Here is a 115,343-nt window from a genome sequence, read left to right as displayed (position 1 = left end):
ACGAGACTATTTTCTATTATGATGGGTGTTTCACTAGCCTTTATGCTACGAATCTATGAACAAAAACTTAAAAATATGAAACAAACAAAAAAATTAGTGATTTTTCTAAGTAGTTTAATCTTAGTGATTGTCTGCTTAGCTATATTTAGAGATTCTAATGGTTTTATATACCGAGGTGGTATGTTTACATATAGTCTGATTGCTGCTATTTGTTTAGGTATGATTGTGAATGTTCCCAAATTTAGTGCTTCATTAAGTAATCCTTTTATTAAGTGGATTGGTTCTAGAAGTTATGAAATTTATTTATGGCAACTCCCTGTGATAGTCGTCTATAACGATCAAGTTAAGTGGAATGGTGAAAATACTTTTTACCATGTTTTAGTTCAACTGATTATCATCTTAGTATTGTCAGAGATAACTTATAGAATTGTTAGAGGGCTAAAAACAAAAAGAAAAAATAAAAAAGTAAGTCAAACTAAAAAGATTAAAAAGAATATACTTGTGGTAGCTATCATATTACTTGTACCATTTTCATATGGCTTTGTAGTAGCTCCAACTGGGAAGACAGAAGATGCTGCAAAACTTCAGGCACAGCTAGAAAAAAACAAAGAGCTATTAGAAAAACAAAGTCAAGAGGATGCCAAGAATGAGGCGTCTTCTGAAACTAAGGTGTCAAAGAGTCAAAAAGATGATGATGAGCTGGTGGAAGGTAGTATGTTAACTAAAGGCCAGCAAAGGCAAGCAGCTGAGATGAATATGACAGCTATTGGGGATTCAGTCTTATTAAGTGCAGCACCTAGCTTCAAAGAGATATTTCCAAAAAGTTATATTGAGGCCGATGTTGGTCGACAATTAATGGACAGTGAGCCTGTTTTTAAAGAAGTTGAAAAAGAAGAAAAAATGGGTGATGTTGTCCTAGTCGTGTTAGGAACTAATGGAAGTTTTACAGACAATGACATTGATAAAATTATGGCACCAATCGGTAACAAACCCGTATTTTTCGTGAACACATTAGTTGATAGACCTTGGCAAAAAGGAGTCAATGATGAGTTAATTAATACAGAGTATCGTTATGAAAATGCTCACTTAATTAACTGGCATGATTATGCTCAAGGGCAAGATAGTTGGTTTGAAGAAGACGGAGTACATATGGTTCCAGAAGGTAGTAAAATCTTTAGTGAATATGTTGCACAACAAATTTTAATGACATTAGATGAAAAAAAGCTAACCCTTAATAGTCTGGGTTAGCTTTTTTTAAAACAATAGCTCTAGTAGGACAAGCTTGATAAGCATTCATTAAATCATTTGGTATAGGCTCCAAAACTTCTTTTTCTAAATCCTTAGAGTCAACGAATTTAACAATACCATTGTCATAGTAGTCAAATATATCTGGTGCTTTGATTTGACAAAGACCACAAGCGATACATTTTTCTGGTATAATTTGACATAACATAATAAAAACTCCTTTGAGGTGATGGTTAATGTCTATGGAAGACGTTATATTATACTGTTTTAAATCAGGTGAAACAATGCGCTACACCACATTGTACCACCTTCTAAAGGGTAAGAAAACTAGTTCGATTCTTGTCTTTGGTAAATTTTATGGGTTATTAGATTTTTTTAATTTATTTCCTAAGTTGTCACAACAAGACTTTACGCGTATAATTTATCAGCTAGTAGATAAGGGGTATTTAACTGTAGTCGATGATAATAAGGTCCAAATAAGTAAGGAAGGTGAAGCAGAGGTCCAGTGGGAATCATTTAGGTTGGTGAATTTAAAACAGAGGAAATATGATAGGGTGGATCAATTATTTTTTCAACGACTAAGTTTTGCTACTCAGATAGTATCAAATAAAGTCCATGAATTTACTCAATATGAACCTATTGATAATGATGCTTTTCACCAGATGCGAATGAAAGTTTGGCTAGATCACCACAAAGAAGCTGATTTACCTATTATATTTTTTGAAGAGTGGAAACAAGTAATCACTAGTCTGAACAAGACTGAACAATCTATATTAGTTGAGCAACTATCAGGTTTTAATGAGGTTGGTCTAACAATTAACCAAATATCAAACTTACTGGACTACTCACCAATTGCTGGGTATTTGATTTACAAGACAGCACTGCATAAAGTATTAGATGACTTGAATCAAAATAAAGAGGCATTCCCTATTTTTTTCTCACTCTTTGGCTCTATTCTTGAGGAATTACCACCAGGGTCAATAGATGTGACTAGACGCCTTTTTTTAAACGGTGCCTCTCCCCAAGAAATTGCCAATCAGCGCCGCTTAAAATTAAGCACTATTAGTGATCATTTAATTGAATTATTTATCACCAGCTCCATCACAGAACTTAGGAACGTTATTCCAAAAGACATACTGCTTAATATAAGTGCTTATAAACAAACTGTTAACTCAGATTTTAAAAATTGGAAATATTCTGATGTTGTAAGGAGTGTTAAAGGACTAGAATTTTATGTATTTAGATGGTGCCAATTTTATTTTGTTGAACAAGAGGTGATAGGATGAATGAATTAAAAGCATTTTTAAATACACGTTTTTCTTTTGAGGATTTTAAAGAAGGGCAAAAAGAGACTATCCAATCTATTTTGAATCAATCCGATACATTAACTATTTTACCAACAGGGGCCGGGAAATCTTTGTGTTATCAATTCCCTAGTTATTATCAAAATAATGGACAGACAGTCATTGTATCTCCTTTAATTTCTTTAATGGAAGATCAAGTTTCACTAATTAGAAAAACCGGAGAGAAGAGGGTTATAGCTATTAATAGCCTCATGTCTAAAGAAGCAAGGCGTTTTGTGTTTAAACGGTTAAATCAATATCGTTTTATTTTCATTAGTCCAGAAACTCTAAGTCAGCCTAAGGTATTACAAGCATTTAAAGAATTGACTATTTCACTATTTGTCATTGATGAAGCCCATTGCATCTCTCAATGGGGCCATGATTTTAGACCAAGTTATCTAGAGTTGAGTAGTGTTAAAGCAGCACTCAATCATCCGCTAACACTTGCTTTAACTGCAACAGCAACCCCAGCTGTTAAAGAAGACATTATTGAGCAACTCTTTTTACCTGATTCTTTTGAAGAAATTAGTTGCTCTGTTAACCGAGACAACATTTTTTATAAAATAGCCCATGTTGAAGACAAGCACTCTTTTTTATTAGATTTTTTAAAAGATAAGAAAGTCCCAGGTATTATTTACTTTTCAAGTAAAAAAGAAGCAGAAAGAATCGCTGACTTTCTTCAGCAACATTTAGATCTTGGCATAGGTGTTTATCACGGGGGTGTATCGGCTAGTGAGCGCTTAGTTATCCAAGAACAATTTATAAGTGGCCATCTCCAAATATTATGTGCGACTAGTGCTTTTGGTATGGGAATCAATAAACAAAATATTCGATTTGTTATCCATTACCATTTACCTAGCAGTATAGAAGATTATGTACAGGAGTCGGGCCGAGCTGGCCGTGATGGCTTACAAAGTTTATCTATTGTTCTTTATAAGGAAGGTGATGAGCATATTCATTATTTTTTAAAAGATCAAACCTTTCAAGAAAAACAAGAGCTATTAACTCTTTTAAAAAATGATCTACTAATTGAGGGAGATCAAGAACAATATATGAGTGACACTCAAAAAAAATGGTACAGTCAAATAAAAAAAAGTGATCTAAAAAGACAGAAATTTGAAGAGAAAACTACAGAAAAAAAATTTCAGCAAATAAAAAAAATTAATGATATGATAACTTTTTGCCAACTAGAGACATGTCGTCGGCAGTTTATTTTAGATTATTTTCAAAATAACAGTCAAATTATTCAAGATAATTGTTGTGATATTTGCCAGAGTGAACTGCCAGAAATGACGACACAAGAAGTGTTAAACCAACCCTTTAATACTCTAGGTAGCCCATTCACTAAATTAGAAAACCTATTTTTAAAGAAATTTTAAGCGACAGATAGCTAGTTATATGATAGAATAGTTTCAGAAGTTTTGAGGAGGTATTGCGTTGAGTAAAGACAAAGATAATAATGTAAACGAACAAGAACCATGGGATCAGCCAATATATGATGAAGAGTACGAAGAGGGCTCAAGAAAAAGTAGACGAGGTGGCTCAGGTGGCCGTAACTGGTTTATCGTGATCTTAATTATTTTACTATTTTTAATTGTGTTAGTACCAACTGTAGCTATTCTTTATTCTAAGATGGATGATAATAAGAATGCAGGTAATAAAGTTGAAATTAGTAGTTCTATTGTTGAAAGTAGTACAACAAAAGATTCTGAAACAAAATCATCAGAGTCTACAAAAGAAAGTACAACAGAATCAACAACAAAAGAAAGTACAACAGATTCATCATCAAGCAACTCAAGTAGTTCAAGTTCATCATCAAGCACATTTGAGGATGTAGAAGCACCTAAGAGTGAAGCTCCAGAAGATAATCAAGTAGACAATAATGCAGCAGATCAAAATCAAGCAAGTGGTGGAGATGTTGTCATCTTTGGTCAAGGAGATAATATTAGTGTTTGGCGAATCGCTCAAAATAGTGGGATATCAGTTGACGAAATTTATCAATTAAACCCAGGTATTGATCCTAACAATTTACAAGATGGTCAATCTATTAGAATTAGATAATGAAAAGTCGTCTTTATGACGACTTTTTAATTATGAGGAAGAGGGACGAAATTTATCATGACAAAAAATATTCAAATAGCCATTGACGGACCAGCTTCAGCTGGAAAGAGTACCGTTGCCAAAATTTTAGCTAAAAGAAATGGGTATATATATTGTGATACAGGTGCGATGTATCGTGCTGTGACTTTTCAATCAATGTCACAGCAGACTAACCTAGATGATGAGGCAGCTATTTTATCTGTCTTAGATGATATGTTGATTACTTTTGATTATGTTGATGGCATGCAACATGTTTATGTTAATGGAGTAGATGTGACAGAAGATATTAGAACAATTGACGTTACAAATAACGTATCAAAAGTATCAGCTTATAAAGCTGTCAGACAAGAGTTAGTAAACAGGCAAAAACTCATTGCTAGTGAGAATAATATTGTGATGGATGGTAGAGATATAGGGACAGTGGTCTTACCTAATGCAGCGTTAAAAATATTTTTAGTGGCTAGCGTGGATGAAAGAGCTCAAAGACGTTTTAAGGAAAATCAAGCTAAAGGGATTGATGTGCCTTTAGAAACAATTAAGCAAGATATTGAAAAAAGAGATCTATATGACTCAACAAGAAAAGAGTCTCCCTTAGTTCAGGCCAGTGATGCCATTCGTTTGGATACAACAGGTATGGGGATTGATGATGTGGTAAGTGCGATTGAATCTCACTTACTTAAATATACATAATCAATGATTTTAGGCTAATATATCTATATTACTGGTAAATCATTTCTTTTTTAGGTAAAATAAAGATAGGGCAATAATTTTTGAACATTTGTTGTTATTTTAGGAGGAAAAGGATTATGACAGAGCAATTCAATGAAACAATGTTAGACGCAATGGATAGTGTACAAGAAGTAAAAGTGGGCGACATAGTAAAAGGTGAAGTCTTAACGATTGATGATAGCAAACAAGTTATTATTGGAATTATTGGCGCTGGTGTTGAAGGTGTCGTACCATTAAAAGAATTATCAACTCTCCCTGTTGAACAAGCTACAGATGTTGTTGCAATTGGAGATGTGATTGATTTAGTTGTTATCTCTGAAATTGGAAAAGACAAAGAAAATGGAAGCTACTTACTTTCAAAACGTCGTTTAGATGCTAAAAAAGTTTGGGTAGAAATCGAAGAGAAATTTAAAAATGGTGAGTTGATTGAAGCGCCTGTGACTGACGTTATTAAAGGTGGCTTAATCGTAGATGCTGGTGTACGTGGATTTGTTCCAGCTTCAATGGTCTCAGATCGTTTTATTTCAGATTTTTCAGATTATAAAGGTAAAACATTAACATATAAAATTATTGAAATTGAACCAAGTGAAAATCGCTTAATCTTATCACACAGAGCAGTTCTAGAAGCAGAAAAAGCAGAAGCAAAAGCTGAAATCTTCTCTAAAATCTTAGCAGGTGATGTTATTGAAGGCGATGTAGCTAGACTGACAAACTTTGGAGCTTTTGTTGACTTAGGTGGTGTAGATGGTTTAGTTCATGTATCTGAAATTTCTCATGCTCATGTGGTAAAACCAGAAGACGTACTAAGTGTAGGAGATAAAGTACAAGTAAAAGTATTAAGCATTGATCCTGAAAAAGAACGTATTTCTTTATCAATTAAAGAAACTCAAGCTGGACCTTGGGATGATATCGAAACAAAAGCAAGCGTTGATACAGTACTTGAAGGAACTGTAAAACGTCTAACAACTTTTGGAGCTTTTGTAGAAGTGTTCCCAGGAGTTGAAGGTTTAGTTCATATCTCTCAAATCTCACACAACCATATTGCAACACCTCACGAAGTATTAACTGAAGGTGAGAGTGTTCAAGTTAAAGTTCTTGATGTTGATGGAGATACAAGACGAATTGGCTTGAGTATTAAAGCTTTAGAAGAAAAAGCTGAGGAAGAGGTTGTTGAAGAAGAGTACGTCGAGATGGAAGAATCATCAGGCTTTACAATTGGCGACATGATTGGTGATGACCTTTTAGATAACGAGTAAACTTATCTTTATTCAAAAAGCTATATTGGCGAAATATTCGTTAATATAGCTTTTATTTATTTCTTTTAAATCAACCTTTTACTTGCACCAAACCTTATGACACGGTACACTACATGAGGAATAGAAAAGAATAAAGGAGGAATGACTATGTCAATCCCTACATTAGCCATCGTTGGTCGTCCTAACGTTGGAAAGTCAACACTATTTAACCGTTTAGCTGGTGAGAGAATTTCAATTGTAGAAGATACACCAGGGGTTACACGCGACAGAATATATGCTCACTCTGAGTGGTTAGGCAGAGAATTTAGTATCATTGATACAGGTGGTATTGAAATGAGTGATGAACCATTTATGGATCAAATTAAACATCAAGCAGAGATTGCTATTGAAGAGGCAGATGTTATCTTACTTGTGACAAGTGGTCGTGAGGGTATTACAGATGCTGATGAATATGTTGCTAAAATTTTATATAAAAGTGACAAGCCAGTTATTTTAGCTGTTAATAAAGTAGATAATCCTGAGATGAGAAATGATAGTTATGAGTTTTATGCTTTAGGATTAGGTGATCCAATTCCAGTTTCAGGAAGTCATGGTATTGGTATTGGGGATGTATTGGATGAAGTGGTGAAACATTTTGCTCCAGTAACAGTTGAAGAAGAGGATGACATTATTCGTTTTAGTTTAATTGGACGCCCTAATGTTGGAAAATCTTCATTGATTAATGCTATGTTAGGTGAAGAGCGAGTAATTGTCTCTAACATTGCAGGAACAACCCGAGACGCAATTGATACATCATTTGTATCAGATACAGGTCAAGAATTTGTTATGATTGATACAGCTGGTATGCGTAAAAAAGGAAAAGTTTACGAAAATACTGAAAAATATAGTGCTATGCGTTCTATGAGAGCCATTGACCGCTCAGATGTGGTTCTTGTTGTTTTAAATGCTGAAGAGGGTATTCGTGAGTATGATAAACGTATTGCAGGATTTGCTCATGATGCTGGTAAAGGTATTATTCTTGTTGTGAATAAGTGGGATACACTTGATAAAGATAACCATACTATGAAAGAATTTGAAGAGGATATTCGTAAAGAATTCCGTTACCTAGATTATGCTCCAATCGTCTATGTATCAGCTAAAACAAAACAACGTTTGCATACATTACCTGATATTATTGAAACAGTGAGTCAAAATCAACGTCTAAGAATTCCATCATCTATTTTAAATGATGTGATTATGGATGCTGTTGCTATTAATCCGACACCAACAGATAAAGGTAAACGATTAAAAATCTTTTATGCGACACAAGTTGCTATTAAACCACCAACATTTGTCGTGTTTGTAAATGAAGAAGAACTAATGCATTTTTCATATCTTAGATTTTTAGAAAATCAAATCAGACGTGCCTTTGAATTTGAAGGAACACCTATTCGAATCATTGCTAGAAGAAGAAAATAGTGCATTTTATCATAATTTGTTTATTTTGGCAAACAAGTTTTAAAAAGTAGAAAAAGACGTGTGAAAAGCTTTAAAAACCTTGATAACTCACGCTTCTTATGGTATCTTTGTTAAGGAAATATTGATTCGAAATATTTCTATCGACTATTTTTGGACCACTCAAAAATAGTTGCCTAGAATATGATGTCAATTTATACATCGATTCTTTTTCAGGGAGGTGAAACAAAAAATGGCAAACAAAGCAGAATTAATCGAAAAAGTTGCAGAAGCAACTGGCTTAACTAAAAAAGATGCTACAGCTTCAGTTGACGCTGTATTTACATCAATTCAAGAATTCTTAGCTGAAGGTGAAAAAGTTCAATTAATCGGTTTCGGAAACTTCGAAGTTCGTGAAAGAGCTTCACGTAAAGGTCGCAACCCTCAAACAGGTGAAGAAATTCAAATCGCTGCAAGCAAAGTACCTGCATTTAAACCAGGTAAAGCTTTAAAAGATGCAGTAAAATAATGAAATAAGTTGAACAAGTATTGTCATCAATACTTGTTCTTTTTTAATAGAAATAAAGGATAGTGATAATATGTATTGGATTTGGATTTTAATTGTTGGCTCTTTAATTGGGTCAATAGCTAGTATGATTGTTGGAAATGATTCAAAGGGCTGCTTTTTTAACATCGTAGCTGGTTTACTTGGTGCAGCGATTGGTCAACGGTTATTTGGTAGTGATTGGGGTGGACAATTAGCAGGTATGGCTCTTGTTCCATCGATATTAGGTGCTCTGATTATTGTCGCTATTTCATCTTTTTTCCAAAGAAAATAACATTCTATAGCCAATTATGGCTATTTTTTTATTTTTAGAGTAATTTTTGATATACTTAAGTTATTAAATAGCTCTATTTTTGTAATAGAACAAAGCTGTAAGAAAATGAGGAGATTATAAATGTCATATAGTAAAAAAATGCTTGAATCTATTTCAGAAGGTGACCTAGCTCAAGCCAGTGTTCATTTCAATGAAGCTTTGAGTCAAGATTTACCAGAAGAAAAATTACAATTAGCAGATAACTTATTCCAAATTGGTTTTTTAGAAGAAGCAAACGAATTATTTAAAAATTTATTAGAAGAAAATCCTGAAGAAGATGCTTTAAAAATCTCTTTAGCAGAAATTGCCATTGAGGAAGATAAAATTGAAGAGGCGTTTACTTGGTTAGAGCAAGTATCTCCAGAAAGTGATGTTTATGCTCAAAGCTTATTAACGACAGCCGATATTTATCAAATGTTAGGTATACCAGAAGTCAGTGAGTCAAAATTAAAAGAAGCTAAGGTCTTATTACCTACAGAGCCTTTAATTGATTTGGCTCTTTGTGAACTTTATTTTGCTAGTGAAGGGTATTCACAAGCTATTGAAGCCTATATGGATCTTTTAAAACATTATCCTAGTTTTGATTCCCCTATTGATATTGACGAGCGTATAGGTGTATCTTTATCTCGTATTGGTGAGTATGAAGAAGCTATCGAGTTTTTAGAAAAATCCATCGAAGAAAAAGAAACCATTGAAAAGTTATTCCAATTAGCTCTATGTTACTATCAAGTGAAAGAAAATGAACGAAGTATTTCGATGTTAGAAAGAGTCATGTCGATGGATGAGGAATTCCATCAAGTATACTATCCTCTAGCGCAAATTCTTTATGATGAGGGTCGTCATGAAGAGGCATTACAGATTGCTGAAGCAGGTATTATGAAAAACCCATACGAGACAGTTCTGTATCATTTAGCTTCAGAATCTGCATACCAGTTAAACCAAAAAGATGAGGCTCGTCAGTATTTAGAAGAGGTAATTTCACTAGAGTTAGATAGTGATTTATCAAAATTAAAACTAGCTGAATTTTTAGTGAAAGAAGAAGAATTTGAAGATATTATCCAGATTATCTCAACACTAGATAACAAAGAACAAGGGATGGCTCATTGGTACCTAGCTCAAGCTCATAATGGATTAGAAGAGTTTGAAAAAGCAAATGACTATTATGAACTAGCCTATCCATATATGGATATTGAAGCAGATTTCTTAAAAGATTATGGTTTGTTTTTACGTGAAGAAGGCAAACTTGAGGAAGCTAAAGAACTCCTACAAAAATATTTGGCGGAGGTTCCAGATGATTTAATGATAGTATCTTTACTAGAAAACGATCGGTGGTGAGCATATGACAACATTAGAAGAAAAAAAGAAATTTATTAATTGGTTAATTGAGTCAGTCAAATTTTATAACAGAGAATCGTATTGGATTCTTAATTACTTGATTAATCATGATGTTATTCTTAATCGTGTTGTTTTTGTTGAGCAGGCAGATAAAACTAAACGAGGACTGACGATAAAAGATCAGTCTTTAGGTGTTGGTCCACATTTATTTTTAACAAAAGAGGGCATGCAATTCACTGATACTGAACAGATATTTCATGACATTCGTATGAATTGGCGTGAACCTTTGTATGTGGATATATTATTTGAAAATCATTATCATAATGCCCTTTATCAATCTGTTTTAGAAGATAATCCTTTCTTAAAGAAAGAAGAAAAAGAGCAAATTGATGAAACTATTTATAATGAATTAAATGATTTTTTTATTCAAAAAGAAGAAAATTATGTAATCGAATCATTGAGGAAAGCCATTGATATTGCTGTGGACAAAGGTGATGAAGAACAATTTTTATCTTTATCAAAAGAATTAAAAGAACGAATGAAATAAACTAAAAAAAGCATCAAACAAGACGTTGTAGTGTATCTTGTTTGATGCTTTATTTATAGTTATTGAAGATCACCTTCGATTTTTTCCATCATCTCTTCATATGAAAATCCTTCGCCTAAAACTTCATTAATAGTAAAAATAGTCATAAAAGCAGTGTCATCAATCTCATGACTAATTTCTTTCACCTTATTCATCTCGCTCATGCTACAAACACAATAAACCATATCACGCTCTTTTTTAGAATAGCCCCCTTGAGTTTTAATATAAGTTACTCCTCTACCCATTTCTGCCATGATTTTTTCACCAATCTCTTTATCTTTGTTTGAAACAATTAAGATAGCTTTAGCACCATAAGAGGCATCTTGTACAAAATCAACAACTTGACTAAAAACAAAGACTGCAATTAGAGTATACATCATCTCTTTTAATGATAAATAGGTTAAAGACAAAAGTAGCACACATAAATCTAATAATAATAGAGATCTACCAATAGTTAAATTAAATTTCTTTTCAATAATTCTAGCGACAATGTCAGTACCCCCGGTTGTACCACCAAATTTATAGACGATACCACTACCAAAACCACCACAAATACCAGCCAGTAAAGCGGCAATTAAAAGGTCATGGTCAACTGAAATATAAAGTGGAAATTGTTGCCAAATCCAAATATTAGCCGACAAAGAAAAGGTTCCTACTAGAGTTAAAAACAAAGCTTCCAACCCAAGAAATTTTAAACCAATGATAATTAATGGTATATTTAATACTAAGGTGGTAATGGCAGGAGAGACATTAAATAAGTTATAAATAATTAAGGCAATCCCTGTCATCCCACCTTCAGCTAGTTTATTTGCCATATTAAAATTAACCAAACCAAAACTAAAAATACTCGCACCAATAAAAATCATGATACAATTAATAATGAGCTGTTTACTTATACGCATTTAAAAATCCCTCCAATAATCAATAACAACAGTATCATATTACCACTTGCAGACAAACTCAACAAGAACTATCATTAAAGGAGCATACCAATGAGAGAAGCTAAAACAATGAAAGAGATGCAACAAGAAATCGATGATTACATCAGTCAATTTAAAACGGGTTATTTTTCTCCACTAGCACAACTAGCTCGTTTAACAGAAGAAGTTGGTGAGTTAGCACGAGAGGTTAACCATCATTACGGGGAGAAACTTAAGAAAAGTGATGAGCTGCCTAAAACAATTTCCGAAGAATTAGGAGATGTGTTGATTGTGGCGATTATTATGGCAAATTCTTTAGATATTGACTTAACAGAGGTATTTAATGAAAACATGCAAAAATTTCATAACCGAGATAGCCATCGTTTTGAAAGATATGATGATGATAATCATTTAGAAGAGATGATTGAAGAGGAAGGCTAGTATGACAGAAATAAATTTACCGATTGAGTTTAAAGAAGCATTACCAATTTTAGAAAGAATTATTGAGGCAGGTCATGAAGCCTACTTTGTAGGTGGGAGTGTTAGAGATTTAATTTTAGGTCATAAGATTCATGATGTTGATGTTGCTACAAGTGCTTTTCCAGAAGAGGTGAAGCAAATATTCCCACGCACGATAGATGTAGGAATAGAACACGGTACAGTGCTTGTTTTAGATAAAGAACATCAATACGAAGTCACAACGTTTAGAACCGAATCAACCTATCAGGATTACAGACGACCAGATGAAGTCGTATTTGTTCGTTCTCTAGAGGAAGATTTAAAACGTCGTGATTTTACTATGAATGCTTTAGCGATGACGACTAATGGAGATATTATTGATTTATTTAATGGGATTAAGGCGATTGAAGATAGAGTGATTGTAGCAGTTGGTGATGCTTTTGAGAGGTTTAATGAAGATGCTCTACGTATGATGAGAGCACTTAGATTTTCTAGCCAATTAGATTTTGAGATTGAAAGTCATACAAAGATGGCTATTTTAAATAATCATGAGTTACTATCAAAAATTGCTATTGAGCGTATTTATGTAGAATGGGTTAAATTACTAATGGGAGATAGTCGTGAAAAAGGATTAAGGGCTTTTGTTGAGACAAAATGCCATACTCAGTGCCCTAATTTAGAGATGAAAGAATTTGAGTTAATGGCATTTTCTAAAATAAACCCCTTAATGAAGTTAGATTCAGAAGAGATAGCTTGGTTATGCTTGTTTATTGCTTTAGATGTGACATCAGCTAAAACATTTTTATCACCTTGGAAAGTCTCAAAGAAATTAAGTCAGGTGACTCAAGATGCTCTAGTTATGTATTCTAAGCGCCTAGATAGTGATTGGACAGCAGATATGCTTTATCACTCAGGAGTAGATGTTATTAGTCTTGTAGAGCAAGCTAGAGCATTTTTTGGATTAGCTTATAATGTTGAAGCAAGTTTAGAGTTGTACCAATCACTGCCTATTAAGCAATTAAAAGATTTAAATATTACAGGCTCTGAGCTGGCTAAGGAGTTGGGTAAGACACCTGGGCCTTGGTTGGGTAAATTATTAAAAAAATTAGAAGCTAATGTTTTACATGAAGATATTGAAAATACTTATGTTGAGTTAGTCAACACAGCTAAAAAAGAGGGGAATAGAGATGACAGTTTATAATATGAATTTTACAGTAACAAAAGAAGATACTGCAAAAGAAATAGGTTCAGGTAGTCTACCAGTTTTAGCTACTCCTAGAGTGGTTGCAATGGCGGAGCACACTTGTATGTTAAGTCTTGATGAAGAGTTGGAAAATGGTGAGACAACAGTTGGGGCATTTATTGATATTAAGCACTTAAGACCAACTAGAATAGGTGCTCGTGTGAAAGTAAGTTGTGAGTTAGTCCAAACAGATGGCAAGTTGTTTGAGTTTGTTTATGATGTTTACGAGCAGGATATGCTTGTTGCTAGTGGTGCTCACAAGCGAGTTAAGGTGGACTCAGAAAAATTTATGAGTCAATTGCAATAATGAATTTAATTTGTGAAAAGTTTAATAAAGTTATTCATTTTCACGAGTAAACATGTTATACTTTAAGTGTAGTAAATATTCTAAGACTGTAATATAGAAAGAGGAGACTATCTATGACAAAAACAATGGTAGGATTTAAATTTTATTTTAGAAACGATGAAACTTGGACTATCGACCGAGACTGTATTGGCGATTTATGGATAAGTAAAGTATCAACTAGTTACGGTAGAATTAAAGGAAGTGACTTCCAAAAAATTAACCCTTGTGAGGGCTTTAGAATTGAAGTACTTAGTGAAGCAGATCATGTACAAACTGATGATATCAACCAGGGTGGATTAGAGTCAGGTATGTTCGAGAGAGCTTTAAAATATCAAGATATTGAAAAAATGGATATCATGTTTAATGATGGTTCTAGTGATTTAATATACTTCCCGTATAAAGACAAAGAAACGCCTGGACAAGAAGGTCTAGATAATGTTTATCAAACAACAAAAATTGGTAAAAATGGCCGTTTATACATTGTCATTGATGCTGATAAAACAGTAAAAGATTTATATAGTACTGAATTTTAAATAAAAACTAAAAAACAAAACTATCAGAGTACAGATTGTCACTCTGATAGTTTTTTTGTGTATAAAAGAGCTGTAAAACAAAAGATAACACCAAGTAGTGTAGGAAAAAAGAGTGTTTTAAGGCCAAAGATAGTTAAAGCTCCTCCTAAAATAGGACCAGCCATAGAACCAACCCCAGCAACTGCACTAATCCAGCCAAAATATTTGGTACGTTCTTTTTTTGGAACTAAATCAGAAAAGTAAGCAAAAAGAGTCCCAATAATACCACCAGTTATCCCTTCGATGATTCTTCCTACAAATAAAACCCATAAGGCACCACCAACACCAAAAATAAAAAATCCCAAGGAAGAGCCTAAAAGATTAATGAGTAAAATAGGACGTTTATCATATTTATCACTTAGGCTACCCATAATGGAGAAGAAAAAAAGACAAATAATGCATAGATTGAAATAAGCATTGTTACAATAATCGTTTGATGATTTGCTTGACTGACGTAGGGCGCTACTAAAAAAGAAAGCAGTTTAATATCAGTCTCAAGAGATGGTTATTATGATTTTTTTAGGGATTCTTTATCAATTTCATTAGATAAATGGTCATTATAACGTCTTAAAAAATAGTTAATTTCTTTAATTGTTTCATCTGTCAGTTCATCTAATATGTCTTGATCACGCATTCTAAAGGTTTGGTGAAGTGATTCATGGGTATCAAAAATACGCTGTCCTTCTTGAGTAAGTAAAAGCTCTCTTTTTTATTGTCATCTTTTTGATAACTTGTAATGGCTTGTTTATCAATTTATTTTTTTGTGATTTTACTCATTGCGCCACGAGTCATAAAAAAATGTTCTGACAATTTTTTAACATTAATTTCTTTGCTTTTTCCAATAAATTCGATACAGTGTACTTCAGAGGCAAAATAACCTAATATCATTAAACATGTTGTCTATATCATTATTTAGTGTCATAAAGTCCTCCTTAGATAGGGTAAAATATTTTGTGTAAATAGAAATTTAGGGTAGAAAAAGAGAAAGTCCATTCTGTAAAATTAAAGTTACGACACAGAAATTTTATAGGAGGACTTTCTCATGACTCATTTTACTACAGAAATAATGGAAACACTAATTAATAAAGGTGATTTAGATGATTTATTTCGTCGTCATTTAGAACTCGCTATCAACTCATTATTACAGGCTGAATTAACAGCGTTTCTTGACTACGAAAAGTATGATAGAGCTGGATTTAATTCAGGTAATTCCCGCAATGGGAATTACTCACGTTCATTTAAAACAGAATATGGAGAATTAAATTTGGTGATTCCTAGAGATAGAAATGGAGAATTTTCCCAACAAACATTACCAGCCTATAAAAGAACCAATGATTCCTTAGAAACTACTATTATTCAGCTATTTAAAAAAGGGATCACTATGTCTGAAATCTCTGATCTAATTGAAAAAATGTATGGTCATTATTACACACCACAAACTATTTCAAACATGAGTAAAATCGTATCTGAAGATGTTTTGGCTTTTAAAGAAAGAACTTTAGAAGCTAAATACTCAGTCATTTTTATGGATGCTACTCATATTCCTTTAAAGAGACAAACCGTATCAAAAGAAGCCGTTTATATTGTGATAGGCATTCGATTGGATGGAACCAAAGAGGTTCTAGGATTTACTATTGCTCCAACCGAATCTGCTTATGTTTGGAAAGAGATACTTCAAGATTTAAAAGATCGTGGTTTAGAAGAGGTTTTATTAGTTGTAACTGATGGTTTAAGTGGTATTCACGATAGTATCCATAGTGTCTATCCAAATGCTCAATTTCAACAATGTTGTGTCCATATCTCTAGAAATATTGCTCATAAGGTTCGTGTTAGTGATCGACAAGAAGTCTGTAATGATTTCAAATTGGTTTATCAAGCAGCTTCAAAAGAAGAAGCTATGAATCAAATAAGTTTTATGATAGATAAATGGAAAAAGCAGTATCCACGAGTAGTTAAATTACTCTTGAATCCTGCTATATTAACTTTCTATAACTTCCCACCATCAATCAGAAGAACTATCTACTCAACTAACTTGATTGAGGGATTTAATAAACAGTTAAAAAAATATACAAAGAGAAAAGAACAATTTCCTAATGAAGAATCTCTGGAGAGATTCCTTGTTTCTCAGTTCAATGAATATAACCAAAAATTTTTAGGCAGAGTACATAAAGGATTTAAGGAAATACAAGATACATTAGAATCAATGTTTTAACTTAAAAAAATGGAATGGATTTTCCATTTACACATAATTCTTGACGCAACCCCTCCTTAATAGTATTCTTTATAAATTATAACTAGGTAATAAACAAGTGGCAATTGTAGAGTGATAAATTAATTAAATAGATAAAAATCAACCTCATTGTTTTATTGGTTTTATAAAGTTAATTGTTAATGAACAAATCGAGTTCAAATTAAGTATGTCGCGGTTTAATCTTCGTCTAACTCATCTTGTTTCAATTTTTGATATCTGTTAGAATAGTAGAGATTAAGCTAGAAAAGGGTGAAGGTTTGAAGATATTAAGAGCTGATAATTTAGAAAAATCTTATGGAACAAAACAATTGCTAGCTGACGTTTCTTTTATGGTTAAAGAAAAAGATAGAATTGGTTTAATTGGTATTAATGGTACTGGTAAATCAACCTTGATGAAGGTATTATCTGGTGTGGACCACACAGAAAATGGAACCCTAGACTACCCTAATGACTATACTATTGGTTACTTATCACAAGAAACAAAATTTCCAGATGACGTAACGGTGATTGATGCTGTATTTGATGAAAGTACACCCATGATTCAAGCCATTAAAGCTTATGAATTAGCATTAGAAGAACTAGCAAAAAATGGGGAAGACTCAGTCGTTCAGATGAACTATGAAAAGGCCGAAGCTAACATGAATAAAGAAGATGCTTGGGTTGCTGAAACAAAAGCTAAAACAATTTTGAGTAAATTAGGCATTTTGTTTTTAAATAAAAAAGTATCAGAGCTCTCTGGTGGTCAAAAAAAGCGTCTTGGTTTGGCTCAAGTGTTGATTCAATCACCAGATTTATTATTGTTAGATGAGCCAACTAACCATTTAGACTATGAGAGTATTAGATGGCTAGAAGATTTTCTAACAAGTTACCAAGGAGCATTAATTGTTATTACCCATGACCGCTATTTCTTAGATCGTGTGACTAATAGAATCATTGAATTATCAGAAGGCTCTATCTTTGAATACACAGGGAATTATGAATCGTATTTGATTCAAAGAGCTGAAAGGGAAGAAGTAGAACAAAAGAGTCTACATAAAAATAAACAATTATTTAAGCAAGAATTAGCTTGGATGCGTGCTGGTGTTAAAGCTCGTGGAACAAAACAGCAGGCAAGAATTAATAGATTCCATGACTTGAAGGATAAAGTATCACAATTTTCTCAAGAAAATGACATGGAAATATCAATTGCAACACAACGCTTAGGTAAAAAGGTTTTACAGATGGAGCATGCTGATTATACCATTGAAAACAAAGTTATTTTAAAGGATTTTGAGCTACTGATTCAAACGCAAGAACGTTTAGGAATCACTGGTGAAAATGGTTCTGGTAAGTCAACTTTACTTAATATTATTGCAGGTAGAATCCCCCTAGATTCAGGGGTGATGGAACTTGGAGAAACAGTGAAAATTGGCTACTATACACAAGAAAATGAGCAATTAGATGAATCGAAACGAATGATTCAATTTTTACAAGAAAAAGCTGAGGAAGTAAAACAACAAGATGGTTCTGTAATAGGTGTCACAGAAATGTTAGAGCGCTTTTTATTTTCAAGACACTCTCATGGCACCATTATTAGTAAGCTCTCTGGTGGAGAAAAACGTCGCCTGTATTTACTAAGTATCTTGATCCAGCAACCAAATGTACTACTTTTAGATGAGCCGACAAATGATTTAGATATTGAAACCTTAACTATTTTAGAAGACTATTTACAAACCTTTCCTGGTGCTGTAATTGCAGTTAGTCATGATCGTTATTTCCTAGATAAAACAATGAATAAATTATTAGTGTTTAAAGGAGATGCTATTATAGAGTCTTATGTTGGCTCAATGAGTGATTATGTGGCTTATCAAGAAGCACAAACACTACAAGTAAATAAGACAGCTAAAGTTCTAACTGAAAATAAGGTTGAGACAAAAACAAAAGAAGTGAAGAAAAATAAATTGTCGTATCATGAGAAAAAGGAATGGGCAACCATTGAAGATGAGATTGCCGCACTTGAGAATCAGGTAGATGACTTGAATAGTCAAATGCTTGAAAATAGTAGTGATGCTACAACGTTACAAGATTTACAAAAAGAAGTGTCGCTTACTGAAGCAGCACTAGAAGACAAGATGGAACGTTGGGAGTACTTAAGTAACTTAGCAGATGATTAGAGATGGGAATGAACATAAAATGGAAGAATCATATCTAGAATTAGGTAGAACTATCTTAAAGGATGGATTTGATAAGAGTGATAGAACAGGAACAGGAACGAAAAGTATTTTTGGTTACCAAATGCGCTTTGATTTATCAAAAGGTTTTCCTTTGCTAACGACAAAACGCGTTCCCTTCTCACTAATAAAAAGTGAATTACTCTGGTTTATTAAAGGGGACACAAATATCAAATACCTATTAGAAAATAACAATCATATTTGGGATGAGTGGGCATTTGAACGCTTTGTTAACAGCCAAGATTACACAGGGATAGATATGACTGACTTTGGTCGCAAGTCTCTGGTAGATAGCGCGTTTAATGAAGAATATCAAAAAGAATTAGCAAACTTTAGACAACGTATTTTGACAGATGAAGAATTTGCCGCCACGCATGGTGAGTTAGGGAACATTTACGGCTCTCAGTGGCGAAAATGGAGAACGTCAACAGGTGAAACGATTGACCAATTGAAAAATGTCATTGATATGATTAAAAAAACTCCTGATTCTAGACGTTTGATTGTCTCTGCATGGAACCCTGAGGATGTACCTAATATGGCATTGCCGCCGTGTCATTCTTTATTCCAATTTTATGTGGCAGATGGTAAATTAAGTTGTCAGTTGTACCAACGAAGTGGCGACGTATTTCTAGGTGTCCCTTTCAATATTGCAAGTTATGCCTTATTGACACATCTGATTGCACATGAAACTAATCTAGAAGTAGGGGATTTTGTTCATACAATCGGAGACGCTCACTTGTATAGTAATCATGTTGACCAAATGAATGAACAATTGAATCGTGATACAAAAGATTTACCAACTCTATGTTTAAATCAAGAAAAACTCTCTATTTTTGATTTTGATATGGATGATATAACTTTAGAAGGATACAACCCACACCCGAGTATAAAAGCACCGATTGCGGTGTAGTGGGATGACGGAGGATACAGAACTATGATAGCAGCAATTTGGGCACAAGATGAGGATGGTTTGATAGGTAAGGGGGATGTCTTACCGTGGTATTTACCAAATGATTTACAATTCTTCAAACAAATGACAGAAGACAATGTGATTGTGATGGGAAGAAAAACCTTTGAAGGAATGGGAAAGGGTTTACTTCCAAATCGACAAACCATTGTACTAACCTCTGATAAGGATTATGATGGCAATGGTGCAACTGTAATGCACTCTGTTGAAGAAGTTTTAGCTTTTTCTGAAGAGTTTGAAGGCATTACATTTATCGCGGGTGGAGGAGATATCTATAAAGCTTTTCTTCCTCATACAGATGTTCTTTATCGGACGTTCATTAAAGAAAGATTTGAAGGGAATACATATTTTCCTTATTTAGACTGGGATGAGTGGAATTTAGTTAGTGTGAGCGAAGGAACAGTTAATGAAGATAATAAATATGCTCATGACTATGAAACGTACCAAAGAAATACATAATAAAAAAGCCTCAATGACTTTTGCTTAGTCATTGAGGCTTTTTCGCTTTTTTTAGTCTTTGATTAGATTCTTATAGTTAGTAAAGTCCATTCCTTTTAAATTCATAATGTCTTTACCTGTTGCAATTGAGACACCTCTAGTTTCATCATAGCCAATACCACTGTAAAAAACATAATAATTTCCATCTTCTTTTAGCAGGGCACTACGATAGAGACCTTTACCATCAAAACCTTCTTTATTTTGAGTTGGGAAAATAATGGGTTGTAAGGTATCCCAATTTTTATTGTCTTTAGATTTTGAATAATATAAATTCATGACATGACGATCAGACAAGTTGTTTTCAGCTGTTGATTTGAAACCAACTACAACCATTTCATAACCTAGGTCTGTTGGTTGAACATCCAAATGCCAATGCTTCATACCTTCTACCTCATAAGGTACTTCTACTTCAGTTGGTTTACTCCAGTTAAAACCATCTTTACTTTCACGATACCAAATGCGATAACCATCAGCAACATACCATAATTTATAACCATCTTCATCTTTAATGAATGCAGGAGAAAGCATGTCTTCCTTACGTCTATCAGCTCGGTAAATCTCTTCTTTTTTCGTCCAATCTTCTCCATTTGATGACGTTCTTCTATAGATGATAAATTCATGACTCACATCATCCACATAGCGCCAAAAAACTTCTAAGCGTTTATCTTCTTTATTATAGATAATATGCGTATCTGAATCATATTGCATAGGTGTCCCATTCTTATTGAATTTCTCACTAACAGGCTCGTCTAGTGGATTACTCTCATCAGGTACCCATGAAATTAAGTCATTTGATTTAAACACATGAGGGTTTTCGTAAAGTGCTTTTCCTTCTGGATAAGGCGTCACTGCCATCCAGTAGCGATACCCATGCCAAGGCTCTTCAAAAGAAATAACAGAAGGGTGAGTTGCATCAATACTTCCATAGACAGATGGGAGTGTGAGGCGTTCTTTAGCATTGGCCTCTGTTTTGATTTTTTTACCATTATATTCAACAACATGACTGGTAGTTGTTTGCCTATTTTCTTTTGAATCAATGTATTGTCTAGCTGGTGAATAAAGTAAAGCCCCACCTAAGATAAAGACAATAACCATTATCACATTCCAAGTTTTATTTTTTAATTTCTTTTTAAATAATAAACCATAAACAACATAGCTAAAGGCAAAAACCATTAAGGCTATACCAATAACTCCAATTAAAACAATACGATATCTCATAATATTTACTCCTACTTAATTTTTTTTATCTGATTAACTTCTTCTTCACTAGGTGTTACAAACAATGTTCTTTGATTTTCATAAATGACATAACCAGGTTTGGCACCATTTGGTTTTTTAAGATGTTTAATAGCAACATAATCAACTGGTACCGAAGCTGATAATCGGTATTTCGAATGATAGGCAGCAAGAAGAGCTGCTTCGTAAAGTGTTTGCTCACTAGGTTGGCTATTTTTAATGACAACGTGTGAACCAGGGATATCTTTAGCATGTAACCAAATATCTGTTTTACTTGATGATTTTAGTGTTAATTGATCATTTTGTAAATTGTTTTTACCGACCATTATCATGTCACCATCACTTGATTCATATTGATTAGGCTTAGATAGAGCAGTTTTCTTTTTGGTTTTCTGTTTAGATTTTAATCTAATATACCTTTGAGCAACAAGCTCTTCTTTAATCAATTCCACATCTTGTGGCGTTGCCATATCTAATTGAGCTAAAACAGATTCTAAATAGATTTGCTCATATTTTGTTTTTTCTAATTGCTCTTTAACACTAGAAACCCCGTTTTTAAGTTTTTGATAGCGCTGAAAATATTTTTGAGCATTTTGATTAGGCGTTAGGGTTTCATTTAAAGCAATAGTGATAGGTGTATCTCCATCATAGTAGTTTAGTAAAGAAACCTCAGTCACACCACGTGGTACATCATGTAAAAATGTCGTCAGTAATTCACCTTTGATTCGGTAAATCTCTGCTTGATCAGCATCAATCAATGATTGTTCTAATTTCTTTGTTTTCTTTTTAAGTTTAGCTAAATCATTTTTGACTTTTCTAATTAATTCCCCAGCTTGCTGCTTCACACGATCCTTCTCAGCTTTTCCTCCGTAGTAACCGTCAAGCAACTCACTTAAGCTATCAAACTGATTTATGATGCTATCATAATACTCAAAAGCAATAGGGGCGAATAGTTCTTTGTGTTTAACTAAACCAATTGTTGGAACAGGTTGTGAAAGGTCTTTGAAAAACTGATTCCAGATAGTAATTTTGTTATCTTGTTGTTTTTTAAAACGATAAATCAACTCTTCAGCAGTGTCCTTACCAAACCCTTCAAATGTTTCTTGAATGAGCTGTGGTGACATCTCTTGAATACTATTTAATTCTTTAAATAATTCCTCACCTGATAAATGCCAAGGATTTAATTTATCTTGTAGGGGAGGAGTGAGATATTCTGAACCTGGTAAAATCGTTCTAAAACTATTCACACTAATGCCAACATGTTTAATCGCGTCAATGATTCGATTTGTCTCTTGGTTGACTAACATAATATTACTATGTCTTCCCATTAATTCGACCGTCAAGACAATATCTTCTAAATCACCTAAATCATTTCGGCTCTCGAAATAAAAATTAATAATTCGATCGTTTTGTACTTGTTTAATCTCTTTTAACAAACTACCTTCTAAATGTTTTCTGACCGTCATACAAAAGTTAGGTGGACTTGCCGGATTTTTGTAAGTCATTTTTGTAAGTTGGACTCTAGAATAACTTGGATGAGCAGAAAGCAGTAGGGTATGATTTTGGCGATTACTTCTAAAGACTAACATCAATTCATTTTCATAAGGCTGATGAACTTTAGATAGGCGGCCAGCCTTTAATTCTTTTTCTAATTCTGCCACCATTAGATGTGTAAATATACCATCAAAAGACATAGTTTGAACCTCCATTATTTTTTACTTAAGAAAAGAGGTTGACAGTAGCGAGTCAACTTCTTTAAATTGAGCATTTTTATAACTTATTTAGTTTGGACCATTTCCTTTAAACCAACCAGTTTTTGCATTGACTGTTACGACGTATAGTGGAAATTCTTCTGGCTTACTCTTAGGGAAAATTTTTGAATTAGTTGTCGCGTATAAATCGTAGAAACCTTCACCATTTTCCACATACTTAGGAACTAGTGTGTAACCACCTTCTACAACGTACCCTCTAGAGATAACCTCAGAAATAAATTCCTGCTCTACACCAGGTGCCCATGCCCAAGCATCATTTGATAGGTCGATATTGCTATCTTCACGATTACCCATACGTTGGTTGCTTGTATTAGCTTCCTTTTTAGGGGTTGTTGGTTTGGCTTTTTGTTGTTCTTTTTCAGCTTCTTCTCTAGCTAATTGCTTTTGGTAAGCTTCTTCATCTCTTTGGCGTTGCAGCTCTTCTTCACGTTCCCTAGCTAGTTCTTGTTCTTTGTTTTGCTCGTCAATTTCTTTTTTTACTTTGTTTAGAATTGGTTCAAATTCTTTTCTAACTTCAGGATCTTTAATAGCTTTTAGCTGTTCAACTGCTTTGTCATAAATACGTTGACTAGGTTCTTTAACAACCTTGTCATCACGATATAATTTTTCAAGGGTATCATCAAAATCTTTTAAGGCTTTTTTTTGTGAATTTGCTTCGTTGATAGCTTGATTATATAGTTTATCAAAACCGTTTTCCTCAGGATCAATCTTATCTAGAGTTAATTTTGAATCATTAACAACATAAGCTTCCTTATTTAATTGATCACCAACCATAACTGGCGTTTTAAATGAATCATTAATCGCTTGCTCTTTATTAAATAGAGACTGGGCATGCATTAATTTTTCATTTAAACTAGCATATTGCTCAGTTCCTTTTAAGTCATTGACTTTTGTTTCAACGGACTTGAAATCCTCGCTTGTAATACCAGCTTTTAAGAAAATATCACCACTATTTGCTAAATACAAGTCTTGTATGGCTTTATCAGCTTCATTGGTTAAAGTGATTCTCTCTTCTAATTTTGTTTGTTGATTATGAGAGTAGAAAATATAACCACCACCAAAAATAACAAGTATGGCTATAATAGCTATTAAAATATTAACCGTTTTATTATTATTTTTCTTATCTTTTCTAGTAGGATTATTCCCATTTGATGCAGGGCTGACTTGTTGGGTATTCTCTTGTGACTCGTTTTGAGTTGCAACATCAGGTGTTGGGATTACTGTTTCAATCACAACCTCTTCAACTGGTGGTGTTTCTTCATTTTTTTCTGGTGTCTCAATCATTGTTTCCTTAGTTTCGACTACTTCTTGATCAACTACAATTTCTTTAGAATCTTCAACCTCTCTAGAATAGGTTGAATCATCATGAGTTAGATCACTCTCGCTAGCCTTCATATTTCGATGTTTAAAGGTAGGTATGGTGTTTGCTTCATCTTGAGTTTCTGTTGTTTCAGAAAACTCATCTATATTTGTATTTGTTGATGTTGTCGTTGTTTCTGTGATCTTTTCTTGGTCTTCTACTGGAACAAATAGATCACAGTTTGGACAGTACGTTTGACCATCCTTAAATACGTGCCCACAACTAGGACATTTTTTTTCTTCATTTTTCAAAAGAATTCGCTCCCTTATATATTCATTCTAGATCCTTCAACCTACACATTATAAACTATTATACGGGAAAATAATAGCCAATACCAGTGAGCATTTTTTGCTTATTTACAATCAAGTATTCTCAATTTGAACATGATAAGCTATAATGAAGCTTAGAATAAATAAGGTGGAGAATATATGAGTAAAATAAAATCCATTGACTTCAAGGGATTCTTTAAAAATTTGTTAAAAAAACTACAGTCTGATAAAAAATTATTAAGTATTGTCATAGTAAGTATTGTTGCTATTGTTTTAGTCTTTATTTTAGCTTCAGTTGTGAAACCTACTATACGTCACAAACAAATTGAATCTGTTGCTGTCATTAAATCACAAAACAAGCAAGTTACAACAATTTTAGAATCTGAAATCCCAGAGCAATTAAAACAAAAAGGGGAACAAGTGGTTTTAATTGTAGATGCTAGTAATAACCCAAGTTTGGATGAGGTTAATCAATTAATTAAGAAAAATGGTGAGTTAAAAGAGAGTGCTTGGCCAATTTATTATGTTCAACCTGTATATGACTTTCCAGATATTGCTAAAAAATATAACCTAACTAAGAAAAATACCTTCATAGTTATGGAAGATGGAAAAGAAAAAGGTAGATATGCCTTCACAGAGTTAAAAGGTGGACTAAAAACTATTGATGAAGCGCTTATTACACTCATTGATCCTAAATTAGAGCAGAAAAAACCAATTAGAGTAAAAGCTATTGAAGAAGAGGTAGACCCTTCACTGACACAAAATTCTAGTGAACGTCAAAAAACAGAGGAAATCTTTTTTGAGGAATAGATTGACAAGAGTCGGTTCAAATTATATGATTAAAAAAACTTGAAACTAAAAGGAGAACTAGTCATGCAAACAAGAAAAAATATTTCCAATAACAATCCATTAATCATTAAAGCATGGCAACCTTGGCGTAGATAGTTGTATGTATACGACAAACACGTATAGATACAACATTTAGTGAGACTAAATTTGTATCTATGCGTTGGTAATAGTCAGATCAGACCGCATAGAAGAGATATCTATGTGGTTTTTGTTTAATAAAAATTAGACAGTAACCCATTATAATTGGGGGACTGTCTTTTTTATTTTTGGAGGAAAATATGATGAAAAATAAAAAATTGATAGTAGCTGTTGGTTTAATAATGTTTGTTCTAATTGTAAATTTCTTTACTAGTCAAAAAGATCAACCTCAAGTAAAACATAAAGATATACCTGAAGTAGGCATCTTACAATATGTCAGTCACCCAGCTTTAGATAAAATTTATGAAGGTATGATTGATGAGTTAGCCAAAGAAGGGTTTATAGATGGCGAAACCATCTCCATAACTAAGCAAAATGCTCAAGCAGACCAAAGTAAATTAACGAATATGGGTCAACAGCTTATAAGCAAACATCCTGATGTCTTAGTAGGTATTGCAACGCCAGCTGCTCAGTCATTGGCTAATCAAACTACTGATATCCCTATTGTTTTAGGAGCAATTAGCGATCCAAAAGCGGCAGGGTTAGTAGCATCTAATGAAAACCCTGGAGGAAACATCACAGGAGTCAGTGATCAAGCTCCAGTGGAAGCACAAGTAGCATTAATGAAACAGCTAGTTCCTCAATTAAAAACAGTTGGTGTCTTATATTCATCAGCAGAAGATAATTCCTTATCACAAGTGAATAGATTTACTGACATTGCCAAAAAAGAAGGATTACAAGTTAAACATTATCCAGTACCTTCGACAAATGAAATAGCACAAATGTCTCAAGTCATGACTAAAGAGGTAGATGCGATTTATATTCCCACAGATAATACGATAGCTAATGGCTTTCAAACAGTTGTCTCCATTGCTGATGTAGCTAATATCCCTATTTTTCCATCTGTTGATACGATGGTAGATGAAGGAGGAGTTGCTACTGTTGGGATAAATCAATATGATTTAGGCGTTGAGACAGGCAGAATGGTTTCTGATTTACTAAATGGCACAATCAAGACAGAGGACACACCTATTTACATATTTGAGACTGGAGATATAATCATAAATGAAGAGAAAGTCAATCAACTAGATATTCATGTGCCAGTAGATTTACAAGAGGAGGTGACAAAATGATAACATCAACTATCGCACAAGGATTATTATGGTCTATTCTGGGCTTAGGGATTTTTCTAACTTACCGAATATTAAATTTTACAGATCTAACAACAGAAGGTAGTTTTCCCCTAGGAGGAGTAGTTTGTGTCACGGCTATTACACACGGAATCCACCCGATTATAGCTACTTTATTAGGTATGCTAGCTGGCATGTTAGCTGGTTTGACAACAGGATTACTTTATACGAAAGGAAAAATTCCTGTTATTTTGTCGGGAATTTTAGTCATGAGTGCTTTAAATTCTGTGATGCTCTTTATTATGAGAACACCTAACCTATCTCTTTTAAATCAATCGAAATTATTTGATATTCTTGATGACTGGCACTTACCACCATATTTTAATGTGATTGTCATTGGTCTTTTTATCGTTATATTAGTTATCTTTTTATTAATGACTTTTTTAAATACTGATTTAGGCCAAGCTTATATTGCAACTGGAGACAATCCAGTGATGGCGAAATCATTAGGAATCTACACAGACAGAATGACAATCTTAGGTTTGGTTATCTCAAATGGGTTAATAGGCTTATCAGGAGCATTGATTGCTCAAAATGAAGGCTATGCTGATGTTAATAAGGGGATTGGTGTTATTATTATCGGTCTAGCATCTATTATTTTAGGCGAGTTATTATTTGGTGAATTGACGATGTTAGAGCGTTTTATTGCTATTGTAGTTGGGAGTGTTATTTACCAATTATTAATTTTAATCGTTATCAAATTAAGTCTTGATACGACTTATTTAAAATTTTATTCATCAGTGATTTTAGGAGTATGTTTAATTATCCCTGAAATCAGTCGAAAAATAAAACAAAAACAAGGGGGGCATCGTGTATGAAATCGGTCTTAAGTATTCAAAATGGGTATAAAGAAGTTGATGAGGGACGTGTGATTATGAATCACTTGAACCTTACCGTAAATGAAGGTGATTTCATTACGATATTAGGTGGGAATGGTGCTGGAAAGTCAACTTTATTTAATACTATCTCAGGTCAACTTGATTTAACCAGTGGTAATGTTTTCATCAGTCAACAAAATGTGACGAAAGATTCAGAGGAAAAAAGAGCTAAATATATCGCTAGAGTATTTCAAGATCCAAAGCAAGGAACAGCACCTAGAATGACAGTTGCTGAAAACTTGTTATTAGCTCAACTAAGAGGAAAGAAGCGTGGCCTTAAGAGGCGAGAATTAAACCAACAAAAGGAATTATTTTTTGAATTATGCCAAAAAACAGGTAATGGACTGGAGCAACACATCGACACACCAGCAGGACATTTATCTGGAGGGCAAAGACAAGCTCTAAGCTTATTAATGGCAACCATTCAAAAACCTGATATATTATTATTAGATGAACACACTGCTGCTCTTGATCCAAAAACAAGCAAGCAATTAATGGAGTTGACGGCAAGTACCATTAGTGATAATAAATTGACTTGTTTAATGATCACTCATCGTATGGAAGATGCTCTAACTTACGGCAATCGCTTGATTGTTCTTGATTCAGGACAGATTAGTGTTGATCTATCTCAGGAAGAAAAACACAAACTTGACATGACAAGTTTACTACAGTTTTTTGATTTGTAGAAAGCGAAGGTAAAACTATGAAACTAGTTTCTTATAGGTCTATCTCAAATGAGGATATCTTATCTTTTAAAAAAGAATGCTTAGCCCATCATATGATTATTCATGGTAGTAATAATCTAGCGTCCTATTCTGATATCTCAACATGGAAAAAAATGCTGTCACATCTTGAAAAAGCCAATTATCAACAACGCGTTCAATCTTTTCAATATTTTTTAGTAGATGAAAATAAAGAGGTACTGGGCATAGCAGATATTAAGCCAAAGCTTAACAAACAATTAGAGAAGGACGGAGGACACATTAGCTATTCAACTAGACCTAAGTACCAAAAACAAGGTTATGGGAAGACAAGTTTAAATTTACTATTAGCTGAGGCAAAAAGGTTAGGACTTTCAGAAGTTTTATTAACCTGTCATCAAGATAACGAAGGATCAAAAGCGATTATTTTATATTATGGTGGCCAATTAAAGAACACAATCATACTAAATAGGCAGATAATCAATCATTATATAATAAATTTGTAAGGCTTTTGGAAAAACAAAAGAATAACCATTTTTTTACTCATATCTAAACGAAATTTCTTGCTAAAAATATAAAACTATTTCAGATATAATGATAGTGTGCATTATAATAGTTATGTTATATTAAAAATTATCAAAAAGGAGACGTTATTACATGAAAAGAAGACTATTTCATCAGCAATGTTAACAGTTTTACTAAGTTCAACGATGCTGCCTACTATTACAGCAGCTCAAGAAATGACAACAAGCTCAACAACTGAAAATGCTATTACATCCTCAGAAGTTGTAGCTGAAGATAAAGAAGAAGAAAAAGAAGAAGAAGGTAAACATACTACGGTAAGTTCTGCACCACGTGAGGGTATTGTGGGTGACATTGAAAAAGACATTCAGCAAGCTAAAGATGATGCGATTCAACGTATTGAAAAATTAGCAAAAGCTGAATTAATTGATAATGCTGAAGAGTTAATTCAAGGAATTGAAGCTGCAGCTAAAAGTGGTGCTGAAACAGCAGTTGCAGATATTGAAAAAATTGCAAGTGATGCAGAGCAAGTTGCTTTAACAGCCTTAAAAAATCGAATAGATACTGCTCTTGCAGAATTAGCATCAGTTCCTGGGATTGTGGAGTCTGATATTAAACAATTCCAGGAAAAAATTGAAGCATCACTAGCTAAAGATGCCGGAGTAGCTATAGACGAACTTTTAACAATCGAAAAAGACGTTCAAACAGCTATTACTGACGCTAAAAATGATGTTGAAAAAGATTTAGCTACAGCAAAAGCTGATGCCATTGCTGAAATTAAAAAACTTGAAAACTTAGGTGAAAAAGAAGTTGAAGGTTTGATTAATGATATTGAAACAGCAGTAGATCAAGAAGCTATTAAAGTAATAACTACAGCAGCTAATGATTTATCTAACTGGAGAACAGCTGAACTTGCTAAGTTACATAAATTAGAAAATTTAGCTGACAGTGAAATTAAGCAATTTGAACAAGACATTATGAATAATGTTGAAAAAGACTTAATTGAAGCTGTGACGGCAGGTGCAGCTGCACTTAGCAAATTAAGAACTGATGCAATTAATGATATTCTTCGTTTAGAAAAATTAGGTAAACTTGCAGAAACTGATGCAAAACAGTTTATTGATAAAATTATGCAAGAAACTGAACAAAAAGCTATTGATGAGATTACAGCAGCAGCTAGTGAACTTCAAAAGGTAAGACAAGATGCTAAAGCATATATTACTAAGATTGAACAAACTATTGAAGCAAACGTAATTTCTGAACTTGTCAAAACTGCTGGTGAAATTGATAAATTACGTCAAGATGCTATCGATGAGATTAACCAATTATTAGAAAATGGCAAGATTGCTGAGGAAGATGCGGAGCAATTTATTGCTAAAGTAAAACAAGAAGTTTAGGCAGATGTTATTGCTGGAATTACAAAAGCAGCAAATGAGATTCAGGGTATTAAGAAACAAGCAGAGAAAGATATTCAAGAATTAGTAGATGCAGGTAAGTTAACTGAAGAAGAAGCAGCAGCGTATCTTGAAAAAATAAAAGGTGAAATCGAAGCAGATGTTATTAGAGGTATCGTTGAAGCTGCAGAAGGCTTGGAAGACGCTAGAAATGAGATCATTAAAGAGTTAGAACATCTAAGAGACATGGGAATCATAGCGGAAGAGGAGTTAGAAGCATTAGTTGAAAAACTAAAAAGCTCTATTGAAACTGACATTTTAGATGCTGAAATGCTTATTCATTTAGAAGCAGCTAAAGCTAAAGCAAATCTTGAAATTGATGCATTGGAATTAGTTGGGGCAATTACTCCTGAGCAAGCAGAAGCTTACCGTGAAGAAGTAAAAGCAGCAACAAAACCAAGTGAAGTTGCTGCAGTTATGGCTAAAATTAGTGTTCATAGAGACTTTAAAGCATTAAATGATGCGATAGAAAAAGCTAAATTGAAAGATCAACATAACTATATGCCAAATTCATGGACTTCTTTTGAAATTGCGTTAAGACATGCAGAAGAAGTTTCTGAAACAGAGCATTCAGCGAAACCAGCAACTCAAATTGAGATAAATGATGCTTTTGACCACTTATTATTAGCAGAATTAAAACTTGAAAGAGTTGCTTCTACAAAAGCTATTGATCATCTACAAGATGCAATTCGCGTAGCACATAGTAAAAAAGAAAAAGATTATACTAAAGAATCATGGGCAGATATGCAAACTGTCTTAGGTGAGGCTGAAGCAATGTTGGCTAAGCTTGATGGTAATGTTGATGCATTTACTGAAAAAGAAGTAAATGATATGACAAGAAAATTAAATCTTGCAATGTTGAGTATGAAACGTGTGGATGGAATTGGTGGTATTATTAATCCAATCAAACCACATACACCAACTAAACCAGCTTCAAAACCTGCTGCAGCTAGTGCCTCTGCTCCATCAGCAAGTGCGTCAGCACCAAAAGCAGCCGCAAGTTCACTACCAAAAACAGGTGAAGTAACTCATTCACTTATGTCAGCTGGACTACTTGCATTAGGTATGGCTGGATACTTCTATATGTCACGTAAGAGATTAGAAGTTTCTGGAGATATATATCACTAAAAGTGTGGATGTGATCCACACTTTTTTTATACTGAATATTTATATATAATAATATTATGTAAATCATTATCAGCATATATTTACGATCACATTTTAATATTTTTTCAATCAGGGGATTATATGGATAGGCAAATGTAAATTACTACTGAACGAAAAGAAGTGTTAATCGTAGTATAAAATTTATGACAATTAATTTTTGATAAACAGAGAAAAAACTGTATGATTGTTAGACAGTATCTACTAGGCTTCATCTATTAATTTTTTAGATATTTAAAAAAATATATTTATTTCTAAATTGCAACATTAAGTTAGCCACTCTGGTAAAAATATCTAAATATCAGTGTTATTTTATTGAACCCCTTACTTACCAACATGTTTTGATCTTTAGATTTTGAATTTCTTCTAAAAATAATGTTGCTGGTTGTCTATAGTCTAAAATTTTACGCGGCAAAAGATTAACTTTTTCAGTAGCCAGTTGTATGAACTGCTTTGAGTAGTGACATCCTTTAAGGAAAGATGTTTATAACTAGATGTGTAATTCTTAATTTTCACCATATTCTTTAGAATTTTTTACCAATATTCATTTGTAACCCCTAAAAGTACCATTACCAAATAGCAAAGTCGGTGCTTTTAAAAAGATCAAGACAAACTCAAATTTTAAACTGTTTAATAGGTTGACTCTTTAGATACAAAAAAAATTTGAATCTCCTGACGTGTTCTTCTATTTCTGTTCGGACACTTTATAGTTAATAGAGCTTTTGATAATCTTTAGCTGGTTGTGAGCATCAGAAGGTAATTGTTGGGAAAAATCATAGTCTATCAAATTTTGAACAGGGAGACTTTTGGATACTAAGTTTAAATCTATAATAGGCTTCTATCAGTAACTTGCTAAACCCTGGTACACCTTCACAACGAGGTTTATTTAGTAGAACTTTTTCAGTAAAAAGCCAGCCATTGCAATGAAATGAAATTTTGTCTAGCTGACAGATAGGCGTTCCTTTCGGAACAAATTGCCGTAATAAACCATTATGTCTTTCGTTTGTTCCTCGTTCCCAAGATGAATAAGGGTGAGCAAAGTAGATATCAGTCATTTGTTGCAGAGTATCATCAAGTGAGCTAAATTCACTGCCATTATCAGCAGTAATCGATTGAAATATGCTACTAAATCGGGCTCTTCCAAACTCATATTTTAACTGTTTAATAGCGTAACTAACAGACTCTTCAGTATGATCATCTAGAACAACAGTAATCATGTAGCGAGTTTTTCTTTCAACAAGTGTAAGTAGAGCATTATCATCTTTAGATTTTGAACCAATGACACTGTCTATTTCCCAATGACCAAACTCTTGTCTAGAATCAATTTTGCTAGGTCGTTCATCAATTGATTTTCCAAGAGCTTTTTTATGCTGACGACTTCTTTTCTTTTTAGGTGATAGTCTAACTTTCATCTTGAGATGATGATTTCTGACTGGTAAAAAACCTTTATCAATATAGTTATAAAGTGTCTTAGTAGAAACAATAGGTTTATCCCAAGTCCCTAAAGACTTGATAAAGCCAACAATTGCATCTGGTGACCAATTAAAGTCTATCATTTGTTTACAAGCATAATTAATAAAATCAACAGCACTAACTAGCTTAGATTTCGAACCACAGCGTTTCCTGTTTTCTATGTATTTAGCTTGCCCCGTATCAGCAAAATAGAGTTGTTTAGGTTTCTTATTTTCTTTGATTTGCGTGGTCGTTCCTCGTTTAAGCTCATTACTTATTGTTTGATGGTGTCGGCCTAATCGTCTACCAATTTCTCTATTAGAGTCTCCCATATTATGCCAAACTTCAATAAGCTGCCTTTCCTTTAAGGAAAGATGTTTATAACTAGATGTCTTTGTGTTATTCTTAATTTTCACCATGATAAAAATTCCTTTCGTTGTTGGGTAGTTACTTCAATGATACACGAATTTTTACCATGGTGTTTTTTTATTATTTTAGAGTGGCTAACTTGATTTTACAACTAAGCTAAAAAAATCATTTGTGATACACTCAAATTGTCCAAATTGTATTTCCGACGAAAGAAAACAAGGAGAGTGATCACAAATGACCTATATACATCTTACTACAGACGAGCTTGTTTTAATAGAATCTTATTATCACCAAGCTAAAAAAGTTAAACATGTTGCTGATACTTTAAAAAGATCAAGACAAACTATTTATAATGTTTACAACGCTTTAAATGAGGGATTATCTATTCTAGATTACTATCAAAGATACAAAAAAAATAAAAAGAAATGTGGAAGGCGTCCTATTTCTTTACCTGATAATGAAACAAAATATATTCAAAACAAAGTGGCTCAAGGATGGACTCCTGACGTGATTATCGGTCGTGCTGAGATTTCTATTTCTTGTTCTGTTCGGACACTTTATAGATTGTTCTCGCGTGAATCTTTTGATTCCACAACTTTACCAATGAAAGGTAAAAGAAAACCTAATGGGCATAAAGAAAAACGAGGTAAACAAGCATTTAAACGAACCATTCATCAGAGAGACGCTGAGCATAACGAGTTTCAAAGTGAATTTGGTCACCTAGAAGGTGACACTATTGTTGGGAAAAATCATAAAAGTGCTGTTATTACATTAGTTGAAAGGTTATCAAAAGTTATTATTACCTTAAAGCCAACAGGGAGACACGCTATAGATATTGAGAATAGCTTAAATGAATGGTTAAAAAAATGCCCTAATCACTTGTTTAAATCTATCACATTTGATTGTGGCAAAGAATTTTCTAACTGGAAATCTATCAGTAACTTAAATGATATTGATATCTACTTTGCTGACCCTGGTACACCTTCACAACGAGGTTTAAATGAAAATTCTAATGGGCTATTGCGTAAGGATGGATTGCTTAAGAAAATGGATTTCAACGAAGTTGATGAATCTTTCATTCAATCTGTTGCATCCAAAAGAAATAATATTCCTAGAAAATCATTAAACTATAAAACACCATTAGAAGTATTTTTGAGCTATGTAGACAATGACATTTTGTCTAGCTTAATTTGACAAATGAAATGATATAAATTATTTGCTACGTCCCATAAAGAAGGAGACAACAGCTACTAAAATAACTGCTCCAATAACTGAAGGAACAATTGCCATACCTGCTAGAGTAGGTCCCCAGTAACCAAGTAAACTTTGTCCAATAGCTGATCCAATTAAACCAGCAGCAATATTAGCAATCCATCCCATAGATTGTCCTTGACTTGTAATTGCACCGGCAATTGCACCAATAATGCCACCAATGATTAATGACCAAATTAAACCCATATTATCACTCCTAGTATTTAATATAATTGTTTACGTTCAGTTTAAACTGTAGGCGAGATTAAAGCAAAAGATATGAACTTTCAGATAGGAATAAGTATAACCAGCATGTTAATTTAAAATTTCTATTTTTGGTTTACATAATATATATTAAACGAAGTAATAAAAGAGAGCCAAATAATAAGTGTTAACTAACGTTTATTAATATAATAAAAAATTTATAAAACCATATAATTAAGAAATTAAAGATAGGGTAAAATATTTTGTGTAAATAGAAATTTAGGGTAGAAAAAGAGAAAGTCCATTCTGTAAAATTAAAGTTACGACACAGAAATTTTATAGGAGGACTTTCTCATGACTCATTTTACTACAGAAATAATGGAAACACTAATTAATAAAGGTGATTTAGATGATTTATTTCGTCGTCATTTAGAACTCGCTATCAACTCATTATTACAGGCTGAATTAACAGCGTTTCTTGACTACGAAAAGTATGATAGAGCTGGATTTAATTCAGGTAATTCCCGCAATGGGAATTACTCACGTTCATTTAAAACAGAATATGGAGAATTAAATTTGGTGATTCCTAGAGATAGAAATGGAGAATTTTCCCAACAAACATTACCAGCCTATAAAAGAACCAATGATTCCTTAGAAACTACTATTATTCAGCTATTTAAAAAAGGGATCACTATGTCTGAAATCTCTGATCTAATTGAAAAAATGTATGGTCATTATTACACACCACAAACTATTTCAAACATGAGTAAAATCGTATCTGAAGATGTTTTGGCTTTTAAAGAAAGAACTTTAGAAGCTAAATACTCAGTCATTTTTATGGATGCTACTCATATTCCTTTAAAGAGACAAACCGTATCAAAAGAAGCCGTTTATATTGTGATAGGCATTCGATTGGATGGAACCAAAGAGGTTCTAGGATTTACTATTGCTCCAACCGAATCTGCTTATGTTTGGAAAGAGATACTTCAAGATTTAAAAGATCGTGGTTTAGAAGAGGTTTTATTAGTTGTAACTGATGGTTTAAGTGGTATTCACGATAGTATCCATAGTGTCTATCCAAATGCTCAATTTCAACAATGTTGTGTCCATATCTCTAGAAATATTGCTCATAAGGTTCGTGTTAGTGATCGACAAGAAGTCTGTAATGATTTCAAATTGGTTTATCAAGCAGCTTCAAAAGAAGAAGCTATGAATCAAATAAGTTTTATGATAGATAAATGGAAAAAGCAGTATCCACGAGTAGTTAAATTACTCTTGAATCCTGCTATATTAACTTTCTATAACTTCCCACCATCAATCAGAAGAACTATCTACTCAACTAACTTGATTGAGGGATTTAATAAACAGTTAAAAAAATATACAAAGAGAAAAGAACAATTTCCTAATGAAGAATCTCTGGAGAGATTCCTTGTTTCTCAGTTCAATGAATATAACCAAAAATTTTTAGGCAGAGTACATAAAGGATTTAAGGAAATACAAGATACATTAGAATCAATGTTTTAACTTAAAAAAATGGAATGGATTTTCCATTTACACATAATTCTTGACGCAACCAAATTAAAATTGATAGATTATAAAGTGTTTGATGTACTGAATGATTAATATTATTTTGAATATAATTTAATGATATAGAAAATCACTAGATGATAGTCATTATAAATGTCATATAATAGTCCTAAAAATTCGTGTTACAGCCTTAAATATACCAATGTATGATTAATCAAGCGTTGAAATTTATTGTATTTAAATATGATACTACAATGATTAACCATGATAGTATTATCAACTGGTACTATAGTATTTTTAAGCATATGTTTTGTGTGTAGATTGATTAGTAAACAAAAGTAATAGTATTACTAATTTAGCTCTGACTTAAATTTTCTTTCATTAAGGAATCATGTTTATTGTTTTTTCATCATGTGCTCTTTCTCTTCAAGTTACATTGTATGTTTCTACCTTTCTTGAAAGTGTTATCTTTCCGTAAAGGTAGAAACATCTGTGAAGATTATTTTTTTGATAATTAGTTATCTGATTTAACGGCTCTTCGTCAAATGATGTGGATGAGTAAAATTAAGTGAATTTAGGCAGCAGAAACCGAATGGTTTTTGCTGCTTTTTTGTTTGTCTTTAAAACTAAGTAAAATTCTGTATTTATAGTTCTGAAAATTTCTATAGCCGTAAGCTATTCGTTTGATTAATTTAATTTTGTTTATGGAACCTTCTAAACAACCATTTGAATAAGCGTATTTAAAGGTGTTTTCAATTCTTGGTAAATGCTTCTTTAGTGTTCGAATCGAGGTTTTCATTGGAATAGAGATATCTTCGTTAGCTAATAATAATAGATCAGAAAAAGTGTCAAAATCATTGTTTTTACTACAGTATAATAGTTCTTGATAAAGTTTATAAGTTTCTGATAACTCTTTGTTTAAGCTAAGTAAATAATCCATGACATCTGTTTCAGGTAAAATACTCTTAAATAAACGCTGATAACGATAATCTGTATAATTCAATTCATTAGAATCTTTTAAAAAGAGTTTCCAATATTTTTTTAGTTTTCGATAATTTTTCATGTCAGTTACATTCGATGTGCGATAACGATTCATCGTCTTAATTCTAGTTATGTTTAAAGAGCGACTGATAAGTTGAACTAAGTGAAAGCGATCAATAATCACCTCAGCATTAGGAAATAGCCTTTTGGCTAATTTAAAATAGGCTGCATTCATATCAACGACAATTGTTTTTACTTGGCGACGAACCTTTAGAGAGTACTTAAGAAAGTGTTTCTCTAGTGTTAGCTTTTTATTATCAATGAGAATATCGATAATTTGGTGTGTAGAGGAATCAGAGTAAATAAAACTGTACTTGCCACTATTGTTTTTAACCGAAGTAAATTCATCAAAACAAAGGTTTTGAGGTAAATATAAAAATTGATTAGATAAGTCTTTACCACCAGATACTAAAATTCTATTAATCGTTGTTGATGAAACAAAATGTCTTTTAGCTAAATCTTTAAACGAGATAGCATCACTTAACTCAATAAGAATTGATTGCTTCACTCTTTTAGCGATAAAACAATGTTTCTCAATTTCTGAAGATTCAGCTAGAAAAGAGGAGTCACAATGACGACAAAGGAATCTCTGTTTCTTTAATAAAAGATAGGTTGGGTAGTGAGCCACACTTAACCACTTTATTCGAGAAGAAATAAACCCATTTTTCACAATAGAAAATTGTTCATTTTTAATGCCACAACAAGGACAAGCCGAAGGAGTGTAAGTAAGAATACCTTTATAAATCTTGGATCTTATCCCTTTAATAAGCTGTTCCTCACAAAAAATAGAATCGAAATAAATATTTTTATCTTTTAAATCTAGCGATAGTCGAATACAATGGTTATGGGACATACGAATCTTCCTTTCTAAAATTTGGTTTGGTCACTTTAATTTTAACGGGAAAGTTCGTATGTTTCTATTATTTTGAAAAAAAATAGATGCGAATGAATTTCTTCATCCACATCAAAAATTATACAACCGATTTAACAATATATTGAAGTTTTTGCTACTAATAATAATATATTAAATTCCTCACTTTTTATTATCACACCTTGCCTATGAGAATTCTGATATAATCTACTCAAACTTTGTAGTCAACACTACTTCTACCCTCTTATATTTTAAATATAATTGTGAGACTATTTTTTAGCAATAAAAGTAATTAAAGAATCATTTTTTAGATCACCATACCCTACTTCGTGTCGCATATCACTAAAACCAGCTCCTTTTAAAAGTTGTGTAAATTCTTGAATACCATACCAATTCAGCTCAAAATTAGATAATTCAGTTTCTATAACCTTACCATTTTCAACCAGTTCATATCGGTGACTATAACTGACTTTCTGGTCATACCAATCAATATCTTGTGCAATTCCTGTAAATAAAATCCCTGTCATCTCACCAAGTGGAATATCTTGAATATCTATCTCACCTTTAACAAACCAAGAAGGTAACTCTGTATCTAATATTAAAACACCATCTTTTTCTAAGTGAGCATGAAAAGATGCCAAAACATCTGCTACAATCTGACTCGGTAACAAGCAAAAACTACCTGTAGGCATAATAATAGCATGAATTTTTTTTCTAAATCTAAACAAGCGCCGATTGTAAAATTAAGCTAGACAAATAAAAAAATCATTTGTGATACACTCAAATTGTCCAAATTTTTTTCCTTTTAAATCAAAATAAATAGTATCCCAATCTTCACGGTAATACACATTAGATCCTGGTAGTGTCTTAGCAAATACCATTAAATCATCCATATGTTTTCTTATCTTATAATTTGTCATGACTATCTCCCTGAATCTTCACATTTCCCGTATTATATGATAAAAAATAAGAAGAAACAATATATAGACTAAGCGTGATTGACAATTGGATAAGTAAGCTATACTATATATTCAGAACATAAGTTCGCTAGGAGGCTACTAAGATGTCAAATGAAAAAAATTTAAATCGATTAAATCAGGAGTTAGAAACATTACCACCTCTTGTTCATGAATATGTTCAAGCTAAAAGTATTGTCCCCTACTCCCTTGTGACTTTATATGAGTACGCCAAAGAATTCAGACGATTCTTTGAATGGTTAGTGGCAGAGTCTGTGGTCCAAGTTGAGATATCTTATATTTCAATCAGTGACTTGGAAAAACTAAAAAAAGAAGATATGGATTTATATAAATCTTATTTGATGTCATCACCAAGGCAAGGAACCACACAAGATGGAGGCTTACGAAGTCATGTCACAATTCAAAGAGCGATTACCGCTCTACGCTCCTTATTTCACTACTTAGCAAATCAAACTGAGGATAACAAGGGAAAACCTTACTTATCTCAAAATGTCATGTTGAAAATTGATAACGTGAAGACAGGACGAACACTTCAAGATAGATCACGGGCTATTGAAAAGAAGATTTTGATCGGCTCAGAATCAGTGGCATTTTTAGAATATATCAATCATGATTATGAAGCAACATTAACTAGCCATCAAGCTGTACATGCTTTTAGACGTAATAAAGAAAGAGACCTAGCGATTATTGCTTTGTTTTTAGGAACGGGTATTAGATTGTCTGAGTTAGTAAACATGAAAATCAGTGACTTAGATATTCATAATATGGAAGCTACTGTAATTAGAAAAGGTGGTTTTAGAGATACTACTATGATCTCCTCTATGTTTATGGACCATATCACCACTTACTATCACGCCAGAGAAAAGCTCTATCAACCTGATCAAAGAGAAAAATCTTTGTTTTTAACAACCTACAAACAAGAAGCTAAAAGAATTGATCAATCAACAGTTGAAAAATTAGTAAGTAAATACAGTGCTTCATTTAAAACTAAAATGACACCACATAAATTAAGACACACAGTCGGTACTCAGCTATATAAGAATACTAATAGTCTACTCACAGTTTCCCATCAACTTGGACAAACTGGAACTAGTGCGACTTCTTTATACACTCATATAGTAGATAAAGAAAAACGTGATGCGATAAATGATTTATGGCAAAATTAGTCCTAACTATGGCAATCTGGTAAGTATTTGTTTATACTGATAACTAGCTATATATAAGGAGGATTATTTGTTTGGAGGAAAAGAAATATAATTTAGAAATTCCTAGTGAGTTCATTTCGGAATTAGGTTTAGATAATACTGGTGAGATTCAATTAAAAAAAGAAGGGAAAAGGTTAATTATAGAAAAACCAATGAACCATGATACATCAGAAGAGGTTCCTCTAAAGTGGTTTTTGATACCATCCATTTTGATGACGATTTCTTTTTATGCCATTGTATCTAGTTTACATATGACACAAATACCAATGACAGGTCATGAATCTATATCTAGTTTCTTAATTTATCTAGGCGTATTTAGTGGAGTTATCTCCTTTTCTATTTTTTTTATTCGTGGAAAGCGTGATCCAAAAAATAGATCAACTAGAGATATATACTGGCGAAATGTCCCGACTATCATATTTTCATCAGCAGTCATTTTATTTTTAGTTTTAATGGCCTTCTTTTGGGTGATTGGTACTGTTTTTGAAGGAGCGAGCTTTGATAAATACACAGCAACTGCTATTTTTTTATTGTTCATTTGTGCCATTAATTATTTTATGATTTATTCAGCATCACTTTTCACATCTGAGATGATTATTAATGTATTGATTATTGTCATCGTAGGTGGTATCTTTTTCTCAATGATTACAAATAGCGAGAGTCAGTGGTGGCAAATTAATTTTAGTTTCTTAGGAACAAATGAAGCTGTTAGCAGTTGGCCTTTTAACATAACGTTAATGATTTCAGCTTTGTTAATGATAGCTTTGATTGATTATTTGTTTGTAACGTTAAAGAATCAAGGCTATACACAAAAAGGCTTGATTGTTCTACGTATCTTATTAACCTTACTTGCTTTAGCACTTGGAGGTGTCGGTTTCTTCCCTAATAACGCTGGGATGTTACATGAATTACATGATAAAGTCGCAGGAGTATTGGTAACGTTAGTCATTATTTTAATAATCGGTATTAGATGGCTATTGCCACAAGTAACCAAACAATTTTTAGTTGTATCATACACTATTGCTGTTTGTTTAGTTCTATCAAATATTTTATTTGAAAATGTCGGCTATTTTTCACTAACAGTTTTTGAATTGATAGCCTTTGGGTTAGCTTTTTGTTGGATTCTATTACTACTGCAACAAATTAATCGTTTAACGACTCTAGATCATCAATATGTGACTATTCCTTTAGAAGAATATACAGAAATAAAGAGTCACAAAAAAGCCTATCGTGTTTAAACTGTTTAAACATTGATAGGTTTTTTTATGATATGATCTTGGTTTACATATTATTAATATATTTTTCTGCAATTGTGACATCACCGATGTAAGGCGTATCCACACCATTGACCTTTTGATATAAGTCCCTACCCTTACCTGCTAAAATCACCGTATCTTCAGGATTAGCCATTTCAAGAGCTAAACAAATAGCTTTTTCACGGTCCATTTCAAATAATTGAGTGACGTGAGTATTAGTAATATAGCGACTGATGTCTTGAGCAATATCTTCTGGTTTTTCATGACCTGGGTCATCAGCAGTTAAAATAACGCAATCAGTCAATTGGCTTAGTACACCACCAAAATCTTCTCGTCTTGAAATAGACTTGTCTCCTGGACTACCGATAACTGTAATTAACTTTCCATCAGGTCTTTCTTGCCTAGCAAATTCTAATAAGCTAGTTAAGCTCAACAAGTTATGAGCATAATCAACATAGACAACAGAGCCATTTTTTTGAATCAATTGCTCCATTCTACCAGGGACTGTTGCGTTTGATAAACCTTCAAAAGCAACAGTCTTCTTGTTTCCTGCTAGAGCTGAGGCCATCAAGCTTGCTAAAGCATTATCTTTATTAAAATCTCCCATTAACTTTAATTCATATTCTCCACAAATATCTAATAAATCATTTTGGCTGTCTACAACAAACTTATTAGATTTCCCCTCAACAACTTCCCACCAATAATCAGCCTCATGTGAATGGCGACTATAAGTCAGAGTTGGGATATGTCTTTCTTGAGCTTCTTCTAGTAATAAGTCGACATTTACTGTATCTAAATTTAAAATGAAACGTTTTGAATGATCTAATAATTGACGCTTACAGTAATAATAATCATCAAAAGTCGGGTGTTCAATTGGACTAATGTGATCTGGAGAAATATTCATAAAAATACCGATATCAAACATTAATTGGTAGACTCTATCTAACTTATAAGCTTGTGAAGATACTTCCATAATAAAATGTGTCATGTTGTAAGACACAGCTTCAGCCATCATTCGATATAAATCTAATGATTCCGGAGTGGTTAGATTTGATTTAAAAAATGTTTTCCCATCTAAGGTAGAATTCATGGTTGATAGCATAGCAATTTTTTTATGATTATTGGCATCTAACATATGTTTTAAAAAATAAGCTGCAGTAGTTTTCCCCTTAGTTCCAGTATAGCCAATTAAGGTTAGTTTGTTTTGAGGATAATCATAGAATGCCATACTTAAGATAGCCATGGCTTTTCTGATATCTGTTACAATAATACCTAATTTAGCCTCTACGTCATAAGGATTTTCGGAAATATAGATTTCTAACCCTTCTTGAATAGCATTATCTAAATATTTTTCTTTAAACTCTAAGCCTTTACAGAAAAATAAAGTGTTTGTTGAAACATATCTTGAATCATAGGAAAGATCAGTTATCCTTTGATCTTCCACAGGTAATTTATACGTCCATTTATCTTGATGAATAAATTCTTTTAATAGATTATGTTGTTTTAAAAGTTTTTCAATTGTCATTAAGTTCATTGTTAAGTAGTCCCACGCTTTACTAATAAATTTGGTTCATTATACCATATATTACACTGTCTCATGGAATCTTTCTAGAATTATGGTAGGTTTAAAGGTAAAGTTTGTATTAAGAAAAATGATTAATTAAGCTAATAACGATAGGGTAAAATATTTTGTGTAAATAGAAATTTAGGGTAGAAAAAGAGAAAGTCCATTCTGTAAAATTAAAGTTACGACACAGAAATTTTATAGGAGGACTTTCTCATGACTCATTTTACTACAGAAATAATGGAAACACTAATTAATAAAGGTGATTTAGATGATTTATTTCGTCGTCATTTAGAACTCGCTATCAACTCATTATTACAGGCTGAATTAACAGCGTTTCTTGACTACGAAAAGTATGATAGAGCTGGATTTAATTCAGGTAATTCCCGCAATGGGAATTACTCACGTTCATTTAAAACAGAATATGGAGAATTAAATTTGGTGATTCCTAGAGATAGAAATGGAGAATTTTCCCAACAAACATTACCAGCCTATAAAAGAACCAATGATTCCTTAGAAACTACTATTATTCAGCTATTTAAAAAAGGGATCACTATGTCTGAAATCTCTGATCTAATTGAAAAAATGTATGGTCATTATTACACACCACAAACTATTTCAAACATGAGTAAAATCGTATCTGAAGATGTTTTGGCTTTTAAAGAAAGAACTTTAGAAGCTAAATACTCAGTCATTTTTATGGATGCTACTCATATTCCTTTAAAGAGACAAACCGTATCAAAAGAAGCCGTTTATATTGTGATAGGCATTCGATTGGATGGAACCAAAGAGGTTCTAGGATTTACTATTGCTCCAACCGAATCTGCTTATGTTTGGAAAGAGATACTTCAAGATTTAAAAGATCGTGGTTTAGAAGAGGTTTTATTAGTTGTAACTGATGGTTTAAGTGGTATTCACGATAGTATCCATAGTGTCTATCCAAATGCTCAATTTCAACAATGTTGTGTCCATATCTCTAGAAATATTGCTCATAAGGTTCGTGTTAGTGATCGACAAGAAGTCTGTAATGATTTCAAATTGGTTTATCAAGCAGCTTCAAAAGAAGAAGCTATGAATCAAATAAGTTTTATGATAGATAAATGGAAAAAGCAGTATCCACGAGTAGTTAAATTACTCTTGAATCCTGCTATATTAACTTTCTATAACTTCCCACCATCAATCAGAAGAACTATCTACTCAACTAACTTGATTGAGGGATTTAATAAACAGTTAAAAAAATATACAAAGAGAAAAGAACAATTTCCTAATGAAGAATCTCTGGAGAGATTCCTTGTTTCTCAGTTCAATGAATATAACCAAAAATTTTTAGGCAGAGTACATAAAGGATTTAAGGAAATACAAGATACATTAGAATCAATGTTTTAACTTAAAAAAATGGAATGGATTTTCCATTTACACATAATTCTTGACGCAACCCTAATAACTATCTATGACACGTAAATCATGTTAATATTATAATTAAGTTAAACATATTTATACACTTTATTAAGGAAACATTTTTAAGAAGTTTATTCTCACTGGCGTAGTTTTAGAGCTATAAGGGTGATCTAGAGGTTGGGATTTCACCGTTTAAACGAGAAATTATCAGTAATATAAGTAATAGTCTTAATCGAACTTTAACTATAAATAAAATTTTAATCAGATAGCCTATGTCTTAATTGATACGGGCTATCGTCAATTTTAGAATAAAAAAAACAGATAGCCTAAGCTATCTGTTTTTTTATTCAGCATCATCCTGTTTGACCTGCGGTGCGTTGTAAGCTTCTTTATCAAACGTACCTTCCCATCTATCAACAATAATAGATGATACCATTGAACCTGCTACGTTTAACATCGTACGCCCCATATCAATAATAGGATCAATACCAAAAATAGCACCGATACTTGAAATGGTACCACCATAGCCTAATCCATTAAGGGTGACAGTTGCTGCCACAGTTGCTGTTCCAGGGACACCTGCAATACCGATTGAACCGACTGTTACAACAACAACAACTAGTAAGTAAAATGAAAATGTCATGTCTGTTCCAACAGCTGATGCCATAATCACACCAAGCATAGCTGGGAATACACCAGCACATCCGTTCATACCAATTGTAGTACCTAAAGTTGCAACGAAGTTTGATGTTTCATTTGATACGCCTAAATCATCTTCCAATGTTTTTAGTGTATAAGGAAGTGTTCCTACACTTGAACGTGAAGAAAAAGCAAATACTAAAGTTGAAAATGATTTTTTAAAGAAAATCATTGGATTAACACCTATCAATATTAATAAAATGATATAAACTAGTAGCATAATAATAACGCCTGTGTAGATAGCTGCAATAAAGCTAATCATTCCCATAATAGAAGTTAATCCATTAGCGATGATAGCATTACTTACTAAGGCAACAACTCCGTAAGGCATCACTTTGATAACATTTGTCAATACAGAATTAACGGTTACTTTAAGTGAGTTTAAAAATGTCACAAAAGGTTCTACTTCTTTTGGTTTTTTGTTTTGTAAAAAACGAATTGCACTAGCAAATAGAGCTGCTACAATAACTACTGACACAATCTGACCATTATCTGACATCACATGAAAAATATTACTTGGTACTAGATTTAAAAAGAAATCAGGGAAACTTTGAGACGCAATAGTGTCCATTCTTTCAATTTTCTCTGGTGTTAAATCAGCAGCAAAACTTGAACCTTGTAGATTATACAACTTAACAACTAAAATACCAACCATAGCAGAAATTGCTGTTGTACCTAGTAAAGTAGCGAATGTTTTTCCAGTCAATGCTTTTAATCTATCTCCTTTAGCATCCACAACTACTTTGATAATGGATAGAAAAACGACAGGTACAGCTAATAATTGAACTAAGCGTAAAAAGCCAGTCCCTACAAGTGAATACCATGAAGAAATCTCTAGCTGTGCATAGTCAGTATAGACCGAGTTATTGCTACCAATAAAATCAATTCCAATACCAATAATTAGACCAATAACTAAAGCAGTAATCATTCTCTTAGAAAAAGCTACTTTTTTATCTTTTAATTTCTTTAATATGATAATCGCAATCACTAATAAAAGAATAGCACCAACTGTATAGAAATTACTAATTTTAATAAATTCTGTTAAAAAAGGAATATTAACCATATTCATCTTCTCCTTTGTTTTTATGCAACATTTTATTTTGGTTTTATAAATTTCATTTGTCAAATTAAGCTAGACAAAATGTCATTGTCTACATAGCTCAAAAATACTTCTAATGGTGTTTTATAGTTTAATGATTTTCTAGGAATATTATTTCTTTTGGATGCAACAGATTGAATGAAAGATTCATCAACTTCGTTGAAATCCATTTTCTTAGGCAATCCATCCTTACGCAATAGCCCATTAGAATTTTCATTTAAACCTCGTTGTGAAGGTGTACCAGGGTCAGCAAAGTAGATATCAATATCATTTAAGTTACTGATAGATTTCCAGTTAGAAAATTCTTTGCCACAATCAAATGTGATAGATTTAAACAAGTGATTAGGGCATTTTTTTAACCATTCATTTAAGCTATTCTCAATATCTATAGCGTGTCTCCCTGTTGGCTTTAAGGTAATAATAACTTTTGATAACCTTTCAACTAATGTAATAATAGCACTTTTATGATTTTTCCCAACAATAGTGTCACCTTCTAGGTGACCAAATTCACTTTGAAACTCGTTATGCTCAGCGTCTCTCTGATGAATGGTTCGTTTAAATGCTTGTTTACCTCGTTTTTCTTTATGCCCATTAGGTTTTCTTTTACCTTTCATTGGTAAAGTTGTGGAATCAAAAGATTCACGCGAGAACAATCTATAAAGTGTCCGAACAGAACAAGAAATAGAAATCTCAGCACGACCGATAATCACGTCAGGAGTCCATCCTTGAGCCACTTTGTTTTGAATATATTTTGTTTCATTATCAGGTAAAGAAATAGGACGCCTTCCACATTTCTTTTTATTTTTTTTGTATCTTTGATAGTAATCTAGAATAGATAATCCCTCATTTAAAGCGTTGTAAACATTATAAATAGTTTGTCTTGATCTTTTTAAAGTATCAGCAACATGTTTAACTTTTTTAGCTTGGTGATAATAAGATTCTATTAAAACAAGCTCGTCTGTAGTAAGATGTATATAGGTCATTTGTGATCACTCTCCTTGTTTTCTTTCGTCGGAAATACAATTTGGACAATTTGAGTGTATCACAAATGATTTTTTTATTTGTCTAGCTTAATTTTACAATCGGCGAAAAATGATAATATAAATTTTCCCTTCCTTATATTTTAGCTATTTATACAATTACCAAACAAACTATATAAATGAATCATCTATCATATATTATAAACCTTTTTATATCGGCTTGTAAACGAACTTGCCCATCTAAATTCCTTTCATAATAATATTCCTTTATACCTATATTCATAAACTTACATTTATTAAACAGTTTAGCAGATAATTGACTTCCACTTCTCGAATATATCGGTTTGTTTCATATAATATTTTAATCGTTCCTTAAATTAGTAAAGGAAACAATAGATAAAATATTCAATCAACGGTATAATGGAATTAACTGTGTTATCATTGTAGATAAGTGAATCAACAGTGCAGTAATTTTTTATAGGAGGGGCATTATGTCAGAAGAAAAAGAAAAACGAAAAAGGAAAAAGAAACATAGCTCTACATCTTCTTCAAGTAGCAAATCAGCCAGTACAAGTAAAAAGCAGAAAAACAGTCAGAACAAAAAAGCAGTGAAAAAGCCTTTTTATAAAGAATGGTGGTTTTGGTTAGTCATAGCTATTGTCATTGTGATTGTAGTGATTGGTGTTTTGTTAATTAGAAGCATTATGATAGATGATCAAAACGAAAATGTTGCTCTAGAAGAAACTAGTATGACAATGGATAAGTCACTTACCACTTCTTCAAGTATTCCACTTCTAGCATCATCTAGTTCTACCATTGCTAACCAAAATTCGGAAAATACCACTCCAGAAAGTAGCTCTACTAGTACTTCAGGTGAAAATATTAGTGCGACTAATAATAATAACCTAACAGTTGGTGAGAGAGGTAAAATTGAGCAAGTTCAATATACTCTAACTTCAGCTACACTAACAGATGAGCGAAATGATTTGACTTCAAAAAAGCCTAAACATGTGTTAAAAATTGATTACACTATTGAAAATGGGTCAGATGAGGATATCCCGACAGGCTTTGATATTCAAGTATTCGATTCAGCAGGAACTGAAATGACACATTATCCATTAGGGGATACCAATTCATTTATTAGTCCAGGGCATATCAACGACATGTCTGCTTATTTTGAACTAGATACTTTAGGTAAAACAGAAATTAGATTTATACCAGATACTAATTCAGGTGAAGCTGTTACTTACCAGGTTGATGTTCAATAATATTAAATTAGCACCACATATAAAAGTTAACTTTTATATGTGGTTTTTTTTTTAGTAGTAATAGCTAAAAAGGAGTATTAAATATGTCTAGAAAAAAAATTCGTGTCAAAAAGAAATCACAAATATCTGACCATCATAAAAAAACAAGTAGGTAAAAAAATAAACCAGCATGTGTTTTATTACACCTCTCTAATTATCATAATTAGTATATTATCAGTATTACTTATGTTGGAGAAAAAGCAAAATATCAGTGCCATTACCCAACAAATTCTAGGAGGTAGACCAACTGATGTTTCAAAAAAAATCAAATAGTTAATTATAAAACTGATGCTTAGTTGTAAAATCAAGTTAGCCACTCTAAAATAATAAAAAAACACCATGGTAAAAATTCGTGTATCATTGAAGTAACTACCCAACAACGAAAGGAATTTTTATCATGGTGAAAATTAAGAATAACACAAAGACATCTAGTTATAAACATCTTTCCTTAAAGGAAAGGCAGCTTATTGAAGTTTGGCATAATATGGGAGACTCTAATAGAGAAATTGGTAGACGATTAGGCCGACACCATCAAACAATAAGTAATGAGCTTAAACGAGGAACGACCACGCAAATCAAAGAAAATAAGAAACCTAAACAACTCTATTTTGCTGATACGGGGCAAGCTAAATACATAGAAAACAGGAAACGCTGTGGTTCGAAATCTAAGCTAGTTAGTGCTGTTGATTTTATTAATTATGCCTGTAAACAAATGATAGACTTTAATTGGTCACCAGATGCAATTGTTGGTTTTATCAAGTCTTTAGGGACTTGGGATAAACCTCTTGTTTCTACTAAGACACTTTATAATTATATTGATAAAGGATTTTTACCGGTCAGAAATCATCACCTCAAGATGAAAGTCAGGTTATCACCTAAAAAGAAAAGAAGTCATAAGCATAAAAAAGCTCTTGGAAAGTCAATTGATGAACGCCCTAGCAGAATTGATTCTAGAAAAGAGTTTGGTCATTGGGAAATAGATAGTGTCATTGGTTCAAAATCTAAAGATGATAATGCTCTACTTACACTTGTTGAAAGAAAAACTCGCTACATGATTACTGTTGTTCTAGATGATCATACTGAAGAGTCTGTTAGTTACGCTATTAAACAGTTAAAATATGAGTTTGGAAGAGCCCGATTTAGTAGCATATTTCAATCGATTACTGCTGATAATGGCAGTGAATTTAGCTCACTTGATGATACTCTGCAACAAATGACTGATATCTACTTTGCTCACCCTTATTCATCTTGGGAACGAGGAACAAACGAAAGACATAATGGTTTATTACGGCAATTTGTTCCGAAAGGAACGCCTATCTGTCACTACTCAAAGCAGTTCATACAACTGGCTACTGAAAAAGTTAATCTTTTGCCGCGTAAAATTTTAGACTATAGACAACCAGCAATATTATTTTTAGAAGAAATTCAAAATCTAAAGATCAAAACATGTTGGTAAGTAAGGGATTCAATAAAATAACACTGATATTTAGATATTTTTACCAGAGTGGCTAACTTAATGTTGCAATTTAGAAAAAAAAGTAAATATTAAAACTCACTTAATTTTGTTTAGCTAAGTAACCTTGATAGTCATCCACATGAAGTAATGCTTGAGCATTTTTCACACGTTCCTGAGTTGGCGGGTCAATACCTTCTAGAGGATAACCAATCCCTAACTCTCTCCATTTATAAAGTCCCATAGTATGGTACGGTAAGACTTCTACTTTATCAACATTTTTTAAGCCCTTAATAAACGTATCTAAACGGATTAAATATTCATCATAATCTGTTCTTTGAGGTACTAGGACGTGGCGAATCCAGACAGGTTGACCGATATCAGATAAGTACTGAGCCATCTCTAAGATATTTGTATTTGATTGCATCGTAAGCTCTTTATGACCTTGATTATCAATATGTTTCAAATCAAATAATAATAAATCAGTGTACTCTAGCGCTTCATTGAACTGACTAAAAAATGGCTCTTCAAAAGTAAAAGGTTTCCCACACGTATCAATCGTTGTATGAATACCATGAGCTTTAGCTTTTTTAAATAGGTCAATAATAAACTCCAATTGAAGCAGCGGCTCACCTCCACTAATGGTAATACCACCATCTGCCCCCCAGTAACTACGATATCTTAGAGCTTCTTCCAGTAATTCATCTGTCGTTACCTCACGTCCGCCACCAATTTTCCAAGTATCAGGATTGTGGCAAAACTGACAACGCATTTTACATCCTTGAGTAAAGACAATAAAACGCACGCCAGGCCCATCTACTGTTCCAAAGTTTTCTGTTGAATGAATTCTTCCTTTAACTGATTCTGTCATGATTGTCACGTCCTATTTTAAAAAAGAGATGACTGATTCTAGCCATCTCTTTTGTTTTTTTATTTATTATACTACATTTTGTTATGTGCTGTACGAGCAATAACGTCTGCTTGTTGTTCCGGTGTTAAATCACGGAATTTAACAGCATATCCTGACACACGGATTGTAAGGTTTGGATATTTTTCTGGGTTAGCTTGAGCATCTAATAAAAGATCTGTTGTAAAGACGTTAACATTCAAGTGATAACCACCATTGTCAAAGTATCCATCCATCACGTTACGTAAGTTATCAATACGCATTGTGTCATCTTTTCCTAAACCATTAGGATTAATTGTTTGCGTATTTGAGATACCATCTAAAGCTGAAGTGTATTCAAGTCTTGCAGTTGAGTTTAATGATGCTAAAAGACCATTTTTCTCACCTAAATATTGACCATCTTGGTAACTTGGGTTAGCTCCTGGAGCTAATGGTTTACCAGCACGACGTCCGTCTGGTGTATTACCAGTTGCTTTACCATAAACCACATTTGATGTGATTGTAAGTAGTGATGTTGTTGGTGTTGAATTTCTATATGTGTGTTGACGTTTAATTTGAGTCATGAAGTAGTCCAAAATCCAGTTAGCCATTTCATCTGCTTCTTTATTGTCATTACCATATGTTGGGAATTCGTTGTTTGGCACATAATCTACTGCTAAGCCATCTTCATCACGAATAATATCAACATTACCATATTTAATTGCCATTAAGCTATCTGTTGCATGAGAGATACCTGCAATACCAGTAGCAAAAGTACGTTTTAAATCAGTATTCATAAAAGCAAGTTGTGGTGCTTCATAAGCATATTTGTCATGCATGAAGTGGATTACGTTTAGTGTGTTAACATATAATTCTGCTAACCAATCTAGAATATCTGTATAACGAGTGATAAATTCATCAAATTCTAATTTATCTCCTTCAATTGGACGGAAACGTGGAGCTACTTGGGCTTTAGTCATCTCATCAACCCCACCGTTGATTGCATAAAGAACTGCTTTAGCTAAGTTAGCACGAGCTCCGAAGAACTGCATATCCTCACCCATTACTGTTGCAGATACACAACAAGCAATTGCACAGTCATCGCTACCCCAGTTTTCACGTAATAAATCATCATTTTCAAATTGAATTGATGAACTTTCTTTAGCAATTTTAGAAGCATATGTTCTAAATCCTTTTGGTAAACGAGAAGAATAAAGAACAGTCAAGTTTGGCTCTGGAGATGGCCCCATGTTTGTTAATGTGTGTAAGATACGGAAATCATTTTTAGTAACTAATGAACGTCCGTCAAGTCCCATACCAGCAATTGATAAAGTTGCCCAAATTGGATAACCTGAGAATAATTGGTTGTATTCAGGTGTACGAGCAAATTTAACCATTCTAAGTTTCATGATTAAGTGATCAATCATCTCTTGAGCTTGCTCTTCAGTAATCACACCATTATCTAGGTCACGTTGGATATAGATATCTAAGAAGGCTGATACACGACCAATTGACATTGCCGCACCATTTTGAGATTTAATGGCTGCAAGGTAACCAAAGTATAACCATTGAATAGCTTCTTGAGCACTTTTAGCTGGTTTTGAAATATCAAATCCGTATGAAGCTGCCATTTCTTTGATATCTGCTAAAGCTCTAATTTGCTCAGAAACTTCTTCACGTAAGCGGATAACATCATCAGTCATCACTTTATTACCAACATTTGATAAATCGATTTTTTTCTCAGCAATTAAAAAGTCAATCCCGTATAAAGCTAAACGGCGGTAATCACCAATAATACGGCCACGACCATAAGCATCTGGAAGACCAGTAATGATTTTATTTTTACGAGCTGATCTCATCTCTGGTGTGTAAGCATCAAATACACCTTGGTTATGAGTTTTTCTCCAGTCAGAGAAAATTTTTGTCATTTCAGCATCCGTTTCATAACTATTAGATACTAAAGCATTGTTTGCCATATTAATACCACCATAAGGCATGAAAGCTTGTTTCAGCGGCACATCAGTTTGTAAACCAACAATTGTTTCTTCTTCTTTAATTAAATAACCTGGTTCATGAGAAGTAATTGTAGCAGGGATATCATTATCCATGTCATAAACACCATTTCTCTCATGTTGAACTTCAAATAATTCTTGTAGTTTTGTCCATAATTTGTCTGTACTATCAGCTGCATCTGCTAAAAAGCTGTCATCACCTGTGTACTCAGTATAATTTTCTTGAATAAAATCTCTTACGTCTACACTTTCGCGCCATTTTTCGCCTTTAAATCCGTTCCAACATTCCATGCTAAAGAACCTCCCAAAAGAATTTTGTTTTTTTAATGTTTATATTTTACTTTACATGCTCATTATAACACAAACACAGAAGTTGACAAGTGTTATAGTGAAAAAAATCACTTGTTTTGAGTCAAATAACATGCATATTATTAAAACCCTTGATATAACGGTTTTAAACAGATAAAAATTATCATTTTTCATTAAAAACTGTTTCACTATCTAGTCATCACTGTACTAATACAGACTAACACTAAGCTACCTGTTATAAGACACAAAAAAAGAAAGAGAAAATTATCCTCTTTCTTAATCTACCACTTCTTCAATTGTGATGTAGGACACATCAACTAATTCTCCATCTTTTTTTTCATCAATAAATGAGGAACCATTTGACGTTCGATCATTTATATTGATATCATTTGTTTCAACTGTATAAGTAGCTCCTTGATTTGTCTCTAATAGAATGTGCTGATTTAAGTTTGAAGGAATAATAGCCATCACCCTATGAGGGTTAGCTTTTAATTCTCTTAAAATCATTAAACCACGCTTAGCTCTACCTAATAAATTAACTTCCATCAAATCCATCTTTTTAAGAGATCCACGCTGAGTAACAACTGTAATGTAATAAGAACTATCATCAGAAAATGTAAGAAGTCCTGCTACTATTTCATCACCATCTTTTAAATTGATAGATTTAACCCCTGATGCTCTAGCTCCAACAACAGGTACCTCAGATAAGGAATAACGTAGAGCAAAACCTAAATAAGTGAAAAGTGCTACATCATAATTTGCTTCACTATCAATTAGTTTGACATCAATTAATTCATCTGTCTTAGTTTTAAGTTTCATACACATAGTCGGTCTACTCTTATATGTGCGCCAAACATCAAATTCGCTCATCAATGTTTTTTTAATCATACCTTCTTTAGTGACGAAGACAAATTCTTTTTTCTTATCCATTTCAGTATAAGGAAATACACCGATAATTTGCTCGTTTGGTAAAAGAGTGGTAATGCTTTGAGAAAAATGCTCACCAACTTCTTTCCATTTTTTATCAGCCAACTCATGAACAGGTCGATAAATCATATTCCCCGTATTTGTAACTATTAGCAAGTGATCATGGGTATTTTGTTGACTAGAAAAAATCAACTCATCCGTTTCTTTCAATTCAATACCATCATCTTTTGAGGCACTAAATGAGCGAATACTACTGCGTTTCACATACCCTTCTTTAGTGATACTAACCATAACGTCTTCTTGAGGAACCAGTACGGCTGTTTCAATTTTTATCTCTTCAATCTCATCTTCTAAAATAGTACGGCGCGGTGATTCATATTTTTTCTTCACATCACGTAATTCTTTTTTCATCACTTTAAGTAACTCTGATGGATTATTTAAGATTAATTCCAAATCGGTAATCTGACTCTTTAACTCTTCTAGTTCTTTTTGTAGAGCTGTAATATCAGTATTAGTCAACCGGTATAATTGTAGAGAAACAATAGCTTCTGCTTGTTCTTCTGTAAATTGATGCGCTGCTACTAGATTTTCTTTCGCATGCTTTTTATCTTTACTCTGACGAATAACACGAATCACATCATCTAGGATAGACAAAGCTTTCATTAAACCAGATACAATATGCTCACGCTTTTTAGCTTTTTCCAAATCAAACTGGCTACGATCACGAATCACTTGTTTCCTATGAGTAATATATCCCTCTAAAATCGTTTTTAGGCCGACTTGTTCTGGTCTAAGATTATTAATCGCCACCATATTAAAGTTATAATTCACTTGAAGTTCAGTGTGTTTTAGAAGGTAGTTTAATATTCCTTCAGCATCTACTTCTTTTTTTAGCTCAACAACAATACGTAAACCTGTCCTATCTGTCTCATCACGAACTTCAGAAATACCCTCAACACGTCTTGTCAAACGCATTTCATCCATTTTCTTAACTAAGTTAGCCTTATTGACCTCATAAGGAATCTCTGTAATAACGATTTGCTCACGGCCACCTTTTAGAGGTTCAATGATTGTTTTTGACCTAACAATGACACGTCCCTTGCCAGTTTCATAAGCTTTTTTTAATTCCTTTTTCCCTTGAAGAATGGCTCCAGTTGGAAAATCTGGACCAGGTATAAAGGTCATTAATTTTTCCACTGTAGCATTTGGGTGATCAATTAAATGAATCGTACCATTAATCACCTCGCCCAAATTATGAGTGGGTATTTCTGTAGCATAACCAGCTGAAATACCAGTTGAACCATTTACTAGGAGATTAGGAAATCCTGCAGGTAAAACTGTAGGCTCTTTTTCTGTATCATCGAAATTCCACACAAAATCTACAGTTTCTTTTTCGATGTCTTTTAACAATTCACCACTTAATTTTGATAATCTAGCTTCTGTATAACGCATAGCAGCAGGAGGATCACCATCCATACTACCATTGTTACCATGCATTTCAATTAAAGGCTCACGTAATTTCCAGTCTTGACTCATTCTCACCATAGCATCATAAATACTGCTATCCCCGTGAGGATGATAATTACCCATAATGTTACCAACAGACTTAGCTGATTTTCTAAAACTTTTTTCATACGTATTACCATCTTTATTCATTGAAAATAGTATCCGACGTTGAACTGGCTTTAAACCATCACGAATGTCAGGTAAGGCCCTGTCTTGAATAATGTATTTTGAATATCTTCCAAAACGGTCTCCCATCACATCTTCAAGACTTAACTCCTGTATGCCATGCTCTTGTTTCATTGCAGTTTCTCTCCTTTGTTGATACTAATCAAATAAATTTATTTCTAAAAATTCTTCATCGTCTTCTTGAACAGAAGCCTGTTTTATTTTAGGCTCATCATGATGATCTAATATACTGCCATCTTCTTCTAAAGTGAATTGAACATTTCGCTCAATCCAAGCACGTCTTGGCTCTACCTTATCTCCCATAAGTGTTGTGACACGCCTTTCAGCTTTTGCAGAGTCATCAATAGTGACACGGATTAACATTCTCGTATCTGGATCCATTGTGGTTTCCCACAACTGATCAGCATTCATCTCACCTAACCCTTTATAGCGCTGAATTATGTAACCTTTACCCATTTTTTTAATTAAACTATTTAATTCATCATCAGTCCAAGCATAAGCCAATTCTTCTTTTTTACCTCGTCCTTTACTCACTCTATACAAAGGCGGTAAGGCAATATAAACTTTACCTGCTTCAACTAGTGGTTTCATGTAACGGTAAAAGAAAGTTAATAACAATACTTGAATATGAGCCCCATCTGTATCAGCATCTGTCATGATGATGACTTTATCATAATTGACATCTTCAATATCAAAGTCCGCTCCAACACCTGCTCCAATCGTATGGATCATCGTATTAATCTCTTCATTTTTTAAAATATCTGCCATATTAGCTTTTTCAGTATTAATCACTTTTCCTCGTAGCGGTAAGATTGCCTGAAACTTACGATCACGACCTTGTTTAGCAGAACCTCCAGCAGAATCTCCCTCTACTAGATATAATTCATTTCTTTTGGGATTACGTGACTGAGCTGGCGTTAGTTTACCAGAGAGTAAGGACTCCCCTTTGCGACGTTTTTTACCATTTCTACTATCTTCACGAGCCTTTCTTGCTGCTTCGCGAGCTTCACGAGCTTTTAAGGCTTTTTTAATCAACATTTGTGATAACTCATGATTTTCTTGTAAATAAAAACCTAACTGCTCGCTAACAACGCCCTCTACAGCTGATCTTGCTATAGGTGTTCCTAACTTACTTTTTGTTTGCCCCTCAAATTGAAGAAGATCTTCTGGTATACGTACTGATATAACAGCTGATAAACCTTCTCTAAAATCACTACCTTCAAGATTTTTATCTTTTTCTTTTAACAAACTAACCTTACGTGCATATTCGTTAAAGGATTTCGTTAAAGCTGATTTCATACCAGCCTCATGCGTTCCACCATCACGAGTTCTGACATTATTAACAAAAGATAAAACATTCTCCGAGTAACCATCATTATATTGGCAAGAAAATTCCACTTCGATGTTTTCCTTATCTCCTGCAAAATAAATTGTAGGAGTCAAGTCATCCTTACCTTCATTTAAATAAGCAACAAACTCCTTGATTCCTTCTTCATATAAGAAAACTTCTTCTTTTTCATGTCCTGGTCGCTCATCAGTTAAAGTGATTTTAATCCCCTTTAGTAAAAAGGCTGATTCTCTTAACCTTTCTGCTAAGATATCATAAGAAAAAGTGGTTGTTGAAAACATGCTAGCATCTGGCTTAAAGGTTATTACTGAGCCATTTGGTTTTCTCGGTGCTTTTTTAACACTCATCTTACCATCTGGACGTCCACCGTCTTTAAATGACAAAGTAGCCTCTATGCCATCTTTCACTGTAGTCACGGTAAGTGAGCTGGATAATGCGTTCACTACACTAGCTCCTACACCATGAAGCCCTCCTGAGGTTTTATAGCCTCCTTGACCAAATTTCCCCCCAGCATGTAGCACTGTAAATATAACTTCAATAGTAGACTTTCCTGAAGCATGCGTTCCTGTTGGCATACCACGCCCATAATCTTGAACACTAATACTATTGTCTTTATGGATTGTTACATCAATCTCATGTCCGTGTCCTGAGAGGGCCTCATCAACGGCATTGTCAAATATTTCAAATACTAAATGATGTAGTCCTTTTGAATCTGTGGATCCGATATACATCCCTGGTCGTTTTCTAACAGCCTCTAAACCTTCTAAGACTTGAATGGATGCGTCATTATATTGTTTGTTTACTTCCTTTGACATATACAAGCTCCTTTATTAAAACATCTCGTTGTTCCTAAATTCCTATATCATCTTACTTTATAATAAGATGTAGTTAAAGTCTAATTTTAAAAAAATTAAAAATAATCTTTTTCTTTCATCTATTTCCTGAATCTTTCCTCTTTAATTGTAACATACTCATGATAATGTAAAAAAAGACCGCTCTATTATGTAAAATATACCTTTAATAATCTTTTGAAAATTCATTTTACATTTATTAAAAAAAGCTGTATATTTATTGGGATGGCTATTATTTTTTATTAAATAAACGAAAGGATGAGTAAATGAATAACGAAAATAAAAAAACAAATTTATCCTTGTTACTTACTACTTTATTTTTAGGTTACACGATGGTTTACATCGATAAACTTTCTGTTGGTATCTCGATTGTTTCAATCAGTAAAGATATTTCCATGACAGAAGGGCAAAAAGGACTCATACTAAGTGCTTTTTTCATTGGTTATGCTGTTATGCAAATCCCAATGAGTTTTGCTATTAATAAGTTTGGTGCAAAAAAAGTGTTGATTTGGTCAGTTTTCATGATTGGGGTCTTCGACTTCATTTTCGGCCTAAGCACTACTATAGAAATGTTACTTATCATCAGGTTACTAACAGGAATGTTTGCCCACTCTGGGTACCCATCAGCCTCAAGTAAGGAGATTATTGATAATTTCGCTCTTGAAAAAAGAACATTTGCTAAGGGAATTTTGATTTCATCATCAGGAATTGCAGGAATTGTTGGACCAATTCTACTATCGCCGGTTATTGATAAATATGGTTGGCAAACAGGCTATAAAATGTTAACAGTCATCGCCATCGCTGGTGCTATTATTTTATACTTTGGTGTGCCAAAACCAGTCAAAGCCCCGCAAATTGTAACGGACAAACCTGAAGAGAAAGTGTCCCTTCTAGAAATTTGGAAAAATCCAAATATTTGGATCTTGTTCTTCGCAGCTTTCTTTATTAACAGTTTAATTTATGGTATTAATAATTGGCTACCTAGCTTCCTAACTAGCCAGCGTGGTATTACCTTAACCCAATCAGGTATGGTCAGCTCAGTTGTTGGTCTATTTGCCCTAGTTGGAGCTGTGGGAGGGAGTTATGTTGTTAGTAGATACCTACCAGATAAAGATAGACAAGTAATCATTTTAAATTCTATTATAGGAAGTGCCCTTGTTTTCTTATCTTATTTCTCTGGTTCTATTTGGTTGTTTATTGTAGAACTTGGACTGGCAACTTTATGTTTAACGATTAGTTTTGTTGTCTTAATGACTATTCCACTAAAAGTATTTACTGGTAAACATTTTGCTCCAAGTTACTCTACTATTTCAACTGGTGGTATTTTAGGTGGGGCGACAGCCCAAATCATTATAGGTTTCCTTGTTGAAAACTCTGATACTTACTTATCTGCATTTGTCTACTTCCTTGCTTTAGGACTCTTAGCAGCAGTATTTGTTATACTACTAAAAAAACCAAAAAGCGGTGCCCAAATTTAATACTAAATAAGAAACCCACCTTAAGGATATCTTTCCTTAAGGTGGGTTTTTCCATACTAAAATAACTTATTAAGTTTATCCATGGGTAAAACATCTAAGTAATCTCGCCCTATATATATTCCTAACACGACAACAATCATGGCAAGAATAATATTAAACCATGATATAAGTTTTGTATGATGCGGCTTATGTCTATCTGATCTCACGTTTCTACTCCTAGTAATGACTTGTTAATTGTTTTTATCATCTTTTTTGTCTTTTGGTTTTTCATCTTTTTTTTCATCTAACTTTATTTCAGTTGAATCTTTTGTTTTTTCTTTTGGTTGCTCTTTGACAGACTTCTCTAATTGTTCATATTCTTTGTTAAAGTCGTTTTTACTTTTACCATCTGGTAAGCTATCAATATCTGTTTTAATGTCCTTTAAGTAGTCCTTAGCTTCTCCTGGAGTAGCTCCTTCACTAATGACATCAAAATTATTTAAACGTACTTGGATGTATTTCTCCATACCATTTAAATCAGACTCTGGTGATGAAGTTGTTGTTACACTCTCCTTATCACTAGATTTACTTGATGCTATGCTTGTTCTAGGTTCTTTAGCTTGACCTATCTCAGATACTCCCCAATTAGGCCACTCAACTATAGAGTATATAATAGAAGTTACGATTAAAATCAATAATACTATATTAAGAACATATGTAAATCTAGACTCTCTGTGAATACTATTTTTTGAACTCAAATTCCCACCATCTTCTTCCTATAAACTGATAAATTGAAAAACCTTCCTAAGAACATTCTCTTTGGAAGATTTTCATAAATTATACCTCAAATAGTAAACTATTTACAAGTATATATCAAGTCATTTGTTATCTTGGTCTTCTAAAGAATAAAGCTGCTCCACCAAGAACTGAAGCTAATCCACCTGCTACTAAGCCGTTTCTTACTTCTTCACCTGTTTGTGGTAATTTGTTAGAAGAATCTTTTGATCCAGTTGTTGATCCTTTGGCAGTTGATTCTTTAGATCCTGCTGTTGTTGATCCAGTTGCTGGTTTATTATTGTTAGCACCTGGTTTAACATTTGTATCTGGGTTGATTGGTGTAGCTGGAATCACTTCACCTGGTTCACCTGGTAAAACTTCTTGGAATAATAATTCACGTACAAATGCTTCAACTTCTGCAGCTGAGCGAAGAGCAAATATTCCTGAAACGCCTTCTCTAAAGATATCATAAGAAATTGCTCCAGATTCATATAAACCTGTTAATTCGTCCATTGCTGCTTCACCAGCCCAGATTAATTCCATAATTTGATCTTTCACAGCACTAATTTCATCACCATTAGCTGCATCTAAGTATAGATTAGCAAAGTAGTTTAAGTCGTTTTCGCCAATATCTTTGCTGTCATATTTACGTTGTGCAAACTTAATAGCATTTTCTTTAGCTGCTGCTAAAGCTTCACTCATAATGTCTTCTAAGCCTTCATAAGTAGTTTCGCTATCAATTCTTAAGTAGAAATCATTTGCTTGTTCTTGAGTTAATAAGTCTTTTGCAAAAAGATCTGCTACATAATTTTGTGCATCAATTTTTTCTTGAACAACTTTTCCATCTAAGTCATTGATACTTGTTAAGGCTGCATTAAGTGCTGCTTCAACACCTTCAACTGTATCAGTTTTATCAATTTGTGCTAAACCTGTTTTATAAGCATTTTCTAAAGCAATACGTTTTGTTTCGTTGTCCATTCTGTTTGTTAATAATGCATCCACTGCTGATTCGTATGCTGCTTCTATTTAGATGTTGTCGGTGATACAATGCTATTTTTCTCGTGTACTATGTCATTTATCTCGATACTATGTCATTTTTCTTTTTGGGCAATCAAAAAAAGGAATCGTTCCTGCATGAACAGCTCCCTGTCAAGTGGACAATGAAATAATAAAAAATTAGGCGACGGCCTTGTTTCTCATTTCAAGAGGGGCAAGGCCGTTGTTGCGCTCTTGAAAACGTTGATGATTGTAAAAATAGATGTAGGCATCAATATCTGAAACCAGCCCCTCAAAACCAGCTTCTTTGTACTTCCGAACCCAGTTCGATAGGGTGTCTTTAGAAATACCTTGGTTTCTAGTTAACCAACTAAGTGATTTCCCTTCTTCCAAGTGAAGTAGAACAATTTCTAGTTTCTCAGATACAGATTTTAGAATTCTTTTGGACATAATAAAACTCCCCTTATAGTTTCTAGTGAAAATTTTTGTTTTTTCACTGTCCACTATAAGGGGAGTATATCAATAGGGTGCAAAGAGTCTATGTGATTTGCGAATTTCGATTTTCTGATTTCGGTGTTCAAACACAAAAAATAATTATTCGTGATGCCGAGGCCCTTGCATCAAATGCTAATAATGGCGCTGCAAACGGTGGTGATGTAAGGGACCAAATGACGAAACTTAACGATGCTTATGCAGGAATCCTAGCGGAGTTTGCCACCTTAGATTTCTTAAATCAAATCATCCCCAAATCTGCAACGAGACCTACCGTCAATAATACTGCCAATTAAATTGATTTATTGTGGAATTATCTTGGTAATTCGCTAACACTCGAGGTTAGATCATCATTCGTAAATAATGGTCTTCGGTTCGGCTTGTTTAACGTAGAGCGGCGTACTCAAAAAACATATTTTGATGTGTTGGGGCCTTACTACCAACAATCTTATAAAACACAATATGAGCCACCCAAAGACGCCTATGTTCGTGTTTTGTTCTAGGGTAGGAAGTATGATGTGAAAAATCGTTTCATTACCAAAGATGAGCCCTTTTACTTAATTGGATTCATGGACGGACAAAAACTAATTAACATGAATTATCACAAACCACTAACAAAAAATAGTACATTTACAAAACATGGGAGTCTCACTGGTGACTACTATGTAGCTCCTATTAATCTTATATCGGATATCGCTAAAGTATTCTCTAATATCCAATCAAACGCAGCTAACTAAAAAACAGGCATGCTTTGTGGTTTTACATAATCCCTGATTTTTTTATAATCTCTTATGGTGCTAACACCTTCAGAGTATTCAACGAAATCTTTGATATCCCAAGGATAAATTTCGACACCATTAGTCTGTTTAATCAATGCTACTTGATCCCCAACATCACGCGTTATGTTGGATGCAATAAACAAGCTGAACCATTCTTTAAAATTATTACCTTCTTCAACATCTTTATTTGCAGTACCTAGTACGTGATTACGAATCGAAGGGAGTTCATGTTCAACTTGGAAACTTCTTTGTTTAGAAATGGTTGGCTCTAAAATAGCGTGAATGTTTCCTTCGAAAACATCAATATCCGCACCAATTTGATTCTTCTTCCCACCAGATGCGGTGTTAAATGGTATTCCCTGATCATCTGCTTTATAATTGGCTACAACCTTCAATTTTGGTAAGGCTTTTTTAATTACAATAGCTGAAAGGAATTCCAATCTAGCGGTCTCCTTCACATATTTTAAGATTAAATGACTTGAAGGACGTTTTTCAACACTATTAACCATTTCTTCTTTTAAGAATGTCCAATCATACTCTTTTGCCCATTTTTCTATTGCAACTTCTTTAGCATCCTTGGCTTCTTGTGATTCTGGAGCATCCGACACGAACATAAGGGAATTATCAATCTCTCCCATGTATTCAAGGTATTTTTGTACATCATCGTCAAACTCGATATTTGAGCTATAGGTAGCGAGAACATGCTTGATTTTTGCTAATTCATTTTTATTAATATCAATAAAACGTCCCGCTCCACGCAAAGAAATTAACATGGTCAATCTGAGCTTTCGAATAACTTCGTCTGGAGTTTCCGAAATGATCTTATCAAATTTATAATCTCTCTTTTTCTGCTCTATGAAAGCTTTAGTCGCTGGTGCAATAGTATCATTTGGCGTAGAATCATCTAATAAATTCATAGCATATTCATAAACCAATTCATCTGAAGTGCTATAGCCAAACTTATTTCTGAACTGGTAAATATATTCTGCTAATGTTTGATAGTCATCACTTCCCCAAGTAATAATAAATGGTAGATCTTGTTTCGAGATACCGGGACGTTGGTATTTTTCATCCAAATAATTTATTACATTCAATACCAATGGGAAAAAGTTTACCTCGATAGTATTGCTTCTATACGGATTGTTAACTTGATATTTCGAAAACGCGTTCAAGAACGCTGACTGTTCAAATGATTCATCATAGCTATCTTCGATTGGATATCCATTTGAATATTCATGAATCATTAATTTCCCATTTTTCGAAATAACTATCTTTTCCCCTTTGACAACTCGAACAAAACCAAGCTCATTTAAAAAGTTAAATTGGGTATGAATTCTGGATTCCCAACCACCTTTCCACCCACGATCTTTATGGGCTGTGATTGTATTTTCCAACAGATATATTATTTTTTGGAGAGGAACACTCCCAGGTGCACCGTTTTCCCACTGATCATATATTTCTTCTACCTTAGCAGCAGCCTCTTTGGATTGATCAGCAGCAACAAAAGGAAACTTTTTATTGTATTCCTTCATATATGTACCTAGGGTCGCCTTAGTTGGTTCAAAAATCTTTTGCCGAATTATTTCTCCTTCCAACTCTAGAGCTACCTTATCATCTATAACTTGTCCCTCAAATTCACTTAGAACCGAGATAAATTGCGGTATCCTACCTGGGTTTCTTAACGTTGTATCAAATGAAATTGGCTTTCTTCTTCGTACTCTTGGCATACACTCTTCTCCTTACCAAATAGATATTAAACAATGAGGAAGAGGCCACATCAAATGTATGACACTCTATTCCTGAATTTCAAAAATCTAAATTACTCATTGATGTAATTTGTTATATAAATCTCTTTACTATCTTTTTTTATCGTATTATCGAATCGGGAGATGTAATTACTTTTGATGTCATACTCATTGTATTTTTTACCCCATTCGAGCAAAATTTCATTAGTCTTCCCCTTGTGATTATACATATTGGAAAGCCCCCACTTTATCCCCTTCGAATCAAGTTTATCCAAAAGCTTGTATAACCTCCGCTCTTCATCTTCTCCCCAAAGTTTATTGTAGTCGCTAAAGGTGATCAGATACGGCGGATCAAAATAAAGAAAATCACCATTCTTTAAATCATAAAAATTTACAAAATCCTCAAAGTCCATTCCACTTGAAATCTCAATGTTATTGTTGTTATACCATTGGGAATAGTTTCTAAGTGCGGTTGAAACATTTTTATTCCAGTCAACATTACCGACGGGAAGATTGAACTGTCCCTGACCATTAAAACGTATCATGTGGTTGAAACCATAAATGAGAAGGAGATACAAAAGCTTAGTGTTAGACTGATCTTTATTGTAGTCATCCCTGAGTTTTAAGTAAGCCTGCTTATTGTATTTGGCAAAATATGTTTTCTTAAACTCCTTTTTCAACTCTTCAATTTCACTGTTTTTCCCTAGTTCTGAAAGACTCAATCCGTATTCTCTAATAAGCTCGTACATATTCTCAATAAATAACTCAATGTCACAGGATTGCTCTTGTAAAAATCTATGGAGCTCAACTACCTTTTCGTCAATATCATTCATAATAATTTTATCAGCTATGACATTGATTGAAGCACTTCCCCCTCCAGAAAACACATCATAATAATTGTTGATATTTTTAGGGAAAAGCTCTTTCAACTGCGGCATCAATTTATACTTATCACCCACGTAGAATAATGGTGAACGAATAGCTTTTCCTCTTTTTTTCATGGGCGCAACAACCTCGAGTGTGTCAGTTGGAAACAATGTCGTTTGCATTATTTTCCTACCTCCGTTATAAAGACGAACTCTTTATGATCCTTTAGATCTGTCTTTCCTGCATTAAAGAATTGAAAAGGCATCTCGACAGATTTAGTTTTTCCAACCTTGTTCAAAGATTCCAATATTTCATCATGTGTAATCTTATTTTTTGAACTAGAACTTTTTGATTTATAAGTATTGTTATACGTAACAACAATATACTTAACATCAAGATTTTGAATTAAATCATCAAATACTTGGGGTGCTGAAGAACGGCTATAATCGCTCATGTTTTCAGCAGGTGGCTTCATTGCAACACCACCTAATTCTGGCTTGTCCCATTTCGCGATTCCCTCTAAAACATGGTAAAAGCGAGAGTATTGTCTAGAATTGTATGGTGGATCGATAAACGCCACATCCGCTGATATTTTTCGAACTAACTCATTTGAATCTTCTCTGAAAATCTGTATATCTTTACTCGAGGTATCAAGAGGATTTACCAGCTCAAATTTAAACCTATCAGCTATTTGTACTTTTTTTCTATAAGCATCGTAATGTCCAACGGTATTTGCTATTTTATCGCTCGAGTAAATAAGTGATGCTATCAATATTGCCCGTTCTATTTCATTCAATGATTTATCTTTTTCAATTCTTGTTCGTATCTCACCTATAATCTTTGCATCATGAACACTGAAAAATTTCCCGCCAAAATTATCAGAAAAGTAATCGTCATCCTCTTTGTTCGTAATTATGCCATTGAACTCCTCTTGACGAGAGAGCAACTTATTTGAATCAAACGAATCATTGCTAAAGAAAGCTTTATAGATGATATTATTGGAAAACAGAAAATCGTTCATAATGAAAGAATCATATTTCCAAAGCATCTCTTTTGATACCACTCCTGTTCCAGCAAAAACATCAAAAAATGAATTACCTTCAGTGTGCTCATCAATTAGATCACTAATCCAAGTTAATAACTTATTTTTATTTCCAATATACCTTCGGTTTTCTAGGTTATATCTACCTAGAGGTGCCAAATTATCCGCTTGTTCTTTCAAAGCTTCCAATTCTTGCATAACAACATGCCGCTCCTTACCAACCGTCCTGGCAATCGCATCAAAATAAGTAACGCTCCATTTCGAAAATTCGCGTTTGTTGATTCCTCTTACTGTTGTTTCTGGAATGCCCGATACAATATGCATCTGTCTAATATTTGTATTATTGTTTTTCAGATAAGTTTCTAGTATCATTTCTTTCACCTCGTATCGTTATATTATACCACCTCTTCTCCATCTCAACAACGAGTTTTCGTTTATTCGATGGATGTATGGAAGAAAAAACAACCTATGAATAGTTCGAGCTCCTAAAGGTAATCAAAAGACCTTCCATCCAAAATAAATAATGAACGAAAAGCCTGATGTAATTTATATTTATTTTAGCGAAAAGTAAAACATCCTCTGTCTCCAAACCAATGTTATCTAATTCAAGTGTTATTAGTTTTCTAATATTTCCTCAATCATAGGCTCTAACCCTTGTGAGATAAGATTCTCAATCATTCGTTGGGCACTGAACCGATTTACATCTTTAGCAACATGCCTCAAAATTTTGGCGGCTAACTCATTCACGGAAAAGGAAAAGGGCGGCTGCTGTTCTCTTAAAATATCCTCGGCAAAATCCGCAAAGGGATCAAAAGATGCAAATCTTCCACCAGTTGATTCAACATAACCACTCTCAATAGATTGGATCACATATTGTGCGTGTTTCTCATCAATTTTCATAAATTTCAGAAGTGCATCTGAAAAACCTTCACCTCGGCTATTTTTCAAACTTTCGCACATTTTATCTTTTGGCATTTCATAAATATAACTCTCGATATCATCGTCAAATTGTCTATCTAAAATTTTCTTCGCAACTAATTGTAGTCGCTCTTTATCTGAATGGTATTTGATGCTTCTTTCTAAGTGAGCCTTCATCTGTTCAGCATCATCATAACGATAAATTGAGTTTTCATTTGTTGCTTTCTCGGCAATACTCCTAAATTGATGGGCCACATTCAGAGGACTTCCATTCATAATGAAATTTATAATACGCCCTAAAGAATAGATATCACTACGTTTATCACCGTCTTTCAAGAGCATGAACTGTTCAGGAGCACAATACCAATATTGCCCCACAGCTGCTGTTGTCATAGTCTGATGCGAGGAAAAAATATTCAAATCTTTTCCCAAACCAAAATCAGCTATTTTTACCAACCCTCCAACAACAAATATGTTTGTAGGACTCAAATCACGGTGCACAATATTTCGAGAATGTACTTCTGACATCACATCCATAATTTGAGAGATAAGCGTTACTTTTGAACTCTCATTCAGATTATTTTCTTTAACGAATTCAGCCAACGTTGTCTCAGCCTGCTCCATTCGGTAACTATACGTATCTTCGTCAAAATCAATAACCTTTATTATCATAGAAATATCTTGAAGTGATTCAGTGATTTTGTACTCGCGTTTAAATCGGCTCTTAATACCTGTATCGACAAAAAAATCATCCTTTAACTTTTTTATGATATATCCCGTTGATAGTTGAAGGTATACATTCGCAAAACCTCCAGCCCCAATAAATTTCAAATCTTCATCAATTCTCGCTAAATGATACTGCCCATTTTTACTTGAAAGCATGAAGCTATATGGACGTAATAGATGATTAAATCCCTGAAAGATTTCTTGGGCCCTAGCTACAGTTTCTACTTCTGAGATTTTGAATTCACTTAGGATATATTCTTTACTTAAAATGATATTGAAGAACTTATCAATTTGATGATTGTTCAGTAGGTCGACTAAATGATCATAGACGTACCGCCACCGACTAGGGAAGCCTTGTGCATAGGTGTCACCTACACCAAAGTATTGATTGAAAAAGGCAACTAGTTCAGAGCCAGATTTATATTTAAACCCTGGTTCTGAGTCGCCTATAAACACATTTGAAACCTCTTTCAAAGCGTTGCTATCTAACATAATCATCCCCTCCTCACTCATCGCTTAGCCGAATAGGCGTAAACCGATTTGTTTCTATCGTAAATGGGCGAGCTACAACCAGAAAATCCCAAGGCATCAACTTTAACATATCATCAATATGATTAAGCGAAATAAGTTCAACAACGGTACTGTTGACGAATATTACATATTTCAACTCATCCTGATAATTTGCAATAAACGATAGCATCTCCCTATCTCGGCTCAGCCTATAATCCTGGTGATGTTGCACTTCCCTAATAGGCATTTGAAAACCAGGTTTAACATCTCGATAAATGTCTTCCATCATTTCCAATGCAAAGTCAGAGTATTGGATGAAGAAAATACCAGTTTTACAATCAACTCTATATTTTCTAAAACTACTTATGTGACTTTTCCAATTTTTTAGAAATGATTTTTTGAAATCAGAATATGAGTGTGAAGGGTACTTGAAATCTAGACTTGCGCTATCCGTAATTTCGCCACTTACTATTTTGGATTTGATATCAGTAACTTTTGTGTTATACCCACTTTTCAATTTTAGGTGCTCAGCTCCTTTTCGCGTCTCCTTCGATGATGTCACCTGAAAATGCTCAATAAATCCGCCTTTAAATACAAAATCCGGAAACTTACTTGATTCATTATTTGGCACAGCCGAATCAAGTATGGACTCCATCTTTTGAATATCTTCAATTGAGAAACCATATTTGTCTGCAGTACAAAAATGTTGTCGCACCATGTTGATTATTCTGAGTTCTTTATCTCCGTGTGACATTGGTCCACCTCCCATTCTTTTTAATTTGAAGTATTACGATTATTCACTCGCATCAATCCCTTAATCCCTTAATCCCTTAATCCCTTAATCCCTTAATCCCTTAATCCCTTAATTATAACACCGTCATAGATATATTTCATTATCCTCTTGAACGATTACACCCCCTACACACCCCTCACACCCCTCACACCCCCTGAAAATCAGTCGAACTCCCCAAGACAGAAAAAGGCAAAATAAAAAGGCCTCCCACTCATGGATACGAGCGAAAAGCCCTAATAACAAGCCATTTCAAGCCTGCTTATTTGTATCAATTTCAAAGTGATTATATCTAATTCAGCTTTTGCAGCTTCTTTAGTCGCTGTTAGAGTGTTAAATTCTACAAGTGCTTTCGCTGCGTCAACATAACCATTTACTTCTTCAATAGTTGTTGATGCTTCGATTAAACGTTTGTAGCTATTTCCTTGTGATTTTGTTAAGTCACCAGATGCTACCATTGCATCGATTTCTTTAGCTGCTTCTTCTTTAGCGATTACTGCTTCTACTGCCTCAGCATCTCTTACTTATTATACATATGTATGAGCATCTGCTAATTCAATTTTTCCTTCTACTTCTAATTTAGCAATTGTTAGTTCTGCTTTTTCTTTTGCAGCTGCTAAATCGCTAACTGGGTTAATTTCTGTAGCTCCAGTTACATAATCATTGATTTCTTCAACTTGTTACCGCTGCATCGATTAATCGTTTATAGCTATCTCCTTGAACCTTTGTTAAGTTTCCTGAAGCAACTAATGAATCAATCTCACCTTTAGCTGTTTCTTTTGCTTCTTCTAATCCAGATTCTTCAGAAACACTTCTCACTACTGGTTCTGTACTAGCACTTTCTGCGTTTGTCATTAATGGTGCTGACATAGCTCCAGCTAAAATCGCTAAAGTTGCCGTCGTTAATTTAACTTTCTTCATTAAAAAAACCTCTTTCTTTATTGAGTCTTAAAGTCGTACATACATATCGGTTTTTTTCCTTTAGACACTCAATCTCTTTTTTTAGGCAAGTTAGTGTATTTGATTATTCACACTACTTACTCTACCCATTATAAAAAGCATGTGGTCATTTAATGACTACATGCTTCATTTTTTGTTTTTCAAACGTATGTTTTATAGTAATTTTTTATAATTCTTTATGTAAAAGACATATTTTAAAAACAGAAAACACTTAATTAATTAAACAATCCACTAAAAAATGCTTTAATCTTACCCCAAAACCCTTTTGCTTTTTCCACATGCTCACCATTTAGTAAATTATCTTTAAACTCATTACCATTATTAACTAAATCATCTTTAAACCCTGTTAATTGATCTGTCATTTTAGTGTCTTTAATGGCATCTGTATTAGTAAACTGTGTCATATTAGTAATAACTTCATTTCTAAGCTCAGGTGTGAATGCAGAATCTAATCCATTAGACTGAATCGCTTGGTCAACAACTTGAGTGACTTCTGCTTTTTTCTCTTGCTCAGACATCTTCGATAATTTATCATTTATCTTTTGTAACTCCAACTGGATGTCTGCCAACATAACTAAAACATTTTCAGATGAATAGTCATCATTAGCTTGATTTTGATTATCAATATTTGAAACGACCTGCATCTGTTCTTGTGCTACTTCACGCTTTTCATCTCGGCTTTTTTGCTCTGAGTCATCACTTGCTGGTGTGACTTCATCGTATATTTTATAAATACCAGCCAAAGCACCACTGCCATCCATAGGTTTTACACTAGCAATTCTAATGTAAGCATCATAGACACCACTTGTTATTGCAGCTGAACGATACATTGCTTCTGTTCTAGCTGTTATATTTTCTGGTGTAACAATATCCACCATGACACCAGATCCTTCTTTTGTTCTAGTAATAAAGGCACTTGAGTAGGCTTTTGATGACTCAGTAAATTCTGGTACATCTGTCACATATTTAACGAGAGTGTAATATAAACCGTGTAAGTAACCTACCATCCTAGGTAGTGGGTTGCTTCGCGGTTTTTCTTTTTTTACAATAGATTAAAGGAGTGGTAAGTCATGACAAAAAAGAAAAAAGATCAAAAATCAGCGAAGTTAGCTCAATCAATTATTGATGCCTATCAACCAGAATCGGTTGAAGACATGCAAGAAGCCCTAAAAGATGTTTTTGGACCGATGTTTGAAGCAATGCTTCGTGGAGAATTAGATAATCATTTAGGTTATGAGAATCAGTCAAGACAAGAAAAAGAAACTCAAAACAGACGGAATGGATATGGAAATAAAAAATTAAAAACAAGTTTTGGTGAATTAGACATTCAGGTTCCTAGAGATAGAGACGCTTCTTTTGAGCCAGAAATTATTCCTAAAAGAAGCAGAGACGTTTCAAGTATTGAAGGAAAAGTTCTTTCTATGTATGCCAAAGGCATGAGTCAACGAGATATTGCCTCGACAATTGAAGATATTTATGGTTTTACTATTTCTCATGATATGGTGTCGGATATCACAGATCAAATATTACCAGAACTTGAGGAATGGCAAATCAGACCTCTGGCCAAATGCTATGCCTTCTTGTTTGTCGATTGTATGTATGTCACTCTAAGAGAAAATTATGAAGTGAAAGAATGTGCGGTGTATACAATTCTTGGTTATGATTTAAAAGGAAATAAAGAAATTCTAGGTCTTTGGCTAAATCAAACAGAATCGAAAAATAGATGGATGCAGATTTTTGATGAGATTAAAGAGCGTGGCGTTGAAGATATTTTGTTTATTTCAATGGATGGTGTATCAGGGCTTGAAAATGGAGCCAAAGCTATTTTCCCAGGTGTTGTCGTTCAACGTTGTCTGGTCCATTTAGTTAGAAATGCCCTTCGTTATGTGCCAAGTAAAAGTTATAAAGAGGTTTGTAAGGATATGAAGTCTTTTTACAGTGCCTCCTCCTTAAAAGCGGCTCAAACAGCTTTTGATACCTTTCAAACAAAGTGGGCAGTCTATCCTGGAGCTATTGATGTTTGGAAAAGAAATTTCCACCATGTCGAACAATTATTTGATTACGGCTCAGCTATTCGAAAAATAATGTACACGACAAATGCTGTAGAAAGTGTTCACTCTAGTTTCCGCAAGGTAACTAAAAAAGGAGCTTTCCCTAATGAGAATGCCCTTCTTAAGCTATTATATCTTCGAGTGAAAGAACTTCAAAGTAAATGGGAAGGTGGGCATGTTCATAATTGGGCTATGGTGCTTAACCAATTAACGGTCAACGACTCTTTTTCAAAACGTGTCGAAAAATATAATCGTTACTAATCAAAATAAGTGAGACATATAAAATTTGACAACGAGTCTCTCGTCCTGCGATTTTTTATCGGGACAAGAGGTTTATTAAAAATACCCTCTTATTCCTAGAGATTATCACAGGACGACTCATTGTCAAATTGAGTTTCTATTTTTATTTTTAAGGAATTTACACACTTAACTTGACAAACCCTATTTAACAAGATCACTACCATCTACAATAAATTCATTATGACTTTTAGTGTTAACACCTTTTAATACATCCACCTTATCTAAATCTTTCGTTAAAATGTCTGTAGTTGCTTGTTTTTCTTGATCTGTTAGGCCATTACCTAAAGCAATATTAGGAATATCCCATCCTTCATCTTTAGCTTTTTCAGCAGCATCCACTGATTGTCCTACAAAAAGTGCTGTTATGATCAAACCTAATGCCATTATTTTTTTCATATGTTTCATACAATCACCTCTTCAATAAACTTTGACCGTAGCATATCATGATAACTAGTCACACACATCCGTCTCTAGTCGGAGATAAATTCTAACTATTCTTCCTATCATTATCACGAGCGATGCTTTTTTGTTGATCTTTAACGAAGGATACTCGGTCAATAATTAGTCCTGTTTTATTTAGACCACCTAATCCTGTATCAACCATCCTACCCCAACCTTGTGAAGGTTTTTTGCCTTTTAGAAGACGTTTTTCATTCTTTTCTCTTAATTTTTCTATTTTTGCTAATTTTTTGTCTGACATGATGACCCCCCCTCTTTAGAAGTGCTTATGCGACATAACTCACTAACTATTCATATCTATTATGCCATATAGTTCATTTAATAGTGAGAGATAAAGTAATTTTAATTATTTTTTATTGAATTAAAAAATAAAGACTAACATTAATGTCAGCCTTTACTGTTAACAATGAGTTTTAATCACAGTCAACATAATCCTTACATATATAGTAGAAACTTGTCATTCGTATGATTCATTATACCAAATAGTACCATCTTCTTGAACCTGATAAATGGTAGTAATCCCATCAATTGGTAATGACTCAAACTCATACATATCATGATTAAATCCTAAATAATTTAATTCTACCTCTTCATTTAATCTCTTGAAAATAACTTTTCTTGCACTAGCTTCACTTTTTACTAAACCATCTGACTCATCTTCTTCCAACTCATCAACTTCTTCACCTTTTGATAGTTTCTCAAAGGCTTGTTTTAATTGCTCATTGTCTGTTTCTGTAAAAACAAAAGTATCATCATCTTGACTTGGACTTTGCTGGGAGATAAAAACTTTAGGTTTATCATGTACGAAAGTAAAGAAGTATAGATGCTCCTGTAAATAGTTTTTTGTCTCACTATCTGAATAAACAGCCACAAGTTGATAACTACTTTCTCCAACACCTGTTTTAGACCACTCTAGAGGTATAACTTTATCTTGTAATAACATCACAGCATCACCATTTAGAACAGACTGTGGCATTTCTACACCATAAAAATCAACATTATTAGTTGGTGTATAGGCATGATACTCTTGGTTCATAGATGCTCCCCAAAGCTCCATAAAATCAGTTAATGCTTCATTTTTATCTTTATCCCACAATTCCTTACCATTTTGTTTATCCGTACTCTGTTGTTTTTTTAAAGCGTTAACAATCTCTTCTGTATCTTTTTTTGATTCTTCAGCATACTCTGCTAAACTTACTAAACCAATTTTTTGTCTGATTACCTTATCAAACTCTTCAATCGCATCTTGATAAAGCTCTCTACTGACGTTATTCATCCCTCTAATATAAGTTTCAGTCTGCTCTTTATAAGACTTTGCTAACGTGTCTGCTCCCTTAACATCAAGAGCGGCATCAAAACCTTCAATTGCTTTATCAAATTGTTTTTTATCAATTGCTACTTCTCCTCTTTCCATTGCCTCCTTATAACGCTCATTGGAAGTTTGCCCGCAAGCAAATAAAAACAAACTAAGAATACATAGCATTCCAACAACACCCATTTTTTTCTTCATATGTCACTTCCTCTATATAAACTTTAACTCTCAAATACTTTAGCACTAAACCACATATCTGTATGATATGACTTAAGTATAACAAATATTTAGTCACTTATTAATAGTCTTTTTTTAAAGAGCAAGATTTAAAAGTTAGAAGGAGATTAATTATCTTTTATAAAATCATCCGTCTCAAACGTGGGTTTTCTATAATACAAGTCACCATTAGGATAGACTCTAAAGATAGTAACAATAGGACTACCCAGAGTTCTAGCTTCATAATATTCTCCGTTGAAATTTTCAAACATGAGCTCATAACTTTCACCTGGTTCAAAAAATAAGTCCCGATATTTAGATATGATATCTCCTGCTTCTTCAACATTTGTAACAACTGGTGTATTTTGGCCCTTGTGATTATTAATTCGTGCTATATCATTAAAGTAATGGACAATATCATTATCTTCTACTCTAACTAAAAAGATACCAGTGAATAGGTTACACTTAGTTGAACAATAAAGATAAGGTGTCTATACTTAATAAAAAACAAAGTAGGAGCTTATTTCATGACAACTAACAGAAAAACCAAGACGGACCTTCAAAGAATCATTTAAGAAATAAATGGTGGAACTGCATAAATCAGGAAAACCTAGAAAAGATATTTTAAGAGAATATGACCTGACACCATCAACCTTTGATAAATGGGTAAAACAATATAATCAGTCAGGATCATTCAAAGAGAAAGATAATTTGACGCCAGAAGAAAAAGAGTTGCGTGAATGACGAAAAATAAATAAAGAACTGATGATGGAGAATGATATTTTAAAGCAAGCGGCGCTGATATTCGGACGAAAGTAGAAGTTGTTAGGGAAAACAAAAAGAAGGATAGTGTATCAGCGATGTGTCGAAAATTAGAAATTTCTCGTGGAGCTTATTATTATGAAGTCAAAAGAAAAAAATCAGAAGCTATTGTTGAAAAAGCAGTCATTGAGTCATTTACAGATAGCCGTAACTCCTACGGAACAAGAAGAATTAAAGATGATTTAAACGATCAAGGATTAATTGTTTCAAGAAGAAGGATACGACGAATCATGAATAAGTTTAATTTCATTTCAAGCTACACAACACTGAAAATTAAGCCTCAAGCAACGAGTAAAAATGAACAGAAAATCGATAATGTTTTATCACGTCAATTTGATAAAATGCAACCTATAGAAGCGGCTCTTGTGTCAAGATTACGGATAAAAATAGTCGAATAAAATAATTAAATCAAGTTAATCTCCTTTTAACTTGATTTAAAATTGATGTTAGTATTCCTCATTTAGATAAATGAAGAATCATTCTGTTTTTTGGGCAAAATCAAATAAGCCTTGAGAGTGTAATATAAACCGTGTAAGTAACCTACCATCCTAGGTAGTGGGTTGCTTCGCGGTTTTTCTTTTTTTACAATAGATTAAAGGAGTGGTAAGTCATGACAAAAAAGAAAAAAGATCAAAAATCAGCGAAGTTAGCTCAATCAATTATTGATGCCTATCAACCAGAATCGGTTGAAGACATGCAAGAAGCCCTAAAAGATGTTTTTGGACCGATATTTGAAGCAATGCTTCGTGGAGAATTAGATAATCATTTAGGTTATGAGAATCAGTCAAGACAAGAAAAAGAAACTCAAAACAGACGGAATGGATATGGAAATAAAAAATTAAAAACAAGTTTTGGTGAATTAGACATTCAGGTTCCTAGAGATAGAGACGCTTCTTTTGAGCCAGAAATTATTCCTAAAAGAAGCAGAGACGTTTCAAGTATTGAAGGAAAAGTTCTTTCTATGTATGCCAAAGGCATGAGTCAACGAGATATTGCCTCGACAATTGAAGATATTTATGGTTTTACTATTTCTCATGATATGGTGTCGGATATCACAGATCAAATATTACCAGAACTTGAGGAATGGCAAATCAGACCTCTGGCCAAATGCTATGCCTTCTTGTTTGTCGATTGTATGTATGTCACTCTAAGAGAAAATTATGAAGTGAAAGAATGTGCGGTGTATACAATTCTTGGTTATGATTTAAAAGGAAATAAAGAAATTCTAGGTCTTTGGCTAAATCAAACAGAATCGAAAAATAGATGGATGCAGATTTTTGATGAGATTAAAGAGCGTGGCGTTGAAGATATTTTGTTTATTTCAATGGATGGTGTATCAGGGCTTGAAAATGGAGCCAAAGCTATTTTCCCAGGTGTTGTCGTTCAACGTTGTCTGGTCCATTTAGTTAGAAATGCCCTTCGTTATGTGCCAAGTAAAAGTTATAAAGAGGTTTGTAAGGATATGAAGTCTTTTTACAGTGCCTCCTCTTTAAAAGCGGCTCAAACAGCTTTTGATACCTTTCAAACAAAGTGGGCAGTCTATCCTGGAGCTATTGATGTTTGGAAAAGAAATTTCCACCATGTCGAACAATTATTTGATTACGGCTCAGCTATTCGAAAAATAATGTACACGACAAATGCTGTAGAAAGTGTTCACTCTAGTTTCCGCAAGGTAACTAAAAAAGGAGCTTTCCCTAATGAGAATGCCCTTCTTAAGCTATTATATCTTCGAGTGAAAGAACTTCAAAGTAAATGGGAAGGTGGGCATGTTCATAATTGGGCTATGGTGCTTAACCAATTAACGGTCAACGACTCTTTTTCAAAACGTGTCGAAAAATATAATCGTTACTAATCAAAATAAGTGAGACATATAAAATTTGACAACGAGTCTCTCGTCCTGCGATTTTTTATCGGGACAAGAGGTTTATTAAAAATACCCTCTTATTCCTAGAGATTATCACAGGACGACTCATTGTCAAATTGAGTTTCTATTTTTATTTTTAAGGAATTTACACACTTAACTTGACAAACCCTAAGCCTTTCAATAATAAATTGAAAAACTAAGCTGCTAAAGAGATTCGATCTTTATTATACCAACGAATATAAGTATCAATTCCTAGAATCGCTTCTTCAAGGGATTGAAAACATTGACAATTAATGTATTCACGTTTTAAAATTGAATGGAAACTTTCTATTCTTGCGTTATCACCAGGACATCCTTTACGAGAATAGGAATGTTTTAAGTTTAATTGATTGAAAGTTTCTTCAAATAATTCACTTGTATACTGACTTCCCATATCACTATGAATAATTTTGGTTTCCAATTGTTTTATTTTAGATGGGTCAATAACACTCGCTGCTAACACGTTAGTATTACTAGGATCATCTTGTTGAATCCATTTACAAATTGTAGAGACACTAACGTTATATTCCTTTGATAAAGAGGTGGCTGAACGGCCACTGTGTTTAAGTGAAATCATTGATTGTTTAAATTCTTCTGAATATCTTTTAGTTGTCATAATAAAAAGCTCCTTTAATAGATTATATCATCGAACACTTTGTCCGTAATCTTATTATAAGAGGCAAAAAAGGTTGACTTAAAAAGTCAGCCTCTTTTACATATATACCTACTAAAAATGAATAGATGGCAGGAGTATTTCCAACAACCTATTCATTTTTAATTGTTATAGTGATTGACCAAAGATTTTCATTTTAATGTTTTCTCCAGTTGGCGTGCCTGCTAATCCACCAAGCCCAGTTTCACGTAGCTCTCTTGGCATACTACGTCCAACTTTACGCATGGCTTCAACAACCTCATCTGCTGGGATTTTATTTTCGATACCAGCTAAAGCCATATCTGCTGCAATTAATGCATTACCTGCTCCAATTGCGTTACGTTTAACACATGGAATTTCAACAAGACCAGCAACAGGATCACAAACTAAACCTAATAAGTTACCCATTGCAATACCAAATGCAATTTCTGATTGATCTGGTGTTCCACCGGCAGCCTCGACAGCTGCAGCAGCTGCCATAGCAGAGGCACTACCTACTTCAGCTTGACAACCACCCATAGCTCCAGCAATCATCGCATTATTGGCGACAACCATCCCAAATAATGATGATGTAAACAAGAAGCGAACCATTTGCTCACGACTCAATTTTAATTGTTCTGCAATTGGGAAAAGTACGCCAGGAAGTGTACCACTTGCTCCGGCAGTTGGTGTGGCACAAATAACACCCATTGCAGCATTTACTTCATTCGTCCCTAGAGCATCTTGTACTCCGTGCATTATACGATCGCCGGAAAGAGTATTCCCTTTTTCACGGTATTTTTTAATTTTTACCGCATCTCCTCCTGTTAAACCAGTAGATGACATCACACCATCACCCATGACAGAGCGTTCAACTGCTGCTTGCATTGTATCTAAATTTCGCTCCATTTGTTTCCAAATATCTTCATAACTTCTTTTTGAATGATCCATTTCTTGTTCAATCATTAAATCTGATAATGATTTACCTGTTTCATTTGCTTCTTTAATAAATTCTGCAATAGAGCTGTACATGTCTTTACCCCCGACTATAATAGAATAATTTTACTGTCTTTTTTAACATGATAAATATCATCTTTAATTTTATCTGATGGAGGAGAATCTAAATCAAATTGATATAAGAACGTTTCCCCATTTTGATATTCTGTCATTTGGTTAATTTTAATACCATTATCACCTAATAACGTTTCAATTTGTTTTTTTAGTATTTCATTTTTTGTAATAACTAATAATACTGGTAATGTGCCTTGAGGTTCTAATACAAACCCTTCAATTTCAATATATTTTACTTCAATTGTTCCACCACCAACAGAGATACCTGTCACGTGAATTTCACGTTCATCATTAGATAAGGTAATACATGCTGTATTGGCATGGTGTACTGGACTATCTCCAGACATTTCAACAAATTGAATGTCGATATTTTCTTCTTTAGCAATATCTAGTGCAGCTGGTACTCTAGCATCATCTGTTTCAAATCCTAAGATACCACTAGCAATAGCAAAGTCTGTTCCGTGTCCTTTATGTGTTTCAGCAAATGATTCGTAATATTTTACTAGGGCATGGGTTGGTTTGCCTTGAAATAGTTTGTTAGCTAACTTCCCAATTTCAATCGCTCCGGCAGTATGAGAACTAGATGGTCCAATCATAACAGGACCAATAACATTAAAACAGCTTTTAAAGTTCATTACTTTTTTTTCTTTTTTTTCTACTTTTAACTCTGCTACTGATGACATGTTGTACTCTCCCTTATATGAAATATTTTATTAAGATACGATTTCGCCTTTTCTAATTTCACTAACAGTAACTTTTTTATAATTTTTAAATACAATAGTTTTAGCTGGTGAGTTATTTCCAATTGTTACTAAAAGACCTGCCCAAGGTGTGCCATACCTGTGACTGGTACTTGTAAACCAAAGTAAGTAATAATTATACCATTGATCATACCTGCTACAGCATTTGTTGCATAGATTGGAACTGGGTTTGAACTGATGATGTCTACTTGTGTCAGTGGCTCAATAGCAACAGCTAATGCCGTTGAGTCATCACCAAATTTCATTTTCTTGAATAACATACCGTTTAAAATGGCTCTTGTGTCAAGATTACGAACAAAAGTAGTCGAATAAAATAATTAAGAGGCTGACCCAAAAGTCTCTAGAATAAACTAAAAGGAAGAAAATCTTTTTTCGATTTTCTTCCTTTTTTAACGTAAAAAATAGCACTATCCTATATAATTAAAGTGACGAAACCAACTAAAAAGGAGTGCTATTTATGTATAAGAATTATAACACGAAACAGGTTACTTTATCACTGAATTTAGATATTTATTTAGAAGAAAATGATATCGCTTTTGCGATTGATGAGTTAGTAGAAAGCATCCCTGTGGATGTGTTCTCAGTTTTTGAGCATCGAATGGGAACTTCGTCTTATCATCCAAAAATGATGTTGAAGCTTATTCTGTGTGGCTACACTCAATCTATTTTTTCAGGCAGAAAGATAGAAGCTATGTCTAAAGACAGCATTCGTGCCATGTGGTTAACGCAATCACAGACACCTAACTTCAGAACAATTAATCGATTCAGAGTGAACCCACTGGTTCAACCGATACTTCAAGAATGTTTTATTCAATTTAGAAATCAGCTTGTTTCTCAACAATTAATTGATGAAGAAGCTATTTTTATTGATGGAACAAAGTTAGAAGCCAACGCAAATAAATATACCTTCGTTTGGAAAAAGAGTACACAACGTTATGAAGAATCTTTGAGAGAAAAGTCAAAGTCCTATTATCAACAACTTGTAGAAGAGCAAATTATTCCATCTATTTGTTCAGAAGATGATGAGTTAAACACAGGAAATTTAAAACAAATCATTGATGAGTTGGAAATAAAAGTAAGTGATTTAAGCACTAAAATTGAAAATACTTCAGATGTTCAAGAGAGAAAAGAACTTCGTTCTGAGCGTAAAGAGCCTAAAAAAGCATTGAAAGCTTTTTCTGACTTTATCTATAGAAAGCAAAAATATAAAGAACAACATGATATTTATAACGGTAGAAATAGCTACTCTAAAACAGATCATGATGCCACTTTTATGAGAATGAAAGATGACCACATGATGAATGGTCAGTTAAAACCTGGATATAACGTTCAAATTGCAACCAATCATCAATACGTTTTAGCATATGAAACATTTTCAAATCCAACGGATTTTAAAACAATGATTCCCTTCTTAGATACTATCAAGAAATCTTATTTTGACTTACCTAAATACATTGTGGCAGACGCAGGTTATGGTAGTGAAGAAAACTATCAAGCAATTTTAGATGATTTTGAAAGAACTCCATTAATTACTTATACAATGTATCAGAAAGAACACACTAAAAAATATAAACAAAATCCATTCATTCCAGATAACTGGATTTATAATGAATTGGCAGATACTTATATTTGCCCGAATAATCGAGAAGTCAAATTTAGAAATTACTCTACTCGAACGGATAAATCTGGATTCAAAAGACAACTTAAAATATATGAATGTGAGTCTTGTTTAAATTGCCCAGTTAGAGCATTATGTACTCGTGCGAAGAGTAGTAAAAATCGAGTGATTCAAAGAAATGGGAATTGGGAATATTTTAAAGCTCACGTAAGAGAGCTTTTGAAAGAGGATGTCACAGGAGAAATATATCGTCAAAGAAAAATAGATGTTGAACCAGCCTTTGGAAATCTGAAGGCTAATTTGGCATTCAATCGATTCTCTGTAAGAGGAAAAGATAAGATTTCACAGGAGCTGGGATTTGCGTTAATGGCACTAAATTTAAGAAAACTGAGAAAAAATAGGAAGGATATTAGTAAGAGATCACGAAAAAACAAGCATTCTGAAATGAGAGGTTTCATTTTGGAATGCTTGTTTTCTGTAAAGAGACTTTTGGGTCAGCCTCTTAAAATTGATGTTAGTATTCCTCATTTAGATAAATGAAGAATCATTCTGTTTTTTTGGGCAAAAGCAAATAAGCCTTTCAATAACAAATTGAAAAACTAAGCTACTAAAGAGATTCGATCTTTATTATACCAACGAATATAAGTATCAATTCCTAGAACCGCTTCTTCAAGGGATTGAAAACATTGAAAATTAATGTATTCACGTTTTAAAATTGAATGGAAACTTTCTATTCTTGCGTTATCACCAGGACATCCTTTACGAGAATAGGAATGTTTTAAGTTTAATTGATTATATCATCGAACACTTTGTCCGTGATCTTATTATAAGAGCCAAAAACTTAGATGGAGTTTTGGAAGCATTCAAAACAGCATAGCTCTAAAACGCGTTTAACAGTGTTCCAATTATCCGAGTAGTTTTGGAAGCATTCAAAACAGCATAGCTCTAAAACCGTAAAACGGGCGTGGCTTGCTCACCATCAGTTTTGGAAGCATTCAAAACAGCATAGCTCTAAAACTCTTTGTACGCCTCAGCAGTTAATCTATAAGTTTTGGAAGCATTCAAAACAGCATAGCTCTAAAACCGCCACCGTGCGTTAAATTGTACCCGGCTTGTTTTGGAAGCATTCAAAACAGCATAGCTCTAAAACTTGTTGTTTTTAATTTCAAAACACCTTGTCGTTTTGGAAGCATTCAAAACAGCATAGCTCTAAAACTGTCATCATAAACTGGCTTATAAATATTAAGTTTTGGAAGCATTCAAAACAGCATAGCTCTAAAACTATATCTTTATCATCTGCAATCAAGCGAAAGTTTTGGAAGCATTCAAAACAGCATAGCTCTAAAACCTCGTAGAAATTTTGAGATCCCGTAATCGCGCCATTCGTCCATAGCAAAACTTCAGTTATGAATACTTCCTTTATTTAAAAGTTGGTTATATTTTATTTTCAAAGAACTAATACTTCTCTCTTCTATTATACCATATTAGACTGATAAACATAAAAATCTGTATCTACTACATACTGATTTAAATATGTTTTTTGAGTTGTCTCTAAAAATAAAACATCCATATTTAACAAGGAAACAAATTCTGTTATTTCTTTTAATTCTATTTCATTAAAATATGACGTGACATTAATAAACACTAATAAGTTCTTTTTAGGTAAATATTTAAAAATTTGAAGTATTTCAATCATTTTCTCATAAATCGTGTCACTCGCTGTTTCAACCTTCACTCCTAAAGACTTTAATAATTCTAGAATAGTAATCTCATCATACTCTAAATCTAAATCATGATTTAATATTTCATGACCAATCAATGTTGTAATGGTATTTGCTAATTGTTCGATTTTTGTTTTTATTTCTGGTTGGTCATTAAGTTGATTTTCAATATCAGAGTAAATCAGTTTTAAAACGGATGCCTGGTTGACATCAAAACCAAAAATATCGCTAATTACACTGATTTCATTAGTTTTCATTCCTTTATAATCTTTATAAAATAAACGTAGTTCACTAGTGCCATCATATTGATAAAATAATTTAGTTAAATGAGCAAATAGTGATTGATCTTCAACTACTAGATAAGTCGCCCCATCAATAACAATAGGTTCATCTAATACTGGGAAGTTTATATTAATCATAACTCTCTCCTAAGAAGACAACTCGCTGGTCTGTATTAGCTACTTGAGTATCTAGCTCTCCTGATAAATAATACATTTTAGAGAACTGTTTTTCTGTGACAGATAAAACTGTAATCAAACCATTGTCTGGATTATTTTTATTCAGTCTAGCAATCATCGCTTTTTCTGCTGAATTATTTAGTAATATTTTACTATAAACAGAATACTGGTGCATGATAAACCCCTCGTTGATCAAAAACTTACGAAATCTTCTATAAGATTTTCTCTCTATTGCTGTTGAAACCGGCATATCAAACATAACTAACATTCTCATATATCTATAACTCATATCCTAAACTCAGGAACTCCTTCCCCGCCTTGATTAAGTGCTTTTATTACTTTTTTAGTATAATCACTGATGATATTAGTTAAAAACATTTGTTTATTGTTATATCGGTAAGTTTCTTGAAATAATTGAAACAAATGTCTCTTCATTACTTGAAATGTTTCATTCTTATGCTCAAAGATAATCTCATCTACAAGAGGACGAAATGGTTCCATAATATCACTGGCTAAATTAAAATCATTGAATTGATTAGAGTGCTTTAAACCAAATTGAGTCATGCAACCATTTTTAACAATTTCTCTAGCAAAAATACTCATTAAAAGAGTATAACCATAATTAAGCCCAGCATTAATATCATTATCCTGCTCCCTTGAAAAATCATTTCCAAATAAAGTATTAAAATACGTTCTAGCAGAATGCCCCTCACGATTAGTTGTATCAAAGGGCTGTAAATCATCATGAAAGTACAAAATAGCATCGGCTTTATCAAAATACTCACGTTGTCTTAAAAAGGTACTTTGATTTAATATTTTTTGAGAAATAATATCCGTCCAAACGACTGACTTGACACTCTCTTCCCACTTTATTTGTTTTGATAACTGTAAACTACTATCATGTCTAGCATAAAAAGGTAGTAATTTACCAATAGGTAGGCGTTTATCATCACAAAATAGCATTAAAATATTTTCATCAACTAATCGTTTAATTAGCATAGTCGTTAAAGTAATATCTGTTGTTTCTAAAATCAAAACATCAATTTCTGATAAGTGAATCATCTCATGTTGATCTATTGACTTATAAATTAAATGATTATTTTTATACTTTAGTTTTGAATGTTGGTTAACAACAACAACCCGCCATCCCATTACATATCACTCACTTTCATACGAGTTTCGTAAAGACCTGTGATAGATTGATAAATAAGTGTGGCATCAAAGAGTTCAGTCATATCCGATTTTCCAGTATATCTTTTTCTTGGGATATTTTCGCCAAAAAATTTAAACTCAGCTGGTGCACCCATTTGAGTAAACCTTAAAAGATTGATCATAGATTCAGCTTTTTCTTTTATAGGGCTATTTTTATTATTAAAGTATAGGGATTCAATTTTATTTAGATTACTTTGAGCCAAGATATATTTTTCTGAAAATAATTTGACTATGTCTAATATTTGGTCATAATTATCCTCGTATCCCTCTAAATATTCCAAGTAACTATCTCTACCTTGAGTTACTTGATTAGAGTAATAAAGTATTTTAACTAATTTTTCTGGTAGAACTAATTGATTTCCTTTTTGTAATTCACCAGCACTTGACAATAACCGCTTTTTACCATCATTCATCTCAAATAAAGAGTACTTAGGTAATTCAAATAAAACTCTGGCTTCAAGAAAACCTTTTGTCTCTAAATAATCTAGTCGGTTGTTCTCATAGTCTCGTTGGTCCATTAAAGGGATACCTATTACATCATTTGTCACTACTTCTTTTTTACCTTTTTTGTATTCAATAAAAACTGAATAAACAATCGTTGGACTGATCACACCGCCATAACTTTCGGTCGACCACTCTTTATCTTTTGTTTTTCGAGGAATCAACTTTTTAGAATCAGATTTTGGCATTATAGACTCGTTGGTAAACTGTCCTTTCTGCTTCTCAACTTTCTTCACAATATTCATTTGATTGTAGCCAATCACTTTTTTGACTTGAGTAATATCTCGCTTAGACCAGTAAACCTCCCCGGTCTCGGCATTGATACTTTCTTCTTTTTTAAAGATTGACATAATATTCCCGTAAAAATTCTTTTTATCTGTAGCAGTCATTCTAGACTTTAATCTTGTACTTGAAAATTCACCATAAACAAATTCTGCCCTTAGTTTAGGGTAGGCTTTTAAAAGGGTATTTCCCACTACAGTATTTAAATAAGCATCATGAGCATGATGATAATCATTAATCTCACGTACTTTATAAATGTTAAATTGTTGCCTAAATTGACTGGTCAAAGAAGATTTCAACGTTAAAATTGGGACATCTCTAATAATTTGTCCTTTTTCATCTTTTTCAGTATTAAATCTACTATCAAGAATCTGAGCCACATGTTTTGTAATTTGTCTTGTTTCAACTAACTGTCTACGGATAAATCCTTCTTTGTCAGCATCCGTCAGCGCACCTTTAGTTAAATTAGCATATTTACGATCACTCATTAATTTAGCTTTTACTAATTGGTTCCAAAATCCTATGTTTTTATCTATAACCTTTTGGCTTGGTACATCATCAGATTTCCCTCTATTTCCTTTAGATGACACAAGAACTAAGTTATCAATAGAATTATCTACAATAAAACTTTGAGGGATAATATGATCTATATCATAGTGTTCTAGCTTATGAATATCTAACTCTTGTCCTGTATACATATCTCGACCGTTTTGTAGGTAATATAAATACAATCGATCATTCCGTAGAGCTTGGTTATCTGTTGGATGTTCTTCCAATATCTTACTTTTTAGCTCTTTCAACATTTTTTCTAATTGTTTATACCTTGTTTGAGTTCGGTTTGTTCGTTGATTTTCTCTTGCCATCTCTACTACAATATTGGACGGGTTATACCCCATAATCTCAACGATTTCTTCAACGATTTTCAAACTTTGTAAAATCCCTTTTTTAATCGCAGGACTTCCTGGTAACTTACTGACAACTTTGTCTAAATCAGACATATCCGTTTCTTGTTGGGCTTGTGCTATCTCGTCTTTAAAGCTAAGCGCGGGATCATTAATTAACTGCATAAAGTTTCGGTTAATATGCTTTTTACCACCATCATCTGTGATTAAGAAATCCATGATTGTCTTCTTAGTTTCCTGATCTTTGATTCCTACTAGTAATTTTCTAGATAGTCTTCCCCAACCAGTGAAATGTCGCTTCTCTAATTTTTTTAGTGCCTGAGTAGATAATATGTCATCATACTTAGCAAGTTGTTCTCTGATCATAGGTCTGTCTTCAAAAATCGTCAAAATTTTAATGATTTCCTCAAAGTCGTCTTCATGTCTAGGATCATCTAACACACTTTTATCAACATGCTTACTAACAAAATCAATATAGGTACTATAAGTCGCATTAAATCTCCCTTCGTCTAACCCTCTAACAATCTTAACACCGTGATATTGATGCTTATTTTCTAAATAATCTATCAGATCAGTTGCAGTAATTCTTTTCTTTACCTTAAATAAGTCATTAAAGATATCAATTTTTTCTGCTCCTGACAAATTATAAACGTGCCCACTGTCATCTTCAAATGACACTTTAGTTAGCTCATTAAACACCGTGTAACGCTGATAGATTAAACTATGTTGAGGTAAGACTCTCTCTGTTGGTAAGTAGGTATCAAAATTAGTCATTTCCTCAATAAATTTTGTGGCAGAAGCTTTTTCATCTACCACATCACTAAAATTAAGTGGGGTAATAGCTTCCTCACTACGTCTAACAAGCCAAGCAAAGTCACCTTTATTATTCTCTTGTGCTAGTGGCCCAACATAGTAAGGTATTCTAAACGTCACATTACTAATTAACTTCTCTCTTTCCTCTTTTAAAAATGGGTAGTACTTTTCCTGATTATTTAAAATAGCTTTAAACTCACCCACATGAACTTGATGAGGAATCACACCATTATCAAAGGTACGTTGCTTTCTAAGAAAATCTTCACGTTCGATTTTTTCTAAGAAAGGTTCCGTTTCCGCGTTTTTTACAAGAGTCTTTTTAAGAAACTTATAAAAGTTCTCCTCCGTTGTTTTCCCGTCAATATACCCTGCATAACCGTCTTTTTTCTCATCTTTAAACATTGGATAGTAGTCTTTTGGCTGATGAGCTTTCATATATTCTTTCAGCTTCTCTAAATCCTCTTTATGATCAGAATATCTCTCTATCATACTAGAAGATAGTTTCGCCTTGGTATTCTCATCTCTAGTTGACAAAATATCTGATAGTTGAATCGCTTCATAGACATTTCTTGCCGCTAGTATATCATTCGAAAGTGATAATGTCCTAAGTAGGTCGAAAGACAAAATGTCCCAAAATGATAAAATAACTTTATGAAAAGGATAAATCTAACAATGAATGAAACCAAAAAGTATCAAGTTATTAAAGCTGTCGCTGAAAATAAAAAACAAAAAAAGAGAGCTAGTGTTGAACTTAATTTATCTATACGACAAATTAACCGTTTAGTGAAATCATACAGGGAAAATGGTAAATCAGCATTTGTCCATAAAAATCGAGGGAGAAAAAATAAGCACTCTGTGCCTGAAAAAGTAAAACAACAAATAATCACTAGTTATCAATCGTTTAGTATTAAACCAAATATTAGGCATTTTACTGAAATACTGAAAAACGACCATCATATCTGTTATACAGATACTACAATTAGAAGCATCCTGTACAAAGCAAAAATACTTTCACCAAAGGCTCAAAAAAAGACAAAAAGAAGACTCAAACAATTAATAAAGCAAGAAGGTCAACAAACCAAACAATCAGAGAACCTATTGGTTCCAAGAGCTGAAGACTACCTAGAACTCCCTGAAAAGACCCATCCTAGTCGACCTAGAAAAAAATACAAAGGAGAATTAATTCAATTAGATGCTAGTTCATATAATTGGTTTGGAAATCAAATAACTCATCTTCATTTAGCTATTGACGACGCATCAGGTAATATTGTTGGCGCTTATTTTGACCAACAGGAAACGCTCAATGGTTATTACCATGTTCTTCATCAAATTCTGACAAAACAAGGGATTCCTGCCACTTTTCTAACAGATAAACGAACCGTCTTTGAGTACAACAGAAAATCAACAAAAGCTGTAGAAGAAGATACGTTCACGCAGTTTGGGTTTGCTTGTCATCAATTAGGTATTGACATAAAAACATCCTCTATTCCTCAAGCGAAAGGTCGTGTAGAACGTTTAAATGGGACAGTGCAATCAAGATTGCCTGTTGATCTTGAGATAGCAAATATACATTCTATAGAGGAGGCTAATCAATTTCTATCTGTATGGATTCGAAAGTTTAATCGACAATTTGGTCACAAAACTGCAGAAAGTGTTTATGAAACTTCTCCTACAACAGCTGAAATTAATTTATTACTAGCTACTGTCTCTCATCGTATAGTCGATAATGGCCATCATATTAAGTATCAAAATAAATTTTATCTTCCAATGGAAGGTAGTAGCGACAAATATTTTACAAGAAAAACAAAAGCATTAATTATAAAAGCTTTTAACGGGGAGATTTATGTTAATATAGCAGAAAAAATTTATCCTACTAGACGATTAAAAACCCACGAGACCTATTCAAAAGAGTTTGATGGGGTTTCTTCAGATATAAAAAAAGAAAGACGCAAGTACATTCCACCACAGTCACATCCGTGGAAACTTGAGTCTTTCAAAAGGTATCTTCAAAGTATTGACCGTACTATCGAAGAATATGAGGCTGAAAAAACAGCCTGAAACAAAAAGTACCTTATTTTACCAATAATGGTCACATTAGTGCAAGTTTTACGCAGTAAAGATTGCGCTAATGTGAGCCCTCATTTTGGGACATTTTTATGTTCGATTGACACATTTCTTGCCGCTAGTAACACATCAGCATACCCATCACCAATTTTTTCTAACACTTCACTCAAGTTATCTTCATAATCATCTTTTGAAAATTCTAACTTGCTGTCCTCATTTAGTTTAAATGACTGCTTAAAATTCGCTTGATTACCAACTATTAGTTTTACAAACTGAGCAAAGAAACCATTTTTCTTCTCCTCAGGAAAACAAGACATGATTTCATCAAATTTCTGAGTTTTTGACACAGGTTGACTGGCAATCTTATCAATCGCTATATCGTTTGAAACAGAAGAAAAGGCACCCTCTACATCTTCAGTGTTTAATGCTTCATTATAAGCTATTAAAAAAGTTGACCACGTTTCTTCAACTGAAGAATTCTCGACATCCAATTTACCATCAATCAAAAAATGACCACGATATTTAGTGATATGAGCTAAAGCTAAATAAACTAATCTCAGATCAGCTTGTTCTTTATTATCCACTAACTCTTTTCTTAAATGATAAATGGTAGGGTAGGCTTTATGATATGCCTTTTCCTCGTCTAATGTGGCAAAAACTGGGTAAGCACTATAAGTTTTATCTTTAGGGACATAAAAACTCTCACCTAGACGGTCAAAAAATGTTGGATCAAGTAAACTCATCTCAGAATCAAACGTTTTTTGTAACACTTTTAGTCGATTCTTTCTTCTTGTATACCGTCTTCTAGTTGTTCGCTTCATTCGTCTGTCTGCAGCTGTTTTACCTTCATCAAATAAACGCACACCCCAAAAATTTTTCGGCTCTTCGTCAAATGATGTGGATGAGTAAAATTAAGTGAATTTAGGCAGCAGAAACCGAATGGTTTTTGCTGCTTTTTTGTTTGTCTTTAAAACTAAGTAAAATTCTGTATTTATAGTTCTGAAAATTTCTATAGCCGTAAGCTATTCGTTTGATTAATTTAATTTTGTTTATGGAACCTTCTAAACAACCATTTGAATAAGCGTATTTAAAGGTGTTTTCAATTCTTGGTAAATGCTTCTTTAGTGTTCGAATCGAGGTTTTCATTGGAATAGAGATATCTTCGTTAGCTAATAATAATAGATCAGAAAAAGTGTCAAAATCATTGTTTTTACTACAGTATAATAGTTCTTGATAAAGTTTATAAGTTTCTGATAACTCTTTGTTTAAGCTAAGTAAATAATCCATGACATCTGTTTCAGGTAAAATACTCTTAAATAAACGCTGATAACGATAATCTGTATAATTCAATTCATTAGAATCTTTTAAAAAGAGTTTCCAATATTTTTTTAGTTTTCGATAATTTTTCATGTCAGTTACATTCGATGTGCGATAACGATTCATCGTCTTAATTCTAGTTATGTTTAAAGAGCGACTGATAAGTTGAACTAAGTGAAAGCGATCAATAATCACCTCAGCATTAGGAAATAACCTTTTGGCTAATTTAAAATAGGCTGCATTCATATCAACGACAATTGTTTTTACTTGGCGACGAACCTTTAGAGAGTACTTAAGAAAGTGTTTCTCTAGTGTTAGCTTTTTATTATCAATGAGAATATCGATAATTTGGTGTGTAGAGGAATCAGAGTAAATAAAACTGTACTTGCCACTATTGTTTTTAACCGAAGTAAATTCATCAAAACAAAGGTTTTGAGGTAAATATAAAAATTGATTAGATAAGTCTTTACCACCAGATACTAAAATTCTATTAATCGTTGTTGATGAAACAAAATGTCTTTTAGCTAAATCTTTAAACGAGATAGCATCACTTAACTCAATAAGAATTGATTGCTTCACTCTTTTAGCGATAAAACAATGTTTCTCAATTTCTGAAGATTCAGCTAGAAAAGAGGAGTCACAATGACGACAAAGAAATCTCTGTTTCTTTAATAAAAGATAGGTTGGGTAGTGAGCCACACTTAACCACTTTATTCGAGAAGAAATAAACCCATTTTTCACAATAGAAAATTGTTCATTTTTAATGCCACAACAAGGACAAGCCGAAGGAGTGTAAGTAAGAATACCTTTATAAATCTTGGATCTTATCCCTTTAATAAGCTGTTCCTCACAAAAAATAGAATCGAAATAAATATTTTTATCTTTTAAATCTAGCGATAGTCGAATACAATGGTTATGAGACATACGAATCTTCCTTTCTAAAATTTGGTTTGGTCACTTTAATTTTAACGGGAAAGTTCGTATGTTTCTATTATTTTGTAAAAAAATAGATGCGAATGAATTTCTTCATCCACATCAAAAATTATACAACCAATTTTTCTTAATCGCTTTGTGGTTGGTGTTTCCCATTACTTTCATTCGGCGTTTTACTAAATCGTGATTTTCTTTTGTAACGGCCCAACCTACACTGTTTGTTCCAATATCTAAACCAATTGAATAAGACTGTGACATAACTTTACCCTCCAAAAATAATTTAATAGACATAATAGTTGTTTATTTTTAAATATTTGTTATAATAAATGTGTTGGTAGCATTCAAAACAACATAGCGAGTTAAAATAAGGCTTTGTCCGTAATCAACATTTGTGACGCTGTTTCGGCGTTCTTTTTTTTTGCCTTTTTTAACTGGACCAACACTCTTATAACATTTATTTTACCAAAATATGTCTATAAAAACTAATGAAAACATATATAAATAAAACAGATGGGTAGTTACTTCAATGATACACGAATTTTTACCATGGTGTTTTTTTTATTATTTTAGAGTGGCTAACTTGATTTTACAACTAAACCATTAAATTTTCTTATAAAAAATAAACACTATTGTTATTTTTTAAAATTAATAATATATTATAATACATTAGAATACTATTTATTATCTTATCTGTCTAAAATGTGCTATAATGATTTTAGAAGGAAGTGATTTAACTTGTCTAAAGCTATGGTTACAGTCGATTCATTTGTTGATTCACTTACAGTTCATAGTGAAGAAGTCGTAGGTCGAGTGGAAGTGATTTTGGAGAATACTGTTTTAATTAGGGATGAAGAGGACGATACCCATCTTGTTTTAAAAAGTACACTCATAGAAGAAGGTTACTCAGTAGATGAGCAGACCCATTCTTACAGGTCACCTTATAGAAGACGATAGACATTAGGTCAGTCTGATATGTTTTCAAGTAAAAACAGAGAAGTTACCATATTTATGATGGTTGCTTCTCTGTTTTTTCGTTGTTATTAGTGATAAGTTATGACTGTATGAAAAGTACGACTAAAGCAATGATAACCATTAGTAAGTCTACTCCAAATAATATATAAATTCTTCTTTTAATCTTTTCTATTTTTTTTAATTCTTCATTAGTCAAATGACTAACCGTTCCTCTTCTTTTAAATAAATAAAAAAAGATTCCAGCGCCATTTTGAGAAGAGGAAGCTAGTATTGTCCAAAATTTTGGTTTTGATATTTGTCTACTTTTAGCATCCATAAAAACAAGTTGATAACTATAGTAAATTAATAGAGGTATGGTTATTAAAAATAATAAAATTAATGAGATGATTAATACGTGTCCCATGTGCTCCCCTCCTTTGTTTAATTAATACTACCATTTATGTTATAAAAAAAACAGACCTCAATCTTTTTGCTTTTTTATTTATCTTATTTCAAGTAGAATAGAGCGTTAAGAATTTAGGAGGTGATTGGGATGAGTTTATCATCTTTATCTGCAATCAAAGTATCAACTGACCAATGATATTTTGATAAATAACACCCTGCTGTTTTTTTCAAAGTATCCAATAACTTGAAAGAAGGAAAAAACATGCTAAAACCATATGAATATACTTATGTCACAAACAAAATTAAACAATTAATTGATATTTATAAAACAGTTTCAGACCCACAAGTCGTTGAAACTAATCAAATGCTTATTGGAGAAACATTAAATGACGTTTTAGGACAAGAATTACACGATGACATTAAGCCTATTTACTTAGATAAACGTCTAACAAATGAAAAAGCCAAACCTTTGTTTGCCAGACTAAAATCTATGGTAACCCCTTTTGAAGATATCTCTGACAAACAAATTGAAAAAACCTTTAAAAAGGTTAAAAAACTCAAATTACCAGTCAAAGACAACTATGATTTCACAGAGCTTAATTATCTAGCTTGGGATGATATTGGTTCATCACGAAAATATATCGTCTTTCGTAAAGACAACGAGCTATTTGCAACTTATGGTGTGATGTCTAGTAACGTTAGTAAAGGGTTATGTGCCATCTGTCATCAATTTGATAATGTCTCCATGTATATGGCCACCACTAAAAAATAATGAACTTTTTTTATATCATGATAGTCTAGATTTTTTAGTACTTAACACAAACGAGGTCTGTTTATCCTTCCAAAAGACGTCGCTCTTGAAAACGGGATATTAAAAGACAATCATATTTGGTGTACTGACCTTAACCAAACAGCTACTAAAACTCAAAAGTAGTAATTAAATTACTTTTACGATTATTCCACCTCAAAAATTAGGCTTAACATCTAATTTTTGAGGTGTATTTTTTTGATTATAATAATAAACATTTATAATAATTTATTCATCCTTTTTTATATCATACTCATTATCTATTCATTAAAATCAAGACAATAATCACAACAATTAAAGCAATTACACTACTGATCTGCATAATCTTCTTTATTGTCGGTGACATGTTTCATCCTCCTATTAAAAAAACATATACATTCTGTTCATTTTCAGTTCATATTATACCATTATAAAGCAAATTAACCTAAAAATAGACATTTATCTAATAAAAAAGACCTAACCAAGAGGCTAGATCTGTGTTTTTATTACTTCAAGCGTTCATTCAACTCATCAGCTAAGTCTTCAAAGCCTTCTTTGCCAAGTAGGGCAAACATATTTCTTTTATAAGCCTCAACACCTGGTTGATCAAATGGGTTAACGCCATTTAAGTAACCTGAGATACCAACAGCGATTTCAAAGAAGTACATTAAATAACCTAAAGTAAAGGCATTTGTTTCAGGAATTGTAATCACAAAGTTAGGCACATCACCATCTGTATGAGCTAGTAGCGTTCCTTCAAAAGCTTTTGTATTCACAAAATCAATTTCTTTGCCTTCAATATATCCTAAACCATCTAAGTCTTGTTCCATTACTGGAATTTTTAAGTCTTTACGAGCCTTATCAACTTTAATGACTGTCTCAAAGATATTACGACGTCCTTCTTGAATATATTGACCTAGTGAATGTAAGTCAGTTGAGAAATTGGCACTTGATGGATAGATCCCTTTTTGATCTTTTCCTTCAGATTCGCCAAATAGTTGTTTCCACCACTCAGAGAAGTATTGTAAACTTGGCTCATAATTAATTAAAAGCTCCGTTACTTTTCCTTTGCGATATAAAATATTACGTAGAGCTGCATATTGATAAGCCTCATTTTGAGCTAGATCATCAGTCATGTAGTCAGCGCGTGCTGAGGCAGCTCCTTCCATTAACTCATCAATATTTGCTCCAGTTACAGCGATTGGTAGTAGTCCAACAGCCGTTAAAACAGAGAAGCGCCCTCCAATATCATCAGGAATCACAAATGTTTCCCAACCTTCAACATCTGCTTCAACTTTGACAGCTCCACGAGCTTTATCAGTTGTCGCATAGATACGTTTGTTAGCTTCTTCTTTACCATATTTTTTATTTAATAATTCTTTAAAGACACGAAAAGCAATAGCAGGCTCTGTTGTTGTTCCTGATTTTGAAATCACGTTAACAGAGAAATCACGCTCTCCAATCACTTCGATTAAATCAGATAAATAAGTGGAACTAATAGAGTTTCCTGCAAATAATACAAGCGGTGCTTTTCTTTCTTTATCTTCTAATAAATTGTAAAATGAATGATTTAGAAAATCAATTGCTGCCTTAGCTCCAAGGTAAGAACCACCAATTCCAATCACAACTAATACTTCTGAGTCAGATTGAATTTTTTTAGCAGCTTGTTTGATACGTGCGAATTCATCTTTATCATAATCAACTGGTAAATCAATCCATCCTAGATAATCACTACCTGCTCCTGTTTTTTCACGTAACATATTATGAGCTGTTGTGACTTCTTGTTGCATATAGCCTAATTCATGTTCTCCAATAAATGGGCTAACTTTTGAATAATCAAAATGAATGTGTGACATAATCATCCTCCTAAAATTATCTTAACAATTAATAATACCATTCCAGTTTACCATTTTTTAATCAAAAACACATCTTTTTCATGTTATTTTCTATATTGTTACCAGTAACTAATTAAACTAATCCTTGAATTAGCATCGCTTTTGCTACCCGTTCAAAACCTGCTATATTAGCTCCTGTTACGAAATCATTTTCATAAGAATAAGTTTTAGCTGTTGTTTGGCAAGTATCAAAAATCTGTTTCATAATGTGATTTAATTCTATGTCTACCTGCTCAAAAGTCCAAGACAATCTCCCTGCATTTTGAGCCATCTCTAAAGCAGATACTGCCACACCTCCTGCATTAGCTGCTTTTCCAGGACAATAAATAATATTATTTTCCATTAATAGCTCTAAAGCCTTCAAATTAACTGGCATATTAGCCCCTTCTGCCACGATTGATACACCATTATCAATCAATTGCTTGGCCTCTAATTCACCAATTTCATTTTGCGTGGCACAAGGAAGTGCAATATCATACTCAGTAACCTCTTCCCAAATAAATTTTTCAGACGTGTAGCTAGCTTGTGTCCTTACTTTAACATACTCACTTAGTCTTTCCCGTTTGACTTCTTTAATATCTTGTAGCAAATCAACATCAATACCGTCTGGATCAATGACATAACCTGATGAATCAGAACAACCTAAAACCATAGCACCTAATTCTTGAGCTTTTTTTATCGCATAAATCGCGACATTTCCACTACCAGAAACAATGACTCGTTTGTCTTTTAAACTATCCCCTCTTGATTCAAGAAGATGATTAACAAAATAAACCACACCATATCCTGTTGCTTCTGTCCTGGCTAGACTACCACCAAGTAGTAATGGTTTTCCAGTAATCGTACCAGACTGATAATTATTTAAACGTTTATACTCGCCAAATAAATAACCAATTTCTCTACTACTTACTCCAATATCTCCTGCTGGAATGTCCTCACTTGGACCTATGTATTTTTGTAACTCTTGCATAAAACTTTGACAAAAACGCATGATTTCCGCATCAGATTTGCCTTTTGGATCAAAGTCACTGCCTCCTTTTCCTCCTCCAATACCTAGATCAGTCAGACTATTTTTAAAAATTTGTTCAAAGGCTAAAAACTTCATGATACTCTGATTAACCGTGGGGTGGAAACGCAGACCACCTTTATATGGTCCAAGAGCCGAGTTATATTGTACACGGTAACCTGTGTTAACACACCACTTACCAGAATCATCCATCCACGGCACACGAAATTCAATCAATCTTTCAGGAATAATCAATTGACGTAATAAATCTTTTTCCACATAAATAGGATTTTTTTCTAAAAAAGGCTGGATCGCATTAAAAAATTCTTCAATAGCTTGGATAAATTCTACTTGATAAGCATACTTTGTTTCCACATCTCTAAATAAATTTGTTAAATAATCCTTCGTTAACATATACAACACTCCTTTATAATTATATTCAGTATAAACTATTTTTTAATTATATCAAAAATACTTAGCTAGAATTTTTAGTTAGTTGTGGTAAACTTAGTCATAATCGTAAAGGAGTGGTGAGCATGACTATAGATGTAATCGTCATTGGCGGGGGAACAAGTGGTATGATGGCTGCTGTTTCAGCTGCTGAGAGTGGCGCTAATGTCTTAATTATTGATAAAAATAAAATGTTAGGTAAAAAATTACGCTTAACAGGCGGTGGTAGATGTAATGTCACAAATAATCGTCCACCAGAAGATATTATTTCCTTTATTCCAGGAAATGGAAAATTTTTATATAGCACGTTTTCCCAATTCAATAATTATAATATTATGGAATTTTTCGAAGGACAAGGTGTTCATTTAAAAGAAGAAGACCACGGGAGAATGTTTCCTGTTGCCAACTCGTCAAAAGCCATTGTTAATGGTTTAGCACAGAGGTTAAATGAATTAGGTGTTGAATTGAAAATGAAAACTACTGTTAAAACAATTCTAACTGATAACGGACAAGTTACCGGTGTCAAAACAGATACCAGTGAAGTAATCCAGGCACCTTGTGTCATTTTAGCAACTGGTGGTAAAACATTCCAATATACTGGTTCTACTGGTGATGGGTATAAATTAGCTAAAAAACTTGGGCATAGTGTGACACCTTTATTTGCAACAGAATCTCCTTTACTTAGCCAAGATACTTTTATTCAAAGTAAAGAGTTACAAGGACTTTCTTTACGTGATATTGGACTTAGTGTTCTAGATGACAAAGATAAAGTGGTTGTGACTCACGAAATGGATGCTCTGTTCACTCATTTTGGTATCTCAGGTCCAGCTGCTCTTCGTTGTAGTATGTTTGTTAATCAACAACTAGATAAGGGAGCTAGAGATGTGAGTATGTCTTTAGATTTATTCCCTAATAAGGAAGAAGATAAGTTAAAACAAGAGATATTAAATATCCAACAAACAGAAAGTAGCAAATCAATTAAGAACGCCTTGAGAAAATTAATTCCTGAGAGATATTTAGAATTTTTATTAAACCGAGTTAAAATAGATAACCAATTACCATTTAAACAAGTCACAGAAACTCAAATTGAACAACTAACTCACGAGTTAAAGGATATGCGTTTTACTGTTTATAAAACTTATCCCATAGATAAGTCTTTTGTTACAGGCGGTGGTATCTCTCTAAAAGAAATTAATCCAAAATCAATGGAGAGTAAGTTAGTCAGTGGTTTATTCTTTGTCGGTGAATTACTAGATATTAATGGTTACACAGGAGGTTATAACATTACAGCAGCCTTTTGTACTGGATTTGTAGCAGGTAAACACGCTGCAGAAATTTCAAGCTACTTTAAATACTAATTGCTTCCAAACAATTAGCTCTCTAAATTGATTAGCTAAGATGATGTGACTAAAAAAGAGAAGTTTTTCAGCCAAATTTACCTTTTTTCCTTTTGAGTAGTTAATAAATCAGACTCAAGTACCATTTTCATTTTAATATATTTTGTTATGCTAGGGCTAATGATAAATACAAAGGAAGATTGTTATGGTAATTTTAATGAGTTTAGGGGCATTACTAGTTTATCTATGGTGGTACAGGGATACTGTTACAACAGCTTATTGTTTTTGTAGTGCTTTCTTTATTAGTTATATCACTCTTCTACTTGGTGAAGTTGTTGGTTTTCCTTCGATTAGTGAATTTAGGCGCGTAAGCGAGACTGGTCAGTCACTCTTTAATCCAGATATTTTATGGATACCGTTCGATCAAGGTGTAGATATGTCTACATTTTTAAATATTTTGGCCTTTATTCCCTTAGGTCTATTGTTAACGATTATGTGGGAAACCTTCAATTACTTTGCTCCTATTCTTATTTTGGGTGTATTATTTTCACTGATTATCGAAGCTGGACAACTATTTACTTTATACAGATATAGTGATATTAATGATGTCATTATGAATACAATAGGTGTCTTAATTGGTTAGGTAATTGCTAAATGGAGCTTAACATGGGATGTTAGAAGAGGAGATGGCAAAAACTTAGATTGGCTAGTTTATTTGGGTATTTCATTTTCAAGTGTCTTCATGTTCGGATAAAAAAGTCCTCCAATCAGTCGCTATGTAGACTGATTGGAGGACCTTTTTATTAATTATGAGTTGCCTCTATTTTTTAAAAATTCTGACATCTCAGATACAACTAAATGTAGTGCCTCTTCTTTTGGATTAAATTTAGCATGATGTAAACCATATTCACTATCCACACCTAACCAAAACATGACACCAGGTACTTCTCTTAAAATATAACCAAAATCCTCTGCAGTCATAACTGGATCAACTTCTAAACAATTTAACTCATTTGATTGGTTGAAGAACTCAATGAATTCTGTCGCTAGTTTTTCATCATTCACTACTGGTACATAACCCATTTGATCAAGCTCAAGTACAATCTCACAATTATACGTGAGCTCGGTACCAAGAGTAATCTCTTTAAAACGATTTAAAACTAAGTCGTTTGTTTCATGTGTTAGTGTTCTAATTGTTCCAGTTGTATTAACGCACCCTGCTACAACATTATCTGCCACACCACCATGAATTTCACCAAAAGTAATCACAGCACTTTCCATAGGATCGATACTTCGACTTAATATGCTTTGGGCTTGCTGAATAAAACTAGTTGCTGCAACAATCATATCATTACCCTCATGAGGAAAGGCTGCATGACTTTCTTTTCCTATAAATGTTACATTAAACCGACAAGCTCCTGCAAAAAGGGTTGATTTTGACGTCGCAATATCTCCTACTTCTAATCCAGGATGAACATGTAGGCCATAAAACTCATCAACTTGCTTTAAATCAAGAAAACCATTGTCTGTATAAATTTTCGCCCCACTCATATTTTCTTCAGCAGGTTGGAAGAAAAATAGTATATCATCTGTTAAATCACATTGAATTAACTCAGTTATTATGCCTAAAGCAATCGTCATATGAAAATCATGCCCACACGCATGCATCACATCTTGGTGTACTGATGTAAAATCAAGGCCAGTTGCCTCAGTAATGGGAAGAGCATCTATGTCCGTTCTATAACCGATTGTTTTAGTTGGATTACTGCCCTTAATTCTAACTAAAATAGCTGTGTTATCTGTTTTAATCTCTAAATTATCTTGAGGTAAGGTGTTTAAATAATCTAATAAATATTGTTGCGTTTTAATTTCTTTTAAACCAATCTCAGGTATTTGGTGCAAATCACGTCTGATTTGCTTAAGTAACATAGGTGATACTTCTACCATTATCCATGCTCCTCTCTTAATCTTGCTCGAAAAGCTCTACTAATTCATACTGAGATTCTAATTCATGGGCTAGATAATTAACTGATTTTAATATTTCTTTTCTTGTCACAATTCCTAAGAAAACATCTTGCTTATCCACCACTGGTACAAAGTTGAAATCAACTAGTTGGTTTAATATTTTTTCAATATTAAAAGGCATTTGAATTGAACATGCTTGTCTATCCATGACTTCACCAACTGTCATACTATCTAACTTTTCAGGATTTAAACTCTCAATATCAAACATTTGTGAAACCACTTGATCTAGTGAAATTTGTCCCATAAGTTGACCTTGTTTATTTAAAACCGGAATACGACTATATCCAATATTGGTTAAAACAAGTAAAGCATGTTCTAAAGTATTGTCTTCTGATAAGGTAGCCACATTATCTGCCACAATTAAAAAATCCGATTCATTTTCTAATAACATCTTCTTGACTGTATTTCCAATCATCTCCATCACTCCATTTGTTTAACTCACTTATCGTTTGGAAAGAAAAAACTTAAATCAGGTTGTACTTCATGTTGTTCATTATAATAATCAACATGAATCCCATCAGTTCTATGTTCAATTATAGCATAAGTTTTTAAATGACTAAATCGTCCTCTAGGCTGAGATATACTTCCTGGATTTAAAAAGAGAATACCTTGTCTTTTTTCTACACCAAGTTTATGTGTATGTCCATATAAAACAATATTAGCCCCAGCCTCTTTTGCACTAGAAAGTAAGTGTTCCATAGCAACATTAACATTAAATAGATGTCCATGAGTTAAAAAGACAACATCTTGCCCTGTATCAATGACTTTTTTTACTTGATACTCAGAATCATAATCACAATTACCTTTGACTACATTATATACTTCCCAAATATTATCAAATGGATCAAGCTCTGAATCACCACAATGAAACATATAATCCACTTTATTTTGCCATTTATTTTCAATATCAATTAAACAATCTCTATTACCATGGTTATCACTCACAACTAAATATTTCATGATTACTACTCTCCTAGCCAGTCATCTAGCTTAGAATCAAGTTCAACAATCGCCATAGCTCTATGACTGATTTCATTTTTTTCAACACTTGTTAATTCTGCCATTGTTTTATCCATCTCTGGTACAAAAAATAATGGGTCGTAACCAAAGCCATTATCACCTCGAGGAATCGTCCCTATGATACCAGGAACTTCTCCTGTCACGATTAGGGTTTCTTTATTAGGACTTGCTAAGGCTAGTGTACAGTGAAACTGAGCTGTGCGCTTTTCCTTTTCAATGCCTGTTAACTCATGAAGTAATTTTGCATTATTAGCTGCGTCACTCTTCATTTCTCCAGCAAATCTAGCTGAATACACACCTGGTTGACCACCTAGAGCATCAACTTTTAGTCCTGAATCATCTGCTAAAACTATTCTGTTTAGCTTGTTGGCAATCACCTCTGCTTTAAGTCTAGCATTTTCTTCGAAAGTTTTCCCCGTCTCTTCTACATCCTCAATTTCCGGGTAGTCAAGTAATGTGGTCACCTGATAGCCTTTTTGAGCAAAGATCGCCTCAAACTCTTTTGCTTTTCCAACATTTTTTGTCGCCACTAAAATTTCATTTTGAGCTATGTCAGATGATTGATTTTCTTCCATGTTTCTAAATGACAAAGCTTGTTTTTGAAGATGAATTAATTCTTTGATACTTGTTTCTGCTAAATCTAATAATTCATTTAATTCTTTCCTTGAAAAAGTAGCTTCTTCACCTGTTCCTTGAATTTCTACTAATTGCATAGACTCTGTCATCACCACATTACAATCTACATCGGCACTAGAGTCTTCAATATAATCTAAATCTGTGACTAGTTCTCCTGATGGTAATTTACCAACACTCACTGCTGCTAGATGTTCTTTAACCGGATTGCTAGTTAGTTCACCATTTTCAATTAAAGTATTAACTGCTAAAGTCATAGCAATAAAAGCACCAGTAATACTAGCTGTTCTTGTCCCACCATCAGCTTGAATCACATCACAATCTACTACAATAGAACGCTCACCTAGTTTTTCAAGATCAATAACAGAACGCAAAGAGCGACCAATTAATCGCTGAATTTCCATTGTTCTACCTGTTACTTTACCTTTTGAACTTTCACGGCGATTTCTTGTGTGAGTTGCTCGTGGTAACATACTATACTCAGCCGTTACCCAACCAGTTCCTGTATCTCGTAAGAATGGAGGAACGTGCGCTTCCACTGTTGCATTCACAATGACTTTTGTTTGACCAAAAGTCACTAAAACAGAACCTTCTGGGTAAAGTAAATAGTCCGTCTCAAAAGATACATCTCTTATTGCTGTGTTTTTTCGACCATCATGTCTCATTATTATCACTCCTATCCTAAGTCTATGTGTTCAATATGAATATCATCTAACGGTAACCACGATGAGCTAATTTCTCTAAATGTTTCAACTTCACCTGTTGTATAAAAACGGTGTTGCATCTGATCAGTATTCTGCTCAGCTGGTATTTCATAATAATCTAGTAACATGCTAGCTTCACTAACCGTTTCAGAACCTGGATTAACTAAAGTCACACTCTCACCCATAGCATCTTGAATTAAAGGTTTTAATAAAGGGTAGTGAGTACATCCCATTACTAACGTATCAATGTTATGTTCTGTCATCTCTTTTAGAGTTTCCTCTACAACCTCACGGGCTTTTTCCGAACGATATTCACCGCTTTCAACAAGAGGTACAAACTTAGGACAAGCAAGACCAAAAACATTAGCATTTTTATATTTACTTAAAATCGCTTTTGGGTATTGCCCACTATGAATAGTTCCTTCTGTTCCAATTACACCAATTCTTTGAGTTTGTGTCACACGAAGAGCTGCTATTGATCCTGGAATAATGACACCAATAACAGGAATTTTCAACGTTTTTTTGATTTCTTCTAAAGTGACTGCAGTTGCCGTATTACAGGCAATCACAATCATTTTAACTCCCTTTTTAACTAAAAATTCAACCATCTCCCAAGTAAATTCACGAATTTCTTCAACAGGTCGTGATCCGTAAGGGCAACGTTTTGTATCTCCCACATAATAAACTGTTTCATTAGGTAATTGTTTTAGGGATTCTTTCACAACAGTTAGACCACCTACACCTGAATCTAAAAAGCCAATGGGTTGATTGTTCATAAAAGTCACACTACTTTCTCTTATTTTAATGTCACATCTAGTCCACTCTTTTTTAATAACTATTAATCAAAAAAATAACCACTTAAATCATTCATTATTGTTAGTTTTTTGTTAAAGAGTCATACTAGGTTTAGCATTTAATGACCACTGGCCAAAGTTGTTTTTCATATACTCCGTATAACCTGCTGCTCCAATCATAGCAGCATTATCACCACATAAATTTAATGGTGGTACTATTAATTCAACAGATGGTAGTGTTTTTGCCAACACATCTTCCATCTCTTTTTTAAGTCCTTTATTCGCAGCCACACCGCCTGCAAGGATTAACTGCTTCACTTGATACTCTTGACAAGCCTTAACTGTTTTACTTACCAAAACATCAATGACACTTTGCTGAAAGCTAGCAGATAAATCAACAATAGATAACTCTTCTTCACGCTGTTTAGCATTATGATAAAGGTTAATAAAAGAACTCTTTAAACCACTAAAACTAAAATCATAATGATCTTCCTTCATCATCGCTCTTGGAAATCCGTATATGTCACTACCTTGATGAGCTAATTCATCAATTTCTTTACCACTTGGATATGTCAGTCCCATCACCCGACCCACTTTATCATATGCTTCCCCAGCTGCATCATCTCTTGTTTCTCCAATAATCTCATATTCACCGTGATTTTTCATATAGACTAATTCTGTATGCCCTCCACTAACTAAAAGAGCCATCAAAGGAAACGTCATCTCTGATACAATTTGAGCTGCATAGATATGACCTGCCATATGATTAACTGGAATGAGAGGTAAGTGATTGGCCCAAGCAAAAGTCTTAGCTGCACTAACACCAATTAAAAGAGATCCCACTAAGCCTGGACCTTGAGTTACTGCTACTGCTGTCAACTCTTCAACACTTATATCTGCTTCACTTAGAGCAAGCTGCATACAATCAATAATTTGCTCCACATGATGACGACTAGCTACCTCTGGCACGACACCTCCAAAACGTTTGTGACTGTTAATTTGAGATGCCACAATATTGGATAATACTTCTTTACCATTTTTTACTACTGCTACACTAGTCTCATCACAACTACTTTCTATAGCCAGTATGTATATATCTTTATCTACTTCCACACTTTTACCTCCTACAGTTCTAATGACATTATCACAGCATCTTCAACAGGATAATGATAATATTTTTTCCTCATTCCAACTTTTTCAAAGCCAAAAGATTGATAAAAACTAATAGCAACTTGATTACTCTTCCTTACTTCAAAAAAAAGAACTCTAATACCTTGTTCTCTTAGTTCTATAAAAGATTTTCTCATTAATTCCTTGCCTTTTTTTTGACCTTGAAAACTTGGTGTCACAGCAATCAATAACAGCTCTGCCTCATCTAACGTGCATTGCCATAAGCTAAATCCAACTATGACACCATCTTCTGATACAGTAAGACACCTAAGTGATGGCTGGCTAAGTTGCTCGTTAAATTGCTCAAGCTTCCAGGGACTACCGTACTTAAAAGCAGCTTGGCTAATATTAAATAGTTTTTTTCCTAATTCAGTCATCTTATATCCTCATAAACATTTCAACAGCATCTTCTTTGCCATCTTTATAGTATTCTTTTTTTATAGCCATTTGTTTAAATCCATATTTTTTATACATACTAATTGCTTTGCTATTAGATGCTCTTACTTCTAAAGACATACTGTAGCAGTCCAATTCTTTAGCTTCTAATTTCAGCTGATCTAATAAAAGTCTTCCAACCGCTTTTGACTGATACTTTGTCGATACGGCAATATTTGTAATATGAGCATCTTCTACCTCAACACGAATACCGGCAAAACCAATAATCTCATCTTGGTAAATGGCTTTTAAATAGCAACCATATTTTTTCTTACTTAATTCTACCCAAAATACTGTAGTACTCCATGGAGATTTACCAGCATAAACCTCTTTTAATATTTTTTGTAATGATAATATGTCACTCACTTTGGCACGTTCAACAGTTACCTCTTTTATCTGCATACTTTTGCCTACTTTCTCTACTCAACACGAGTGACATAGTCATTAGTATTAATAGAGTCACCTTTTTGCTGTTCTAACCACTTCTCTTCAGCTTCTACACGTTTTAAATAAGTAGGTGTTATAGCTTCTACATCATAAACTCGTGTTGTTTCTGAAACAAAATCAAGTAAATGACTTGCCTCTACTGGTTTAATAATAATAGTAGCTTGTTTATCATTAATGAAAGGCTCTAATTGTTGTAATAGGTTTGAAATATCCTCAGATACAAAACAGATAGTTTGCTCTATCTCACCTAATTCTTCTAGCCAGTCCTCTAGACTTATATATTTATCTGACATAACAGAAACTAACTGATCCTCTTCCCATTTATAAGCACCAGTAAACACACTTTGCCTTCTCGCATCAATTAAAGGAATAATCAAGTCAGCTGTTTTATCACCATTGGATGCAATTAATGCAAGAGTAGATACAGCATACATAGGTATATTTAAAGTCCAACTTAATGTTTTAGCTGTTGTCATCCCTATTCTAAGACCTGTGTATGAGCCTGGACCTTTTGCAACAACAACTCCTGTTAAATCTTGCGGTGTTAGATTATTTTCTGCTACTAAAAAATCAATAGCTGGCATTAAAGTTAAACTATGGTTAATACCCTTTTGACTAGTGTAAGTTGCTAAAGGTTTATCCTTTGTTCCTAAAGCCACACTTAATGTTTTATTGGAAGTTTCCATACATAGGATTGTCATTTTTTTACCCATCCTTCATTTACATTTTCCGTTCCATTGTATCATATTTTCCATTCTTTCAGATAGAATTCACTACAAAAAAAAGGATAGAACCCTTTAACAAACTAATGAAAATTAGTTTATCGAAAGGTTTTATCCTACTACATACTAGAAAAATAAGTAACTAAAAGTGCGATTGCTCCAAATATATTATTAAAGAAATGAACCATCATCGAGTCTATAATTCGTCCCCTTGAAGCGTAAGCCCAGTACATTAGAGCACCAAGAGATGCGTACATGGCAAAAGAGATGATATTTGTTGATAAATGAGCACTAGAGAAAACTAGAGAAGTTAATAGCATGGGAACCCACATTGGCGACTTTTTAAATAAAAGGGCTGTTGGTAGGCCTCTAAATAATAACTCCTCTAAAATCGGTGCCTTAATAGCAATGACCACAGCTAGAAGTAACACGTAAAACACAGGCTTATCTGGTCCAAACATCTCTTCAATAACCAAATCATTTTGACTTTGACCGTCCCCGTAAATCATTGTCATAGCAATCGTACCAACAATGACAATCACTCGGCCTACTAGAAAAATGACAAAAGCTCGCCAAATATCTTTACCTGATAATTTAATATTTTTATCACCAGATTTTTTCATGTAGTAGCGCCAAATCAGGTAAATGATTCCAACTAAAACAACTAACCAAAAAATCATTAATAAGATATTAATAAAAAGTTGCGGCTTTTCAAATACTGGCATTAAAAACCCAAGAATAAGTGTGGGAATTTCACTCACTAAAAACCAAGCAAGAATAATCAATAAACCTAAAATAAATAGGCCAATTTTTTTAAATACAGATTTACCTTCTGTCATACTACTTCCTCCATTTCATTTTCCAATTTAGCTGACCAGTCTTTAAATATTCGTTGAAGACTTGATTCTAGTCCTTCTTTCAATATAATACAGGTAAGGTATCCCTGTTCTGTCTTTTCAAAACTAAATTGACATATGTTTTTTATTTTCTTCTCATTTTGACTTATAGCAAGTAGATAATCAAGTACTAAAGGTAATTCAGTATAGGATTTAGTGAAGATATCAATTTGAGATGTTTTCATTTTAAACTGTGTTTGTTTGAAAAAAGGTAGTGATAGGCTGTAAGAATGAAACATTTGTTCTTTTTGTCTTACAAGAGCATCTAGATAACCATGACCATTTTTTTCATAAGTTTCATCTAAAACTAAGGTGAAATTTGGAAATAAGTCTAATAGTTGACAAATATCTTTAGTTTGAGCGGAATTGATTGATAGCGTTTCATGTTCTTCTTTAAAAAACATTCCCTCCCCCAGTTGATTAGCAACTCTTTTTAATTGAAAACCATAACTCTTACCATCTAAGTTCAGACGAATAAACCGCCTAGTTAAAGGTAATTCACTATACCTTCCCCCGTCTATCCCTTCATGATTAAAACATAAAGGACAAACAAGACTTTGACTTAATAGACTTGCCTCATCTGAATTTAAAATAAAACCATTTGTCACATTCAATAGATTAAGATAATTCAATGCTTCTTCTGTTGATGATTCATAATGCTTAGCAAACATTGCATTAACTACAGAAGGTGGTGGAGTTGTTATTTCCATTAATTTAGAAAACAAATCATCCGCATTGATAGAAGGATCATTGCCTTTAGCTACATCAACTAATTCTTGGCATAATACGACTGAACTTTCTCTAGTCCTCTCCTTTATGTTAGGTGTAGGTGTCACCTTTATATTAACGAGTTGCATCATTTTATTTTGAATAAACTCTCTATCAAGTATCATCCAGCCACCTGAATTGATTGCTATCGTGGTAAAATCATAGACCAAATGCTCTACATTCATTTTTCTTCTCCTTTAAAAATATTACTTAAGTTATTATTATACACTATGTGAACAAAAAAAAACTTGCTTCATAAACAAGTTTTTAAAGGTTTTATTTACTTAGTAAACGGCTAGCTTCTTCATCTACAATAATAGTAACATCAGAATGATTCTGTAAAACACTCGCAGGAACATCTTCTGTCACAGGCCCTTCAATTGTATCTAAAATTGCTTGAGCCTTCTTAGGTCCATAAGCTAGTAAAATGATTTTCTTAGCTTGCATGATAGATCTAATTCCCATTGAATAGGCTTTTGTTGGGACATCTTCAATATTATCAAAATTACGACTGTTAGCCTCAATTGTCGATTCTGTTAAGTCAACAACACTTGTTGTGCCTTCAAAAGAAGATCCTGGTTCATTAAACCCAATATGACCATTCTCTCCAATCCCTAAAATTTGGATGTCTACTGGATGAGTATTAATAATTTCATCATATCTTTCACATTCAGCCTTACCATCTTTTGCTAAACCATCTGGTAAAAATGATTCTTTAAATGGTTTTTCTTCAAATAAATGTTTTTCCATAAAATAATGATAACTTTGGGGATCAGTTGCTGCTAAGCCAACATATTCATCTAAATTAATTGATGTCATATGACTAAAGTCAAGATCACTTTTAACCATTTCTTGATATAGTGTTTCAGGTGTACTTCCTGTTGCTAAGCCTAAAGTATCAGCTTTTTTATTTTCAATGTTTTCTTTTATCATCTTAAAGGATACTACTCCGCCTTCTTGCTGATTTTTCACTCGAATAATCTTCATGATTATCCCTCCTGTTTTTTGGTATAGTCCAATTATACTCGCTCAATTTATTTTTAACAAGTGTATTTTAAAACGCCGATTGTAAAATTAAGCTAGACAAATAAAAAAATCATTTGTGATACACTCAAATTGTCCAAATTGTATTTCCGACGAAAGAAAACAAGGAGAGTGATCACAAATGACCTATATACATCTTACTACAGACGAGCTTGTTTTAATAGAATCTTATTATCACCAAGCTAAAAAAGTTAAACATGTTGCTGATACTTTAAAAAGATCAAGACAAACTATTTATAATGTTTACAACGCTTTAAATGAGGGATTATCTATTCTAGATTACTATCAAAGATACAAAAAAAATAAAAAGAAATGTGGAAGGCGTCCTATTTCTTTACCTGATAATGAAACAAAATATATTCAAAACAAAGTGGCTCAAGGATGGACTCCTGACGTGATTATCGGTCGTGCTGAGATTTCTATTTCTTGTTCTGTTCGGACACTTTATAGATTGTTCTCGCGTGAATCTTTTGATTCCACAACTTTACCAATGAAAGGTAAAAGAAAACCTAATGGGCATAAAGAAAAACGAGGTAAACAAGCATTTAAACGAACCATTCATCAGAGAGACGCTGAGCATAACGAGTTTCAAAGTGAATTTGGTCACCTAGAAGGTGACACTATTGTTGGGAAAAATCATAAAAGTGCTGTTATTACATTAGTTGAAAGGTTATCAAAAGTTATTATTACCTTAAAGCCAACAGGGAGACACGCTATAGATATTGAGAATAGCTTAAATGAATGGTTAAAAAAATGCCCTAATCACTTGTTTAAATCTATCACATTTGATTGTGGCAAAGAATTTTCTAACTGGAAATCTATCAGTAACTTAAATGATATTGATATCTACTTTGCTGACCCTGGTACACCTTCACAACGAGGTTTAAATGAAAATTCTAATGGGCTATTGCGTAAGGATGGATTGCCTAAGAAAATGGATTTCAACGAAGTTGATGAATCTTTCATTCAATCTGTTGCATCCAAAAGAAATAATATTCCTAGAAAATCATTAAACTATAAAACGCCATTAGAAGTATTTTTGAGCTATGTAGACAATGACATTTTGTCTAGCTTAATTTGACAAATGAAAAAAATATAATTTGACTTTTAACAAAAAAAAAGAATAATAAATAAAATAGTGACTGACTTTTGAGTCAACCACTATTTTATCTAACTGAATCATTATTCAACTGTCACGCTTTTTGCTAAATTACGAGGCTTATCAACATCTAGTCCTCGTTGTAAGCTTGCATAGTAAGCTAATAACTGCAATGGAATAACACTAGCTAAAGGTGTTAATAAAGAGTGGACTACTGGTAAAATCACGGCATCTTCACTTCTACTCACATTCTCTCCTGCAATAGTTAACACTTTTGCTCCTCGACTTGTTACCTCAATAGCATTCCCTCTTGTATGGGATGCTGTATTTTCATCAGTAATGACTGCTATAACTGGTGTACCTTCTTCGATTAAGGCGATTGTTCCATGTTTTAACTCACCAGCAGCAAATCCTTCTGCTTGAATATATGAAATTTCTTTTAACTTTAAAGCAGCCTCTAGAGATACAGCAAAGTCTAATCCTCTTCCAATGAAGAATGCATTTCTAGTATCGCTTAAGAAAGATTCACTCAATGTAGCAATATAATCCTTTTCACTAACTAAAGCATCCATGGCACTAGCTGCTATCCCCATTTCACGAACAATATCAAACTCTTTAGCAGCTTCATCACCTTTTATCATCCCCACAGCTTTGGCTAAATAAGCCATCACAGCAATTTGTGACGTGTAAGCTTTAGTTGAGGCAACGGCAATTTCAGGACCAGCATGTAGGAGTAATGTATAAGTGGCTTCTCTTGAGAGAGTTGAACCTTTCACATTAGTAATTGTTAATGATGGTAGATTTAACTCATTGACTTTAACTAAAACTTGACGACTATCTGCTGTCTCCCCACTTTGAGTTAAAAAGATAAAGAAAGGTTTTTTAGATAAAATCGGCATATCATAACCCATCTCACTAGCTAGATGAACTTCAACTGGAATATGTGTTAGTTTTTCAATTAAAGTTTTTCCAACTAATCCAGCATGCCAGCTTGTACCGCATCCTACAATATAGATTCGGTCACTTTGTGATATATGAGAAATTATCTCATTATTAATTGTAGTATTTCCATTTGGTAATGTGTACTCTGTAATTAACTTACGCATCACACTCGGTTGCTCATCAATCTCTTTAAGCATATAGTGAGGATACAACCCTTTTTCTGTATCTGTCGCATCAATCTCAGCAATAAAGCTACCTCTTTCAATTACTTGAGCGTCCTTATCATAGATAACCATCATATCTGATGTTAACATAATTACCTCACCATCCATGATCTCAACAAACTCATTTGTTTCATGAATCATAGCCATTGCATCACTTCCAACAAAATGGCAATTTTCACCAAGTCCAATTAATAGTGGACTCTTATTTTTCCCTAAATATAGTTTATTTAATTCTTCAACATCGATTAAAGCAATGGCATAAGAGCCTCGCACTTCAGATAAAGCCTGACTTAAAGCATCAAGTGTACTTAATCCTGTTCTTGAGAAATAATCAATCACTTCAACTAGAATCTCACTATCGGTATCTCCTATTAATAATTCTGATGGCACATATTTTTCTTTTAATTCAAGGTAATTCTCAATCACACCATTATGAACTAAACCGAAGCGACCACTTTTTGATAGATGAGGATGAGCATTTTCGACATTGGGCTCACCATGAGTCGCCCATCTTGTATGACCAATACCGATTGTTCCATTCATTGCATCTGTTGATAACTCTCTTAAATCATTGACTCTACCTGGTGTTTTAATGGCAATGGTTTCTTCACCGTCTGATAGTAAAATACCAGCCGAATCATAGCCTCTATATTCTAATTTTTCTAAACCTTTTAATAATACTTCTTTACTATTATTATGTCCTACTACTCCAACAATGCCACACATTAATTTTCCAACTTTCATTTTGAATTGTTTCTGTTTGCTGTATGAACAATACTTTGTCCAACCCGTTACCAGATTGTTTTAATATCATTCTCTAGAGCACAGCTCCCTAGAGTCATCCGCCGAATAAATCGATAAACTCTACCTCGTCACCTTTTCAAAAGGTCTGGCGCTTATTTTATAAATGGTATATTTTTATATACGAAACAGAAACAAGATAACAATAACATTTAAACCTAATAAAGTCAATAAATAATAATAAAAATAAAATTGGTATACACGATTTACCTATATTGGACTATGTTATATATTAAAACAAATAAAAAAGACAGCTAAAAAGCTATCTTTTACTTAACAGTATATAATCCTCTATAAACTTTGTTTTTTCATAATTCGTAAAGATATAATTATAAATATTAGCGTACTTGCTATAAGTAGTAAATTACTAAAAATAATCATTCCTGACACTGAAAAATCAAAATGATTCGGAATACTATTAAACAAACTTATTACCACTGATTGAAGCATCGTCAACCCAATAAATAAAAAGAAAGTTGAATTATTACCTTTTAACATAATTACAGCTGTCGCAATAATAACTAAACTGTTAATGTATGAGATAACACTTGATACTATTAAACCTAGCATAGATACTCCACTAGCATCTACCCCTTGCACAATACTACTAACTATTATTTGAATATCCGTTAATTGAGATAATTTTAATAAAATAATTAGAGCCGGGAAGAAAACTAAAACAACTGAAATACCAATACTCCATAACAACGTTGCACCTATCTTAGCAAAAAATAACCGGGTTCGGTTAACACCAGAGGCGACTAGCATACTCATAACATTATTACGATAATCCATTGACATCAAATGAAATGGGTATAAAAACATAAACACAACATTAGCAAAAATAGATAATATCGTAAATATCATCATAAAACCAAAGAAACCTGAACCGGTACTTATATTAAATTGAACATAACTATCTAGTATATATGTAAAATAAATTGTAATAAACACATTGATGATAGCTAATATCCCAGTAATCATTAAATAAGTTTTATCTCTTAAATATTTAAAAAGCTCCATCTTGAAAATATGTCCTGCAGTCATATTATTCTTCCCCCTTATTTAAGTGACTCTCAAGTATGTTTTCCTTTTTCATCTCAAGAATCTCAATTTTTTGGGAATCTAACTGCCTTTTAACATCAGACCAACGATCGTCTTTTATATTTAATCTGACATAACCATTATCTAAAATCTGATAGTAATAGTTGATCATTTCTAAAATAGCTATAAAACCTGTTTGATTAGTAGTCTCAATATCTCTGACTAATTTATCTTTCATATCAGTGAGTGAAATTTCTTTTTCTAAATGACCTTTCATTAAAACAAAGACATCATCACATAATGACTCAATATCGCTTTTGACATGACTTGAAATAATTAATATCATTCCCTTCACTGTCATTTGTTTTAAATAGAACTTAAACCATTTTACAGAATCGCTATCAAGACCTCTAAATGGCTCATCTAAAATCAAAATCTTCGGATCATGTAATAAGGCAATTAATAATATTAATTTTTTAATCATCCCATAAGAATAATATTTAACTTTCCCATTTAAATATTCAGAAATTTCTAATTCTCGTGCTAGTAGTTCCGCTTTTTCAGAATCAAAATTACCACGTAATCCAGAAAAATACTCAATGTTAAACCAACCTGTTCTATCTTTATAAACACTTGTTCCATCTAGAACAATACCAACATGAGATAAAATATCATTATTCTCTTTAACAGATTGACCATCAATCAATACTTCCCCTGTATAGTCAGTAATAATATTAGTAATGCATTTAAAAAGTGTCGTTTTACCAGCTCCATTAGGCCCAATAACCCCATATGCCTTACCTTTTGTAAATGTCATATAATCAATAGATAATACTTCTCGTTTACCATAATGCTTCACAACTTCTTTTATTTCTACCTCCACCAAAATTCCTCCAATAAAATCAATTACAATAAGTTAAATCCTGCTGCTTGGTACAATTCATACCATTCTTGTCTAGTTAATACTACATCTGAAGCATCTGTCACTTCTTTAATTCTACCTGTATTCATTGTTCCAATAATCGTTTGAATGTTAGCTGGATGTCTGCTAATCCAAGCAATAGCAATACCATTTTTGGTTACATGATATTTTTGAGCTAATTTTTCTAAGGAGTTATTTAACTTTATAAAATCTGGATGGTCAATAAATACTCCGTCAAAATAACCATATTGAAACGGTGACCACGCTTGAATTGTTATATTTTTCATACGCATATGATCTAACACTGCTCCGTCACGGTTAATACCTGTTTCATTTTCCATGTTAACATTCATATTATGAGCCACCATACCAGCATGTTTTAATCCAAATTGAAGTTGGTTAACAACCAATTTATCAAATAAAGCTTGTTGTAGCAAATCGACATGGGACGTAGAAAAATTACTTACACCAAAATAATTAACTTTTCCTGATTTTTTTAATTGATAAAAAGCTTCTGCTACTTCTGTTGGTTCTATTAGAGCATCTGGTCTGTGAAGAGCCAAAATATCTAAGTAATCTGTATCTAGTCGCTCTAAAATTCCTTCAACAGAATGAATAATATGATCTTTTGAAAAATCATAAAAACCATCACGTATACCACACTTGGATTGGATAATGAGATCATCTCTACTTATATCACTATTTTTTAGTGCCTGACTAAAAATAATTTCAGACTGTCCTGAACCGTAAATATCAGCATGATCAAAAAAATTAATACCTGAATCAATTGCTGTTTCAATGACCTCACTAGCCTTGTTTACTCCTAAATCTGC

At 33.2% G+C, this 115,343-nt stretch carries 108 protein-coding genes, 7 pseudogenes and 1 CRISPR repeat array (2 of these 116 cut by a window edge); of the genes and pseudogenes, 46 read left to right on the top strand and 69 right to left on the bottom strand.

What is annotated here, in order from left to right:
• Positions 1-1,248, top strand: the 3' portion of a protein-coding gene (locus VSF34_RS04785) for an acyltransferase family protein (protein ID WP_326717900.1). The gene continues 600 nt to the left of window position 1, outside the view; only the last 1,248 of its 1,848 coding nucleotides appear in the window; its start codon lies beyond the left edge, outside the window; its stop codon occupies positions 1,246-1,248.
• Here the strand turns inward: VSF34_RS04785 and VSF34_RS04780 are convergent.
• A complete protein-coding gene (locus VSF34_RS04780) occupies positions 1,232-1,453 on the bottom strand; it encodes a ferredoxin (RefSeq protein ID WP_326717899.1) in 222 nt (73 codons plus the stop codon). The genes VSF34_RS04785 and VSF34_RS04780 overlap by 17 nt on opposite strands.
• Positions 1,454-1,487: 34 nt before the next feature.
• Between VSF34_RS04780 and VSF34_RS04775 the strand changes: the two genes are divergently transcribed.
• The 10 genes from VSF34_RS04775 to VSF34_RS04730 all read left to right on the top strand — a co-directional run bounded on the left by VSF34_RS04775 (position 1,488) and on the right by VSF34_RS04730 (position 10,867).
• A complete protein-coding gene (locus tag VSF34_RS04775; protein WP_326717898.1) occupies positions 1,488-2,531 on the top strand; it encodes a YpbB family protein in 1,044 nt (347 codons plus the stop codon).
• Positions 2,528-3,967, top strand: coding sequence for a RecQ family ATP-dependent DNA helicase (locus tag VSF34_RS04770; RefSeq protein WP_326717897.1), 1,440 nt, complete (start codon positions 2,528-2,530; stop codon positions 3,965-3,967). The genes VSF34_RS04775 and VSF34_RS04770 overlap by 4 nt, the downstream gene beginning before the upstream one ends.
• 58 nt (positions 3,968-4,025) lie before the next feature.
• Entirely contained in the window at positions 4,026-4,649 is a 624-nt protein-coding gene (locus tag VSF34_RS04765; RefSeq protein ID WP_326717896.1) for a LysM peptidoglycan-binding domain-containing protein, read from the top strand.
• Positions 4,650-4,706: 57 nt separating this feature from the next.
• On the top strand, positions 4,707-5,378 hold the full coding sequence (gene cmk / locus VSF34_RS04760) for a (d)CMP kinase (RefSeq protein WP_326717895.1): 672 nt from the start codon (positions 4,707-4,709) through the stop codon (positions 5,376-5,378).
• 116 nt (positions 5,379-5,494) lie between these two features.
• Entirely contained in the window at positions 5,495-6,673 is a 1,179-nt protein-coding gene (rpsA, locus tag VSF34_RS04755; RefSeq protein ID WP_326717894.1) for a 30S ribosomal protein S1, read from the top strand.
• A 147-nt stretch (positions 6,674-6,820) separates the two neighbouring features.
• On the top strand, positions 6,821-8,131 hold the full coding sequence (der, locus tag VSF34_RS04750) for a ribosome biogenesis GTPase Der (RefSeq protein ID WP_326717893.1): 1,311 nt from the start codon (positions 6,821-6,823) through the stop codon (positions 8,129-8,131).
• Between the two features lie 229 nt (positions 8,132-8,360).
• Entirely contained in the window at positions 8,361-8,636 is a 276-nt protein-coding gene (gene hbs / locus VSF34_RS04745) for a non-specific DNA-binding protein Hbs (protein ID WP_326717892.1), read from the top strand.
• 70 nt (positions 8,637-8,706) lie between these two features.
• Complete coding sequence (locus tag VSF34_RS04740) at positions 8,707-8,946, top strand: GlsB/YeaQ/YmgE family stress response membrane protein (protein ID WP_326717891.1); 240 nt, start codon at positions 8,707-8,709, stop codon at positions 8,944-8,946.
• 120 nt (positions 8,947-9,066) lie between these two features.
• Positions 9,067-10,320, top strand: a complete 1,254-nt coding sequence (locus VSF34_RS04735; RefSeq protein WP_326717890.1) for a tetratricopeptide repeat protein — start codon at positions 9,067-9,069, stop codon at positions 10,318-10,320.
• Between the two features lie 4 nt (positions 10,321-10,324).
• Positions 10,325-10,867 (top strand): YpiB family protein, encoded by a 543-nt coding sequence (locus VSF34_RS04730; protein ID WP_326717889.1) that lies wholly within the window; start codon positions 10,325-10,327, stop codon positions 10,865-10,867.
• A 59-nt stretch (positions 10,868-10,926) separates the two neighbouring features.
• Here the strand turns inward: VSF34_RS04730 and VSF34_RS04725 are convergent, their stop codons facing one another.
• Positions 10,927-11,808: a YitT family protein gene (locus tag VSF34_RS04725; RefSeq protein WP_326717888.1), complete on the bottom strand. Its 882-nt coding sequence runs from the start codon at positions 11,806-11,808 to the stop codon at positions 10,927-10,929.
• A 90-nt stretch (positions 11,809-11,898) separates the two neighbouring features.
• Between VSF34_RS04725 and VSF34_RS04720 the strand changes: the two genes are divergently transcribed.
• The 4 genes from VSF34_RS04720 to VSF34_RS04705 all read left to right on the top strand — a co-directional run bounded on the left by VSF34_RS04720 (position 11,899) and on the right by VSF34_RS04705 (position 14,407).
• Positions 11,899-12,267: a nucleotide pyrophosphohydrolase gene (locus VSF34_RS04720; protein ID WP_326717887.1), complete on the top strand. Its 369-nt coding sequence runs from the start codon at positions 11,899-11,901 to the stop codon at positions 12,265-12,267.
• A gap of 1 nt (position 12,268) precedes the next feature.
• Positions 12,269-13,486: a CCA tRNA nucleotidyltransferase gene (locus VSF34_RS04715; RefSeq protein ID WP_326717886.1), complete on the top strand. Its 1,218-nt coding sequence runs from the start codon at positions 12,269-12,271 to the stop codon at positions 13,484-13,486.
• The gene (locus VSF34_RS04710; protein ID WP_326717885.1) at positions 13,473-13,835 is read left to right on the top strand and encodes a thioesterase family protein; all 363 of its coding nucleotides are present in this window, start codon (positions 13,473-13,475) and stop codon (positions 13,833-13,835) included. Before VSF34_RS04715 ends, VSF34_RS04710 begins: the two co-directional genes overlap by 14 nt.
• A 113-nt stretch (positions 13,836-13,948) precedes the next feature.
• Entirely contained in the window at positions 13,949-14,407 is a 459-nt protein-coding gene (locus tag VSF34_RS04705) for a hypothetical protein (protein ID WP_326717884.1), read from the top strand.
• Positions 14,408-14,445: 38 nt separating this feature from the next.
• Here the strand turns inward: VSF34_RS04705 and VSF34_RS04700 are convergent, their stop codons facing one another.
• From VSF34_RS04700 to VSF34_RS04690, 3 genes are all read right to left on the bottom strand, one after another.
• On the bottom strand, positions 14,446-14,817 hold the full coding sequence (locus VSF34_RS04700) for an MFS transporter (RefSeq protein ID WP_326717883.1): 372 nt from the start codon (positions 14,815-14,817) through the stop codon (positions 14,446-14,448).
• Positions 14,818-14,954: 137 nt separating this feature from the next.
• Positions 14,955-15,080, bottom strand: a complete 126-nt coding sequence (locus tag VSF34_RS04695; protein WP_326717882.1) for a hypothetical protein — start codon at positions 15,078-15,080, stop codon at positions 14,955-14,957.
• Between the two features lie 119 nt (positions 15,081-15,199).
• Positions 15,200-15,334, bottom strand: a complete 135-nt coding sequence (locus tag VSF34_RS04690; protein ID WP_326717881.1) for a winged helix DNA-binding protein — start codon at positions 15,332-15,334, stop codon at positions 15,200-15,202.
• 154 nt (positions 15,335-15,488) lie between these two features.
• Here VSF34_RS04690 and VSF34_RS04685 point away from each other — a divergent pair, with 154 nt between their 5' ends.
• The 4 genes from VSF34_RS04685 to VSF34_RS04670 all read left to right on the top strand — a co-directional run bounded on the left by VSF34_RS04685 (position 15,489) and on the right by VSF34_RS04670 (position 20,333).
• Positions 15,489-16,658, top strand: coding sequence for an IS256 family transposase (locus VSF34_RS04685; RefSeq protein WP_326716335.1), 1,170 nt, complete (start codon positions 15,489-15,491; stop codon positions 16,656-16,658).
• Between the two features lie 296 nt (positions 16,659-16,954).
• Positions 16,955-18,850 carry an ABC-F family ATP-binding cassette domain-containing protein gene (locus tag VSF34_RS04680; RefSeq protein ID WP_326717880.1) on the top strand — a complete coding sequence of 632 codons (1,896 nt, stop codon included), beginning with the start codon at positions 16,955-16,957 and terminating at the stop codon, positions 18,848-18,850.
• Between the two features lie 19 nt (positions 18,851-18,869).
• Positions 18,870-19,817 (top strand): thymidylate synthase, encoded by a 948-nt coding sequence (locus tag VSF34_RS04675; RefSeq protein WP_326717879.1) that lies wholly within the window; start codon positions 18,870-18,872, stop codon positions 19,815-19,817.
• Between the two features lie 24 nt (positions 19,818-19,841).
• On the top strand, positions 19,842-20,333 hold the full coding sequence (locus tag VSF34_RS04670; protein ID WP_326717878.1) for a dihydrofolate reductase: 492 nt from the start codon (positions 19,842-19,844) through the stop codon (positions 20,331-20,333).
• 51 nt (positions 20,334-20,384) lie between these two features.
• On the opposite strand, the gene VSF34_RS04665 is transcribed toward VSF34_RS04670, so the two are convergent.
• The 3 genes from VSF34_RS04665 to VSF34_RS04655 all read right to left on the bottom strand — a co-directional run bounded on the left by VSF34_RS04665 (position 20,385) and on the right by VSF34_RS04655 (position 24,991).
• Positions 20,385-21,590 carry a glycoside hydrolase family protein gene (locus tag VSF34_RS04665; protein WP_326717877.1) on the bottom strand — a complete coding sequence of 402 codons (1,206 nt, stop codon included), beginning with the start codon at positions 21,588-21,590 and terminating at the stop codon, positions 20,385-20,387.
• A gap of 11 nt (positions 21,591-21,601) precedes the next feature.
• Positions 21,602-23,302 carry an NFACT RNA binding domain-containing protein gene (locus VSF34_RS04660; RefSeq protein WP_326717876.1) on the bottom strand — a complete coding sequence of 567 codons (1,701 nt, stop codon included), beginning with the start codon at positions 23,300-23,302 and terminating at the stop codon, positions 21,602-21,604.
• An 87-nt stretch (positions 23,303-23,389) separates the two neighbouring features.
• Positions 23,390-24,991 (bottom strand): cell division site-positioning protein MapZ family protein, encoded by a 1,602-nt coding sequence (locus tag VSF34_RS04655; protein WP_326717875.1) that lies wholly within the window; start codon positions 24,989-24,991, stop codon positions 23,390-23,392.
• 177 nt (positions 24,992-25,168) lie between these two features.
• Between VSF34_RS04655 and VSF34_RS04650 the strand changes: the two genes are divergently transcribed.
• The 7 genes from VSF34_RS04650 to VSF34_RS04620 all read left to right on the top strand — a co-directional run bounded on the left by VSF34_RS04650 (position 25,169) and on the right by VSF34_RS04620 (position 31,869).
• Complete coding sequence (locus VSF34_RS04650) at positions 25,169-25,819, top strand: hypothetical protein (RefSeq protein ID WP_326717874.1); 651 nt, start codon at positions 25,169-25,171, stop codon at positions 25,817-25,819.
• A gap of 320 nt (positions 25,820-26,139) precedes the next feature.
• Positions 26,140-27,129 carry a tryptophan ABC transporter substrate-binding protein gene (gene trpX, locus VSF34_RS04645; protein WP_326717873.1) on the top strand — a complete coding sequence of 330 codons (990 nt, stop codon included), beginning with the start codon at positions 26,140-26,142 and terminating at the stop codon, positions 27,127-27,129.
• Positions 27,126-28,004, top strand: a complete 879-nt coding sequence (locus VSF34_RS04640) for an ABC transporter permease (protein ID WP_326717872.1) — start codon at positions 27,126-27,128, stop codon at positions 28,002-28,004. Before trpX ends, VSF34_RS04640 begins: the two co-directional genes overlap by 4 nt.
• Positions 28,001-28,750, top strand: coding sequence for an ABC transporter ATP-binding protein (locus VSF34_RS04635; RefSeq protein WP_326717871.1), 750 nt, complete (start codon positions 28,001-28,003; stop codon positions 28,748-28,750). Before VSF34_RS04640 ends, VSF34_RS04635 begins: the two co-directional genes overlap by 4 nt.
• Before the next feature lie 17 nt (positions 28,751-28,767).
• A complete protein-coding gene (locus VSF34_RS04630; RefSeq protein ID WP_326717869.1) occupies positions 28,768-29,271 on the top strand; it encodes a GNAT family N-acetyltransferase in 504 nt (167 codons plus the stop codon).
• A 177-nt stretch (positions 29,272-29,448) separates the two neighbouring features.
• Positions 29,449-30,684 (top strand): hypothetical protein, encoded by a 1,236-nt coding sequence (locus VSF34_RS04625; protein WP_326717868.1) that lies wholly within the window; start codon positions 29,449-29,451, stop codon positions 30,682-30,684.
• 192 nt (positions 30,685-30,876) lie between these two features.
• Complete coding sequence (locus tag VSF34_RS04620; protein WP_326717867.1) at positions 30,877-31,869, top strand: LPXTG cell wall anchor domain-containing protein; 993 nt, start codon at positions 30,877-30,879, stop codon at positions 31,867-31,869.
• A 364-nt stretch (positions 31,870-32,233) separates the two neighbouring features.
• Here the strand turns inward: VSF34_RS04620 and VSF34_RS09965 are convergent.
• Together VSF34_RS09965 and VSF34_RS04615 are read right to left on the bottom strand one after the other, a co-directional pair.
• Positions 32,234-32,371, bottom strand: a pseudogene (locus VSF34_RS09965) (IS30 family transposase); the annotation flags it as partial.
• Between the two features lie 484 nt (positions 32,372-32,855).
• Positions 32,856-33,776 (bottom strand): annotated as a pseudogene (locus VSF34_RS04615) (IS30 family transposase); the annotation flags it as partial.
• A 184-nt stretch (positions 33,777-33,960) separates the two neighbouring features.
• Here VSF34_RS04615 and VSF34_RS04610 point away from each other — a divergent pair.
• Positions 33,961-34,920, top strand: a complete 960-nt coding sequence (locus VSF34_RS04610; protein WP_326717865.1) for an IS30 family transposase — start codon at positions 33,961-33,963, stop codon at positions 34,918-34,920.
• 18 nt (positions 34,921-34,938) lie between these two features.
• Here the strand turns inward: VSF34_RS04610 and VSF34_RS04605 are convergent, their stop codons facing one another.
• Complete coding sequence (locus tag VSF34_RS04605) at positions 34,939-35,184, bottom strand: GlsB/YeaQ/YmgE family stress response membrane protein (protein WP_326717864.1); 246 nt, start codon at positions 35,182-35,184, stop codon at positions 34,939-34,941.
• Between the two features lie 351 nt (positions 35,185-35,535).
• Here VSF34_RS04605 and VSF34_RS04600 point away from each other — a divergent pair, with 351 nt between their 5' ends.
• On the top strand, positions 35,536-36,705 hold the full coding sequence (locus tag VSF34_RS04600) for an IS256 family transposase (RefSeq protein ID WP_326716335.1): 1,170 nt from the start codon (positions 35,536-35,538) through the stop codon (positions 36,703-36,705).
• 577 nt (positions 36,706-37,282) lie between these two features.
• Here VSF34_RS04600 and VSF34_RS04595 read toward each other — a convergent pair.
• The 3 genes from VSF34_RS04595 to VSF34_RS04585 form a co-directional block, all read right to left on the bottom strand.
• A complete protein-coding gene (locus tag VSF34_RS04595) occupies positions 37,283-38,602 on the bottom strand; it encodes an ISL3 family transposase (protein ID WP_311873860.1) in 1,320 nt (439 codons plus the stop codon).
• Positions 38,603-38,889: 287 nt separating this feature from the next.
• A complete protein-coding gene (locus VSF34_RS04590) occupies positions 38,890-39,312 on the bottom strand; it encodes a hypothetical protein (protein ID WP_326717863.1) in 423 nt (140 codons plus the stop codon).
• A 51-nt stretch (positions 39,313-39,363) separates the two neighbouring features.
• Positions 39,364-39,540 (bottom strand): hypothetical protein, encoded by a 177-nt coding sequence (locus tag VSF34_RS04585; protein WP_326717862.1) that lies wholly within the window; start codon positions 39,538-39,540, stop codon positions 39,364-39,366.
• A gap of 143 nt (positions 39,541-39,683) precedes the next feature.
• Here VSF34_RS04585 and xerS point away from each other — a divergent pair, with 143 nt between their 5' ends.
• A complete protein-coding gene (gene xerS / locus VSF34_RS04580) occupies positions 39,684-40,763 on the top strand; it encodes a tyrosine recombinase XerS (protein ID WP_326717861.1) in 1,080 nt (359 codons plus the stop codon).
• Positions 40,764-40,834: 71 nt separating this feature from the next.
• A complete protein-coding gene (locus VSF34_RS04575) occupies positions 40,835-42,040 on the top strand; it encodes a DUF998 domain-containing protein (RefSeq protein WP_326717860.1) in 1,206 nt (401 codons plus the stop codon).
• 43 nt (positions 42,041-42,083) lie between these two features.
• Here the strand turns inward: VSF34_RS04575 and VSF34_RS04570 are convergent, their stop codons facing one another.
• Positions 42,084-43,583: a UDP-N-acetylmuramoyl-L-alanyl-D-glutamate--L-lysine ligase gene (locus VSF34_RS04570; RefSeq protein WP_326717859.1), complete on the bottom strand. Its 1,500-nt coding sequence runs from the start codon at positions 43,581-43,583 to the stop codon at positions 42,084-42,086.
• A gap of 255 nt (positions 43,584-43,838) precedes the next feature.
• Between VSF34_RS04570 and VSF34_RS04565 the strand changes: the two genes are divergently transcribed.
• A complete protein-coding gene (locus VSF34_RS04565; protein WP_326716335.1) occupies positions 43,839-45,008 on the top strand; it encodes an IS256 family transposase in 1,170 nt (389 codons plus the stop codon).
• A gap of 355 nt (positions 45,009-45,363) precedes the next feature.
• Here the strand turns inward: VSF34_RS04565 and VSF34_RS04560 are convergent, their stop codons facing one another.
• Together VSF34_RS04560 and VSF34_RS04555 are read right to left on the bottom strand one after the other, a co-directional pair.
• Positions 45,364-46,782 carry a cation:dicarboxylate symporter family transporter gene (locus tag VSF34_RS04560; protein WP_326717858.1) on the bottom strand — a complete coding sequence of 473 codons (1,419 nt, stop codon included), beginning with the start codon at positions 46,780-46,782 and terminating at the stop codon, positions 45,364-45,366.
• Positions 46,783-46,841: 59 nt separating this feature from the next.
• Entirely contained in the window at positions 46,842-47,801 is a 960-nt protein-coding gene (locus tag VSF34_RS04555) for an IS30 family transposase (protein WP_326717857.1), read from the bottom strand.
• Between the two features lie 488 nt (positions 47,802-48,289).
• Here VSF34_RS04555 and VSF34_RS04550 point away from each other — a divergent pair, with 488 nt between their 5' ends.
• Both VSF34_RS04550 and VSF34_RS04545 read left to right on the top strand, forming a co-directional pair.
• Positions 48,290-49,066 (top strand): hypothetical protein, encoded by a 777-nt coding sequence (locus VSF34_RS04550; protein WP_326717856.1) that lies wholly within the window; start codon positions 48,290-48,292, stop codon positions 49,064-49,066.
• A 436-nt stretch (positions 49,067-49,502) separates the two neighbouring features.
• Positions 49,503-50,561: an IS30 family transposase gene (locus VSF34_RS04545; RefSeq protein WP_326717855.1), complete on the top strand. Its 1,059-nt coding sequence runs from the start codon at positions 49,503-49,505 to the stop codon at positions 50,559-50,561.
• A gap of 100 nt (positions 50,562-50,661) precedes the next feature.
• On the opposite strand, the gene pflA is transcribed toward VSF34_RS04545, so the two are convergent.
• The 4 genes from pflA to parE all read right to left on the bottom strand — a co-directional run bounded on the left by pflA (position 50,662) and on the right by parE (position 58,547).
• The gene (gene pflA, locus VSF34_RS04540) at positions 50,662-51,429 is read right to left on the bottom strand and encodes a pyruvate formate-lyase-activating protein (protein WP_326717854.1); all 768 of its coding nucleotides are present in this window, start codon (positions 51,427-51,429) and stop codon (positions 50,662-50,664) included.
• A gap of 71 nt (positions 51,430-51,500) precedes the next feature.
• Positions 51,501-53,747, bottom strand: a complete 2,247-nt coding sequence (gene pflB, locus VSF34_RS04535; protein WP_326717853.1) for a formate C-acetyltransferase — start codon at positions 53,745-53,747, stop codon at positions 51,501-51,503.
• Between the two features lie 294 nt (positions 53,748-54,041).
• A complete protein-coding gene (gene parC / locus VSF34_RS04530; protein WP_326717852.1) occupies positions 54,042-56,498 on the bottom strand; it encodes a DNA topoisomerase IV subunit A in 2,457 nt (818 codons plus the stop codon).
• Positions 56,499-56,522: 24 nt separating this feature from the next.
• Complete coding sequence (gene parE / locus VSF34_RS04525) at positions 56,523-58,547, bottom strand: DNA topoisomerase IV subunit B (RefSeq protein WP_326717851.1); 2,025 nt, start codon at positions 58,545-58,547, stop codon at positions 56,523-56,525.
• A gap of 302 nt (positions 58,548-58,849) precedes the next feature.
• On the opposite strand from parE, the gene VSF34_RS04520 reads away from it, so the two are divergent.
• Positions 58,850-60,061 carry an MFS transporter gene (locus VSF34_RS04520; protein ID WP_326717850.1) on the top strand — a complete coding sequence of 404 codons (1,212 nt, stop codon included), beginning with the start codon at positions 58,850-58,852 and terminating at the stop codon, positions 60,059-60,061.
• 230 nt (positions 60,062-60,291) lie between these two features.
• On the opposite strand, the gene VSF34_RS04515 is transcribed toward VSF34_RS04520, so the two are convergent.
• The 4 genes and pseudogenes from VSF34_RS04515 to VSF34_RS04500 all read right to left on the bottom strand — a co-directional run.
• The gene (locus VSF34_RS04515; RefSeq protein ID WP_326717849.1) at positions 60,292-60,798 is read right to left on the bottom strand and encodes a hypothetical protein; all 507 of its coding nucleotides are present in this window, start codon (positions 60,796-60,798) and stop codon (positions 60,292-60,294) included.
• Positions 60,799-60,925: 127 nt separating this feature from the next.
• The gene (locus VSF34_RS04510; RefSeq protein ID WP_326717848.1) at positions 60,926-61,819 is read right to left on the bottom strand and encodes an LPXTG cell wall anchor domain-containing protein; all 894 of its coding nucleotides are present in this window, start codon (positions 61,817-61,819) and stop codon (positions 60,926-60,928) included.
• A gap of 174 nt (positions 61,820-61,993) precedes the next feature.
• Positions 61,994-62,089, bottom strand: a pseudogene (locus VSF34_RS04505) (IS3 family transposase); the annotation flags it as partial.
• 9 nt (positions 62,090-62,098) lie between these two features.
• Positions 62,099-62,263, bottom strand: a pseudogene (locus tag VSF34_RS04500) (helix-turn-helix domain-containing protein); the annotation flags it as partial.
• A gap of 77 nt (positions 62,264-62,340) precedes the next feature.
• Here VSF34_RS04500 and VSF34_RS04495 point away from each other — a divergent pair.
• Entirely contained in the window at positions 62,341-62,601 is a 261-nt protein-coding gene (locus tag VSF34_RS04495; RefSeq protein ID WP_326717847.1) for a hypothetical protein, read from the top strand.
• A gap of 437 nt (positions 62,602-63,038) precedes the next feature.
• Here the strand turns inward: VSF34_RS04495 and VSF34_RS04490 are convergent, their stop codons facing one another.
• The 8 genes from VSF34_RS04490 to VSF34_RS04455 form a co-directional block, all read right to left on the bottom strand.
• A complete protein-coding gene (locus VSF34_RS04490) occupies positions 63,039-64,811 on the bottom strand; it encodes an AlwI family type II restriction endonuclease (protein ID WP_326717846.1) in 1,773 nt (590 codons plus the stop codon).
• 92 nt (positions 64,812-64,903) lie between these two features.
• Complete coding sequence (locus tag VSF34_RS04485; protein WP_326717845.1) at positions 64,904-65,830, bottom strand: DNA adenine methylase; 927 nt, start codon at positions 65,828-65,830, stop codon at positions 64,904-64,906.
• A gap of 47 nt (positions 65,831-65,877) precedes the next feature.
• The gene (locus tag VSF34_RS04480) at positions 65,878-67,110 is read right to left on the bottom strand and encodes a DNA adenine methylase (RefSeq protein ID WP_326718023.1); all 1,233 of its coding nucleotides are present in this window, start codon (positions 67,108-67,110) and stop codon (positions 65,878-65,880) included.
• Positions 67,111-67,353: 243 nt separating this feature from the next.
• Positions 67,354-68,874 carry a serine/threonine-protein kinase gene (locus VSF34_RS04475; protein ID WP_326717844.1) on the bottom strand — a complete coding sequence of 507 codons (1,521 nt, stop codon included), beginning with the start codon at positions 68,872-68,874 and terminating at the stop codon, positions 67,354-67,356.
• Positions 68,875-68,887: 13 nt separating this feature from the next.
• Complete coding sequence (locus VSF34_RS04470; RefSeq protein WP_326717843.1) at positions 68,888-69,646, bottom strand: hypothetical protein; 759 nt, start codon at positions 69,644-69,646, stop codon at positions 68,888-68,890.
• 272 nt (positions 69,647-69,918) lie between these two features.
• Positions 69,919-70,140 carry a hypothetical protein gene (locus tag VSF34_RS04465; RefSeq protein ID WP_326717842.1) on the bottom strand — a complete coding sequence of 74 codons (222 nt, stop codon included), beginning with the start codon at positions 70,138-70,140 and terminating at the stop codon, positions 69,919-69,921.
• Between the two features lie 214 nt (positions 70,141-70,354).
• Positions 70,355-70,603, bottom strand: a complete 249-nt coding sequence (locus VSF34_RS04460; protein ID WP_326717841.1) for a hypothetical protein — start codon at positions 70,601-70,603, stop codon at positions 70,355-70,357.
• Positions 70,604-70,857: 254 nt separating this feature from the next.
• Positions 70,858-71,649 (bottom strand): DUF1002 domain-containing protein, encoded by a 792-nt coding sequence (locus VSF34_RS04455; RefSeq protein WP_326717840.1) that lies wholly within the window; start codon positions 71,647-71,649, stop codon positions 70,858-70,860.
• 63 nt (positions 71,650-71,712) lie between these two features.
• Between VSF34_RS04455 and VSF34_RS04450 the strand changes: the two genes are divergently transcribed.
• A complete protein-coding gene (locus tag VSF34_RS04450; protein ID WP_227258472.1) occupies positions 71,713-72,954 on the top strand; it encodes an IS256 family transposase in 1,242 nt (413 codons plus the stop codon).
• 180 nt (positions 72,955-73,134) lie between these two features.
• On the opposite strand, the gene VSF34_RS04445 is transcribed toward VSF34_RS04450, so the two are convergent.
• The 4 genes from VSF34_RS04445 to VSF34_RS04430 form a co-directional block, all read right to left on the bottom strand.
• A complete protein-coding gene (locus VSF34_RS04445; RefSeq protein WP_326717839.1) occupies positions 73,135-73,398 on the bottom strand; it encodes a hypothetical protein in 264 nt (87 codons plus the stop codon).
• 82 nt (positions 73,399-73,480) lie between these two features.
• On the bottom strand, positions 73,481-73,693 hold the full coding sequence (locus VSF34_RS04440) for a hypothetical protein (RefSeq protein ID WP_326717838.1): 213 nt from the start codon (positions 73,691-73,693) through the stop codon (positions 73,481-73,483).
• A gap of 216 nt (positions 73,694-73,909) precedes the next feature.
• Entirely contained in the window at positions 73,910-74,962 is a 1,053-nt protein-coding gene (locus tag VSF34_RS04435; RefSeq protein ID WP_326717837.1) for a DUF4767 domain-containing protein, read from the bottom strand.
• Between the two features lie 146 nt (positions 74,963-75,108).
• A complete protein-coding gene (locus tag VSF34_RS04430) occupies positions 75,109-75,252 on the bottom strand; it encodes a hypothetical protein (protein ID WP_326717836.1) in 144 nt (47 codons plus the stop codon).
• A gap of 310 nt (positions 75,253-75,562) precedes the next feature.
• Between VSF34_RS04430 and VSF34_RS04425 the strand changes: the two genes are divergently transcribed.
• From VSF34_RS04425 to VSF34_RS04415, 3 genes are all read left to right on the top strand, one after another.
• Complete coding sequence (locus tag VSF34_RS04425) at positions 75,563-75,724, top strand: helix-turn-helix domain-containing protein (RefSeq protein WP_326717835.1); 162 nt, start codon at positions 75,563-75,565, stop codon at positions 75,722-75,724.
• A gap of 116 nt (positions 75,725-75,840) precedes the next feature.
• Complete coding sequence (locus VSF34_RS04420; protein ID WP_326717834.1) at positions 75,841-76,200, top strand: IS3 family transposase; 360 nt, start codon at positions 75,841-75,843, stop codon at positions 76,198-76,200.
• A 212-nt stretch (positions 76,201-76,412) separates the two neighbouring features.
• Positions 76,413-77,654 carry an IS256 family transposase gene (locus VSF34_RS04415; RefSeq protein WP_326717833.1) on the top strand — a complete coding sequence of 414 codons (1,242 nt, stop codon included), beginning with the start codon at positions 76,413-76,415 and terminating at the stop codon, positions 77,652-77,654.
• A gap of 208 nt (positions 77,655-77,862) precedes the next feature.
• Here VSF34_RS04415 and VSF34_RS04410 read toward each other — a convergent pair.
• The 5 genes and pseudogenes from VSF34_RS04410 to VSF34_RS04390 form a co-directional block, all read right to left on the bottom strand.
• Positions 77,863-78,174, bottom strand: a pseudogene (locus tag VSF34_RS04410) (transposase); the annotation flags it as partial.
• Positions 78,175-78,282, bottom strand: a pseudogene (locus VSF34_RS04405) (IS3-like element IS1520 family transposase); the annotation flags it as partial.
• 204 nt (positions 78,283-78,486) lie between these two features.
• Positions 78,487-79,368, bottom strand: a complete 882-nt coding sequence (gene sdaAA / locus VSF34_RS04400) for an L-serine ammonia-lyase, iron-sulfur-dependent, subunit alpha (RefSeq protein WP_326717832.1) — start codon at positions 79,366-79,368, stop codon at positions 78,487-78,489.
• A gap of 14 nt (positions 79,369-79,382) precedes the next feature.
• Positions 79,383-80,090, bottom strand: coding sequence for an L-serine ammonia-lyase, iron-sulfur-dependent subunit beta (gene sdaAB, locus VSF34_RS04395; RefSeq protein ID WP_326717831.1), 708 nt, complete (start codon positions 80,088-80,090; stop codon positions 79,383-79,385).
• Positions 80,091-80,218: 128 nt separating this feature from the next.
• Positions 80,219-80,428 carry a PTS sugar transporter subunit IIC gene (locus VSF34_RS04390; RefSeq protein WP_326717830.1) on the bottom strand — a complete coding sequence of 70 codons (210 nt, stop codon included), beginning with the start codon at positions 80,426-80,428 and terminating at the stop codon, positions 80,219-80,221.
• A gap of 197 nt (positions 80,429-80,625) precedes the next feature.
• Here VSF34_RS04390 and VSF34_RS04385 point away from each other — a divergent pair, with 197 nt between their 5' ends.
• The gene (locus tag VSF34_RS04385; RefSeq protein WP_370659271.1) at positions 80,626-82,326 is read left to right on the top strand and encodes an IS1182 family transposase; all 1,701 of its coding nucleotides are present in this window, start codon (positions 80,626-80,628) and stop codon (positions 82,324-82,326) included.
• A gap of 59 nt (positions 82,327-82,385) precedes the next feature.
• Here the strand turns inward: VSF34_RS04385 and VSF34_RS04380 are convergent.
• The 5 genes and pseudogenes from VSF34_RS04380 to cas9 (VSF34_RS04360) all read right to left on the bottom strand — a co-directional run.
• Positions 82,386-82,568: pseudogene (locus tag VSF34_RS04380) on the bottom strand (integrase core domain-containing protein); the annotation flags it as partial.
• A 67-nt stretch (positions 82,569-82,635) separates the two neighbouring features.
• Positions 82,636-83,134: a CRISPR direct-repeat array (repeat unit 37 nt; unit sequence AGTTTTGGAAGCATTCAAAACAGCATAGCTCTAAAAC).
• A gap of 126 nt (positions 83,135-83,260) precedes the next feature.
• Entirely contained in the window at positions 83,261-83,926 is a 666-nt protein-coding gene (csn2, locus tag VSF34_RS04375; RefSeq protein WP_326717829.1) for a type II-A CRISPR-associated protein Csn2, read from the bottom strand.
• Complete coding sequence (gene cas2, locus VSF34_RS04370; protein ID WP_326717828.1) at positions 83,919-84,254, bottom strand: CRISPR-associated endonuclease Cas2; 336 nt, start codon at positions 84,252-84,254, stop codon at positions 83,919-83,921. Before cas2 ends, csn2 begins: the two co-directional genes overlap by 8 nt.
• The gene (gene cas1 / locus VSF34_RS04365; RefSeq protein ID WP_326717827.1) at positions 84,251-85,117 is read right to left on the bottom strand and encodes a type II CRISPR-associated endonuclease Cas1; all 867 of its coding nucleotides are present in this window, start codon (positions 85,115-85,117) and stop codon (positions 84,251-84,253) included. Before cas1 ends, cas2 begins: the two co-directional genes overlap by 4 nt.
• A complete protein-coding gene (cas9, locus tag VSF34_RS04360) occupies positions 85,117-88,209 on the bottom strand; it encodes a type II CRISPR RNA-guided endonuclease Cas9 (protein ID WP_326717826.1) in 3,093 nt (1,030 codons plus the stop codon). The genes cas1 and cas9 (VSF34_RS04360) overlap by 1 nt, the downstream gene beginning before the upstream one ends.
• 138 nt (positions 88,210-88,347) lie before the next feature.
• Between cas9 (VSF34_RS04360) and VSF34_RS04355 the strand changes: the two genes are divergently transcribed.
• Positions 88,348-89,733 (top strand): ISNCY family transposase, encoded by a 1,386-nt coding sequence (locus tag VSF34_RS04355; RefSeq protein ID WP_326716316.1) that lies wholly within the window; start codon positions 88,348-88,350, stop codon positions 89,731-89,733.
• An 80-nt stretch (positions 89,734-89,813) separates the two neighbouring features.
• On the opposite strand, the gene cas9 (VSF34_RS04350) is transcribed toward VSF34_RS04355, so the two are convergent.
• From cas9 (VSF34_RS04350) to VSF34_RS04340, 3 genes are all read right to left on the bottom strand, one after another.
• Complete coding sequence (gene cas9 / locus VSF34_RS04350; RefSeq protein WP_326717825.1) at positions 89,814-90,602, bottom strand: type II CRISPR RNA-guided endonuclease Cas9; 789 nt, start codon at positions 90,600-90,602, stop codon at positions 89,814-89,816.
• A 58-nt stretch (positions 90,603-90,660) separates the two neighbouring features.
• A complete protein-coding gene (locus VSF34_RS04345; protein WP_311873860.1) occupies positions 90,661-91,980 on the bottom strand; it encodes an ISL3 family transposase in 1,320 nt (439 codons plus the stop codon).
• 111 nt (positions 91,981-92,091) lie between these two features.
• Positions 92,092-92,247: a hypothetical protein gene (locus tag VSF34_RS04340; RefSeq protein ID WP_326717824.1), complete on the bottom strand. Its 156-nt coding sequence runs from the start codon at positions 92,245-92,247 to the stop codon at positions 92,092-92,094.
• Positions 92,248-92,724: 477 nt separating this feature from the next.
• Here VSF34_RS04340 and VSF34_RS04335 point away from each other — a divergent pair, with 477 nt between their 5' ends.
• Entirely contained in the window at positions 92,725-92,943 is a 219-nt protein-coding gene (locus VSF34_RS04335) for a hypothetical protein (RefSeq protein ID WP_326717823.1), read from the top strand.
• Positions 92,944-93,040: 97 nt separating this feature from the next.
• On the opposite strand, the gene VSF34_RS04330 is transcribed toward VSF34_RS04335, so the two are convergent.
• Positions 93,041-93,364, bottom strand: coding sequence for a hypothetical protein (locus VSF34_RS04330; RefSeq protein ID WP_326717822.1), 324 nt, complete (start codon positions 93,362-93,364; stop codon positions 93,041-93,043).
• Positions 93,365-93,607: 243 nt separating this feature from the next.
• On the opposite strand from VSF34_RS04330, the gene VSF34_RS04325 reads away from it, so the two are divergent.
• Positions 93,608-94,117, top strand: coding sequence for an elongation factor G-binding protein (locus VSF34_RS04325; protein WP_326717821.1), 510 nt, complete (start codon positions 93,608-93,610; stop codon positions 94,115-94,117).
• 521 nt (positions 94,118-94,638) lie between these two features.
• On the opposite strand, the gene VSF34_RS04320 is transcribed toward VSF34_RS04325, so the two are convergent.
• Positions 94,639-95,988, bottom strand: coding sequence for a glucose-6-phosphate isomerase (locus VSF34_RS04320; RefSeq protein ID WP_326717820.1), 1,350 nt, complete (start codon positions 95,986-95,988; stop codon positions 94,639-94,641).
• Positions 95,989-96,100: 112 nt separating this feature from the next.
• On the bottom strand, positions 96,101-97,447 hold the full coding sequence (gene gdhA, locus VSF34_RS04315) for an NADP-specific glutamate dehydrogenase (protein WP_326717819.1): 1,347 nt from the start codon (positions 97,445-97,447) through the stop codon (positions 96,101-96,103).
• A gap of 122 nt (positions 97,448-97,569) precedes the next feature.
• Here gdhA and VSF34_RS04310 point away from each other — a divergent pair, with 122 nt between their 5' ends.
• On the top strand, positions 97,570-98,841 hold the full coding sequence (locus VSF34_RS04310; protein WP_326717818.1) for a BaiN/RdsA family NAD(P)/FAD-dependent oxidoreductase: 1,272 nt from the start codon (positions 97,570-97,572) through the stop codon (positions 98,839-98,841).
• A 184-nt stretch (positions 98,842-99,025) separates the two neighbouring features.
• Positions 99,026-99,463, top strand: coding sequence for a VanZ family protein (locus tag VSF34_RS04305; RefSeq protein WP_326717817.1), 438 nt, complete (start codon positions 99,026-99,028; stop codon positions 99,461-99,463).
• A gap of 164 nt (positions 99,464-99,627) precedes the next feature.
• Here VSF34_RS04305 and VSF34_RS04300 read toward each other — a convergent pair whose 3' ends face one another.
• The 12 genes from VSF34_RS04300 to nagB form a co-directional block, all read right to left on the bottom strand.
• Entirely contained in the window at positions 99,628-100,767 is a 1,140-nt protein-coding gene (locus tag VSF34_RS04300; protein WP_326717816.1) for an N-acetyldiaminopimelate deacetylase, read from the bottom strand.
• 16 nt (positions 100,768-100,783) lie between these two features.
• Positions 100,784-101,260, bottom strand: coding sequence for a cyclic-di-AMP-binding protein CbpB (cbpB, locus tag VSF34_RS04295; RefSeq protein WP_326717815.1), 477 nt, complete (start codon positions 101,258-101,260; stop codon positions 100,784-100,786).
• Positions 101,261-101,283: 23 nt separating this feature from the next.
• On the bottom strand, positions 101,284-101,805 hold the full coding sequence (locus VSF34_RS04290; RefSeq protein WP_326717814.1) for a metallophosphoesterase: 522 nt from the start codon (positions 101,803-101,805) through the stop codon (positions 101,284-101,286).
• 5 nt (positions 101,806-101,810) lie between these two features.
• On the bottom strand, positions 101,811-103,163 hold the full coding sequence (gene rph / locus VSF34_RS04285; RefSeq protein WP_326717813.1) for a ribonuclease PH: 1,353 nt from the start codon (positions 103,161-103,163) through the stop codon (positions 101,811-101,813).
• Between the two features lie 11 nt (positions 103,164-103,174).
• Positions 103,175-103,978, bottom strand: a complete 804-nt coding sequence (gene racE / locus VSF34_RS04280) for a glutamate racemase (RefSeq protein WP_326718022.1) — start codon at positions 103,976-103,978, stop codon at positions 103,175-103,177.
• A gap of 111 nt (positions 103,979-104,089) precedes the next feature.
• Positions 104,090-105,109 (bottom strand): tRNA (adenosine(37)-N6)-threonylcarbamoyltransferase complex transferase subunit TsaD, encoded by a 1,020-nt coding sequence (gene tsaD, locus VSF34_RS04275; protein WP_326717812.1) that lies wholly within the window; start codon positions 105,107-105,109, stop codon positions 104,090-104,092.
• A gap of 11 nt (positions 105,110-105,120) precedes the next feature.
• Positions 105,121-105,543 (bottom strand): ribosomal protein S18-alanine N-acetyltransferase, encoded by a 423-nt coding sequence (gene rimI, locus VSF34_RS04270; protein WP_326717811.1) that lies wholly within the window; start codon positions 105,541-105,543, stop codon positions 105,121-105,123.
• Position 105,544: 1 nt separating this feature from the next.
• Positions 105,545-106,003 carry a ribosomal protein S18-alanine N-acetyltransferase gene (gene rimI, locus VSF34_RS04265; protein WP_326717810.1) on the bottom strand — a complete coding sequence of 153 codons (459 nt, stop codon included), beginning with the start codon at positions 106,001-106,003 and terminating at the stop codon, positions 105,545-105,547.
• A gap of 17 nt (positions 106,004-106,020) precedes the next feature.
• The gene (tsaB, locus tag VSF34_RS04260) at positions 106,021-106,749 is read right to left on the bottom strand and encodes a tRNA (adenosine(37)-N6)-threonylcarbamoyltransferase complex dimerization subunit type 1 TsaB (RefSeq protein WP_326717809.1); all 729 of its coding nucleotides are present in this window, start codon (positions 106,747-106,749) and stop codon (positions 106,021-106,023) included.
• A 140-nt stretch (positions 106,750-106,889) separates the two neighbouring features.
• The gene (locus tag VSF34_RS04255) at positions 106,890-107,609 is read right to left on the bottom strand and encodes a CPBP family glutamic-type intramembrane protease (RefSeq protein WP_326717808.1); all 720 of its coding nucleotides are present in this window, start codon (positions 107,607-107,609) and stop codon (positions 106,890-106,892) included.
• Positions 107,606-108,619 (bottom strand): hypothetical protein, encoded by a 1,014-nt coding sequence (locus VSF34_RS04250; RefSeq protein WP_326717807.1) that lies wholly within the window; start codon positions 108,617-108,619, stop codon positions 107,606-107,608. Before VSF34_RS04250 ends, VSF34_RS04255 begins: the two co-directional genes overlap by 4 nt.
• 91 nt (positions 108,620-108,710) lie before the next feature.
• Positions 108,711-109,421: a glucosamine-6-phosphate deaminase gene (nagB, locus tag VSF34_RS04245; protein WP_326717806.1), complete on the bottom strand. Its 711-nt coding sequence runs from the start codon at positions 109,419-109,421 to the stop codon at positions 108,711-108,713.
• 178 nt (positions 109,422-109,599) lie between these two features.
• Here nagB and VSF34_RS04240 point away from each other — a divergent pair, with 178 nt between their 5' ends.
• Positions 109,600-110,559: an IS30 family transposase gene (locus VSF34_RS04240; RefSeq protein WP_326716323.1), complete on the top strand. Its 960-nt coding sequence runs from the start codon at positions 109,600-109,602 to the stop codon at positions 110,557-110,559.
• A 101-nt stretch (positions 110,560-110,660) separates the two neighbouring features.
• Here VSF34_RS04240 and glmS read toward each other — a convergent pair whose 3' ends face one another.
• The 4 genes from glmS to VSF34_RS04220 all read right to left on the bottom strand — a co-directional run.
• Positions 110,661-112,469 (bottom strand): glutamine--fructose-6-phosphate transaminase (isomerizing), encoded by a 1,809-nt coding sequence (gene glmS / locus VSF34_RS04235; RefSeq protein WP_326718021.1) that lies wholly within the window; start codon positions 112,467-112,469, stop codon positions 110,661-110,663.
• A 366-nt stretch (positions 112,470-112,835) separates the two neighbouring features.
• Positions 112,836-113,591, bottom strand: a complete 756-nt coding sequence (locus VSF34_RS04230) for an ABC transporter permease (RefSeq protein ID WP_326717805.1) — start codon at positions 113,589-113,591, stop codon at positions 112,836-112,838.
• A 1-nt stretch (position 113,592) separates the two neighbouring features.
• Positions 113,593-114,471 carry an ATP-binding cassette domain-containing protein gene (locus VSF34_RS04225; RefSeq protein WP_326717804.1) on the bottom strand — a complete coding sequence of 293 codons (879 nt, stop codon included), beginning with the start codon at positions 114,469-114,471 and terminating at the stop codon, positions 113,593-113,595.
• A 23-nt stretch (positions 114,472-114,494) separates the two neighbouring features.
• Positions 114,495-115,343: the 3' portion of an aldo/keto reductase gene (locus VSF34_RS04220; protein WP_326717803.1), read on the bottom strand. It continues 69 nt past the right edge of the window; 849 of the gene's 918 nt are visible here — the last part of the coding sequence; its start codon lies off the right edge, out of view; the stop codon is at positions 114,495-114,497.

This window comes from Vagococcus jeotgali (assembly GCF_035918315.1).
GTDB lineage: Bacteria > Bacillota > Bacilli > Lactobacillales > Vagococcaceae > Vagococcus > Vagococcus jeotgali.
Note: the sequence above shows the minus strand (reverse complement) of the source record. Positions and strands in the feature narration are given on the sequence as shown.

Coding starts and splice junctions, on each gene's coding strand:
- VSF34_RS04780 (WP_326717899.1), bottom strand. CDS start 1,453: ATGTTATGTCAAATTATACCAGAAAAATGTATCGCTTGTGGTCTTTGT.
- VSF34_RS04775 (WP_326717898.1), top strand. CDS start 1,488: ATGGAAGACGTTATATTATACTGTTTTAAATCAGGTGAAACAATGCGC.
- VSF34_RS04770 (WP_326717897.1), top strand. CDS start 2,528: ATGAATGAATTAAAAGCATTTTTAAATACACGTTTTTCTTTTGAGGAT.
- cmk (WP_326717895.1), top strand. CDS start 4,707: ATGACAAAAAATATTCAAATAGCCATTGACGGACCAGCTTCAGCTGGA.
- rpsA (WP_326717894.1), top strand. CDS start 5,495: ATGACAGAGCAATTCAATGAAACAATGTTAGACGCAATGGATAGTGTA.
- der (WP_326717893.1), top strand. CDS start 6,821: ATGTCAATCCCTACATTAGCCATCGTTGGTCGTCCTAACGTTGGAAAG.
- hbs (WP_326717892.1), top strand. CDS start 8,361: ATGGCAAACAAAGCAGAATTAATCGAAAAAGTTGCAGAAGCAACTGGC.
- VSF34_RS04740 (WP_326717891.1), top strand. CDS start 8,707: ATGTATTGGATTTGGATTTTAATTGTTGGCTCTTTAATTGGGTCAATA.
- VSF34_RS04735 (WP_326717890.1), top strand. CDS start 9,067: ATGTCATATAGTAAAAAAATGCTTGAATCTATTTCAGAAGGTGACCTA.
- VSF34_RS04730 (WP_326717889.1), top strand. CDS start 10,325: ATGACAACATTAGAAGAAAAAAAGAAATTTATTAATTGGTTAATTGAG.
- VSF34_RS04725 (WP_326717888.1), bottom strand. CDS start 11,808: ATGCGTATAAGTAAACAGCTCATTATTAATTGTATCATGATTTTTATT.
- VSF34_RS04720 (WP_326717887.1), top strand. CDS start 11,899: ATGAGAGAAGCTAAAACAATGAAAGAGATGCAACAAGAAATCGATGAT.
- VSF34_RS04715 (WP_326717886.1), top strand. CDS start 12,269: ATGACAGAAATAAATTTACCGATTGAGTTTAAAGAAGCATTACCAATT.
- VSF34_RS04710 (WP_326717885.1), top strand. CDS start 13,473: ATGACAGTTTATAATATGAATTTTACAGTAACAAAAGAAGATACTGCA.
- VSF34_RS04705 (WP_326717884.1), top strand. CDS start 13,949: ATGACAAAAACAATGGTAGGATTTAAATTTTATTTTAGAAACGATGAA.
- VSF34_RS04700 (WP_326717883.1), bottom strand. CDS start 14,817: ATGGGTAGCCTAAGTGATAAATATGATAAACGTCCTATTTTACTCATT.
- VSF34_RS04695 (WP_326717882.1), bottom strand. CDS start 15,080: ATGCGTGATCAAGACATATTAGATGAACTGACAGATGAAACAATTAAA.
- VSF34_RS04690 (WP_326717881.1), bottom strand. CDS start 15,334: ATGATATTAGGTTATTTTGCCTCTGAAGTACACTGTATCGAATTTATT.
- VSF34_RS04685 (WP_326716335.1), top strand. CDS start 15,489: ATGACTCATTTTACTACAGAAATAATGGAAACACTAATTAATAAAGGT.
- VSF34_RS04675 (WP_326717879.1), top strand. CDS start 18,870: ATGGAAGAATCATATCTAGAATTAGGTAGAACTATCTTAAAGGATGGA.
- VSF34_RS04670 (WP_326717878.1), top strand. CDS start 19,842: ATGATAGCAGCAATTTGGGCACAAGATGAGGATGGTTTGATAGGTAAG.
- VSF34_RS04665 (WP_326717877.1), bottom strand. CDS start 21,590: ATGAGATATCGTATTGTTTTAATTGGAGTTATTGGTATAGCCTTAATG.
- VSF34_RS04660 (WP_326717876.1), bottom strand. CDS start 23,302: ATGTCTTTTGATGGTATATTTACACATCTAATGGTGGCAGAATTAGAA.
- VSF34_RS04650 (WP_326717874.1), top strand. CDS start 25,169: ATGAGTAAAATAAAATCCATTGACTTCAAGGGATTCTTTAAAAATTTG.
- trpX (WP_326717873.1), top strand. CDS start 26,140: ATGAAAAATAAAAAATTGATAGTAGCTGTTGGTTTAATAATGTTTGTT.
- VSF34_RS04640 (WP_326717872.1), top strand. CDS start 27,126: ATGATAACATCAACTATCGCACAAGGATTATTATGGTCTATTCTGGGC.
- VSF34_RS04635 (WP_326717871.1), top strand. CDS start 28,001: ATGAAATCGGTCTTAAGTATTCAAAATGGGTATAAAGAAGTTGATGAG.
- VSF34_RS04630 (WP_326717869.1), top strand. CDS start 28,768: ATGAAACTAGTTTCTTATAGGTCTATCTCAAATGAGGATATCTTATCT.
- VSF34_RS04625 (WP_326717868.1), top strand. CDS start 29,449: ATGTTAACAGTTTTACTAAGTTCAACGATGCTGCCTACTATTACAGCA.
- VSF34_RS04610 (WP_326717865.1), top strand. CDS start 33,961: ATGACCTATATACATCTTACTACAGACGAGCTTGTTTTAATAGAATCT.
- VSF34_RS04605 (WP_326717864.1), bottom strand. CDS start 35,184: ATGGGTTTAATTTGGTCATTAATCATTGGTGGCATTATTGGTGCAATT.
- VSF34_RS04600 (WP_326716335.1), top strand. CDS start 35,536: ATGACTCATTTTACTACAGAAATAATGGAAACACTAATTAATAAAGGT.
- VSF34_RS04595 (WP_311873860.1), bottom strand. CDS start 38,602: ATGTCCCATAACCATTGTATTCGACTATCGCTAGATTTAAAAGATAAA.
- VSF34_RS04590 (WP_326717863.1), bottom strand. CDS start 39,312: ATGCCTACAGGTAGTTTTTGCTTGTTACCGAGTCAGATTGTAGCAGAT.
- VSF34_RS04585 (WP_326717862.1), bottom strand. CDS start 39,540: ATGACAAATTATAAGATAAGAAAACATATGGATGATTTAATGGTATTT.
- xerS (WP_326717861.1), top strand. CDS start 39,684: ATGTCAAATGAAAAAAATTTAAATCGATTAAATCAGGAGTTAGAAACA.
- VSF34_RS04570 (WP_326717859.1), bottom strand. CDS start 43,583: ATGACAATTGAAAAACTTTTAAAACAACATAATCTATTAAAAGAATTT.
- VSF34_RS04565 (WP_326716335.1), top strand. CDS start 43,839: ATGACTCATTTTACTACAGAAATAATGGAAACACTAATTAATAAAGGT.
- VSF34_RS04560 (WP_326717858.1), bottom strand. CDS start 46,782: ATGGTTAATATTCCTTTTTTAACAGAATTTATTAAAATTAGTAATTTC.
- VSF34_RS04555 (WP_326717857.1), bottom strand. CDS start 47,801: ATGACCTATATACATCTTACTACAGACGAGCTTGTTTTAATAGAATCT.
- VSF34_RS04550 (WP_326717856.1), top strand. CDS start 48,290: ATGTCAGAAGAAAAAGAAAAACGAAAAAGGAAAAAGAAACATAGCTCT.
- VSF34_RS04545 (WP_326717855.1), top strand. CDS start 49,503: ATGGTGAAAATTAAGAATAACACAAAGACATCTAGTTATAAACATCTT.
- pflA (WP_326717854.1), bottom strand. CDS start 51,429: ATGACAGAATCAGTTAAAGGAAGAATTCATTCAACAGAAAACTTTGGA.
- pflB (WP_326717853.1), bottom strand. CDS start 53,747: ATGGAATGTTGGAACGGATTTAAAGGCGAAAAATGGCGCGAAAGTGTA.
- parC (WP_326717852.1), bottom strand. CDS start 56,498: ATGAAACAAGAGCATGGCATACAGGAGTTAAGTCTTGAAGATGTGATG.
- parE (WP_326717851.1), bottom strand. CDS start 58,547: ATGTCAAAGGAAGTAAACAAACAATATAATGACGCATCCATTCAAGTC.
- VSF34_RS04520 (WP_326717850.1), top strand. CDS start 58,850: ATGAATAACGAAAATAAAAAAACAAATTTATCCTTGTTACTTACTACT.
- VSF34_RS04490 (WP_326717846.1), bottom strand. CDS start 64,811: ATGCCAAGAGTACGAAGAAGAAAGCCAATTTCATTTGATACAACGTTA.
- VSF34_RS04485 (WP_326717845.1), bottom strand. CDS start 65,830: ATGAAAAAAAGAGGAAAAGCTATTCGTTCACCATTATTCTACGTGGGT.
- VSF34_RS04480 (WP_326718023.1), bottom strand. CDS start 67,110: ATGATACTAGAAACTTATCTGAAAAACAATAATACAAATATTAGACAG.
- VSF34_RS04475 (WP_326717844.1), bottom strand. CDS start 68,874: ATGTTAGATAGCAACGCTTTGAAAGAGGTTTCAAATGTGTTTATAGGC.
- VSF34_RS04470 (WP_326717843.1), bottom strand. CDS start 69,646: ATGTCACACGGAGATAAAGAACTCAGAATAATCAACATGGTGCGACAA.
- VSF34_RS04465 (WP_326717842.1), bottom strand. CDS start 70,140: ATGGTAGCATCTGGTGACTTAACAAAATCACAAGGAAATAGCTACAAA.
- VSF34_RS04460 (WP_326717841.1), bottom strand. CDS start 70,603: ATGAAGAAAGTTAAATTAACGACGGCAACTTTAGCGATTTTAGCTGGA.
- VSF34_RS04455 (WP_326717840.1), bottom strand. CDS start 71,649: ATGGTAGGTTACTTACACGGTTTATATTACACTCTCGTTAAATATGTG.
- VSF34_RS04450 (WP_227258472.1), top strand. CDS start 71,713: ATGACAAAAAAGAAAAAAGATCAAAAATCAGCGAAGTTAGCTCAATCA.
- VSF34_RS04445 (WP_326717839.1), bottom strand. CDS start 73,398: ATGAAACATATGAAAAAAATAATGGCATTAGGTTTGATCATAACAGCA.
- VSF34_RS04440 (WP_326717838.1), bottom strand. CDS start 73,693: ATGTCAGACAAAAAATTAGCAAAAATAGAAAAATTAAGAGAAAAGAAT.
- VSF34_RS04435 (WP_326717837.1), bottom strand. CDS start 74,962: ATGAAGAAAAAAATGGGTGTTGTTGGAATGCTATGTATTCTTAGTTTG.
- VSF34_RS04430 (WP_326717836.1), bottom strand. CDS start 75,252: ATGTTTGAAAATTTCAACGGAGAATATTATGAAGCTAGAACTCTGGGT.
- VSF34_RS04425 (WP_326717835.1), top strand. CDS start 75,563: ATGGTGGAACTGCATAAATCAGGAAAACCTAGAAAAGATATTTTAAGA.
- VSF34_RS04420 (WP_326717834.1), top strand. CDS start 75,841: ATGTGTCGAAAATTAGAAATTTCTCGTGGAGCTTATTATTATGAAGTC.
- VSF34_RS04415 (WP_326717833.1), top strand. CDS start 76,413: ATGACAAAAAAGAAAAAAGATCAAAAATCAGCGAAGTTAGCTCAATCA.
- sdaAA (WP_326717832.1), bottom strand. CDS start 79,368: ATGTACAGCTCTATTGCAGAATTTATTAAAGAAGCAAATGAAACAGGT.
- sdaAB (WP_326717831.1), bottom strand. CDS start 80,090: ATGTCATCAGTAGCAGAGTTAAAAGTAGAAAAAAAAGAAAAAAAAGTA.
- VSF34_RS04390 (WP_326717830.1), bottom strand. CDS start 80,428: ATGTTATTCAAGAAAATGAAATTTGGTGATGACTCAACGGCATTAGCT.
- VSF34_RS04385 (WP_370659271.1), top strand. CDS start 80,626: ATGTATAAGAATTATAACACGAAACAGGTTACTTTATCACTGAATTTA.
- csn2 (WP_326717829.1), bottom strand. CDS start 83,926: ATGATTAATATAAACTTCCCAGTATTAGATGAACCTATTGTTATTGAT.
- cas2 (WP_326717828.1), bottom strand. CDS start 84,254: ATGAGTTATAGATATATGAGAATGTTAGTTATGTTTGATATGCCGGTT.
- cas1 (WP_326717827.1), bottom strand. CDS start 85,117: ATGGGATGGCGGGTTGTTGTTGTTAACCAACATTCAAAACTAAAGTAT.
- VSF34_RS04355 (WP_326716316.1), top strand. CDS start 88,348: ATGAATGAAACCAAAAAGTATCAAGTTATTAAAGCTGTCGCTGAAAAT.
- VSF34_RS04345 (WP_311873860.1), bottom strand. CDS start 91,980: ATGTCTCATAACCATTGTATTCGACTATCGCTAGATTTAAAAGATAAA.
- VSF34_RS04340 (WP_326717824.1), bottom strand. CDS start 92,247: ATGTCACAGTCTTATTCAATTGGTTTAGATATTGGAACAAACAGTGTA.
- VSF34_RS04330 (WP_326717822.1), bottom strand. CDS start 93,364: ATGGGACACGTATTAATCATCTCATTAATTTTATTATTTTTAATAACC.
- VSF34_RS04325 (WP_326717821.1), top strand. CDS start 93,608: ATGCTAAAACCATATGAATATACTTATGTCACAAACAAAATTAAACAA.
- VSF34_RS04320 (WP_326717820.1), bottom strand. CDS start 95,988: ATGTCACACATTCATTTTGATTATTCAAAAGTTAGCCCATTTATTGGA.
- gdhA (WP_326717819.1), bottom strand. CDS start 97,447: ATGTTAACGAAGGATTATTTAACAAATTTATTTAGAGATGTGGAAACA.
- VSF34_RS04310 (WP_326717818.1), top strand. CDS start 97,570: ATGACTATAGATGTAATCGTCATTGGCGGGGGAACAAGTGGTATGATG.
- VSF34_RS04305 (WP_326717817.1), top strand. CDS start 99,026: ATGGTAATTTTAATGAGTTTAGGGGCATTACTAGTTTATCTATGGTGG.
- VSF34_RS04300 (WP_326717816.1), bottom strand. CDS start 100,767: ATGGTAGAAGTATCACCTATGTTACTTAAGCAAATCAGACGTGATTTG.
- cbpB (WP_326717815.1), bottom strand. CDS start 101,260: ATGATTGGAAATACAGTCAAGAAGATGTTATTAGAAAATGAATCGGAT.
- VSF34_RS04290 (WP_326717814.1), bottom strand. CDS start 101,805: ATGAAATATTTAGTTGTGAGTGATAACCATGGTAATAGAGATTGTTTA.
- rph (WP_326717813.1), bottom strand. CDS start 103,163: ATGAGACATGATGGTCGAAAAAACACAGCAATAAGAGATGTATCTTTT.
- racE (WP_326718022.1), bottom strand. CDS start 103,978: ATGAACAATCAACCCATTGGCTTTTTAGATTCAGGTGTAGGTGGTCTA.
- rimI (WP_326717811.1), bottom strand. CDS start 105,543: ATGACTGAATTAGGAAAAAAACTATTTAATATTAGCCAAGCTGCTTTT.
- rimI (WP_326717810.1), bottom strand. CDS start 106,003: ATGCAGATAAAAGAGGTAACTGTTGAACGTGCCAAAGTGAGTGACATA.
- tsaB (WP_326717809.1), bottom strand. CDS start 106,749: ATGACAATCCTATGTATGGAAACTTCCAATAAAACATTAAGTGTGGCT.
- VSF34_RS04255 (WP_326717808.1), bottom strand. CDS start 107,609: ATGACAGAAGGTAAATCTGTATTTAAAAAAATTGGCCTATTTATTTTA.
- VSF34_RS04250 (WP_326717807.1), bottom strand. CDS start 108,619: ATGAATGTAGAGCATTTGGTCTATGATTTTACCACGATAGCAATCAAT.
- nagB (WP_326717806.1), bottom strand. CDS start 109,421: ATGAAGATTATTCGAGTGAAAAATCAGCAAGAAGGCGGAGTAGTATCC.
- VSF34_RS04240 (WP_326716323.1), top strand. CDS start 109,600: ATGACCTATATACATCTTACTACAGACGAGCTTGTTTTAATAGAATCT.
- glmS (WP_326718021.1), bottom strand. CDS start 112,469: ATGTGTGGCATTGTTGGAGTAGTAGGACATAATAATAGTAAAGAAGTA.
- VSF34_RS04230 (WP_326717805.1), bottom strand. CDS start 113,591: ATGACTGCAGGACATATTTTCAAGATGGAGCTTTTTAAATATTTAAGA.